The sequence below is a fragment of the Sphingomonas fucosidasi genome (assembly GCF_036663855.1).
Classification (GTDB): domain Bacteria; phylum Pseudomonadota; class Alphaproteobacteria; order Sphingomonadales; family Sphingomonadaceae; genus Sphingomonas; species Sphingomonas faeni_B.
This window is the reverse complement of record NZ_JAXOJR010000010.1, coordinates 56,913-162,525: the sequence shown is the minus strand read 5'-3', so window position 1 is coordinate 162,525 and position 105,613 is coordinate 56,913. Positions and strand designations below refer to the sequence as shown.

General features: G+C 64.9%; 103 protein-coding genes and 1 tRNA gene (1 of these 104 running past the window's edge). 59 read left to right on the top strand and 45 right to left on the bottom strand.

The genetic code is table 11. The annotated features are described in order from the left end of the window. Window positions 1–142: 142 nt before the first annotated feature. The 3 genes from U1737_RS17285 to U1737_RS17275 form a co-directional block, all read right to left on the bottom strand. Window positions 143–1,144 carry a glycoside hydrolase family 3 N-terminal domain-containing protein gene (locus U1737_RS17285; protein WP_248522905.1) on the bottom strand — a complete coding sequence of 334 codons (1,002 nt, stop codon included), beginning with the start codon at window positions 1,142–1,144 and terminating at the stop codon, window positions 143–145. 35 nt (window positions 1,145–1,179) lie between these two features. Beyond that, window positions 1,180–5,271: a translocation/assembly module TamB domain-containing protein gene (locus tag U1737_RS17280; protein ID WP_332797637.1), complete on the bottom strand. Its 4,092-nt coding sequence runs from the start codon at window positions 5,269–5,271 to the stop codon at window positions 1,180–1,182. A gap of 62 nt (window positions 5,272–5,333) precedes the next feature. Further along, on the bottom strand, window positions 5,334–7,337 hold the full coding sequence (locus U1737_RS17275; protein ID WP_332797634.1) for an autotransporter assembly complex protein TamA: 2,004 nt from the start codon (window positions 7,335–7,337) through the stop codon (window positions 5,334–5,336). 142 nt (window positions 7,338–7,479) lie between these two features. On the opposite strand from U1737_RS17275, the gene U1737_RS17270 reads away from it, so the two are divergent. Beyond that, window positions 7,480–7,692, top strand: a complete 213-nt coding sequence (locus U1737_RS17270; RefSeq protein ID WP_332797633.1) for a hypothetical protein — start codon at window positions 7,480–7,482, stop codon at window positions 7,690–7,692. Window positions 7,693–8,060: 368 nt separating this feature from the next. Here U1737_RS17270 and U1737_RS17265 read toward each other — a convergent pair whose 3' ends face one another. Next, the gene (locus U1737_RS17265) at window positions 8,061–8,693 is read right to left on the bottom strand and encodes a S24 family peptidase (protein ID WP_332797632.1); all 633 of its coding nucleotides are present in this window, start codon (window positions 8,691–8,693) and stop codon (window positions 8,061–8,063) included. Between the two features lie 102 nt (window positions 8,694–8,795). Here U1737_RS17265 and U1737_RS17260 point away from each other — a divergent pair, with 102 nt between their 5' ends. The 4 genes from U1737_RS17260 (at window position 8,796) to U1737_RS17245 (ending at window position 11,828) form a co-directional block, all read left to right on the top strand. Then, window positions 8,796–8,972, top strand: coding sequence for a hypothetical protein (locus U1737_RS17260; RefSeq protein WP_332797631.1), 177 nt, complete (start codon window positions 8,796–8,798; stop codon window positions 8,970–8,972). After that, window positions 8,969–9,295 carry a hypothetical protein gene (locus tag U1737_RS17255; protein ID WP_332797630.1) on the top strand — a complete coding sequence of 109 codons (327 nt, stop codon included), beginning with the start codon at window positions 8,969–8,971 and terminating at the stop codon, window positions 9,293–9,295. The genes U1737_RS17260 and U1737_RS17255 overlap by 4 nt, the downstream gene beginning before the upstream one ends. Window positions 9,296–9,373: 78 nt before the next feature. Continuing rightward, complete coding sequence (locus tag U1737_RS17250; RefSeq protein WP_248522899.1) at window positions 9,374–10,558, top strand: acyl-CoA dehydrogenase; 1,185 nt, start codon at window positions 9,374–9,376, stop codon at window positions 10,556–10,558. 133 nt (window positions 10,559–10,691) lie between these two features. Continuing rightward, window positions 10,692–11,828, top strand: coding sequence for a CaiB/BaiF CoA transferase family protein (locus tag U1737_RS17245; RefSeq protein ID WP_443027149.1), 1,137 nt, complete (start codon window positions 10,692–10,694; stop codon window positions 11,826–11,828). A 212-nt stretch (window positions 11,829–12,040) separates the two neighbouring features. Here the strand turns inward: U1737_RS17245 and U1737_RS17240 are convergent, their stop codons facing one another. Further along, a complete protein-coding gene (locus U1737_RS17240) occupies window positions 12,041–13,348 on the bottom strand; it encodes a sugar MFS transporter (protein ID WP_248522897.1) in 1,308 nt (435 codons plus the stop codon). A gap of 118 nt (window positions 13,349–13,466) precedes the next feature. Between U1737_RS17240 and U1737_RS17235 the strand changes: the two genes are divergently transcribed. After that, window positions 13,467–14,012 (top strand): (2Fe-2S)-binding protein, encoded by a 546-nt coding sequence (locus U1737_RS17235; RefSeq protein ID WP_248522896.1) that lies wholly within the window; start codon window positions 13,467–13,469, stop codon window positions 14,010–14,012. Between the two features lie 520 nt (window positions 14,013–14,532). On the opposite strand, the gene U1737_RS17230 is transcribed toward U1737_RS17235, so the two are convergent. After that, window positions 14,533–14,811 carry a hypothetical protein gene (locus tag U1737_RS17230; RefSeq protein WP_332797628.1) on the bottom strand — a complete coding sequence of 93 codons (279 nt, stop codon included), beginning with the start codon at window positions 14,809–14,811 and terminating at the stop codon, window positions 14,533–14,535. On the opposite strand from U1737_RS17230, the gene U1737_RS17225 reads away from it, so the two are divergent. The 7 genes from U1737_RS17225 (at window position 14,812) to U1737_RS17195 (ending at window position 21,003) form a co-directional block, all read left to right on the top strand. Further along, window positions 14,812–15,519, top strand: coding sequence for an RcnB family protein (locus tag U1737_RS17225; protein ID WP_332797627.1), 708 nt, complete (start codon window positions 14,812–14,814; stop codon window positions 15,517–15,519). Between the two features lie 117 nt (window positions 15,520–15,636). Then, window positions 15,637–16,320, top strand: a complete 684-nt coding sequence (locus tag U1737_RS17220) for a prolyl hydroxylase family protein (protein ID WP_431358286.1) — start codon at window positions 15,637–15,639, stop codon at window positions 16,318–16,320. A 565-nt stretch (window positions 16,321–16,885) separates the two neighbouring features. Next, on the top strand, window positions 16,886–18,637 hold the full coding sequence (gene recJ, locus U1737_RS17215) for a single-stranded-DNA-specific exonuclease RecJ (RefSeq protein WP_332797626.1): 1,752 nt from the start codon (window positions 16,886–16,888) through the stop codon (window positions 18,635–18,637). A gap of 61 nt (window positions 18,638–18,698) precedes the next feature. Then, a tRNA-Glu gene (locus tag U1737_RS17210) sits at window positions 18,699–18,773 on the top strand. A gap of 187 nt (window positions 18,774–18,960) precedes the next feature. Further along, the gene (locus U1737_RS17205) at window positions 18,961–19,704 is read left to right on the top strand and encodes a hypothetical protein (RefSeq protein WP_332797625.1); all 744 of its coding nucleotides are present in this window, start codon (window positions 18,961–18,963) and stop codon (window positions 19,702–19,704) included. Beyond that, a complete protein-coding gene (locus U1737_RS17200) occupies window positions 19,701–20,300 on the top strand; it encodes a hypothetical protein (protein WP_332797624.1) in 600 nt (199 codons plus the stop codon). Before U1737_RS17205 ends, U1737_RS17200 begins: the two co-directional genes overlap by 4 nt. Window position 20,301: 1 nt before the next feature. Beyond that, window positions 20,302–21,003, top strand: a complete 702-nt coding sequence (locus U1737_RS17195) for a hypothetical protein (RefSeq protein WP_332797623.1) — start codon at window positions 20,302–20,304, stop codon at window positions 21,001–21,003. A gap of 19 nt (window positions 21,004–21,022) precedes the next feature. Here the strand turns inward: U1737_RS17195 and U1737_RS17190 are convergent, their stop codons facing one another. From U1737_RS17190 to U1737_RS17165, 6 genes are all read right to left on the bottom strand, one after another. Continuing rightward, window positions 21,023–22,081, bottom strand: coding sequence for a tyrosine-type recombinase/integrase (locus tag U1737_RS17190; RefSeq protein WP_332797622.1), 1,059 nt, complete (start codon window positions 22,079–22,081; stop codon window positions 21,023–21,025). Further along, window positions 22,078–22,326 (bottom strand): hypothetical protein, encoded by a 249-nt coding sequence (locus U1737_RS17185; RefSeq protein ID WP_332797621.1) that lies wholly within the window; start codon window positions 22,324–22,326, stop codon window positions 22,078–22,080. The genes U1737_RS17190 and U1737_RS17185 overlap by 4 nt, the downstream gene beginning before the upstream one ends. Window positions 22,327–22,423: 97 nt before the next feature. Then, entirely contained in the window at window positions 22,424–22,699 is a 276-nt protein-coding gene (locus U1737_RS17180; protein WP_332797620.1) for a hypothetical protein, read from the bottom strand. Between the two features lie 72 nt (window positions 22,700–22,771). Further along, entirely contained in the window at window positions 22,772–23,089 is a 318-nt protein-coding gene (locus U1737_RS17175; protein ID WP_332797619.1) for a hypothetical protein, read from the bottom strand. 141 nt (window positions 23,090–23,230) lie between these two features. Beyond that, entirely contained in the window at window positions 23,231–23,494 is a 264-nt protein-coding gene (locus U1737_RS17170; RefSeq protein WP_332797618.1) for a helix-turn-helix transcriptional regulator, read from the bottom strand. Further along, entirely contained in the window at window positions 23,491–23,754 is a 264-nt protein-coding gene (locus tag U1737_RS17165; RefSeq protein WP_332797617.1) for a hypothetical protein, read from the bottom strand. The genes U1737_RS17170 and U1737_RS17165 overlap by 4 nt, the downstream gene beginning before the upstream one ends. A gap of 382 nt (window positions 23,755–24,136) precedes the next feature. Between U1737_RS17165 and U1737_RS17160 the strand changes: the two genes are divergently transcribed. The 9 genes from U1737_RS17160 (at window position 24,137) to U1737_RS17120 (ending at window position 33,173) form a co-directional block, all read left to right on the top strand. Next, window positions 24,137–24,469 (top strand): hypothetical protein, encoded by a 333-nt coding sequence (locus U1737_RS17160; RefSeq protein WP_332797616.1) that lies wholly within the window; start codon window positions 24,137–24,139, stop codon window positions 24,467–24,469. Continuing rightward, complete coding sequence (locus tag U1737_RS17155) at window positions 24,466–26,475, top strand: phage tail length tape measure family protein (protein WP_332797615.1); 2,010 nt, start codon at window positions 24,466–24,468, stop codon at window positions 26,473–26,475. The genes U1737_RS17160 and U1737_RS17155 overlap by 4 nt, the downstream gene beginning before the upstream one ends. Before the next feature lie 297 nt (window positions 26,476–26,772). Then, entirely contained in the window at window positions 26,773–27,012 is a 240-nt protein-coding gene (locus U1737_RS17150) for a helix-turn-helix transcriptional regulator (RefSeq protein ID WP_332797614.1), read from the top strand. Further along, window positions 27,009–27,602, top strand: a complete 594-nt coding sequence (locus U1737_RS17145; RefSeq protein ID WP_332797613.1) for a hypothetical protein — start codon at window positions 27,009–27,011, stop codon at window positions 27,600–27,602. The genes U1737_RS17150 and U1737_RS17145 overlap by 4 nt, the downstream gene beginning before the upstream one ends. Beyond that, window positions 27,599–27,835, top strand: coding sequence for a hypothetical protein (locus U1737_RS17140; protein WP_332797612.1), 237 nt, complete (start codon window positions 27,599–27,601; stop codon window positions 27,833–27,835). Before U1737_RS17145 ends, U1737_RS17140 begins: the two co-directional genes overlap by 4 nt. Window positions 27,836–27,903: 68 nt before the next feature. Further along, complete coding sequence (locus U1737_RS17135; RefSeq protein WP_332797611.1) at window positions 27,904–28,128, top strand: hypothetical protein; 225 nt, start codon at window positions 27,904–27,906, stop codon at window positions 28,126–28,128. 131 nt (window positions 28,129–28,259) lie between these two features. After that, the gene (locus U1737_RS17130; RefSeq protein ID WP_332797610.1) at window positions 28,260–28,829 is read left to right on the top strand and encodes a bifunctional DNA primase/polymerase; all 570 of its coding nucleotides are present in this window, start codon (window positions 28,260–28,262) and stop codon (window positions 28,827–28,829) included. A gap of 120 nt (window positions 28,830–28,949) precedes the next feature. Continuing rightward, complete coding sequence (locus U1737_RS17125) at window positions 28,950–30,686, top strand: DUF5906 domain-containing protein (protein ID WP_332797609.1); 1,737 nt, start codon at window positions 28,950–28,952, stop codon at window positions 30,684–30,686. An 822-nt stretch (window positions 30,687–31,508) separates the two neighbouring features. Beyond that, the gene (locus U1737_RS17120; protein WP_332797608.1) at window positions 31,509–33,173 is read left to right on the top strand and encodes an IS630 family transposase; all 1,665 of its coding nucleotides are present in this window, start codon (window positions 31,509–31,511) and stop codon (window positions 33,171–33,173) included. A 653-nt stretch (window positions 33,174–33,826) separates the two neighbouring features. On the opposite strand, the gene U1737_RS17115 is transcribed toward U1737_RS17120, so the two are convergent. Both U1737_RS17115 and U1737_RS17110 read right to left on the bottom strand, forming a co-directional pair. Then, a complete protein-coding gene (locus U1737_RS17115) occupies window positions 33,827–33,952 on the bottom strand; it encodes a hypothetical protein (RefSeq protein WP_332797607.1) in 126 nt (41 codons plus the stop codon). A 214-nt stretch (window positions 33,953–34,166) separates the two neighbouring features. Beyond that, entirely contained in the window at window positions 34,167–34,391 is a 225-nt protein-coding gene (locus U1737_RS17110) for a YozE family protein (protein ID WP_332797606.1), read from the bottom strand. Between the two features lie 135 nt (window positions 34,392–34,526). On the opposite strand from U1737_RS17110, the gene U1737_RS17105 reads away from it, so the two are divergent. From U1737_RS17105 to U1737_RS17085, 5 genes are all read left to right on the top strand, one after another. Continuing rightward, the gene (locus tag U1737_RS17105) at window positions 34,527–34,730 is read left to right on the top strand and encodes a hypothetical protein (protein ID WP_332797605.1); all 204 of its coding nucleotides are present in this window, start codon (window positions 34,527–34,529) and stop codon (window positions 34,728–34,730) included. 3 nt (window positions 34,731–34,733) lie between these two features. Beyond that, window positions 34,734–35,210 (top strand): LexA family protein, encoded by a 477-nt coding sequence (locus U1737_RS17100; protein WP_332797604.1) that lies wholly within the window; start codon window positions 34,734–34,736, stop codon window positions 35,208–35,210. After that, the gene (locus U1737_RS17095) at window positions 35,207–36,475 is read left to right on the top strand and encodes a Y-family DNA polymerase (protein WP_332797603.1); all 1,269 of its coding nucleotides are present in this window, start codon (window positions 35,207–35,209) and stop codon (window positions 36,473–36,475) included. The genes U1737_RS17100 and U1737_RS17095 overlap by 4 nt, the downstream gene beginning before the upstream one ends. Before the next feature lie 106 nt (window positions 36,476–36,581). Next, a complete protein-coding gene (locus U1737_RS17090) occupies window positions 36,582–37,133 on the top strand; it encodes an ion channel (RefSeq protein WP_332797602.1) in 552 nt (183 codons plus the stop codon). A 64-nt stretch (window positions 37,134–37,197) separates the two neighbouring features. Beyond that, window positions 37,198–37,542, top strand: a complete 345-nt coding sequence (locus U1737_RS17085; RefSeq protein WP_332797601.1) for a hypothetical protein — start codon at window positions 37,198–37,200, stop codon at window positions 37,540–37,542. A 21-nt stretch (window positions 37,543–37,563) separates the two neighbouring features. On the opposite strand, the gene U1737_RS17080 is transcribed toward U1737_RS17085, so the two are convergent. From U1737_RS17080 to U1737_RS20775, 3 genes are all read right to left on the bottom strand, one after another. Further along, window positions 37,564–38,199, bottom strand: a complete 636-nt coding sequence (locus tag U1737_RS17080) for an SOS response-associated peptidase family protein (protein WP_332797600.1) — start codon at window positions 38,197–38,199, stop codon at window positions 37,564–37,566. Window positions 38,200–38,434: 235 nt separating this feature from the next. Beyond that, complete coding sequence (locus U1737_RS17075) at window positions 38,435–38,824, bottom strand: DUF6894 family protein (protein ID WP_332797599.1); 390 nt, start codon at window positions 38,822–38,824, stop codon at window positions 38,435–38,437. Window positions 38,825–38,870: 46 nt separating this feature from the next. Further along, a complete protein-coding gene (locus U1737_RS20775; RefSeq protein WP_443027151.1) occupies window positions 38,871–39,260 on the bottom strand; it encodes a GAF domain-containing protein in 390 nt (129 codons plus the stop codon). Here U1737_RS20775 and U1737_RS17070 point away from each other — a divergent pair. After that, window positions 39,207–39,812, top strand: a complete 606-nt coding sequence (locus U1737_RS17070) for a hypothetical protein (protein WP_332797598.1) — start codon at window positions 39,207–39,209, stop codon at window positions 39,810–39,812. The two genes, U1737_RS20775 and U1737_RS17070, sit on opposite strands and share 54 nt — an antisense overlap. Before the next feature lie 282 nt (window positions 39,813–40,094). Beyond that, window positions 40,095–40,283, top strand: a complete 189-nt coding sequence (locus U1737_RS17065; protein ID WP_332797597.1) for a hypothetical protein — start codon at window positions 40,095–40,097, stop codon at window positions 40,281–40,283. Window positions 40,284–40,323: 40 nt separating this feature from the next. On the opposite strand, the gene U1737_RS17060 is transcribed toward U1737_RS17065, so the two are convergent. Beyond that, window positions 40,324–40,758, bottom strand: coding sequence for a hypothetical protein (locus tag U1737_RS17060; RefSeq protein WP_443027148.1), 435 nt, complete (start codon window positions 40,756–40,758; stop codon window positions 40,324–40,326). 317 nt (window positions 40,759–41,075) lie between these two features. On the opposite strand from U1737_RS17060, the gene U1737_RS20770 reads away from it, so the two are divergent. Further along, entirely contained in the window at window positions 41,076–41,591 is a 516-nt protein-coding gene (locus U1737_RS20770; protein ID WP_443027147.1) for an SH3 domain-containing protein, read from the top strand. Between the two features lie 130 nt (window positions 41,592–41,721). On the opposite strand, the gene U1737_RS17055 is transcribed toward U1737_RS20770, so the two are convergent. Beyond that, window positions 41,722–41,907, bottom strand: a complete 186-nt coding sequence (locus tag U1737_RS17055; RefSeq protein ID WP_332797596.1) for a hypothetical protein — start codon at window positions 41,905–41,907, stop codon at window positions 41,722–41,724. A gap of 151 nt (window positions 41,908–42,058) precedes the next feature. Further along, complete coding sequence (locus U1737_RS17050) at window positions 42,059–42,202, bottom strand: hypothetical protein (RefSeq protein ID WP_332797595.1); 144 nt, start codon at window positions 42,200–42,202, stop codon at window positions 42,059–42,061. Window positions 42,203–42,876: 674 nt separating this feature from the next. Between U1737_RS17050 and U1737_RS17045 the strand changes: the two genes are divergently transcribed. Then, window positions 42,877–43,953, top strand: coding sequence for an oxidoreductase (locus U1737_RS17045; protein WP_443027146.1), 1,077 nt, complete (start codon window positions 42,877–42,879; stop codon window positions 43,951–43,953). Between the two features lie 64 nt (window positions 43,954–44,017). Here the strand turns inward: U1737_RS17045 and U1737_RS17040 are convergent, their stop codons facing one another. The 6 genes from U1737_RS17040 to U1737_RS17015 are packed head-to-tail and all read right to left on the bottom strand — an operon-like array spanning window position 44,018 to window position 50,219. Continuing rightward, entirely contained in the window at window positions 44,018–44,869 is an 852-nt protein-coding gene (locus U1737_RS17040; RefSeq protein WP_332797593.1) for an HpcH/HpaI aldolase/citrate lyase family protein, read from the bottom strand. Beyond that, window positions 44,866–45,318 (bottom strand): MaoC family dehydratase, encoded by a 453-nt coding sequence (locus U1737_RS17035; RefSeq protein WP_332797592.1) that lies wholly within the window; start codon window positions 45,316–45,318, stop codon window positions 44,866–44,868. The genes U1737_RS17040 and U1737_RS17035 overlap by 4 nt, the downstream gene beginning before the upstream one ends. Continuing rightward, complete coding sequence (locus U1737_RS17030; RefSeq protein ID WP_332797591.1) at window positions 45,318–47,171, bottom strand: acetyl/propionyl/methylcrotonyl-CoA carboxylase subunit alpha; 1,854 nt, start codon at window positions 47,169–47,171, stop codon at window positions 45,318–45,320. The genes U1737_RS17035 and U1737_RS17030 overlap by 1 nt, the downstream gene beginning before the upstream one ends. A 2-nt stretch (window positions 47,172–47,173) precedes the next feature. Beyond that, window positions 47,174–47,449 (bottom strand): barstar family protein, encoded by a 276-nt coding sequence (locus tag U1737_RS17025; protein WP_332797590.1) that lies wholly within the window; start codon window positions 47,447–47,449, stop codon window positions 47,174–47,176. Window positions 47,450–47,454: 5 nt separating this feature from the next. Next, window positions 47,455–49,050 carry a carboxyl transferase domain-containing protein gene (locus U1737_RS17020; protein WP_332797589.1) on the bottom strand — a complete coding sequence of 532 codons (1,596 nt, stop codon included), beginning with the start codon at window positions 49,048–49,050 and terminating at the stop codon, window positions 47,455–47,457. Further along, window positions 49,050–50,219, bottom strand: coding sequence for an isovaleryl-CoA dehydrogenase (locus U1737_RS17015; RefSeq protein ID WP_332797588.1), 1,170 nt, complete (start codon window positions 50,217–50,219; stop codon window positions 49,050–49,052). Before U1737_RS17015 ends, U1737_RS17020 begins: the two co-directional genes overlap by 1 nt. Before the next feature lie 93 nt (window positions 50,220–50,312). Between U1737_RS17015 and U1737_RS17010 the strand changes: the two genes are divergently transcribed. Next, a complete protein-coding gene (locus tag U1737_RS17010) occupies window positions 50,313–51,191 on the top strand; it encodes a LysR family transcriptional regulator (RefSeq protein ID WP_248522886.1) in 879 nt (292 codons plus the stop codon). Window positions 51,192–51,336: 145 nt separating this feature from the next. Here the strand turns inward: U1737_RS17010 and U1737_RS17005 are convergent, their stop codons facing one another. Further along, on the bottom strand, window positions 51,337–52,632 hold the full coding sequence (locus tag U1737_RS17005) for an MFS transporter (RefSeq protein ID WP_332797587.1): 1,296 nt from the start codon (window positions 52,630–52,632) through the stop codon (window positions 51,337–51,339). A gap of 477 nt (window positions 52,633–53,109) precedes the next feature. Between U1737_RS17005 and U1737_RS17000 the strand changes: the two genes are divergently transcribed. Beyond that, the gene (locus U1737_RS17000; RefSeq protein WP_332797586.1) at window positions 53,110–54,375 is read left to right on the top strand and encodes an arsenic transporter; all 1,266 of its coding nucleotides are present in this window, start codon (window positions 53,110–53,112) and stop codon (window positions 54,373–54,375) included. Between the two features lie 51 nt (window positions 54,376–54,426). Here the strand turns inward: U1737_RS17000 and wrbA are convergent, their stop codons facing one another. Both wrbA and U1737_RS16990 read right to left on the bottom strand, forming a co-directional pair. Beyond that, window positions 54,427–55,029, bottom strand: coding sequence for an NAD(P)H:quinone oxidoreductase (wrbA, locus tag U1737_RS16995; protein WP_332797585.1), 603 nt, complete (start codon window positions 55,027–55,029; stop codon window positions 54,427–54,429). A gap of 125 nt (window positions 55,030–55,154) precedes the next feature. Beyond that, entirely contained in the window at window positions 55,155–55,874 is a 720-nt protein-coding gene (locus U1737_RS16990) for a pirin family protein (RefSeq protein ID WP_248522882.1), read from the bottom strand. 146 nt (window positions 55,875–56,020) lie between these two features. Here U1737_RS16990 and U1737_RS16985 point away from each other — a divergent pair, with 146 nt between their 5' ends. The 3 genes from U1737_RS16985 (at window position 56,021) to ctrA (ending at window position 58,161) form a co-directional block, all read left to right on the top strand. Further along, on the top strand, window positions 56,021–56,914 hold the full coding sequence (locus tag U1737_RS16985; RefSeq protein ID WP_332797584.1) for a LysR family transcriptional regulator: 894 nt from the start codon (window positions 56,021–56,023) through the stop codon (window positions 56,912–56,914). A gap of 194 nt (window positions 56,915–57,108) precedes the next feature. After that, window positions 57,109–57,282, top strand: a complete 174-nt coding sequence (locus U1737_RS16980) for a hypothetical protein (protein WP_332797583.1) — start codon at window positions 57,109–57,111, stop codon at window positions 57,280–57,282. Between the two features lie 177 nt (window positions 57,283–57,459). Then, window positions 57,460–58,161, top strand: coding sequence for a response regulator transcription factor CtrA (gene ctrA, locus U1737_RS16975; protein ID WP_128455376.1), 702 nt, complete (start codon window positions 57,460–57,462; stop codon window positions 58,159–58,161). Window positions 58,162–58,371: 210 nt separating this feature from the next. Here ctrA and U1737_RS16970 read toward each other — a convergent pair whose 3' ends face one another. Next, the gene (locus U1737_RS16970; RefSeq protein WP_332797582.1) at window positions 58,372–59,802 is read right to left on the bottom strand and encodes a phospholipase D-like domain-containing protein; all 1,431 of its coding nucleotides are present in this window, start codon (window positions 59,800–59,802) and stop codon (window positions 58,372–58,374) included. A 99-nt stretch (window positions 59,803–59,901) separates the two neighbouring features. Between U1737_RS16970 and dinB the strand changes: the two genes are divergently transcribed. Then, complete coding sequence (gene dinB / locus U1737_RS16965; RefSeq protein WP_332797581.1) at window positions 59,902–60,984, top strand: DNA polymerase IV; 1,083 nt, start codon at window positions 59,902–59,904, stop codon at window positions 60,982–60,984. 11 nt (window positions 60,985–60,995) lie between these two features. On the opposite strand, the gene U1737_RS16960 is transcribed toward dinB, so the two are convergent. The 3 genes from U1737_RS16960 to U1737_RS16950 form a co-directional block, all read right to left on the bottom strand. After that, window positions 60,996–62,786, bottom strand: coding sequence for a CHASE4 domain-containing protein (locus U1737_RS16960; protein WP_332797580.1), 1,791 nt, complete (start codon window positions 62,784–62,786; stop codon window positions 60,996–60,998). Window positions 62,787–62,878: 92 nt separating this feature from the next. After that, window positions 62,879–64,780 carry a putative bifunctional diguanylate cyclase/phosphodiesterase gene (locus U1737_RS16955; RefSeq protein WP_332797579.1) on the bottom strand — a complete coding sequence of 634 codons (1,902 nt, stop codon included), beginning with the start codon at window positions 64,778–64,780 and terminating at the stop codon, window positions 62,879–62,881. Between the two features lie 91 nt (window positions 64,781–64,871). Further along, entirely contained in the window at window positions 64,872–65,786 is a 915-nt protein-coding gene (locus U1737_RS16950; protein ID WP_332797578.1) for an ROK family protein, read from the bottom strand. Between the two features lie 164 nt (window positions 65,787–65,950). On the opposite strand from U1737_RS16950, the gene U1737_RS16945 reads away from it, so the two are divergent. Next, window positions 65,951–66,559 (top strand): Dps family protein, encoded by a 609-nt coding sequence (locus U1737_RS16945; protein ID WP_332797577.1) that lies wholly within the window; start codon window positions 65,951–65,953, stop codon window positions 66,557–66,559. Between the two features lie 291 nt (window positions 66,560–66,850). Here the strand turns inward: U1737_RS16945 and U1737_RS16940 are convergent, their stop codons facing one another. Further along, complete coding sequence (locus U1737_RS16940; RefSeq protein ID WP_332797636.1) at window positions 66,851–68,179, bottom strand: TniQ family protein; 1,329 nt, start codon at window positions 68,177–68,179, stop codon at window positions 66,851–66,853. A 185-nt stretch (window positions 68,180–68,364) separates the two neighbouring features. After that, window positions 68,365–69,951 carry a hypothetical protein gene (locus U1737_RS16935; protein WP_332797576.1) on the bottom strand — a complete coding sequence of 529 codons (1,587 nt, stop codon included), beginning with the start codon at window positions 69,949–69,951 and terminating at the stop codon, window positions 68,365–68,367. A 217-nt stretch (window positions 69,952–70,168) separates the two neighbouring features. Between U1737_RS16935 and U1737_RS16930 the strand changes: the two genes are divergently transcribed. The 4 genes from U1737_RS16930 to U1737_RS16915 are packed head-to-tail and all read left to right on the top strand — an operon-like array spanning window position 70,169 to window position 76,602. Then, window positions 70,169–71,053 carry a TnsA endonuclease N-terminal domain-containing protein gene (locus tag U1737_RS16930; RefSeq protein ID WP_332797575.1) on the top strand — a complete coding sequence of 295 codons (885 nt, stop codon included), beginning with the start codon at window positions 70,169–70,171 and terminating at the stop codon, window positions 71,051–71,053. After that, window positions 71,050–73,200 (top strand): TnsB C-terminal domain-containing protein, encoded by a 2,151-nt coding sequence (locus U1737_RS16925; RefSeq protein WP_332797574.1) that lies wholly within the window; start codon window positions 71,050–71,052, stop codon window positions 73,198–73,200. The genes U1737_RS16930 and U1737_RS16925 overlap by 4 nt, the downstream gene beginning before the upstream one ends. Next, window positions 73,193–74,857, top strand: a complete 1,665-nt coding sequence (locus U1737_RS16920; RefSeq protein ID WP_332797573.1) for an ATP-binding protein — start codon at window positions 73,193–73,195, stop codon at window positions 74,855–74,857. The genes U1737_RS16925 and U1737_RS16920 overlap by 8 nt, the downstream gene beginning before the upstream one ends. After that, on the top strand, window positions 74,857–76,602 hold the full coding sequence (locus U1737_RS16915; protein WP_332797572.1) for a TnsD family Tn7-like transposition protein: 1,746 nt from the start codon (window positions 74,857–74,859) through the stop codon (window positions 76,600–76,602). The genes U1737_RS16920 and U1737_RS16915 overlap by 1 nt, the downstream gene beginning before the upstream one ends. A 112-nt stretch (window positions 76,603–76,714) precedes the next feature. Here U1737_RS16915 and glmS read toward each other — a convergent pair whose 3' ends face one another. The 3 genes from glmS to glmU are packed head-to-tail and all read right to left on the bottom strand — an operon-like array spanning window position 76,715 to window position 80,368. Further along, the gene (gene glmS, locus U1737_RS16910) at window positions 76,715–78,538 is read right to left on the bottom strand and encodes a glutamine--fructose-6-phosphate transaminase (isomerizing) (protein ID WP_332797571.1); all 1,824 of its coding nucleotides are present in this window, start codon (window positions 78,536–78,538) and stop codon (window positions 76,715–76,717) included. A gap of 19 nt (window positions 78,539–78,557) precedes the next feature. Next, window positions 78,558–78,992, bottom strand: a complete 435-nt coding sequence (locus U1737_RS16905) for a hypothetical protein (RefSeq protein ID WP_332797570.1) — start codon at window positions 78,990–78,992, stop codon at window positions 78,558–78,560. Next, complete coding sequence (gene glmU, locus U1737_RS16900; RefSeq protein WP_332797569.1) at window positions 78,989–80,368, bottom strand: bifunctional UDP-N-acetylglucosamine diphosphorylase/glucosamine-1-phosphate N-acetyltransferase GlmU; 1,380 nt, start codon at window positions 80,366–80,368, stop codon at window positions 78,989–78,991. Before glmU ends, U1737_RS16905 begins: the two co-directional genes overlap by 4 nt. 62 nt (window positions 80,369–80,430) lie before the next feature. On the opposite strand from glmU, the gene U1737_RS16895 reads away from it, so the two are divergent. Then, entirely contained in the window at window positions 80,431–81,099 is a 669-nt protein-coding gene (locus U1737_RS16895) for an HAD family hydrolase (RefSeq protein WP_248522870.1), read from the top strand. Then, window positions 81,096–81,455, top strand: a complete 360-nt coding sequence (locus tag U1737_RS16890; RefSeq protein WP_248522869.1) for a VanZ family protein — start codon at window positions 81,096–81,098, stop codon at window positions 81,453–81,455. Before U1737_RS16895 ends, U1737_RS16890 begins: the two co-directional genes overlap by 4 nt. Here the strand turns inward: U1737_RS16890 and U1737_RS16885 are convergent. Genes U1737_RS16885 through U1737_RS16870 form a run of 4 tightly spaced genes read right to left on the bottom strand, consistent with a single transcriptional unit; the run spans window position 81,452 to window position 84,003 of the window. Continuing rightward, complete coding sequence (locus U1737_RS16885; protein ID WP_332797568.1) at window positions 81,452–82,441, bottom strand: nucleotidyltransferase domain-containing protein; 990 nt, start codon at window positions 82,439–82,441, stop codon at window positions 81,452–81,454. The genes U1737_RS16890 and U1737_RS16885 overlap by 4 nt on opposite strands. Beyond that, window positions 82,426–83,286, bottom strand: coding sequence for an HprK-related kinase A (locus U1737_RS16880; RefSeq protein WP_332797567.1), 861 nt, complete (start codon window positions 83,284–83,286; stop codon window positions 82,426–82,428). Before U1737_RS16880 ends, U1737_RS16885 begins: the two co-directional genes overlap by 16 nt. Beyond that, window positions 83,283–83,558, bottom strand: coding sequence for an HPr-rel-A system PqqD family peptide chaperone (locus U1737_RS16875; protein ID WP_332797566.1), 276 nt, complete (start codon window positions 83,556–83,558; stop codon window positions 83,283–83,285). The genes U1737_RS16880 and U1737_RS16875 overlap by 4 nt, the downstream gene beginning before the upstream one ends. 4 nt (window positions 83,559–83,562) lie before the next feature. Beyond that, window positions 83,563–84,003 carry a hypothetical protein gene (locus U1737_RS16870; RefSeq protein ID WP_332797565.1) on the bottom strand — a complete coding sequence of 147 codons (441 nt, stop codon included), beginning with the start codon at window positions 84,001–84,003 and terminating at the stop codon, window positions 83,563–83,565. A 231-nt stretch (window positions 84,004–84,234) separates the two neighbouring features. Between U1737_RS16870 and U1737_RS16865 the strand changes: the two genes are divergently transcribed. From U1737_RS16865 to U1737_RS16825, 9 genes are all read left to right on the top strand, one after another. Beyond that, the gene (locus tag U1737_RS16865; protein ID WP_332797564.1) at window positions 84,235–85,461 is read left to right on the top strand and encodes an ATP-binding protein; all 1,227 of its coding nucleotides are present in this window, start codon (window positions 84,235–84,237) and stop codon (window positions 85,459–85,461) included. A gap of 87 nt (window positions 85,462–85,548) precedes the next feature. Further along, entirely contained in the window at window positions 85,549–86,577 is a 1,029-nt protein-coding gene (locus U1737_RS16860) for a substrate-binding domain-containing protein (RefSeq protein ID WP_443027150.1), read from the top strand. 274 nt (window positions 86,578–86,851) lie between these two features. After that, a complete protein-coding gene (gene pstC, locus U1737_RS16855; protein WP_248522863.1) occupies window positions 86,852–88,228 on the top strand; it encodes a phosphate ABC transporter permease subunit PstC in 1,377 nt (458 codons plus the stop codon). A gap of 76 nt (window positions 88,229–88,304) precedes the next feature. Continuing rightward, a complete protein-coding gene (gene pstA / locus U1737_RS16850) occupies window positions 88,305–89,519 on the top strand; it encodes a phosphate ABC transporter permease PstA (protein WP_432715074.1) in 1,215 nt (404 codons plus the stop codon). Then, window positions 89,519–90,283: a phosphate ABC transporter ATP-binding protein PstB gene (gene pstB / locus U1737_RS16845; RefSeq protein WP_248522861.1), complete on the top strand. Its 765-nt coding sequence runs from the start codon at window positions 89,519–89,521 to the stop codon at window positions 90,281–90,283. Before pstA ends, pstB begins: the two co-directional genes overlap by 1 nt. A gap of 14 nt (window positions 90,284–90,297) precedes the next feature. Further along, window positions 90,298–90,987, top strand: coding sequence for a phosphate signaling complex protein PhoU (phoU, locus tag U1737_RS16840; protein WP_248522860.1), 690 nt, complete (start codon window positions 90,298–90,300; stop codon window positions 90,985–90,987). Beyond that, window positions 90,987–91,679, top strand: a complete 693-nt coding sequence (gene phoB / locus U1737_RS16835; protein WP_055873047.1) for a phosphate regulon transcriptional regulator PhoB — start codon at window positions 90,987–90,989, stop codon at window positions 91,677–91,679. Before phoU ends, phoB begins: the two co-directional genes overlap by 1 nt. 128 nt (window positions 91,680–91,807) lie before the next feature. Then, window positions 91,808–92,146, top strand: a complete 339-nt coding sequence (locus tag U1737_RS16830) for a hypothetical protein (RefSeq protein WP_332797562.1) — start codon at window positions 91,808–91,810, stop codon at window positions 92,144–92,146. A gap of 96 nt (window positions 92,147–92,242) precedes the next feature. Further along, entirely contained in the window at window positions 92,243–93,142 is a 900-nt protein-coding gene (locus U1737_RS16825; protein ID WP_332797561.1) for an SDR family NAD(P)-dependent oxidoreductase, read from the top strand. 276 nt (window positions 93,143–93,418) lie between these two features. On the opposite strand, the gene U1737_RS16820 is transcribed toward U1737_RS16825, so the two are convergent. Next, window positions 93,419–93,865, bottom strand: coding sequence for a phasin family protein (locus U1737_RS16820; RefSeq protein ID WP_332797560.1), 447 nt, complete (start codon window positions 93,863–93,865; stop codon window positions 93,419–93,421). 216 nt (window positions 93,866–94,081) lie between these two features. Here U1737_RS16820 and U1737_RS16815 point away from each other — a divergent pair, with 216 nt between their 5' ends. Then, window positions 94,082–95,383, top strand: coding sequence for a UDP-glucose dehydrogenase family protein (locus tag U1737_RS16815; RefSeq protein ID WP_332797559.1), 1,302 nt, complete (start codon window positions 94,082–94,084; stop codon window positions 95,381–95,383). A gap of 193 nt (window positions 95,384–95,576) precedes the next feature. Here U1737_RS16815 and U1737_RS16810 read toward each other — a convergent pair whose 3' ends face one another. Then, on the bottom strand, window positions 95,577–97,475 hold the full coding sequence (locus tag U1737_RS16810; protein ID WP_332797558.1) for a gamma-glutamyltransferase family protein: 1,899 nt from the start codon (window positions 97,473–97,475) through the stop codon (window positions 95,577–95,579). A gap of 152 nt (window positions 97,476–97,627) precedes the next feature. Between U1737_RS16810 and U1737_RS16805 the strand changes: the two genes are divergently transcribed. The 5 genes from U1737_RS16805 to U1737_RS16785 all read left to right on the top strand — a co-directional run bounded on the left by U1737_RS16805 (window position 97,628) and on the right by U1737_RS16785 (window position 105,008). Next, entirely contained in the window at window positions 97,628–98,242 is a 615-nt protein-coding gene (locus U1737_RS16805) for a TetR/AcrR family transcriptional regulator (protein WP_248522854.1), read from the top strand. 352 nt (window positions 98,243–98,594) lie between these two features. Continuing rightward, window positions 98,595–98,993 carry a hypothetical protein gene (locus U1737_RS16800; RefSeq protein ID WP_332797557.1) on the top strand — a complete coding sequence of 133 codons (399 nt, stop codon included), beginning with the start codon at window positions 98,595–98,597 and terminating at the stop codon, window positions 98,991–98,993. Continuing rightward, window positions 98,990–100,267, top strand: a complete 1,278-nt coding sequence (locus tag U1737_RS16795) for an efflux RND transporter periplasmic adaptor subunit (protein WP_443027145.1) — start codon at window positions 98,990–98,992, stop codon at window positions 100,265–100,267. Before U1737_RS16800 ends, U1737_RS16795 begins: the two co-directional genes overlap by 4 nt. Before the next feature lie 138 nt (window positions 100,268–100,405). Further along, the gene (locus U1737_RS16790; RefSeq protein WP_332797556.1) at window positions 100,406–103,597 is read left to right on the top strand and encodes an efflux RND transporter permease subunit; all 3,192 of its coding nucleotides are present in this window, start codon (window positions 100,406–100,408) and stop codon (window positions 103,595–103,597) included. 10 nt (window positions 103,598–103,607) lie between these two features. Next, window positions 103,608–105,008, top strand: coding sequence for an efflux transporter outer membrane subunit (locus U1737_RS16785; RefSeq protein WP_332797555.1), 1,401 nt, complete (start codon window positions 103,608–103,610; stop codon window positions 105,006–105,008). Window positions 105,009–105,155: 147 nt separating this feature from the next. On the opposite strand, the gene U1737_RS16780 is transcribed toward U1737_RS16785, so the two are convergent. Next, window positions 105,156–105,613: the 3' end of an autotransporter outer membrane beta-barrel domain-containing protein gene (locus U1737_RS16780; protein ID WP_332797554.1), read on the bottom strand. 2,749 nt of this gene lie beyond the right edge of the window; 458 of the gene's 3,207 nt are visible here — the last part of the coding sequence; its start codon lies beyond the right edge, outside the window; its stop codon occupies window positions 105,156–105,158.

Here is a 105,613-nt window from a genome sequence, read left to right as displayed (position 1 = left end):
AGGAGCTGCGAGCGGTCCGTTCCAGACAGATGCGCCATGGCAAAAACATACCATACGCCCCGATCCACGGGAATCCTCAGACCGGGTTTCCACACGCTCTGTTTTATTTTTGCATCAAGCATCAATGCCCGCATGTTTTCTATCAGGCTCGCTCCAACAGCGCGTCCCGCGTGGCTATCAAGTTAGCGAAGTCGCCCTTGGTTTGTCTGACCGATGCCATCGCCCGATCGAGCCGCCCCCGCGACGCGCCGGAAATTTCACCCAGGCGACCGGCGATTTCGATCATCTCGTCCATGCGGGCCCAGCAGTCGAGGACGAGGTCGCAACCGGCTTCGATCGCGCCCGCCGCCTTGTCGCCGGCGGTGCCAGACAGCGCCTTCATGTCGATGTCGTCGGTCATCAGCAGGCCTTCGAAGCCGATCCGCTCGCGGATGATCCGTTCGATCACGATCGGCGACAGCGTCGCGGGGCGGTCGGCGTCCCACGCCTCGAACACGATATGCGACGTCATGCCCATCGGCGCCTGGTTGAGCGTGCGGAAGGGTTCGATGTCGATTTCCAGCTCGGCGTCGGTCGCGGTGACGGTCGGGAGGTGGTGGTGCGTGTCGAGCTTGGCGCGGCCGTGGCCCGGCATGTGCTTGACGATGCCAACGACGCCGCCCTCGGCCAGCCCCTCCAGCGTCGCCCGGCCGAGCGCCGCCACCCGCATCGGGTCGGAGCCGAACGTGCGACAGGACACCGCATCGGTCGTATCGGGTTGCGCCACGTCGAGCAGCGGCGCGCAATCGACGGTTATCCCGACCTCGCTGAGCATCACGCCCAGCGCCTGGCCATTCGCACGCGCCGCCTGGATAGCGGTCATTGGGGCGCGTTCATAGGCTGCATCGAACACCGGGCCCGCTGGGAATGCCGGCCATTCGGGGGGGCCCATCCGCGCGACGCGGCCGCCTTCCTGATCGATCAGGATCGCCAGGTCGTCGCGGCCGGCCAGTTCGCGGAGCGAGTCCGTCAGCGCCCTTACCTGCGTACGATCGACGATGTTGCGCTTGAATAGGATGTAGCCGGCAGGCTCGCACTCGGCGAAGAACGCGCGTTCCTGGGGCGTGAGGACGGGGCCGGACAGGCCGAAGATGACGGGCTTCATGCACTCTTCCTAGCGAGACCGGCGCGCGCGATCATTCAATAATCCTTCGACACGCGCACGTTCGCGCTCTGGCGGCCGAGCGTCGAGATGCTCGACAACAGCGATAGCCAGCGGGTGACCTGGAACTCGACCTGCGTGGCGGAATAGCCCTGCCCGTCGGTGACGATTTCCGCATACAGCCGCCGCGTGACGTATTTGCCGGCCGCGATCGACGTCCCCTGCCCGGTCTGCGGGTCCGCCGGCAGGATGCGCAGGCGATCGAGACCGGCCGCGCGGCGCACCGCGTTGATCGGGTTCAGACCGCTGCCGCCGCCCTGCAACGCCGCGACCGCCGCCGCCAGCTGCAACGCTTCGGGCGCGGACAGGTTGGTGATCGAGGTGCCGAACAACAGCCGCGAGAGCAGTTCGTCCTCGGGCAGCGCGGGCGTGCTCGTGAAACCGATTTCGGGTTTCAGCGCATAGCCGGTGACGCGGATCGACGCGCTGAGCCCGGTCGAATCCGCGTTTGCCTCGATATCGAGCGCCGGGTTGGCGGGCACGCCGCCGTCGAACCGGATCACGCCGCGCGCGAGTTCGAACTGGCGGCCGGCGAACTCGTAATCGCCGCGGACCAGCGTCGCGCGACCGGTGATCGCCGGGTTATCGGGCGCGCCCGCGATCTGGAGGTTGGCAGACCATTCGCTGGTCAGCCCGAGCCCGCTGACCATCACCTGGCTGGGGGCGCGCGCCTTGATCGCCAGCGTCCAGGGCGTGGTGCGTTTCGCGGTCTCTTCCCCGCCCTCGGGCAGGTTGATCTCGCGGATGTTGAGCTGCGGCACCGCGCTGGCGGCGGTCGCCTGGCCGAGACGGTAGCGGCTCTTGTCGAGCAGGACGTCGCCCGCGATCGTGCCGCCTGAGCCGTTAGACTTGAACGTCAGCGGCCCGGAGACGGTGGCGCCGATGTCGTCGCGGTTGATCATCACCGCCTTGTCGGCCTGCAGCGTGAGATCGAGGCCGATCCCGGCGGCGGCGGCGAATTCGAACTGGCCGGTGCCGGTGACGCGCCCGCCCTTGCCCGCGTCCGCGCCGAACCGGTCGATCACGAGCCGCGAGCCGCCGAAGCGGCCGGTCGCCTGGACGTTGGTGAGGACGGTGCCGGTGGTCGCGCTCTCGATCCGCGCGCCGTTCGCCTGGACGACGCCGCGCAAGGTCGGGTTGGCGAGCGTGCCGACGACGTCCGCGCCGATCGCGACCGGGCCCGAAAGGTCGAACAGCTCGACCCCGGTGAGCCGCCACAGCGTGTCAGCGGGCCCGCTGTACCGAAGCTGCCCGAACAGCCGGGCGTTGCTGATGCGCGACGCGAGGTCGCCCCCTCCAGCATTGGGCCCGAGCGGTGCAAGCTGGGCCTGCGCGCGCCCGATCGTCTTGCCGCCCGAGGCGATCACCGCGCGCAGGCCGAGCTTGTCGGGCGACAACACCGCCGCGACGCCGACGTCGATCGGTCGCGACGACAGGACGAGGCCGGCGCGGGCGAGGCCGCGGATCGTGAGGTCGGCCTTGCCGGTCGGCGCGGCGCCGTTCGTCGTGGCGAAGTTGAAACGCCCCGATGCCGAACCGCTCAGGCCGAGCCCCGGATAGCCGATGTCGAGCAAGGCAAGCGGCATCCGCGTCAGGCTGGCATCGATCGCGGTGCTGGTCGCGGTGAAGAGCCCGCCGACCTGCGCCTCACCGCCGCCGAAGCTGAGCTTGGTCGGGGCGAGGTGCCAGCCGTCTTCGGCCTGGGTGACGACGGCGGGGGTGAGCAGTTTCAGGGGGCGACCGTCGAGCGTCCCTTGCGCGGAGATCGCGTAGCTGTTCGCGGTGACCTGCGTAACGCTCTGGATATCGAACGCGCGCCCGCGGGAGCCGGCGATCGACGCCTTGATCGTGCCGATGCCACCGCGCAGGGAGGCGGAGCCGTTGAACCGCGCGAGGCTGAGCGCACCGCGACGCAGGCCGAGCCCGGTCGCGGTCGCCTCGATCGAGGTGCCGGCGGGATCGAGCAACGTGACGAAATCGAGCTTGCCCTGGCGAAGTGCAACGGTGTCGAGCGTCGCGGCTTTTACAGCGAGATGGCCTTCGATGCGCTGGATCTGTCCAACCGGACGGAACAGGAGTTCACCCGAGATACCGCCGCCCGCGACCGCGAGCGCACCGTTGAAGCCGCCATCGACGACCGCGATATTGCCGCTCGCTTTGGTGCCAGCGACGTTCAACGCGGCGATCGCGATCGTCGCGCCCTTGCCCGGCGGCAACAGGATCGCGCCGTTGGTCGTGAACGGCCCGAGCCGCGAGCCGCCCGCCGCGGTGAACGCGAACCCCTGCGCCGTCGGATCGAGATGCGCGCGGACGTTCGACAGGCCGAGCGTCGCATTCGGGCTCGCGAAGACGAGATCGAGCGTCGGCTTCTCGATCTGCCCGTCGAGTTTCAGCGTCACCGGGCCATAGGTCTGCTGGCGTCCGCCGCCCTCGAAATGGAAGGTCCCATCCCGACGCCGGTAACCGTTGCCGGTCAGCCGAATCTGCGGCGCGGTCAGCACCAGATTGGTGAAGTGCAGCACGCCATCGGTGGTACGTTCGAGGTTGGTCGTGATCCTCGGCAATCCGCCCGCGAGGCTGCGGAAGAACGCGTTGTCGAGCCGCACCATTTGCGCGCTGCCCTGCCCGATCACGCGCATCCCCTTGCGGTTCGGGCCGGGGACGACGCGCAAGGTCGACTTCACGTCGACGATGCCGAGCCCGGGGATCAGATAGCGCCCGAGCCCGCCATTGATGCCGACCTCGAACTGCCCGTTGCGCAGGTCGACCGCCAGATTGATGCTGCCGGTGAGCTTGTCGGACCGCAGCCTCAGCGCGTCGCCGGACAGCAGCGTCGGGGTCACGCGGAGGAGCCCGTCGACCGACAGGTTGCGCAGGATCCCGCCCGCGACCGTGCCGACGCCGGTGACGCGGGCGGCGGTGAAGCGGATCGGCACGGTCACCGGCGCGGCGGAAAGCCGCCCCTTGCCGGCGGCGTGTGCATTCTCGAACCCGGTCTGGTCGAACGCGAACCGGCTGGCGTCGATCCGGTAGTCGAACGCCGCGGTCGCGAACGGCCCGTCGAGGATCGCGCGCAGTTCGACCATGTTGCCCGTCATATTGGCGAACAGCGCGGGCGGACGCAGCAGCCGCGCCTTGATCCGCACGTCGCGGTACGCGTTGGCGCCGAGATCGATGATGCCGGTCGTGTCCACCGCCAGCGCCGGCGTGCGCAACGAGAGTTGCCCGTCCAGCCGGCGGTCGGCGAACCCTGCACTGCCGTTGACGAGCACGCGCGGCGCGGTCAGCTTTTGCAGGCGGCCCTTGAGCAGCGACGACGGCGCGAGCGTGCCCGACAGCGTATAACGCCCGGCAACCTGCGCCAGCGCGAGATCGACCACCCGCGTCGTCCCGATCATGCCGTTGGCGCGGCCGTTCCACTTCGCCCAGCTGCCGTCGCCGGTCACCGCCAGCGCGACCGGCCCCTTCGCCTTGACCATCCGCGCGAGCACGCCGCCCGCGGCCCCCTTCGCGGCGACGTCGATGTCGAAGCGGTCGCGCGCCGGCTCCGCGTCGATCCGGAGCGTCAGGTCGTCGCTGCCGGCAACGCGCGCCTTCAGGTCGACCAGCGCGCGCCCCGAACGAATATCGGCACGTCCGTCGAGTCGCGCAATCCGCTGCGTCCCCAGCACGCGCTTCGCGAGCGTCAGCCGCCCGACCGACAATTGGCCGATCCGGATATCGAAGTCGGGCAGGATAGGTCCGCGGGTCTTCGACGGCCGGGTTCGCGGCGTGTGCGTCAGGATCGCGCGATCGACGATCAGCCGCCGGATCTCCAGCCGGTTCGAGAACCAGTCGAACGGCGACCAGTCCAGCCGGACGTTCGGCGCCTGGAAGACAAGCCCCTCCAGATCGTACACGCGCAGATCGATCAGCCGCGTTTCGCCGTACAGCGACCCGTCGATCCGCCCGACCGTGAAGCGCAGCCCGTTCGCGGTCCGGATCGCGGCGATCCGGTCCGCGACGAAACGATGCCCGATCCCCGTGTCGACGATCAGCAACGCCGTGCCGAGGATCACCAGCAGCGCCATGACTGCACTGACAATCCAGCGCCACCACGCGATCCGGCGCTTTGGAAGGGTCGCTTCCTCGCTCAAAACGCCTGCCCCAGCGACACGTACACCGCGATCCGGCTATCGCCCGGCTGTGGGTTGATCGGCGTGCCGACGTCGAGGCGGATCGGCCCGAAGTTCGAATAATAGCGCACGCCGATCCCGGTGCCGTATTGCAGCCCGGTGAATTTCGGCAGCGGCGAGGTATAGATGTTGCCCGCGTCGAGGAACGGGACGATGCCGAAATTGCCGAACGCCTTCACACGAGCTTCTATCGAAAATTCGGTCAGGCTGCGGCCGCCGATCGGGTCGTTGTTGGGATCGCGCGGGCCGATCGACTGATAGCCGTAGCCGCGCACCGACGCGCCGCCACCGGCATAGAACCGCCGCGACGGCGCCACCTGATCGCGCGGCGCACCGACGATAGTGCCGAGCCGGGTCCGCGCCGCAAGCACCACGCTGCCGCCGATCGGCTGGTACACGCTGCCGTCGAACTGCGTCCGCGTGTAGCCGAACACCGACCCCTGCAACGACACTTCGGGGCTGAGCCGCCCGCCGAGCCGAAAGCCCTTGGTCGGGTTCAGCAGGTCGTCGGAGCCGTCGTAGTTGAGACTGGTGGGCAGCGCGCCGATGAAGAACGTCCGCCGCCGCGGATCGCCCGTCGACACGATCACGTCGCGCTCGTCCGACGCGATCAGTTCGGCGCCCAGCGACCACGTCCAGGTCTTCTGGAAGAAGATGTTGGTCTGCCGCTCCAGCGTGCCCGCGAGCGTGAAGGTCTTCGCATCATAGGCATCGCGGTTGGTGTGCACCGCGGAGGCCTGCAGCGTCAGGACGCGGTCGCGCGCCCGGAAATTGTTGCGCCGGAACACAATCGAGCCGAGCTGCTCCTGCGTCCCCAGCACGCTGCGCAACGTCAGCGCCCCCTCGGGCGGGAACAGGTTGCGGTGCGTCCAGCTGATCTCCGCGCGCGCGCCCTCGCCGGTGCCATAGCCGAGTTCGCCCGCGACGGTATGCGGCGGCGCCCGATCGAGCTTCACCGCGACATCGACGGTATCGGGCGTCGCGCCCTGCACCGGCTTGATGTTGACCGCGGAGACCAGGCTGGTCTGGATCAGCGCGCGGCGGAGATCGTCGATCTTGGCCGCGTCATACGGGTCGCCCGGCGAGAAGCGCGCGATCTCCGCGACGTGATCGGCGCCGAACACCCGATTGCCAGGGAGTGCGACGATCTGCCCGAACTTGCGCGCGCCGCCGGGCTGCACCGACAGGTCGAGCGTCGCGGTGCGCGTGGCGTGGTCGACGACGATCGCCGGATCGCCGACCTTGGCGAACGGAAAGCCCTCGCGGCCGATCTGCGTCGTCAGCTTGGCCTGACCCGCGACGATCGCATCGGAATTGACCGGATCCTCGGGCTTCACGCCGAACGCGGTAGCCAAACCCGGCGCCTTGTCGCCCGCCGCGGCGATGCCGTCGATCGTCACGCCCTTGAACCGGTAGAGCGTGCCGGGCGCCACCGACAGCACGACCATCGGCTTCGCGCCGGGCTCTATGCGCGTCACGATATTGGAGTCGTAATAGCCCTCCGCGCGCAGCAGGCTGTTCAAAAGGTCGGCGTCCTCGCGGGCGCGGCGATCGAGTTGCGCGGCGTTGGCGGACTGCCCGTCGTTCGCGTCCAGCGTCGAAAGCTGTGCGAATCGCTGGCGGAGAAGGCCGGCGTCGATCGCATCGATTCCGTCGATCCGCCAAGCATAGCGGGTTTCGGCGTTGGCATCGGTCGCGGCGATCGCGGTCGCGGGATCGTCCGGCCGGACGGCGAGATCAGGCCACGCGACGCCGATATCGGGAAGCGGGGCAAGCGGCGAGTTGGGGTCGAGCGACATCGGCGTGTCGGGCGTCTGGCCCGCGGGCACCTGCCCAAGCGCCGCCTGTACTGGCACCTGAACTGGCGTCGGTACGGGCGCCGGAGTCTGTGCCACGGCACCGGAGATCGTCAGAACGAAAAAGGCGGCGGCCGGCCCGGCTCGCCCGACGCGGGACACCATCACCGGCTCCTAGCCGGGCTTGTCGTTGCGGAACAGTATGTAGCGCCGTATTTCCGCCACGTTTCGTCCGGGGCCCGCGGGCAGCTACGGCGGCGGCGGCGGCAAGGCTGGCATCGCGGCGCGTCGCGTGGCAGGACGAGGCATGGCCGACCCTAATTCCCGCGACCCCGTTTCCCGCGATACCTCTCCTCCGCACAAGGATCCGAGCGCCGCGGGCGGGTTTCTCGTCGCGCTGGGGATGCTGGGCGGCGCAGGCGTCGGCTTTGCGATCGGGCAGGTGACGCCCGGGTTTCTGATCGGGACCGGGGTCGGGGTCGTGGCGGCGGTGTTGGTGTGGCTGCGCGATCGACGTTGAGGCTGGCAGTCCATTTGGGATCGCGACCTCCTCCCTAGCATTTCCCACCCCGGTTCGTCCTGCGCAGCCGCCGGGTAGCTGCGCAAGCAGCGTATCGAGATGGCATATCGAAGGACAGGTTGGCGCGCGAAACCCATGCTCCGGTACGCGCCCTCGATACGCCCAAGCGGGCCTACTCGGTCTCTAGTCAGCACGAACGGAACGGGGCCGCTCGACCGGCCTAGACGGATCAAATGTTTGATCCTCCCCCGCCAGGGGAAGGTGTCGCCGATGGGGGCGGATACGAAACGGAGGTGCTCCGCCCTCCCCCTCCGTCTGGCAAGAGCCAGCCACCTCCCCCTGGCGGGGGAGGATCGTGCTTCACCACCTCAACGCGGCTCGCGCATCTGCCACACGACGCGACCGATCACGGCGATCCGTCGTTGCGGGATCGGTCCCGCCGCCGGGTTGTCACTGGTCGCCACCAGCCTCCCACCGGTCAGCGCAACCCGTTTCACCATCACCGTGTCGTCGATCCGGATCACGTAAACCCCGCCGCGGGCGCGCGGCGCACGGTCCGCGGTGTCCACCACGATATGATCGCCGTCGAACAGCCCTGGCTCCATCGAGCTGCCGCGTACGCGGATGATCGCCGCCTGCCCGTCCTTCAATCCAAGCCGGCGCGCGAGACCCGGATCGAGCGTGTCGGTGCCAAGCGCGATCTCACCATCGACCAGCGCGCCGGGGCCTGCCGATGCGACGACGTTGAGCTTCGGGACGCGGAACTCCGCCGCACGCTCCGGCGGTGCGCCGAGGATGGCCTCGCTGACCCCGAGATAATCCGACAGCAACCGCCGATCCCCTTCGCCGAGCAGCTTGGGCGATCCGCGGCGGACATATTGTTGAAGATACGCCGGGTTGCGCCCGAGCATCGCCGATAGCGCCGCCAGACTGTCGCCGCGCGCCGCCGCGAGCGTCGCCAACGCGCGTCGCGGATCGGGATCGGGTGCGATTTTGGCCACCGACCGACCGTAACGTAGGAAATTTCCTAGACAAGTAGGATTTGTCGGAACAGATCAAGAACATTGGCCAAGGACTCGGGCCAGGACTCGGGAGGAGCGACGATGACCGTTCTCGTGAAGATCGATCGATATCTGCGGCAGACCGGCATGCCGATGACGAAGTTCGGGCGGCTGGCGGTCGGCGATCCGCGGCTGGTCCACGACCTGCGTCGCGGTCGCCAGCCGCGCGAACCGATGGTGGCGCGAATCGAGTTGTTCATCGCGGCGGACCGGTCGTGAGGATGGACGCGCTGCGCGGCCCGGATGCCGGCACGCTGCTGATCCGCGCGCTGCGGAGCCAGGCGATGACAGCGAGCGTGACCATGCACGTCGAGTCGATCGCCTGCACGCCGTGGGCCAGCGCGACGTTCGTCGGCACGCAGCACCGACTGACGATCGCCGCCGATCCCGTACCCGGTCTTCGAGAGTGGATCGATCAACTGCCCGAGGCGGGGTTTGCGATCCGTGGCCATATCGTCGCGGATCTGTCCGTCGATCGGGTCGAAGCGATCGACGGACGGACACATGCAACGGTCGCCATACTGACGCTGCTCGACGCCTAAACCGTTCGCGGCCTGCCCGTGGGGGGTGGACTTTCGCGCCGCGAGACACGAAGTCGGCGGTCAACGAAGGAGATGACGATGGCCGGCATGGGCAAGTTCGACTGGGCGGATCCGTTTTTGCTGGACGACCAATTGAGCGAAGACGAACGCATGATCCGTGACAGCGCGAAGGCCTATGCCGACGACAAGCTGGCGCCGCGGATCATCGACGCGTTCCAGCACGAGCATACCGATCCCGCGATTTTCCGCGAGATGGGCGAACTCGGATTGCTCGGGCCGACCATTCCCGAGGAATATGGCGGCGTCGGTGCGTCCTATGTCGCCTATGGGTTGGTCGCGCGCGAGGTGGAGCGGATCGACTCAGGGTATCGCTCGATGATGTCGGTGCAGTCGAGCCTGGTGATGTACCCGATCAACGCGTTCGGCTCCGAGGCGCAGAAGCGCAAGTTCCTGCCCAAGCTTGCGAGCGGCGAATGGATCGGCTGCTTCGGCCTGACCGAACCCGATGCCGGTTCCGATCCGGGCAGCATGACGACGCGGGCGAAGAAGACCGCGAACGGCTATGTGATCTCGGGCGCGAAGACGTGGATTTCCAATTCGCCGATCGCCGATGTGTTCGTGATCTGGGCGAAGTCCGACGAGCATGGCGACGCCATCCGCGGTTTTATCCTGGAGCGCGGCATGAAGGGGCTGGAGACGCCTAAGATCGAGGGCAAGCTGAGCTTGCGCGCGTCGATCACCGGCATGATCATGATGGACGAGGTCGAGGTCGGCGACGACGCGTTGCTGCCCGACGTGCAGGGCTTGAAGGGGCCGTTCGGCTGCCTCAACCGCGCGCGCTACGGGATTTCGTGGGGCGCACTCGGCGCGGCGGAGTTCTGTTTCCACGCGGCGCGGCAATACGGCCTTGATCGCAACCAGTTCGGGACGCCACTCGCCGGACGTCAGCTGTACCAGAAGAAACTCGCCGACATGGAGACCGAGATCGCACTCGGGTTGCAGGCGTCGCTGCGGGTCGGGCGACTGATGGACGAGGGCCGGTTCGCGCCGGAGATGGTCTCGATCGTCAAGCGCAACAACGTCGGCAAGGCACTCGATATCGCGCGGATGTCTCGCGACATGCACGGCGGCAACGGGATTTCGGGGGAGTATCAGGTGATGCGTCACATGATGAACCTCGAGACGGTCAACACGTATGAGGGCGCGCATGACGTGCATGCGCTGATTCTCGGGCGCGCGATCACGGGTATCGCGGCGTTTTGACATCCCCCGTCACCCCAGCGAAAGCTGGGGTCTCCCTCCGCAAGGGCACGCTCCATTACCGAGAGATCCCAGCTTTCGCTGGGATGACGAACTTGGGTGACGCGTCGATAAAGATGGGTGATTGGATGAGACCGTGGTGAAAGACACCCCCCTCACCAGCCTCAAAGTCGTCGAACTCGCGCGCATTCTCGCCGGGCCCTGGGCGGGGCAAGTCCTCGCCGATCTCGGCGCCGACGTCATCAAGGTCGAGAGCCCTGCCGGCGACGACACCCGCACTTGGGGCCCGCCGTTCATCGACAACCCCGACGGCAGCCGCGACGCCGCGTATTTCCACGCCGCCAACCGGGGCAAGCGGTCGGTCGTGGCCGACTTCACCACCCCCGAAGGCCAAGCCGTCGTCCGTGACCTGATCGCCGACGCCGACGTCGTGATCGAGAATTTCAAGGTCGGCGGGCTGGCCAAATACGGGCTCGACTACGCAACGCTCGCCGCGATCAACCCGCGGCTCGTCTATTGCTCGATCACCGGGTTCGGGCAGCACGGGCCTTATGCCCCCCGCGCGGGCTACGACTTCATCGTCCAGGGCATGAGCGGGATCATGGACCTGACCGGCGAGCCTGATGGCGCACCGCAGAAGATCGGCGTCGCGTTCGCCGACATCATGACCGGACTGTATGCGGTGATCGCGATCCAGGCGGCGCTGGCGATGCGCGAGCGGACCGGCCGGGGTCAGCAGATCGACATGGCGCTGCTCGACACGATGACCGGGGTGCTCGCGAACCAGGCGATGAACTGGTTCGCCAGCGGCGTGTCGCCGACGCGGGTCGGGAATGCGCATATGAACGTGTGTCCGTATGCGGTGTTTCCGTGCCTGGACGGGTGGTTCATCCTCGCGGTCGGCAATGACGGGCAGTTCCGGCGGTTCTGCGACGCGATGGGCTCGCCCGAGATGCGCGACGATCCGCGGTTCGCGACGAATGCCGGGCGGCTGGCGTTCAAGGACGTCCTGTTCGCGGGGATCGAGGCGGCAACGTCTCGGGTGGCGAAGCTCGAGTTGCTTGCGCGGCTCGAGGCGGTCGGGGTGCCGGCAGGGCCGATCAATACGGTCGCGCAGGCGTTCGATGATCCACAGGTTGTCGCGCGGGGGATGGCGATCGATGTGGCTCGGCCCGATGGGTCGTTGGTGCCGGGGCTACGTACGCCGATCCGGTTTTCGGAGGCTGAGCTCGCGACCGGTCGGGCGGCGCCGATGCTAGGGTCGTCCGAGTAGGCCGACGCTCCTCCCTACAACCACCCCCACACCATCGTCGCCCCAGCGAACGCTGGGGTCTCATGCGGCAAAGCGCGCGGCTCGAACCGGGAGACCCCAGCTTTCGCTGGGGTGACGGACGTTGCGGGGGTGACGGACGTTTCTCGGGTTGCGGCTAGGGTTGGCGGCAAATGGTGCCAAGGTGACGGATGGGGCGGTTCAGGCCGAAGAGTTCAGGCCGCGACCTCTGTCACCGGCTTCCGGGCGTACAACCCGTACGCCAGGATCAGCGCATAGCAGATCGCCGGGAGCAGCAGCGCGAAGTGCAGGCTGCCCGACGTGTCCGCCAGCATCCCCGTCAGATACGGGATGATCGCGCCGCCGACGATCGCCGTGGCGATCACGCCCGAGCCTTCCGCCGCGCGCTTGCCGAGACCTTCCGACGCGAGGCTGAAGATCGTCGGGAACATCACCGCGTTCATCAGGCCGATCGCCAGCAGCGCCCAGCCCGACAAAGCGCCCTCGGTGTTCGCCGAGATCAGAATCAGTGCCAGCGTCCCCGTCGCGACGCCCGCGAGAACCTTGCCCGGCGACACCTTGTTGAGCACGTACGCACCGATGAACCGGCCGACCAGCGCGCCGCCCCAGTAGAACGGCACGTGCTTGCCCGCCGCGACGTCGCTCAGGCCCATCACGCTCGGCTGCATCAGGTAATTGACGATCAGCGAGCCGACCGCGACTTCGGCGCCGACGTACAGGAAGATGCACGCCGTTCCCATCGCGAAGCGCGGGCGCTTGAGCAGCGTGAACGCGTGCAAGATGCTGCCGGTCTGCTCCTGCTCCTCGTTGAGCCGGTTACGGCGGGTCCACACGACCGCAGCAACGATCAGCAGCGCGATCGCGAGACCGATATAGGTGTGCACGACCGTTCGCGACGACTCCGTCCGGTACGCGTCGAGCGCGGCGCCGGTGAGCGTCGAGGAGTCGACCGTCGCCAGCCCGCCGAGGATCAGCGCGGAGCCGACATACGGGAAGATGGTGGTGCCGAGCGAGTTGAACGCCTGTGCAAACGTGAGGCGGCTCGAGGCGGACTTGGGATGGCCCAGCGCGGAGATCAGTGGGTTGGCGACGACCTGCACGACGGTGATGCCCGCGCCGAGCACGAACAGCGCGAACAGGAACATGCCGAAGCTCGCCTGGCCCGCGGCCGGGATGAACAACAGGCAGCCCGCGGTCATCGTCACGAGGCCGATCGACGCAGTCCGCATGTACCCGGCCTTGCGCACGATCGCCGCGGCGGGGATCGAGAACAGCGCATAGGCGAGGAAGAACGCCGACTGGACCAGCATCGCGGTCGCATGGTCGAGCGTGAAGAGCTCCTTCATCTTCGGGATGATGATGTCGTTCAGCGAAGTGATACCGCCGAAAATGAAGAACAGCGCGAACACGAACACGCGCAGGTCGGGTGCGTCGTAGCCGTGGCTGGCATCGCCGCCGGCTGCCCCATCCTGACGGGGTGTGGATTTGGTATCGACGTGCATCGTGTTGCGCCCTCTCGCGGTATTATGCGCGCGACATAAGCCGGGGCGCCGCTGCGTGGCAATGGCGCGCGGGAATGCTGCTTGGTGCGATCCGCGCGGACCGGCTAGGACGGCGACCATGAGCCGCTTCACCGTCAACAACGAGCCGATCGAATACAAGCTAGACAACGAGACGCCGCTGCTGTGGGCGTTGCGCGACGCGTCGAACCTGACAGGCACGAAATATGGCTGCGGTACGGGGCATTGCGGCGCGTGCACGGTGGACATCGACGGGCGCGCAGTGCGCAGTTGCCGCGTACCGATCGGGTCGATCGAGGGCGCCTACGTCACCACCATCGAAGGTCTGTCGCGCGAGCGCAATCATCCGGTGCAACTGGCCTTCATCGCGGAGGCGGTGCCGCAATGTGGGTTCTGCATTCCGGGGATGGTGATGGCCGCCGCCGCGCTGCTGAAACGCAACGCGGACCCGAGCGAGGCGCTGATCCGCGAGCAGATCACCAATCTGTGCCGGTGCGGGGTCTATCCGCGCGTGGTCGAGGCGGTGCAGCGGGCCGGGCGGGCGATGCGCGGGGAAGAGGTGATTCCGGCGGGGCCGCGGCCGGGGATCGATCCTGCGGATTCAGCGCGATTGGTGCCTGCTCTGGTCCCCCCGCCGGCGCGGTAGAGCGCGCGCGCAAAACCAAGCATGGTCTCCCGCGAAGGCGGGAGTCCAGACTGAGCTGCCGCCTTCGCGGGAGAAACTGGGCTGCCGCCTTCGCGGGAGAAACTGGGCTGCCGCCTTCGCGGGAGAAACTGGGCTGCCGCCTTCGCGGGAGAACTGGGAGGGCGATCTTGTGCGCGTGACTCGATCGCTTGCACGGTTAGCCGCCGCGATCGCTGCATCACCCCGGCGGAGGCCGGGGCCCAGTTGGAACGTCCAGCGTGATAGATCGCAGTACGTCGTTACACGCCATCCCCAACTGGGCCCCGGCCTTCGCCGGGGTGGTCGTTATTTACGGTAAGCTCCGCGGCGCATTGGCGGCGAACTATTGTTGGTATAAAACTACAAAATTCACCCCCAAACCTGTCTAATCACTGACGAACCCATTCAGCGTCCCCACACGCCGCACCGTCTAGACCGCGCCCATCATAGGAGCCGGCTTGTGCGCCGGCAGTCGAGGACCACCGCGATGACGGGCAAGTTTCTAAAACTCTTGATGGCGGCGTCGGCGTTGGTGCCGGCGACGTTCATGGCAAGCACCGCCAGCGCACAACAGGTCGAGCAGGACCGTGGCGATCGCGGCCCCCGCGATGACCAGCGTCAGGAGCGCGCGCCACGCACCGATCGCGGGGATCGCGGGGATCGCGGGGATCGCGGGGATCGTGGTCCGCGCCAGAACGGCCAGGCGTTCCAGCAACAGCGTCCCGCCGCCGCCGATCAGCCCCAGCGTCCGCAACGCGCCGACCTGGACACGCGCGCTCAAATGCGCGGAGACCGTCCTGACTGGAACGGCCAAAACCGGCCCGGCCAGCAGACCGGCCAGAACCGCGGCAACTGGAATCGTGGCGACTTGAATCGCGGCGACTGGAGTCGCGGCCAGGGTCGCCCCGGTTTCGTCCCCGGCAGCGATCGTGGCAACCAGCAGGCGGATCGCGGTCAGTTCGATCGTAACGATCGCCAGCGCGATTGGCGGAATGATGGCCGCACCGGCGACCGAGGCGACTGGCGTGGTGACCGCGACGGTTACCAGAACCGCCAGCCCAACCGTGCGTACGGCGCGGCGCCTGGCTATGCCCGCGGCGGCGACGAAAGGGGCCGCTACGATCAGGGCGGGTACAGCCAGGGCCGCTTCAACCAGGGCCGCTTCAACCAAGGCGGCGCGTGGAACCGTGGCTGGCGCAACGACAACCGCTACGCCTGGAGCAACTACCGCGCGTCGAACCGCGGCGCTTACCGCCTCCCGCGCTATTATGCGCCGAGCGGCTGGGGATCGGGCTATCGTCGCTTCGGAGTCGGCTTCTCGCTGAACAGCATTCTCTACAACCAGAATTACTGGATCCAGGACCCGTACACCTATCGCCTGCCCGAGGCGTACGGCCCGTATCGCTGGGTGCGCTATTACAACGACGCGTTGCTGGTCGATCTCGACAACGGCCGCGTGGTCGACACGGTGTACGACATCTTCTGGTAAGCGCCCGCCTACCCGTCACGCAGTAACAGGGGAGAGCCCCGTGGTGACAGACGTCGCCGCGGGGCTCTTGCGTTTCCCCCTCTTGCCTTTCGGGGCCAGTTCGCCAAATCCTGCGGCGTGGGTATCTTTTCAAAAGCCAAGAAGGTCGATCCGGCCATGGCACTCCGCCAGGCCGCCGGATCGCAGGTCGCCGCCCGGCTCAACGCCAATCCCGCGGTGCAGCGCATCGCGATGGACACGGTGCAGTTCTATTACCAGTCCGACTTCCTCGATCCCAAGACCTGCAAGCAGCTGATCGCGATGATCGATTCGAAACGGCGGCCGTCGACCTTGCTGTCCGATCGCCCGAACAGCAGCTTCCGCACCTCGGAGAGCTGCGACATGGATCGCTGGTCCCCCGAGGTGCAGCCGACCGACGAGGCGATCGCCACGCTGCTCGGCATCGACCTCCTCCACGGCGAGACGATGCAGGGCCAGCGCTACGCCCCCGGCCAGCAATTCCGCGCGCACCATGATTATTTCCACGAGTCCGAAAGCTATTGGGCCAAGATGCAGGAGCAGGGCGGCCAGCGCACCTGGACCGCGATGGTGTTCCTCAACGACGTCCCCGAGGGCGGCGCGACGTGGTTCCCGCAGGCCGGCATCAAGATCGCCCCGAAACGCGGCATGCTGCTGGCGTGGAACAACATGAATCCGGACGGGACGCCGAACGGGCTGACGCTGCACGAGGGCATGCCGGTGATGGAGGGCGTGAAGTATATCGTGACCAAGTGGTTCCGCGAGCGGCCCTGGATCAAGTGAGGGGGTGGCAAGCTGCCGCCTCGCGGGGAAAAGCACTTCCCGCCTGCCCTCGCGTCATTCCCGCGGAGGCGGGAACCCATAAAGGTTAGCCTCGGCGATCTGACCGCAACCGCGGCGTATATGGATCCCCGCCTGCGCGGGGATGACGAAGTTGGGGGCGGTTTCCCCTGCTTCCCTACTGCGTCGTTCCCAGCCCACCACCGTTCGTCCTGAGTAGCCGTCGAGTAGCTCCAACGGAGCGTATCGAGACGGCGTATCGAAGAACAGGTTGGCGCGCGGAACCCATGCTTCGATACGCACCCTCGATACGCTTCTTGCGAAGCTACTCGGTCGCTACTCAGCACGAACGGGTGCGGGGGGCGGGAGCGTCTTCTCCTTCCACCGCCCCCCACCAACAAGCCCCCTCTCCACCCCCGTCACGTCATCCTGACGAAAGTCAGGATCCAGAGCCATGAACGCCCACCCCCGTAATCCTGGATCCTGACTTTCGTCAGGATGACGGTGCGAGCGCTCGCCCAATGCACGGTCCGCTCGACAATCCCCCCGCAGCCACTACGTCCGAGACATGACAGTTCTCGGCGTAACCTCCTCCATCCTCGGCCAACCCTGGCGCTGGCGCGCGTTCGCCGCAGACGGCCGGGACGGTTTCACTGGCGACGACCTCGTTACCCAGCTCCTGCTCGCTAGAGGCTGCCCGCGCGACGGCCTCGACGCGCACCGCACCCCCTCGATCCGCGCGTTCATGCCCGACCCGTCCATCTTCCGCGACATGGACCGCGCCGCCGAACGCCTCGCCGACGCCGTGCAAACTGGCGAACAGGTCGCGATCTTCGGCGATTACGACGTCGACGGCGCCACCTCCGCCGCGCTCATGGTCCTGGTCCTGCGCGACCTGGGGATCGAAGCGCGCCCCTACATCCCCGACCGCCTACTCGAAGGTTACGGCCCCTCGGGCGAAGCGCTGGTCCGCCTCGCCGGCGAAGGCGCCACGCTGATCGTCACGGTAGACTGCGGCGCGCAGGCGTTCGACGCGCTCGACGCAGCTCGCGACGCGAAGGTCGACGTGATCGTCATCGACCACCACAAATGCTCGACCGCGCTCCCGCACGCGTTGGCGCTGGTAAACCCCAACCGCCTCGACGAGACCGAAGGCGCCGCGCACGGCCACCTCGCCGCGGTCGGCATGTGCTTCCTCGCCGCCGCCGCGCTCGTCCGAAGCTTACGCATCCGCGGCTTCTTCAAGGACCGTGCCGAGCCCAAGCTGATCGACCTGCTCGACATCGTCGCACTCGGCACCGTCGCCGACGTCGCTCAGCTCCGCGGCCTCAACCGCGCGTTCGTGTCGCAGGGCCTGAAAGTCATGGGCGCGCGCAAGAACATCGGCGTCGCCGCGCTGATCGAGGCCTCGCGCCTGACCCGCAACCCGACCTGCACCGACCTCGGCTTCGCGCTAGGGCCCCGCATCAACGCCGGCGGCCGCGTCGGTCGCGCCGATCTCGGTGTCCGTCTGCTCACTACGCAGGACCCCGACGAAGCGCGCGCGATCGCCACCGAACTCGACCGTCTCAACGAAGAACGCCGCGCGATCGAAACCGCGGTGCAGGAGGCCGCCGACCTGCTCTCCAGCCGCGACCGCGCCGTCGCGGTGGTCGCAGGCCACGGCTGGCATCCCGGCGTGATCGGCATCGTCGCCGGCCGCCTGAAAGAGAAACTCGGCCGCCCCGCGATCGTCATAGCGATCGACGAGAACGGCATCGGCAAGGGCTCCGGCCGCTCGATCCCCGGCGTCGACCTCGGCGCGGCAGTGATGGCCGCACGCGAACACGGCCTGCTGGTCGCAGGTGGAGGCCACGCGATGGCCGCCGGCCTGACGATCAGCGAGGCCGCGATCCCCGCCTTCACCGACTTCCTCGAAGAGCGCCTCGCCGCCGCCGTGGAACGCTCCAACGGCGACCGCGCCCTCCTGCTCGACGCAGTGCTCGCGGCCGGCGGCGTCAATCCCGGCCTCGTCGAATCAATGGAAGCCGGCGGCCCCTACGGCATGGGCTGGCCATCTCCCCGCGTCGCGATGGGCCCGGTCCGCATCATCAAGGCGGACATCGTCGGCAACGGCCACGTCCGCACGATCGTGGCGGGCGATGACGGCCGCAGCATCAAGGCGATGGCCTTCCGCTCGGCCGAGAGCGCGCTGGGCCAAGCGCTGCTGGGCGCCGCCCCCCACCGCAAGCTCTGGCTGGCGGGCCGCGCGAAGATCGACGACTGGTCCTCGCGCCCGTCGGCCGAGCTTCATGTCGAGGATGCGGCATGGGCGGACTAAATTGTTGCACCGAAACGCTTGACGCCCCGCCCCCTTCCCCTTAGTCGGCCTCCACCACGCAGGCCCCTTCGTCTAGCGGTTAGGACGCGGCCCTTTCACGGCTGAAGCACGGGTTCGATTCCCGTAGGGGTCACCAATGGCTGAAATCAGCGGTTTTTGGTGGAAGTGTTTGGAGCGGTTGCCCCCGATTTAATCCTGTTTTTGCCCCCTATATTGGTTGGGTTATGTCGCAGGGAACATAGGGCGCCGCACGTTGACCGAGCGAGGCGTTGTTCCTAGGAAGCCTAGAACCTCGTCGTTGCGGCAATAGGATGGAGAACGGCATGGACTGGAAAGCTGATAGCGTACAGGCCGTGATGTTTATTCCGCCCACGGATACGCAGCGAGATGCGCTAGCGCTTTGGGCACTTGTGTTCCCAAACAACAGCCCCGACGCTTTCCAAAAAGCCGCTGCCTCTCCAAACCTGCATTCTTCGGCCTCTGGCGAACGAAACGGTTTTAACATCACGATCGGGTCTCAAGTCGGGCGCATCGATGTTTCATTTGGTCCCGTCATGCCGCCGATGTTTGGCCTTCAGCCTGTCTTGGCCCCTCCCCGCATAAGCGATATTCAAGGCGCAGTTTACGGCGCCAATGCTATCCTCAAGACGCTCGGGGGAATTTTCTCCCCGTCACGTATCGCAATTGTATTGGACATGGCGGTCACCGTTGCGGCGGGCAATGAGGTAAGCGTGTTACGGTCAGCCCTACCATCCATACCTATTCCGGATAATTCCAGCGACACCGTCGTCCAATTCAACGTGCCCCGTTCATTTGAAAAATATCCGATGCTTCCTATGAACAGACTTTGTACATGGAGCGTCGGCGAAATTGGATTTATCATCGGGAACAACTTAGGCACTGCGGTAAATAACGGGTTTCAGCTAACGCGCTTTGTTGGGTTCAAAATAGATTTGAATACTGCTCCAAATCACGCACTATTGGGTTACGATGTTTCTATACTAGCTGATGAACTAGCCGCAGAAGCGGGTTTACTTTTACGCGATGGCCTTGGGCGCTTGCTATGACCGAGCATTCCGGCGCTGGAACGACCATTGGATGGGGGTCATTGCGGATCGTCGAACAAGAAAGATCGCCGATTGCAAACGTACGTAAAAATTCTTCTAGTGCACTTCAGTCCGCAGCCGATATATTCACAGCCGATTATCGAGTTCACAAATCGATTTTGACTGGAAGTGCAATCACCTCTGAGGCTTTTGAACCAAGATGTTATCTGCGTTTTACGCCAATCGATCGACGATTAACAACTAGTAGTTCAGACTCAATGATGGCGACGGCAGAAACCTTTTACCGGCGCGCTGAAGAACAATTAGGCGCGTTACGTCTACAGACTGACGAAGATGGAGATGCTCTAGTTGAGTCGGGAGCATTAGATACGGCTACCGAAATTCTCGGCCAGTTAAAAACCCTTGACTACGCCCCGCCCGAATTGAGTTGGCATGGAGGTGATGCCGTCGTGATGCTTTGGGCAGCAGAAGATGCAACTTTTGCAATAACTGTAACGGACGATGAGTGGGGTTACGTTCTACGTCGAGGCGGCAAGCAATTGCGGATTGCGGATTCCATAAAGCTTACACGCTTAGCGTTGCAAGATTTACGCTAAGATGGAAACAAGCTTACGACCAGATGATCAAATTGCACGTTGCCTCATCTATCCTCAGTTTTTTGAGGGTAGTATACATGTCAATGGTAAATTGTGGGAGTTTGGAAAGCGTGCCGATGATGGTGCGTCGCATCAATCAGCGGTATTATGTCGGCTAGCGCCGCCGCCGAACGAGGTTCATAGAGTCGGCTGCAAAATTGCCAAGGCGGGTAACGATCGCCTTGGCGACAACTTAACCGCCGAAAAGAAGCGGTATTATTGTGGCTACCGCATAGCCGTCTTGGACTCGATGGTCCTGGTTGGCGACAAGTATCGGATCGAGTTACGCCTTCAAGAAGAGCTGGGGGAGAAGGCGCATGTTGACGTTGCGCTTTTTATTTCGACGGACGCGCCCAGGAATCGGCATGCACAACTACGGACCGCCGCTGGAATTGCGTTAGCCGAGGCATTCACTTCAATTCCGGTAAGCCACAGATGCGAAGTCGACGACGGTGACGACAACCATCCGTTTTCGCGGCTTGGCGAAGACTGCTTAGAAGCCGGATTGCTTGGTCCATGGCAGGGGAAGTCACTGCATCTAACCGATGCCGCTATCATTAACAATATAGTCGAGCTTGGAGGGTGGCCGGGGCTTCTGGAAGCACCATTATTGGACAAGGGGTTGGAAAATCCTTTGCAGGGCAGCCCTGAACCATCAGGTTAGGGCTGCTATTGATGCAGTCCTATCTAGATAAAGCTAGGATACTGCCGCCAGTCATGCGGTTCGCGGCGCCACGAGCCACCATTAGAGCCCTCGCCCGCTTGCTGTAGTGGCGCACCATCTCCGGCGACATGCCGAGGATTTCCCCGATCTCGCTGTCGTTGATGCCGCACTCGACCAGGTAGCAGCATGCGTTCTTGCGCAGGCCATGGAACGTGAAGCTGGCGTCGTCGACGATCATCTCGCGCGCGATCAGATCCGCGATCACCTCCTGCACGGCCGGCTCCGACATCAGCTTGCGCAGGCGCTCCTGGATGGCGGCGGTCGTCTTGAACGGCGCGCCGGACCGCTCGTAGAGCAACGTCACCGAACGGCGCGGCAGCTTGGCAAGCTCCTCCAGCCAGAAGGGATGCATCGGCACGGCGACGTCCTTCGTCACCCCGCCCTTCCGCTTCTTCACCTGCGTGAATTCCATGATGCCGGACGTGATCCAGCCGTACTGCATCCTGACGCAGTCGCTCACCCGCTGCCCGGAGCATAGCCCGGTGACGATCGCGAGGCGCGTCATGGGCGTAGCTTCGGCGAGGCACACCGCCAACAAGTCGGCCGGCCACGGCTCGTGCTCGCCGATCGCAAGGATCGGGATCTTGTCGCACGGGTTGTCGTCGCGCAGTCCCAGCTTGATCGCGTGACGCATCAGCGAGCCAAATGCGCTAAGCCATACATTCGCCTTGCCGGGAGTGTCAGCATAGGCGTCGCGCATTTTGAACAAGCTGACCGGCCGGACGCCTGCCACCGTTCGGTGACCGTGCACGGTGGCGATCAGCTGGAGATAGCGACCTTGGTTCTCGCGCGTCTTGAGGCCCTTCGCCTTCCACTCCGGGCTAGCGCGATAATCCGCGACCAGCCAACCTAACGTACCGCGAGCCGGGCCAACGACGACTGCCTCGGGCTTCGACAGCCGCGCATACTCCGCGGCGAAGTCAGGACTGTCGACGGCCGGTAGGCGGATGTACGTGTCCTTCCCGGCGATCTTGCGCCGGAAGTACAGCAGCCCTTTTCGTTCGGTGACGTTCTTCACCGCAAGTCGTCCCACGAGCTATCTCCATCGCCGTTGGCGACAGGCTGGGGGATGGCGAACTGCTTGGCAATGATCCTGTCCAGCTGCACGCGCGCCCAGAGGACGTTCGCGCCCTCTTTCACGCCGATCGCGCCGAAGCGCGTGGCGAAGGTCGACTTCGATATGCCCATGTAGATCGCAGCGACGTCTGCCGTCATGCGAGCCGGCCAGTCGGGCAGCTTTTCGAGACGTGCGAGTGCGCTCACGCTGCCGCGGTAGCCCGTTCCAGGTACCCCACGCGTCGATATCCTATCCTCAACATGTCAGTCATGCATCAGCCCTTTGACGAAGCGACGGTCCCAATCATCCGAACGCGGCGATCTCGGCAGCACTCGGTTCCACTGCGATGGGATACTCGCCCATCAGCAGTTCGCGGCGCTCGGCAGCCGTCACCGGCATAAACACCGTTTTCGGCGCGACCGACCGCACACCGTCCTTCAGAACGCTACCTCGAATTACTTCCTTCGGATTGAAGAGAATCTGCCCGGTCGCCTTCAGCGGCTTCAGACCGGCTTGCTGCGCTCGCGCAGGCGCCGTGAATTCGGGCCCTTGGCGGAAGAACTGCTCATGATCGGACATCTCAGATGCCTCCTACACTCCGGTAGGTTGAAGGTCGCCTGCGGTGGAGTGACGCCGCAGGCGACCAACTGGTCAGGCGAACTCGGTCTGCTGGTCAGCGAACAGCGAGAGTTCGGCCGTTGAAGGCTCTTCCGCAGGGGGATACTGGCCTTGCAGAAGCTCTAAGCGAGTTGCTGCGGTCGGCGGTACGAACAGCGATCCAGGTAGCGCAGTCTTCTGCGCGCCGTATGTGATCGAATTGATCGCCTTTAGCGGAACGATGCCTGCTTCCTGAACCACGGGATCTGGCAGCGCGCCGCTGGGCGAAAGGTTGGGCTTGCCATCGGGAAGCCGCTTGCGATCGATATCGAGGGTGTCTGCGCCGGTGGGGCGGGGTTTGGCGTTGGCCATGATATGCATCTCCGTAGGTTGTACCGCATCCCGCGAATATGCGGACCAGTGCGGAGACACCGATCCGCACGTTCGCGGGACGACTCGTAATACCCTACGATTGATGGATGCTGAAATTTCGGAGGGCTAGACTCCGCTTCATCATTTCAGAAGCGCATCAAAGTCGTCGTCAATTTCAACTTCCAGTTCAGTACGTCGAGTCGACATTTGATCCTGCTGCCAACGCTTGACGTCGTTCAACAACCAAAATCGCCTCTTGTCGGTAAACTGGTAGCTGTGCGACCGCGGGAACTTGCCGGATTTCATAAATTCATACAGAGTCGTCTTTGACAGCCCAGTAATTTCCTGAACCCGTGTTAACGGCCAGAACTCAGCGTGCGCGACGGTTCTCGCTTCGACAATCATGCTACCGCTGCAACCGACCGCTCGGCCAAGCGCTGAAAAAAACCGGTGTGGACGGCCTCCCACCTGCCAGCCTTCATCATTTCGCGGACGACTGCCCCAAGGGCCGGCGTGTAGTCAGTATCAGCCATTCGCTTGATGAGTGCATCAGCCATTTGGCGGCCAGTCGCGCAATCGGCGCCGTAGTCGCCAGTTTCAGCCATCTGTGCATAGCCGAGGATCTCGTCACTCGAGATGGCATTTCCGTTGATTTCGTTGGTCATGGACTTGGCTCCTGCTGAGATGCGCCCGGGCCAAACTGCCGATTGGTGGCCGGACAACGACGGGCGGCAATATCGTGCAGCAGACACGACGAGTCATAGACTCCCCATCGTCGCCCGACCGTAGTGCACCGCTCAAAGCGGATACTGGAAAGGCGGTGCCTGCAGCTACGGATTACCGTCCGTATCGACTCCGTTTTCGAGCCGACTGCAAACAAATACTCGACTTAATTAACAGTCGTAAAGTTAGTTCTTCCTTACCGACGCAGTTACAACCAGTGCAGTTGATAATCAACTGTAAGTTGAAAGTCCAATAGCTCTCCGAAATTCTACGAGTCGGCAGATTCATGTTAATTTGCAGACTCCTTACGGAGTGACCGGCGACATGGATAACATACTATCCCTCAAGCAGCTTTCTGAAGTCATCGAACGCAACCCAACGGCGCTGACGGTCGTGGCGAACATGCCGCGCATCGAAATCGACGACGTGGCGTATGCGGTCTCGAGAATGGCAATCGATGCTGACGTCGCGCGTGACTTGGTTGCAACCAGTAGCGGTCGCCCCATAGGTGATATTCAGGGAGGTTTTCTGACCTCTCTTCAGGCCGCCATAGTCGCTGCGCGAACGATTGCTGCACATACCCCCCAGAGTATTGCCGGCGTTCTAATCGCCGCGGTCGTTCCAGGGTTCGGTAGCGAGACAGGAAGCGTTCAATGAGCGCCCGCCGCCAAGTCGACTCCGTACTCGTAATCCGCGCCAGAGACGAGGCGACCAAGGCTGTCACGGCGATCGGCAGCGCACTCGAGCAGTTGATCGGCACCCAGAAGCGTGTCGCCGCCGGCAGCGAAACTGCGGCGACCGGGATGCAGCAGATCCTCGGCGTGCTGGCATCGCTGGACAAGGCGTATTCGAAGACCGCGCAGGCAGGCGACGCGGGCGCGGAAGCCCTTGAGCGGCAAAACCGCGCCATCGCCGCCAGCAAGCAGCAGTATGCATCCCTGGAAGCCCAGCAGCGCGGCGCCGCGCGTGCGGCCGACCAGTTGCGTGTGGCACTGGTCGATGCGCTGCTGACGAACGGTAACGCCGACGTCCTCCGTGCGCAGATCGCTGAAGTCACCGGCGAAATGAAGCGCCTGGAATCGGAAGCGGGCAAACTGCAGCGCACCATCGCCCAGCAGGAAGTCGGATACACCCGTGCAGCATCTGGCATGGCCGAACTCGAACGGCAGACCCGCCTGGCAGGTGCCGTCAGCACGTTCGCCAGCGGCGAGGCCAACGATTACGCTCGGTCGCTCGACAACCAGACGGCAGCCGCGCAGCGGAATGCCAGCGTCATGCGGAGCATCGCCCGCGTCACCGGCGCCGACCGCGGCGCTGCGGCCGACAACGGCGCCACGTTCGCCGCACTAGAGAAGCAGGCAGCGGCCACGGAAGCAGCAGCGAACGCAGAACGCGATCGCGCGCAGGCGGCTGAACTGACGAACAACGCTTTGCGTGCCCGCGGCCGGATCGAAGGCAACGGTGGCAGCGCGCCGAAGGCAGCCGACACCGCGTTCGCCCAGCAGTTGCGCGACGAGGAAACCGCCGCCACGGAAGCCGCACGTGCAGAGAAGGAACTGACGGCGGCGACGGCGAAGTTAAAAGCTGAACTGAATCCGCTCGGCGTTATTCAGGCGAACCTCAACACAGAACTGGCCGAAGCGAACCGGCTGTACAAAGCCGGGAAGATCAGCGCGACCGAACTGGCCGGTGCGACTGCGTTGCTGAACAACAGCGCTGACAAGGCACGCGCGACGCTCGCGAACAAGGGGAAGGACGGCAAGGCCCAATTGTTCGGGTTGAAACCATATGAAGTCCAGAACCTCGGGTACCAGGTGAACGACGTCGTTACGCAGCTGGCGTCCGGCACCTCACTGACGCAGACCTTGGCGCAGCAGGGCGGCCAGATCCTGCAGTTGTTCCCGCGCGTTGGTAGTTCGATTGTCGCAGCGCTGACCAACCCAGCGCTGATCGCATTCGTCGCCACCGTTGGCGCCGTCGTCCTCGCCCTGAAGAACGCCGGCGACGAAGCCGAACGCACGCGGAAGTTCATGGGGCTGCTGGCTGCATCGGCCGACGGCGCCACGTACGGCGCGAAGCAACTCAGCGAGGCGTCCGAAGCGCTCGACCACTACGGCCTGTCGGCCGCCGACGCGGTCACCGTGGTGCGCGGGTTCGTGAAGGACGGCGTCAATCCGACCCGCATCGTTGAGTTCGGCAAGGCCGCGCAGGATCTCGCCGACGTGCTGGGCATCAAGGTGGTCGATGCCGCGCAGCAGGTCAGCGACGCGTTCACCGGCGGATTCGACAGCGTCAAGAAGCTGGATGACGCGACGAACTTCCTAACGTCCGCCCAGCGCGACAACATCAAGTCCCTGTTCGAGCAGGGCAAGGCCGCCGAAGCGCGGAACGAGGCCCTGCGTATCTTCAGCGAGCAGCAGGAAGACGCTGCCAACAAGATGCGCGGCAGCTGGTCGGAGGCCGCACGGTCGCTGGGCGGCGCGTGGCAGGACTTCCTCAACGTGCTGTCGGACACCGCGCCGATAAAGGAAATCGCGAAGGAACTCGACGGTCTCGGTCGCATCGCGTCGCAGGCCATTCGCGCGATCGCCGGCGCGAAGTCCGCGGGCGACATCAGCGCGCAGATTGCACGCGCGAACACGGACATCGTCACGTCGCGGTAGGGCCGGGAGCAGCGTCGCGCTGGTCGCCTGCATACACGACCAAGGTGGCAGGCGATGACCGACGTGGGTCCATGACGCTGCTGCCGGGTCAGCAGACGGCACCGCTGACGATCCAATGAGAGGAATTCGTTTGCGAGTAGAAATGCGTTCCAACTTTCAGTTGCATTGATTGTGCACGTCACATATAGCTGGACGATCGCGAGAGTTACGACTGGCTACCGATATTGGACTCTAAGTTGGTGATGATCCATATGCTCTGACGTGGAAGCGAATCGCGCGTCCCGTTGGAGAATCGACATGACCCATCCTGCCGCCACCCCTTGGAGTTCCGTGCCGCCGACGGGCCCCATGCTTCGCCCACCCGAAGCCGCCGCCTATCTCGGGTTCAAATCGCGTCAGCAGCTACACCAGATGGTAAGAAGCGGAGAGGCACCGGCACCGATCCGGCTGCGCAAAGAAGGCAACGCCTGCGGCATTCCGCGTTCATGGCTTGACGCCATCATTGCGGCACGCGTTGCCGAGAGCGTTGCAGCATGACCCCGCAGGAGCAGGTTAAGAACCTGCAGACCAAGCGCGCCACGGCAAAGGGCACGCATGATGCCAATGCCCTAGCAATCTCTGCCGATGATGCAGCGCGACTGGTCAATGCGGAAGCCGACGTGCTGGGCCTACCCCGTCCCCACAAGCAGATGTCAGACGCTAAACGCGCTGAACTGATCGAAGCGCAGGCAGCCTGCGTCCGGATCATGGAGTTCGTCGACAAGCAGCTACCAAGTGCTCTGCAGGACGTCGAACATGCCCAAGCCGAGCGGCGGCGGGCGCAAGGCCAGCACGTCCGGTCGGAAGTGGTGCCGCCGTTGCTCACTGCCGCCCAGGAAGCCGGCGCGCTGTTTGGCCGAGCACTCGCGAGTCTCGCCGCTGCCGAGGACTACGCGCTTCGCCTGCACAGCCGCCAGGCCACGGCATACGTAGAAGGCAACGCGTCCAAGCTTTGCGCCGCCATGAGTACGACCGCGGGGCAAAATATCTTCTGTGACGCCGGCCCCGGACGGGGCGCGTGGGATTGGGCAGGCTACTCAGAAACTACTGCCCGGATCGAAGAAGTAATTCAGGAGATCGAGGCATGACCCAACCAATCAAAAGCGATGCGGTTACGCTGCTGGCGCTGGGCAGCCAGATGGGCCTGCAGGGCTTCGAAGGCACGCCCGCGAAGGCGGCAAGTGAACCGGATACGCAACCGACAGCGACCCCGAAACCTACGGCTGCGGCGAATAGCGATCATGCCGACGCCTCGACCGTCATGGCGCTTGCGAAGTCCGCACGCCTGCAGTGCGTTTCCGACGACGCAGGTGCGCAGTGAGGCCGCGCCGCATGGTCCCTTGGCCGCTGTGGCAGCAGCGTCGGATTGGAGAACTTCAAGCGGAAGGCATGCCGCCGGAAGTCGCCCAGTGCATCGGCAAGGCCGAAACGGTCAATCGGCAGCGCATTAGCCGCTGTATCGGCTGGCGAAGGGCTCGGGCGGCTGAGTTGGACTGCGTAGTCACCGGCGAGACGGTCAAGTTCGTGATCATCGGTGGCCTCGCGGGGCTAACTGCTGCGCAGCGAAAGCGCCTCTTTGCCCTGCCGAACCTGTCGGCGATGATAACGCCGTAAGGCTTCGTCGACCCTTAAAAACAGAAAGCCGGAGCGAGGATCAATCCGCTCCGGCTTCCCTGGATTCTGCGAATCCGTCCGACCACGGATACATAGCACAATTCAGGGCCAACACAAGGCTTTGTTGAATTATGGCTACCGTATTACAGAAGTTTTCTGAACAATCCGACGCATCTATTCTTGAAAGCGCGGCGGCATTTGCTGCAGCCGGATTCGGCCTACATTGGCTTCATAAAAAGCAAAAGCGTCCTATCGGTGATGACTGGTCGAAGCGACCCGTTGCAACGGTTGAACAACTGAGAACGACATACCGGACTGGTAACAACCTGGGCGTACGACTGGGTGAGTTCTCTCGAGTAGACGGCGGCTACCTCCATCTTATTGATTTGGATATCCGTAAACCTGCAGAGGGACACGCGGCGTGGGCAACTTTGAAGTCGCTGCTGCCCAATGTTCAATTCGAGATACTGCCGAGCGTCATTTCGGGCAGTGGAGGTGAGTCCCGGCATATCTACTTCGTCACTGATCAACCGTTTGCATCCAGGAAGCTAGCGAAAAGCCCCGGTTGGGAGATGGTGTTCGACCGAAGCGTCAAGCGCGACGTCAAAAAGCATCACTGGGAAATTGAGCTATTCGGCGGGCCGAAACAGGCAGTGATGCCGCCGTCTATTCACCCGGATACCGGACTACCTTATCGCTGAGAACGCGAGTTTGACTTCGACGGGTTTGAGGGTGCGCCACGCATCTCGGTTGCAGCGATTGAGCGCGCCGGTGCGATTGTTGCCGATCTCGACGACGATTACGCCGGGAACACCGATCGCTTGGGGCTAACGGTCGAAGAAGTTGAAGCAATCCTTGCGGCGCTCCCGCTTGATCCATGGTGCGAAGCTCGCGGAGGCGATCCAAGGGAGATTGGCTGGGTCAAGGTCGGGATGGCCTGCAAGCATGAACTTGGGGACGAGGGTTACGGCCCGTGGTGCGAGTTTTCTAAGCAGTCGTCTAAATACAAGGAACAAGATCAGCGCTCAAACTGGAAGTCTTTCAAAGGTAATACCCCAAGACCGTTTCGAATGGCCTCACTTCAGAAAGTCGTCCGTGACCTAAAAATGGTAGATGACCTTCCGGACCTCGATGACGACGCGTCCTTAGAAGCGAGCAATGACAACGACTTCGATGCGCTTCTCTATCAGAGCAACGCTGAAGACGACGCGGTGTTCACGACGGGCGAAGATGACGACGAGACGCCTGCAGCTGCAGTGGCGCGGCTGAACCAGAAGCACGCCGTCATATCTCATGGAGGTAAGACGCTGATTACCACTGAGAAGCGAAACGGCGAGGTCGTGTTCGCCACTTTCCACGATTTCAAGCTTCTGTACGAGAATGACCGGCGTCTTAAGTTGGGGGCGAAGGGCGGAGACAGTCCGGATCGTTATGAATCCGTGGCAGCATTATGGATGCGTCATCCATCCCGTCAGATGTATGAGAACGGGATCGTCTTCGCGCCAGGCGGAACGCCGGACGGTGCGTTGAACCTTTGGAAGGGCTGGGCGGTGGAGCCGGACTCGGCAGCGTCGTGCGAGCTCTTCCTCGACCACGTTCGTGAGGTCGTTTGCCGCGGAAATTCCGATCACGCGGCATATGTTTTCGGTTGGATGGCCCATCTGGTACAGAAGCCGGAAGAGAAGCCTGGCGTAGCGCTCATCCTTCGGGGCCTAAAGGGAACCGGCAAGGACACGATCGGTGAGTATCTGGCGGCCATGATAGGCAGGCGTCACGTGCCGACGGTAAGCGATCCGAGGCATATCACGGGCAACTTCAACCGGCATCTGGAGTCAGCGTTGCTCCTGCACGTGCAGGAGGGCATCTGGGCGGGCAGTCACCAAGCGGAAAGTCAGCTGAAATACCTCGTCACGAGCGAAATGGTGCAGATCGAACGCAAGGGCATCGACTCACTTTCTCTCGACAGCTTTATGCGAATCCTCATCACCTCCAACGCCGACTGGACCGTTCCAGCAAGCTTTGACGAGCGTCGATGGGCGGTTTTCGACGTAAGCGACAAGCACGCCGACGATCACGTCTATTTTGCGCCTCTACGAGCTGAACGGGAGAACGGTGGCCCGGCAGCACTGCTTGCATGGTTGCAGTCATATGACTTGACGAACTTCAACGTCCGCGCCGCCCCGCAGACTACCGGCCTTGTTGGCCAGAAGCTGGCGTCGCTTCGCGGCATGGAAAAATGGTGGCACGAGCTGCTTGGGGTCGGCGAGTTGGACTGCCGTAACGGCTACGGTGACGACTGGACGGCGGGCGGCATCACGGTTCTTCGCACCGCGCTTCGGGGAGAATATGCGAGTTGGATTAAAGAGCGGAAATTCGAAGGAGAACCGGTCGGCGAAAGGCGTTTCGGCGAATTACTGCGTAAGATGGTGCCCGGTTTGACCGATAAGCGTGGCACGCAAAACAGCCTTCGAGTGTACGAGTATCAGTTGCCGGATCTGCATGTATGCCGACAGCAGTTCGAGGGGTACATCCGCGGTCCGATCGATTGGACGGAGTAACCGCTGATTAGACGTAAACGCTCTTCTATTGGACGGGGAATATGGCCGATTTCCGCCGTTTTTATCTCTCCGTCCAATAGGTCTAATAGGTCCAATAGATATATCCCGCGTGTAGTTACGACCTCGATACAAGCCCATATTACCTCGATGCCGGATCGCAGAACATGAAGCGCCAGAACGACGTACTAGCGACTTACCCAATCGGACGTAGTGGACCTATTGGACGCGCCGCAGAAAACCGCCCTTTTTTGGCCGATTCCGATTGGACGCACGGCTTAGACGCATTGGACGGTTCGACTTTCCGCATATTGCCCAGAAGCTGGTTTGAAATAGGTCGGAAACAGGGACTCCGCGTCCCGCGCGGACGCCTACGGACGCTGGATAGTACCTTGAGCGGATTGCATGTGTCCGTCCACGTCCCTGGCCGTTCGGAAGCGTGGCACAGTAGGAAGGTCCAGCTGATGCCGGATCGGTGTCTACTGCCCCTGACACGTGGTCAGATGAGACGCGACGATCAACGGGTCGGGTGCAGTAGCCACCGGCTTGCGACTTCATTGCTTACGCCAAGGCACCAGCGGCTACTGCACCCCTGCTTCCCGTTCCAGCGCTGCAGAGTGCTGGGCGCCAGCATGGCCGGCAGTGGATCGGGCTGTACGGAACGCGTCGTGCAGCGAGAAGGCTACACGTCGGTCAGCGTGCCGGTCCCGCGCGGCGTCCTGATGCAAGCTATCGTGGAAGCGAGTTCGTGTCGTAGCGGTCTGGGCTTGGCGCTTTAAGGCACGTCTCGGGGCCACTGGTTTCTGGTTCACAAGGAGAGCATATTTGTCGCTCAACGCTGAGTCGGCGGGGTTCGCCATGTATCGCAACCAGAAACAATGGTCGAAGATCCGGGAGCGTATATCGAACGGCGCCTCCTTACGCGGCCTTTCGCGCGAACTGGGTATCGGCCGCAGCGTGCTGCGCAAGATGGTTGATGTACCGCGCCCTCCGCCATTCGGGCGTACCAGCGTGCAGTTGTCGAAGCTGGAGCCTTACAAATCAACCGTCCGGCAGATGCTTGTGGAGGCTGTTACGGGCGGAATCGATCGTCTGCCGTCAGCAAGAGGGATACATCGCTACCTTGTGGAGGCAGAAGGCTTCGCGGGCGGCTACACGATCGTAAAAGAATATGTCCGGCAGATCGCGATCGAACGACCAGACATTGGAGCAGCGGCCGTCCGCGGGCGTATGCGGGGCCAGGCAGCCCTAGAGCACCCGAAAGAGCAAATACCGCACCGCCCGCGGCTGGGTGATGTTCGCCGAGGCAACGATCGGGAATGGCTTCGGGCGGCAGTCCAGAAAGACGACTCGGAACAGACGCGTTGTCGCGACGTAGGAGGCGACGACGATACGAGCCTAATTAGAAGCCGCCTCTATGACGGCAGGCTTTCTGATCGAAACCGTGCTGTAGTGATTTTATCACGGAGAGCCGGAATTTGCGCGCGGACCGCCATGGCCTTCCTCGGAATTTCCAAGGGCACCTACTATAGCTATGTCAGGCTGTACCGGGAGGGTGGCGTTTCCGCGCTGTTTGCGCGAAAAATCATGCCGCACCGCAAGTTCGACGACGAGCACATCAAGCAGGCTGTCTTTCGTACGCTGCATGAACCTCCGACTAAGTACGGGATCAATCGCACCTCTTGGATTATGCCGGATTTGTCGCGTGTGCTGGGTGACTCCGGCTTTGCGGCGGGCCGAGATGTTATTCGGCGAATCACGCGAGCCGCCGGATACAAATGGCGAAAAGCTCGCATCCAGCTAACCTCTCAAGACCCAGCCTACCGTGAAAAACTCGCTGCGGTGCAGGCGATCTTATCCAACCTCTCGGCGGACGAAGCCTTCTTCTCCATCGATGAGTTCGGGCCCTTCGCCGTAACAATGAGACAGGGGCTCAAGCTCGACGCTCCGGGCCCCCGGCGCGTCGTCCCGCAGTGGCAGAAGTCGAAAGGATGCATGATCATGACGGCGGCGCTCGAACTCAGCGGCAATCAGATCACGCACTTCTATAGCGACAGGAAGAACACGACAGAGATGATCCGGATGATGGACGTGTTGGTAGAGCAGTACGCTGATCGCCGAACCATTTACCTGTCATGGGACGCGGCGTCATGGCACGTGGCGAAGAAGCTCATGAAGCGGATCGAGGAGCACAATGCCACCGCCGAGGCGTCCGGCAGGCCTCGCGTCGCGACCGCCCCTTTACCAGCCGGTGCGCAGTTCCTGAACGTCATCGAGTCAGTCTTTAGCGGCATGGCACGGGCGGTGATCCACAACAGCGACTATGCCTCTGCCGATGCCGCACGGGCTGCGATCGACTGTTATTTCAAAGACCGCAACCAGCAGTTCCGCGAAAACCCGAAACGGGCTGGTAACCGCATCTGGGGCGAGGAGCGCGTCGTACCGACGTTCTCCGACAGCAACAATTGCAAGGATCCGCGCTGGCGTTGAAACTGGCGGACGGTCAGGGCTACCCCGTCATTCGCTAGGCGGAGGGCTGATGCAAGCGATAGTCGGGGCTATGTTCGTCAGCTAGCGTCGCCTCGACCCCAAACTTCAGCGCGTTAATCGGTCCAACTCGTTGCCGTTCAACTGCGATCGACGATCATCCGTTCACAATACGCGCAGCGCGAATTGAGAATTTCGCATTTTCGCGATCGTCAACTGGCGAAAATTGATGTTTACGTTGCGTTCCATGCAGAACGGCGGATTTCCGGGGAGAAATTATTTTCGTTCCCGTCTCGTTCCCTTGCACATCCCTAATCCCGCTGAAGTCCACGCGTCGCGGCGGTAGTGTTCGACCAACCTGTACGCGAACGCGACGAACCGAGGGGATACCCGCTTGGTAACCCTCTTGCGTCTCTTTCAAGCATCGGTACACATGATGGGGTTGTGTCCGGAGACGGACCCAATCACTGGTAGCTCCAAACTGCTGGTGCAGCATTGATTGCCCTCTAGGGTTCTCCAACGATCTGGGGTCCACACCCGACCGTTCCTCCAGGGGCAATCAATGCTGATCGCTAGCCTATAAGCGATCTCTGACGGTCGCAACGACTGTTTTGCCATATTGGCAGGGTGCCGCATCGGTTCGACCCATTTTTGAATCAGCCGGCCACGTACTTCCCCCACTCGTCCGCCAGCGTGCGTCGCTTGAGGAGGACATCGCCGCGCCCGTAAGGCCCCTCAACCCCGCCGCCATTATGATCGCGCGTGACCGTCCAGGAGTGCACGCGCGATCATGATCATAGAGCCGTCGGTCGCATCAGTGCTTTGTCCGGCTCGCGTCTGCTACCGCGTTAAGACAGTCGGCTAAAATCTCCCATTTGCGGTACTGTTCTCGTTCCCCCGGCGGCGTCTTCTGCATACCGAACGCTACAATCTCACAAGCTCCCGCCTGCCCATGGCCGACCATCAACGCGAATGCCTGTTCCCACGCATCCTGCATCATGCGGACAACCAATCGGACTCGGCGTCGTCAACCGCGGCAAACATGTCGCCTTCTGCCTGCATGGCGCTGAGATGCTTCCGCACGGCTTCCGGATCTCCGGTGCGGGGGAAGCGGCGATCAGCGACAGCGCCGGCAGCCAGTTGGCCGACAAGATCGCTTCGGTCCTTCTGGGTCAAAATCCACTGGCCGAACGCCGGTTTCGGCTCATCGTGATCGGTCATTCTTGCGTCCTTCGAATCGGAGGCCTGCCAATCGCACCAGATTGATGTTCTTGCAATGTTCTTGCGAATCAATCGGGATCAGGCCTAGCTAGGGACACGCCACGACCGGCGACTCGATACTGACGGAGCAACGAAATGCAGCACGATCTGCGGCTGAGAGCGGCTGCCCGCGTGATATACGACAACGTCTATCCATCTATTGATGCGGTGCAATTCAGCTTCGACGATGCCGCGCGGTTCGGGACCGTAGAGTACCGCCAAGCCGTGGGTGCGGCCCAGGATGCCCGGTCGGTGCTGGCCGCCCAGCATGATCAGCTCCTCTTCACGGCAATCCTTTAGACCGTGTCTGCGACAAATCGAGATCGCCCGGTCGTCGTCCCGCTGAACCGCCCTAACGATGCGCTACGGCTTCACGATGTCCCGTTCGAACTGGTGCCGTGCGAGGTGCCTTTCTTCATCGTCCATACGCAGGCCGGGTTTCCCTCGCCGGCGCAGGACGACATGCAGGAACCGATCGATCTGGGGGCCTGGCTCGTCGAGCATCCAGCCGCGAGCTACATCATGCGCGTCGATGGCCGATCAATGTCTGGCGCCGGGATCAACGATGGCGATCTGATCGTCGTCAACCGTGCCAAGAAGCCGAAGACCGGCGCAATAGTCGTGGCTCTAGTGCATGGCGATCGGACGTTGAAGCGGCTGCGCTATATCGATGGCCGACACTGGCTCGTCCCCGAGGCCGAAGGGTTTTCGGACATCCTCGTGGACGAACATGTCGAGATCTGGGGCACGGTCGTCGGCGTCGCGCGCAAGATGGCATGAGCACGCCGATCGCCCTGATCGACTGCAACAACTACTATGTCTCCTGCGAGCGCGCCTTCGACGCCAGCTTGGTCGGCGTGCCGGTCATCGTCCTGTCGAACAACGACGGATGCGCGATCGCCCGATCGGCGGAGGCGAAGGCGCTCGGAATCAAGATGGGCGATCCGATCCATCACCTGCGCGACAAGGTGAGGCAGCACGGCATCCAGGTCCGGTCGTCGAACTATGCGCTGTACGGCGACATGCAGCGCCGCGTGATTGCTGCCTGTGAGGCTTTCGCCCGCGACTTCGAGATCTACTCGATCGACGAGACATTTCTCGATCTGGCGGGGTTTGAGGGCCGCGATCTCGTCGCCCACGCCAACGCAATGCGAGCGCAGGTCCAGCTATGGACGACGATACCCACGTGCGTCGGTATCGCGGAGACCAAGACGCTGGCGAAGCTGGCGAACGCGGCAGCCAAGAAGAACCCGGAGTTCGGCGGGGTGGCCGATCTTCGTGACGACGATGTGCGGCGCGATGTGATGCACGCCTTCGCGGTAGGTGACGTTTGGGGCGTTGGCAGCGCCACCGCACGCAAGCTGACTGATCTTGGTATTCATACAGCCGGCGCGTTGCGTGAGATGCCGATGAAGCAGGCCCGCGCCGTCGGGACCGTCGTGCTTGAGAGGCTAGTTGCAGAGCTACGTGGTGTCCCGTCTAACGCCGTTGAATCGGTCGAGCCGCGGCGCAAGGGCATGGCGGTCACCCGGTCGTTCGGGACGCCGATCTGTGACTTTGAGCGGATGATGGGCGCGCTGTCGCAATACGCGCTGCGGGCTGGCGAGAAGCTGCGATCACACGGGTTGGTCGCGGCCCGACTGACTGCGTTCTTCCACACGAACAAGCATAAACCCGACCGGCCCCAGTACGGCGCATCGCGCATGGTGACGCTGCATCCGATGACGAACGACAGCCTCGAGCTGATCGCGGCGGCCAGGCGCGGCGCTGAGAAGGCATGGCGCGACGGCTACGCCTACACGAAGGCCGGCATCATGCTCGACGACCTGCTTCCGCAGGACGAGCGACCGCGCACGCTGTTCGAAGCCGACACGGCCAGGCGCGACCGGCTTATGGGCGCGCTCGACGCGATCAACGGGAAGTTCGGCACGTGGACGGCCGTGACGGCGTCGCAGGGGTTCAAGCGCGAATGGAAGATGCGGTCGGAGATGCGCTCGCCGGCGTGGACGACTGACATTCGACAGGTGCCGACGGTTCGGGCCTAGTCGCACTCCCTTCAAGCGCACGTGCACGACATTGGTGGATCAATGGCGCGAACAGCGATACGCTTCACCGCAGTGGTCCGGGGGCGGGCGCCAACGAGGGTGGGCTATGAAGAAACTCGCATCGCTAATGGGCCGATCGTTTCTCCTCGTCGCGGTAATCTACTTCGTCACCGTGACTACATCAGCGATCATTTTCGAGATTGCCGAGGGTAAGTATGACGCGGTCGACTCATTCTGGTGGGCGTTCACCACCGCAACAACCACGGGCTATGGCGACATCTACCCCGTCACGAAGACCGGTCGGGCCGTAGCGCTCTTTCTCATGCACTTCGGTCCAGGTTTCGCCTTCCCCATGATGACGGCGATCATGTCGGCCAAGCTGATCGTAGACAGTGACGCATTCACTCACGGTGAGCAGGAGCAGCTGAAGGAAGACATTGCGGCGATACGGGGAATGATAACTTCCACCAAAGACGGTAGCTTTGCCGCTGCAGCCCGACTTGAGGCCGACATGAGGCGCTACTTGCACGATGAGGAGCCGACCCGCCGAGCCCAATGCCTGGATGAGTTCCGGCAGCGGCTGGCCCTGACACCCTGGGCGGAAGATGAGCGACATTCAGACGGCGATAGAGGAGACGAATTTTCCGAAGGCAGATGACGAGATAACGGGACCTGGACGACGAAACACGGCGTTAAAGTACAAAACTGAGAAATGAGATCGCATGCCCCACGCCAGCAATATCGTTTACTGCGACGGACCCGACAGCCCCCACGCGTTCGATGTCGTGCCGCTTCAGCCACGCAATGGCAGCCTTGATGCGATGTGTCCGGTCTGCAAAGGCCGCGGGCAGTGGAATACCGAGATCGATCTCGTCAGCTTCCGATGCAAGCGAACGGCATGCGATCGGTGCCACGGTGCTGGCTGGGTGGAAACCGGAACCGATCCGATCGGCCTGCCTGACATCGAAGTTTCGCCGGGAGGGTATCCCCGTTGGACGATCCGCTTCGAAGCCAGCGACACGGAGGTGAAGGTCGACCCGGCCAAACCTGGTCTGGCTAAAACTTAGGCCGGACCAAGCTGACCATGCTCAGATCAACCGAGGCGTCGGCGTGCGTGTCGGAAACACCGGCCCGCGTACTGTCATCTGGTCGGCCGGATATGGTCGCTGCAACGACAGAACGTCGTCATAGCTGCCGGTCAGCCACCGCTCGTGATCGTCCGGATGCAGGACCGTGATCATTGCCTTGGGGTGGATTGGCGCGACCAGCTCATTCGGATCGCACGTCAGCATCGCAAACCATCGCTTCGCGCCCAACTGCTGCCAGACACCGGCTACAGCGAATACGCTCTGATCAGACACGCCGAACCACATTTCGCCCTTGATCGGGCGCCCTTCTCCCACCTTAAAGCTCTCAGGCGTCCACTCGCAAAACTCCGTCAGCGGGATTAGGCATCGACCTTCGGGCTTCTCAAGCCGCGGCCGCCAACGTTTCAGGTCGCGGACATTCGTGATTGGATAGGCTGCGCCATTGCCAAGCAGGTCCCAGCTCATGACATCGAGACTGTTAGCCTTGCCGTCCCGCCGGATCACATAAGCTCGGCTGCGCGGGACCAGCTCGACGGGATTGAAACGGTTGTCCATCGGCTTCTGAACAAGCCATTCCGCACCAAACCTTTCGGTGATGGTCTCCGGCTCGCCGTCGAACCTTGCTCGGTTACACATAATCTAAGCTCGCTTCATTCCGTGTCTGCCTCAGCATCGCCAGCGCCAGGCGAAATGCCTCGCGCCGCTAAAGCCTCGCGCAACTGACGCTGTATGGTCGAACCATTGAGATGGCCATGAACGCCATCATACCCCTCGGCATGCAACCGCCGCCGAATCTCAACGACTGAGTGACATGCTCCCGTCCGCGCCAACTGAAACGCCCGCTCGACTGTGCTAGCGCTCGCCTCGTTGCTCACGGCGTAATGATTCCGGAATGGCCGCTGGCATTACGCTCCGGCTCAAGTGATCGCCCGGCCGCAGACGTCTGACCATCGACGTAGATCTCCCACATGATTAAACCGTCTGCGTCCGTCACCGATACGTTCCAAGGCCGGGAGCCCCAGAATACTTCGGGCGCGTCCTGCATCATCTGGCCGCAGGTCCGGATTGCCTCTCGACGCGCCTCCTTGAACCCCGGAAACTCCATCCCCTCATCATCGGTCGTTCGTACGTCGGTTTCGGTATGAAAATAGAAACGGGGCACGGCAATTCTCCTGTTCATCGCCAACGCAGCCGTGGTGATCTTAGTACCGTCAAGTTGTGAGACATTGTACTGCCGCAGATCAGCACGTGTCAGAACCATCTCTACCTTCGCTCCGGTTATGATTGCCGCGAAAGGCCAAATGAGTTCACTCCGACGGTAGCTGGCGTCGGGAAAGTATATCTGCGACGCGGACGGAGAATGCATGAAGCGCCGGGACGACTCCGGGAGCGGCTAACAGACGCGGTTGCGAATCCAGCGCACATAGCGTGCCGTAGAACGAGCCGTCTGGCAGAATTATTGGGACTGACGCATAACTTCGGAAACCATAAAGCGACGGTGCAGGATGGGTGTTCCACTGAGATTCGCTCGACGCATCGCCGATTACGACGGCGTTCCCCGACTCCCGTATATCGTTACAGATGGTCGTTGAGACACGCAGCTCATCGCCTGGCGACATCCCGAAGTCGATCTGGTCCAATATATGGCATGCGATCCAGCGCGTATCCGCAATCTGGGCAACCGCGACAAAGCCCATGCCAGTCAGAGATGCCACTTCAACAAGAACACGCCGGATAGCCTCATCGTCGCCATCACGAGCGACGTCCGACCCACGTTCATCAACCATAAGCTGTCCCCTGCCGTCTCTCTAGCGCAGCAAGGCAGCTCTGACGAATCCCCCCCCCCCCCCCCTCGGACAGTGGGACCGTTTTTTGCCCTAGCGAAAACGGCGTATGTGCTGCTTTACCGATTGGGGGGCGTTCGGGTCGGGCGTGATGGCTTCGATTTTGTCGAGCTGCGCGATGAGATCAGCGAATCCGTTGTCGTCATCATCGTCGGCGTCGACGGAGAACAGTCGATGGAAACCCGTACCGAGGACATCGAGATCGCGCTGGGTCAGCAGGCCCACTGCGACAATACGGTCTTTCGTCAACACTCGTCTCCCGGCGTGGATAAGGGCAACGGGTGGACGGCAAATAAGTGCCTCGACGAACGCCTTACCAAATGCTTCGCGCGCGGCTGCGCCACCGCGCAGGACGTAGCCTTAGCGTCGGTTGGTCGGCATGCCGGGGCAGACGGCCCCGAATAGCGAAGCGGAGTGGAACGGCCCGCCCGCCGAACGGTTCGAGACCGATGTTTTTGGTACAGCGTGAGTTTTCTTTTTCCGAACCTGATCACCTAACCCGCATTCATCTCTTGCTCGCCCTCCAGGATATTGGGTTTGATGTTACCGAGACGGGACTAACTCTGAGCTTGGTAACCCCGAGCAGGGATGCGAACTCCAGAACTTGTTGGTGCGGTAGGTGACTTGACCGGAAGGTTAGCACGACGCAATTTTGCCCGGCCCGGTCCTCGGGCAGGAGAATGCCAGATGCGTAAACTGCTGTTCGCTGCCGCTTCGCTGTCGTTGCTCGTCGGGGCGCCCTCGATGGCTGCGCCGTGCAAGGACGCCAAGGGCCGCTTCACGAAGTGTCCGAAGGCGCCGACGAAGACGGTCCGGTGCAAGAGCGCGAATGGCAAGTTCGCGAAATGTGGCACGGCTGGTGCCAAGCCAGTCTGAGGTGAGACGAGCGCGGGCGATAATACCCGCGCTCGCTACTTCAGTTTTTCGCCGGCGCGGTGACGACCATCGGCATAGTAGCCGGTACCACAGCCACCGATACGTCTTCGTCGATAAACGCCGTCACCGGAGCCCCGAGCGGTACTTCTGCGCTGGTGCCGGTCATGAAGAAACCTGCAACAGGAAGCAGCGCCACAGCGCCGACAACGCCGGCAGTCCCCGTCTTTCCCTTATCGTCGATCGAGCCGCTCATGCGGATCTGACGGCCATTCGCACGCACGTACAGGACGCGCCCGTTGATGCGGCCGGACTTGCCCCACATGCCCTTGTTACGAACTTCGGTGATCTCGCCAGTCGCAGGGCTACCAGCCGGGATGACGACGTTGCCGTCGACGGTGACGGCTTCTGCAGTCTCCATTTGGAAACGCTGGCCGACCTTAAGCTTCTTGCCCTTCGTCGTAAGGCCCTCAGCCATTTTCAGCGGAACCGAAGTGCCGGCACGGAGCGTTCCCGACGTAGTAGCCGCGGTCGCGATTGGACCGGTCTGCGCCTGAACCGTAGGCACAACGACAGTAAGCGCGCACGCGAGCGCGCCAATTGTAAATTTCATAAGATAACCCCTCCTGATTCGGCCTCCCCAGGCCGACGTTCGAAGCTTGTCGATCAAGTCCTTCGGGGTCAACGACAAATACGTACTCAAAATGGATGCAATAAGCATCGCCGATTGACATTAGATGAGTGCGCGCGGCTTACGCGATCCAAGCGGATGCTTGATAAACACAGGAGGGATGAATGCGCGGTATTATGAGATGCTTGGTGATCGTCCTCGGCCTAATTTCCGGAACCGCAAGCGCCACGACTGTGACGAGCAACGTAAACTGCCGGAACCAGCCTCGGGCCACTGCACGGATCGTCGCCCGAATATCAGCCGGCACCGAAGTGCCCGTAGAACGGCGCCAAGATGATTGGTCGCTGATCCGCCATGCGCCGCGAAGCTGCTGGGTAGCATCCCGTTATCTCGGCGCGCACAGCACTGCGGAGGCTAACCGCGCAAGCCTGCGGCAGACCCGTGCTGTGAGCCGTAGCGCCAACACGAACAGCGAACGCATCACCCGCCCTAGTCACCGATCTTCGTTCTGGTCCAGCACGCCTCATCGTTCGACCCGGCGAAAGAACCGCGCTCGAAGTGCGCCTGGCTACAACTATGGTGGCGGATCTTGCCCCTGCTCTGGGCGCAACATCTGCGTTGGGCCGCGTGGTGGGCGGTATTGCATCACTAGCGGCGGCAACAAGCGATACGGTGTCTGACCACGCGCCGACAGCATTACGCATCGTTGGTAGAGATCGGCTTGCTCGCCGCCATCTGCATTGGCTTACCGATCACCGGGCGGCCTGTTGGCCATGACTGGCGTCTTGGTCGACCTACACCAGCGTTGCATCAGTGACCTGACTTGGCAGCCGCGTTGACGACCGCACGCGCCGCCGTTTCTTCGGTTGCCTTGGCCATCGCGTCCCAAGTTTCGGCAGAGCGCTCATGCATAGCGCGGCGGTTAGCTAGCGATGTTGCCGCCGCAGCCTCGCGCTGGGCAGTCGCGTTCGCGCGGTAGGTTTCGGCAGGGGTCATTTTATATATCCGGATCAGCGCGCGATAAGCAGCGCCGGCAAATTTGCAGATCCGGCTGTGGCGATCAGGTCCTAGCCTGACAAGCCAGTCACCGAGAAATCAAAACCTAGCCGCTAAGTTGTCGCTCCGCGAAGCCGCCGAATTGCAAACCCTAATGTTTAACAATTGGGATCACGTCGATTGCTGAAGCGAGCAACGCACCGACGACCGTTAAGCCAAGCTGGTCCGCGAGTTGAAGCAAAATCTCCAAATCGTCCTTCAGATCTTGGGCCGTTAATGGGGCTTCGTGGCTCATAAGGTCAGCATACCTGCCAGAACCTGATGGTGTCGATGGTATGAATGCGCGACGACGGCTGCGATTTATACTATTTGCCGAGAGCGTCGCTGAACTGCTTTTGGTCCTGTTTTTTCAGCAGACTTTTGCGCTGTCGTTCGGTCGTCGGATCGCAGACATCCGGACCGCGAAAGAGGTCGCTCGGCGGCCGAGCCGATGCCCTCGCCCACCTAACCCATTGATATCTATTGCGCTGAAAATGCGGCGCGATCGGGCAACTGGCGTTGATAACAAACGAGATTACGCCTCCACGGCTGAAGCACGGGTTCGATTCCCGTAGGGGTCACCATAATCTGCCGAAGTGTCAGATTTGATGGTCGGGCCCTATCCACCCAGCCCATTTCCCGACTTCTGAGCGCGGGCACGGCTTGCCAATCCCCTGGTCTAGTCACGTCGGCATAGGCGCGCCGAGGCGATGGGTCAGGACACGGGATGGCTGGAGCCGAATCGCGATGACGCGGTCTTGGCTAACGCAGCCCTTGGCGTAAGACACGTCACAGCGACGCAGACGAGCGGGCCGGTAAAGCCCGGCCTCGGTTATCATCTCTTCGGGCCGATACGGCTGTCACACAAAACGATATGGTGAGGTCATTATGATGTCAGACCAGCATCATGCTATTTTCCCGGCAATACGCGTGGGCCTCATCGGATACGGGTTTTCCGGCAAGACCTTCCATGCGCCCTTGATCATGGCCGAACCCAACCTCGTCCTGACGGCGATCGCGTCGAGCGACGCGGCAAAGGTCCGTGCAGATTTTGCAGAGATCGTCATTCATGCCGATCCGCAGTCGCTGATCGCCGCTGCCGACATCGACCTGGTCGTCATCGCGACACCCAACGACACGCATGCGCCGCTTGCCCGTGCGGCGATAGCGGCAGGCAAGCATGTCGTCGTCGACAAGCCCTTTACGCTGAATCTCGACGAGGCACGCGACCTGGTCGCGTTGGCGGCGCAGCGCGACGTACTGCTTTCGGTGTTTCACAACCGGCGCTGGGACAGCGATTTCCTGACGATCCGCGCGGCGATCGAAGAGGGCGTCGTCGGCGATGTCACGCATTTCGAATCGCATTTCGATCGCTACCGCCCTTTGGTCCGCGATCGCTGGCGGGAAAATGCCGGCGTCGGCAGCGGCGTCTGGTTCGATCTCGGGCCCCATCTGGTCGATCAAGCGCTTCAGCTTTTCGGGCTGCCGGACCGGATACGAGGATCGCTCTCGGCACAGCGCGTCGGCGCCGTGACCGACGACTGGGCGCACGCGGTCCTCGATTATGGCGACCGTCGGGTCGTGCTGCAGGCGATCATGCTGGCGGCCGGCGGTACCCAGCGCTTCACCGTCCATGGTACCGCCGGCAGCATCACGAAACGGCTTGCAGACCGTCAGGAGGAACAACTGATTGCGGGGATGCGACCCGGAGCACCGCACTGGGGCGAAGATCCCGATCCCCTGATGATCTACCACCCGGAGGAAGTTCGCGCGTGTCCAGCGTTGGCGGGCGACCAACGCGCCTATTACGACGGTATCGCCGCTGCAGTGTCAGGCCGCGGCCCAAACCCGGTCGAACCGATCGAGGCGCTCGCCTGTATGGCGGTCGTCGTGGCCGTCCGAATATCCGCGTCGTCGGGGACGACCGTCGCAGTCCCGCTGACCGACGCGGAGCGAGAGGCCGCTAAACTGGTTTTGGGAGCCTTCAAAACGCGCTCACCCACCTGACCAAGCCAGATCCGGCGCGAACAAACGCGCGGCGATCACGGTGCAGTCATCCGCCAAGCCCTCGCTATGGCGTCTCCCCAGCCCGCTCCAGGATCCGACGCGCCTGTTTCAGATGCGGCGCGTCGACCATCCGGCCATCGACCTGCAACGCACCCGCATCCGGCTGCGCGGCGAACGCGGCGACGATGGCGCGGGCGTGTGCGATCTGCGCGGCGTCGGGCGTGAAGGCGGCGTTGATCGTCGCCACTTGCGTCGGGTGGATCGCCATCATGCCGGTAAAGCCGTCGCGCGCGGCGCGCTTCGCATAGGCTTCCAGTCCCGCCACGTCGCGAAACGCGGGATACACCGTCTCGATCGCCGGTACGCCCGCCGCATGCGCGCCGAACAGCGCGAGCGAGCGCACCATCTCGTACGGCGCCGTGTATCGGCCATTATCCTCGCGCGAGGTTGCCGCACCGATCGCGGCGGGAAGGTCCTCCGCCCCCCAGGTCAGCCCGGCCAGCGGCACCCCGCACCCGGCATAGCTGCCGAGCTGGAAGATCGCAGCGGGAGTCTCGGTCGCGATCGGCAGGATCGGCGCATCGATCCCTGACTTAGCCAGCCGCTCCGCGAGCAGGCGAACGCTCGCCGCCCCTTCCGCCTTGGGCAGAACGATCGCATCCGGCGCAAGGCCGTGCAGCGCCGACAGGTCCTCAATGCTCAGGTCGGTATCGAGCGGATTGATCCGCACGAACACCGCGACCCCGCCACGCTCCGCCCGCAATCGCGCCGCGACCGCCGCCCGCGCCGCATCCTTGGCCGATGCCGCCACAGAATCCTCGAGGTCGAGGATCAGCGCGTCGGCACCGCTGGCCGCGGCCTTGTCGAACCGTTCGGGCCGATCGCCCGGCACGAACAGCAACGATCGCAGCCTCATGCCGGCGACCGCTTGATCAGCGCGCTGCGCAGGCACTGGCACACGACCTCGTCGCGCTGGTTGAGCAGGCGGTGCGCGAACGTGACGATCCCCGCATCGGGTCGCGACCGGCTTTCCTTCAGCGAATGCACCTCGGTCTCGGCGCGCAACGTGTCGCCGATGAACACCGGCTTCGGCATCACGAGCTTGTCGTAGCCGAGGTTCGCGACCAGCGTGCCGAGCGTCGTGTCCCCCACCGACAGCCCCACCATCAGCGCGAACGTGAAGGTGCCGTTGACCAGGATCTGCCCGAACTCGCTCGCGCGCGCCGCCTCGGCGTCGAGATGCAGTGGCTGCGGGTTGTGCGTCATCACCGTGAACAGCAGATTGTCGGTCTCGGTCACGGTGCGGCGGATCTCGTGGACGATCGTGTCGCCGACCGTCCAATTGTCGTAGAAACGCCCGGCCATCATTCGCTCCCCTTATCGATGCGCGCGAGCATCGTGCCTTCGGATACCTGCGCGCCTTCGGTTACCTTCAGTTCCGCGACGACGCCATCGAACGGCGCCAGCAACGCCTGCTCCATCTTCATCGCCTCCAGCACTAGCATCCGCTGACCCTTGGTCACCGCCTGCCCGGCCTCGACCAGCACCGCGATGACGCGGCCCGGCATAGGCGCCAGGATCGCGCCGTCGCCTTCACCCGCGCCAGCGATATGGTCGGCACGACGCGGACCGAACGGCCAGGCCTCGCCGTCAAGGAACAGCACGTCGTCCGCGACGACCGCCGCCGACGCCTGGTCGCCGGTGACGAGATACGGCTTGCCCCCGACCTCGACCGCGATCTGCGAAGAAGACGCGGCATTGGTGCGAAACCCACGCAGGCTGGTCCAGGGATCGCCGGTCACGGCAGGCAGGATAGCCGCCGCTGCCGCCACCAGTACGGCCGGCGAAGGCTCGGCCGCCGGGATCAGCGCATCGACATGACGCTCGATGAACCCGGTATCGACCCGCCCCGCGACGAAATCCGGATGCGCCGCCGCACGCGCGAGAAACGCGGCGTTGGTCCGCACCGGCCAGACCTGCGTACCGCGCGCCGCCGCCGCAAGCTTGCCTGCAGCTTCGCGCCGCGTTGTGCCGTGGACGATCAGCTTGGCGATCATCGGATCATAATAGGGCGTAACCTCGCCGCCTTCCTCGACGCCGCTATCGATGCGGACACCGGTGGGAAAGCGCAGCCGGTCGAGCGGGCCGGTCGATGGCAGGAACCCGGTGCTCGGGTTCTCGGCATAGAGCCGCGCTTCCATCGCCCAGCCGGTGATCGACAGTTCGTCCTGTCGCTTCGGCAGAGGTTCGCCGCTCGCGACGCGCAACTGCCACTCGACCAGATCCTGCCCGGTGATCGCCTCGGTCACCGGGTGCTCGACCTGGAGCCGGGTGTTCATCTCCATGAACCAGATCCGGTCGGCACGCAGGCCGTCCGATCCGTCGGCGATGAACTCGATCGTTCCGGCGCCGACATAGTCGACTGCGCGCGCCGCCTTCACGGCCGCCTCGCAGACCGCGGCCCGCGTCGCGTCGTCCATGCCGGGTGCGGGCGCTTCCTCGATCACCTTCTGATGGCGGCGTTGCAGCGAACAGTCGCGCTCGAACAAATGGACCGCGCCGCCGTGCGTATCGCCGAACACCTGCACCTCGATATGCCGCGGCGAGAGGATGTATTTCTCGATCAGCACCTGCGTGTTGCCGAACGACGACGCGGCCTCCCGCTTGCAGCTCTCCAGCATCTCGGCGAAGTCGGCCGCGGCATCGACCTTGCGCATGCCCTTGCCACCGCCGCCCGCCACCGCCTTGATGAGGACCGGATAGCCGATCGCTTCGGCTTCGGACTGCAATCGCTCGGGCGTCTGGTCCGCGCCGAGATAACCCGGCGTGACGGGCACGCCCGCAGCGATCATCCGTTCCTTGGCGGCGTCCTTCAGCCCCATCGCGCGGATCGCGGCGGGCGGCGCGCCGACCCAGACGAGACCCGCGGCGAGCACGCTCTCGGCGAACTCGGCATTCTCCGACAGGAAGCCGTAGCCGGGGTGGATCGCCTCTGCGCCGGTCGTGCGCGCCGCCTCCAGCAGGCGGTCCTGCCGCAGATAGCTGTCGGTAGCCGCCGCGGTACCGATGCATACCGCTTCGTCGGCCTCGCGGACGAACGGCATGCCGACATCGACGTCGGAATGCACCGCGATGGTGCGGATGCCGAGCCGCCGTGCGGTGCGGATGATGCGGCGGGCGATCTCGCCGCGATTGGCGATAAGGAGACTCTGGATCATGCTTAGCTTTCCAGTCGCAAGGCGATAGCGTCGGTGCCACGTTCGGCGACCGCGTCCAGGATGACGGTGACGATGCGATCGAACCGCGCGCCGATCGTCGCGCGCGCCGCTGCGGCGTTGACGATGTGCAGGCGGATCGGCGGCGCGACGACTGCTACGAGCAGGTCGAACAGTGCGTCGAGACTGCCGCCATACCACTCAACGCCCGATGCCTCGCGGATCAGCGTATGGAAGGCGGCTTCGTCGGCGATCGAGGCACCGTCGATGGTCAGGTCCATGCCCATCACATCCGGAACAGGCCGAACTGTGCGCGCTCGGGGATCGGCGCGTTCAGCGTGGCGGAAAGGGCTAGGCCAAGGACGTCGCGAGTCTGCGCGGGATCGATGATCCCGTCGTCCCACAGCCGCGCGGTGGCGTAATAGGGATTGCCCTCGTCCTCGTATTTCTGGCGGACCGGCGCCTTGAAGGCCTCTGCCTGCTCCGGCGTCCAGGTGTCCGCATCGCGGTGGACGGTCGCCAGCACGCTGGCCGCCTGCTCGCCGCCCATCACCGAGATCCGCGCATTGGGCCAGGTGAACAGGAAACGCGGGGCAAACGCACGCCCGCACATCCCGTAATTGCCCGCGCCGAAGCTGCCGCCGATCAGCACGGTGATCTTGGGCACCGACGCGGTCGCCACCGCGGTCACCAGCTTGGCGCCGTTCTTGGCGATCCCCTCCGCCTCGTATTTGCCGCCGACCATGAATCCCGAGATGTTCTGGAGGAACAGCAGCGGCACGCGGCGCTGGCAGGCGAGTTCGATGAAATGCGCGCCCTTCAGAGCGGATTCGGAAAACAGCACGCCGTTATTGGCGAGGATCGCAACCGGCATGCCCCAGATCTTGGCGAACCCGCAGACCAACGTGGTGCCGTACAACGCCTTGAACTCGTGGAACTCCGAGCCGTCGACGATCCGCGCGATCACCTCGCGCACGTCATACGGTGCGCGAACGTCCTGTGGCACGATGCCGTACAGCTCCGCCGGATCGTATTTGGGTGCGCGCGGGGTGGCGATCTCGATGTCGACGGACTTCGGACGGTTGAGCGTCGCGACGATATCGCGGACGATCAGCAGCGCGTGCTCGTCATTCTCCGCGACATGATCGACCACGCCCGACTTGCGGCCATGCGTTTCCGCGCCGCCCAGTTCCTCGGCGGAGATCACCTCGCCCGTCGCCGCCTTCACCAGCGGCGGGCCGGCGAGGAAGATCGTCCCCTGGTTGCGGACGATCACGCTCTCGTCCGACATCGCCGGCACATAGGCGCCGCCCGCGGTGCAGCTGCCCATCACGCATGCGATCTGCGCGATGCCCTCGGCGGACATCTGCGCCTGGTTGAAGAAGATCCGGCCGAAGTGATCGCGGTCGGGAAACACCTCCGCCTGATGCGGCAGATTGGCGCCGCCGCTGTCGACCAGATAGATGCACGGCAGCCGGTTTTCGCGCGCGATCTCCTGCGCGCGCAGATGCTTCTTCACCGTCATCGGATAATAGGCGCCGCCCTTCACGGTGGCGTCGTTCGCGACGATCATGCACTCGCGCCCCGACACGCGACCGATCCCGGCGATCATCCCCGCACCGGGCGCGCCGTCGTCGTACATGCCGTTCGATGCCAGCGCACCGACCTCCAGGAACGGCGAACCCGGATCGAGCAACCGCTCGACGCGGTCGCGTGGCAGCAGCTTTCCCCGCGACACGTGCCGCGCACGATGCTGTTCCGACCCACCCAAGGCGGTCTTCGCGATGGTCGCGCGCAGCGTCTCCGCTAGTGCCCGGTTATGCGCCGCGTCCGCCTGGAACGCTTCGGACGTCGCATCGACCTGTGTCGTGAGCGTCGGCATTACTGGGCCTTAGGCGCGTCGTGACCGATCAGCTCGCGCCCGACCAGCATCCGGCGGACCTCGTTCGTCCCCGCACCGATATCGAGCAGCTTGGCGTCGCGCCAATAGCGCTCGACCGGCCAGTCCTTGGTATAGCCCGCCCCGCCCAGCGCCTGGATCGCCTCGTTCGCGACCTTCACCGCGTTCTCGGACGCCAGCAAGATGCAGCCCGCGGCATCGAACCGAGTCGTCTGACCCGCGTCGCACGCCTTGGCGACCGCATAGACGTACGCACGCGACGAATTGAGCGCGACGTACATGTCCGCGATCTTCGCCTGCATCAGTTGGAACTCGCCGATCGGCCGCCCGAACTGCTTGCGCTCGCGCACATAGGGCAGCACCACGTCGAGACAGGCCTGCATGATCCCGAGCTGGATGCCCGACAGCACCACGCGCTCGTAATCGAGCCCCGACATCAGCACGCCGACGCCGCCGTTGAGCGGCCCCATCACCTGCTCGTCCGCCACGAAGCAATCGTCGAACACGAGTTCGGCGGTCGGCGACCCACGCATCCCGACCTTGTCGATCTTCTGCCCGATCGAGAAGCCGGCGAAATCCTTCTCGATCAGAAACGCGGTGATGCCTTTCGATCCGGCGTCGGGTATCGTCTTGGCGTACACGACCAGCGTGTCGGCATAGGTCGCGTTGGTGATCCAGAACTTGGTGCCGTTCAGCCGCCAGCCGCCATCGACCTTGTCCGCGCGCAGCTTCATCGACACGACGTCCGAGCCCGCACCCGCTTCCGACATGGCAAGGCTGCCGATATGCTCGCCGGAGATGAGCTTGGGCAGGTATTTCGCCTTCTGCTCAGGCGTCCCCCAGCGGCGGATCTGATTGACGCACAGGTTCGAATGCGCGCCATAGCTGAGCCCGACCGATGCGGACGACCGGCTGATCTCCTCGCACGCGATCAGATGCTCGAGATAGCCGAGCCCCAGGCCGCCATCAGCCTCCTCGACGGTGATGCCATGGAGCCCGAGCGCGCCCATTTCCGGCCATAGCTCGCGGGGAAAAGTGTCCTCGGCATCGATGCGCGCCGCGATTGGCTCGATCCGGTCGAGTGCGAACCGCCGCGTGGTGTCGCGGATCATGTCGGCCATCTCGCCGAGCCCGAAATTCAGGTCTGCCATCATCATCTCCTGTCGATCTTTTGCCGACTATCTACGGGATCGCTCGATCGCTGGAAAATTGAAAGATCGCGATCAACGCTATAGATAATGTCTATGATCGATCGTTATCATCTGCGGTATTTCCTATCCGTCATCGATACCGGCAATTTCTCGCGTGCCGCCGCGGCCTGCAACGTGTCGCAGCCTACCCTGTCGGTCGGGATCGCCAAGCTCGAAACCGCGCTGGGCCACCCGCTGTTCAACCGCACCAATCGACGCGTCGCGCTGACCGACGCAGGCGCGCGGCTGGTGTCCCATGCCCGCACGATCGAGGCGACTTTCGCCGCTGCCGAACGCGAGGTGATTGGCACGCCGACCCAGCAGACGCTGCGGCTCGGCGTGCTCGCGACGACGCCACGCCGCTGGATCGAGGATTTCCTGCGCGAGCATCGGTCGCGCGGCGCGGGCAGCCAGATCGAGATCGTCGAGGGCAAGGAGCGCGACCTGCGCGAGCGGCTTGCGCGCGGCCGGATCGACGTCGCCTTGATGCTGCTCCGCGATGGCGACGATTACGCCAGCCAGCGGCTCTTCACCGAAGGCTACAGCCTTGCGCTAGGCGTGTCGCACCCGCTCGCGGGTCGCGACGTGATCCGCGCGGAGGAACTCGGCAACGATCCGATGATCGTCCGTCGCCACTGCGAACTGCTGCCCGAGACCAGCCGCTTCTTTACGACGCGGGGCGTGCGCCCGGTGTTCGCATCGCGCACGACCAGCGACGACAAGGCGCTGAGCTATGTCCGCGCCGGCCTGGGTGTCACCGTGATGCCGGACTGTTTCAGCGAGCCCGGAATCGTCCACGCACACCTCGAAGGATTCGACTTCACCCGCGATATCGGTCTCGTCTTCGCACCGCATGCCGACCCGCACGAGCTTGCCCAATCGCCGACGCTCGCCGCGCTGGTCGCGGCGATACATCCCGACGAGGTCTCCTGATGCCACCGCGTGCAGTTCGAGGCCGACGACCCGCTGCTCGCGATGCTCGCCTCCCACGACGTTCGTCCGTCCAGAGCCCCTCCCCTCCGAATACTGCGCAAACGTCACCGTTGGAGCGCATTTCCAAAGGTGAAGCCCTTGGGGATCAGGCCGTGCCTTTGTCCTTTGTTTCGGGCATGGCCAGCGCATACAGGCCCAACCCCAGTGCCGCGATGGTCGCCAGCGTCAGGAAACTGGCGGTGTAGCCGGCCCAGACGATGATAGCGCCGGCAAGCGTCGCCGACAGCGCCGCCCCCAGCCCCTGCGCGCTCGCCACCGCACCCTGGCTGACGTTGAAGCGGCCGGTGCCCTTGGTCAGGTCGGCGATCACGACCGGGAACAGCGCGCCGAAAATGCCTGCGCCAATGCCGTCCATCGCCTGCACGCCGACCAGCCACCACGGATCGTCCGACACGGTGTAGAGGGCGCCACGCGCGGCGAGGAACGCGAAGGCGACCAGGAACAACGGCTTGGTCCCCCAGCGCTCGGTGTTGCGACCGACGACGATCGCGACCGGCACCATCACCAGCTGCGCTGCGACGATGCATGCGGCGGTGAGCGAGGTCGCCAGATCCTTGCCGACGGTGCGCGCCAGAAGCTGGCTGACCGAGGTCAGCATCGCCGCGTTGGCGAGGTGGAACAGGAACGCAGCGAGCGCGAAGATCATCAACGGCTTGTTTTCCAGCAGCGTCTTCCAGCCGCTCGGCTGCTCGCAATCGGAGGCGTCGTCGTCCGCGGCGGCCTCGTCCGGTTCGCAATCGAGCCCGCGCGCGACCGCGTTGTCGATGTCGTCGTTCTTGATCCGCGATGCGCTCGCGATGCTTGCGACGGTCAGCCCGCCCATCAACCAGAACACCACGACCGGGCCGAACTTCCAGGCCAGCACGCCTGCCAGCGCCGCCGAGACCGCGTTGCCCGCGTGATTGAACGCTTCGTTGCGGCCGACTCGCTTGGCGAACAGCTTGGGTCCGACCAGTCCAAGCGTGATCGCCGAGATCGCGGGCGCGAACACCGCGCCGGCGATCGCCGCGATCGACTGCGTGACGGCAACCGCGGTAAAGCCGCTGACGATCGGCAACGAGATGCTGCTGAGCGTGACGAGCAACGCGGCGATCATCACGATCCGCGGCTTGTTCCTGGCGCGGTCGATCAGGCTGCCCGCGGGGGTCTGCGAGATCAGCCCGACGATCCCGGCGATCGTCAGGATCGCACCGACGGTCGCCTCGTTCCAGCCATGCGCCGGCCCTCGCACCGCGATCAGATAGATCGCCAGATACGGTCCAAGACCGTCGCGGACGTCGGCCAGGAAAAAGTTGAGCGCGTCGAGCGTGCGCGTCGGGACGTTTCTCGACTGTCGGCCTCCACCGGCGATTTTGGGCGCGCTGTCCGCGATTGTGGCCATCAGGAGTCCCTATACGTCGCTATTCGTCGAGCGCTAAAGAGCTGGCCAGCGGCAAAGTTTCCAGCACCGGGGAATATATACGATCGGAGTTTTCTTAATGATCTCCAAGGTTAAACCGAAACTGAACGAGCGGGTTCAGGATGAAATCATGAAAGAAATGTCACGGAACCAAGCGCCTATCCTTGCGCTTGGCTGCGACCGATCGAAACGACTTGGAATAAACTATAATGGCAGGATGCCTGACGTGGATTCACTCTAGCGACCTGCATATCGACGAAGCCGATGGGTACGATAGGCTGTCACGATTTGGTGCGCTCGCAGCCGTTGTGCAAAAGCACAGGGACCAGCCGTCAGAGCGCGGCATCGACGGTGCGCAGCGGGGCCCCGACAAGAATGGCCTCGGCCGGTGATCCGTGTCACCAATTCGCGGGTTCCAGTGACGGCGCAGCGTAAATTTTCGGACGGGACAGCCGTGACGTGACTCACCCCGACATAGCGGCCCGATACGCGATCTGGGCGGTCTGTTTCATCGCGACGTTCGGCGTGATTGCTCGGCCGTTCAAGCTGCCTGAAGCGGTGTGGGCGGTGACCGGGGCGCTCGTGCTCGTCGTGTTCGGCCTGTTGCCGATCGGCGAAGCGTGGGCCGCGGTATTGAAGGGCAGCGACGTCTATCTCTTCCTGATCGGCATGATGCTGCTGTCGGAAGTCGCGCGGGCGGAAGGGGTGTTCGACTGGGTCGCGGTGCAGGCCGTCCGGATGGCGAGAGGATCGACCAACCGATTGTTCGCGCTCGTGTTCGGTGTCGGCATCGTCGTGACAATTTTCCTGTCGAACGACGCGACCGCCGTCGTGCTGACCCCGGCGGTGTATGCCGCCGCGAAGAAGGCGAAGGCGGATCCGTTGCCGATGCTGTTCGCCTGCGCGCTGATCGCCAATGCCGCCAGCTTCGTGCTGCCGATCTCGAACCCTGCCAACCTCGTGCTTTACGGTGGCCAGATGCCGACGCTCGGCGCGTGGATGGCGTCGTTCGCGCTGCCGTCGGTGATGGCGATCGGCGTGACGTTCCTGATGTTGCGCTGGGTCGAGCGGGAGCGGCTGGACGGCACGTGCGAAACCGAGGTGACGGCGATGACGCTGCCGCGTGGCGGGATCGTCGCGCTTGGCGGGATCGTCGCGACCGCGGTGCTCCTCATCGTCGCATCGGCGCGCGGCTATGATCTGGGCCTGCCGACGTGCCTGGCGGGTATCGCGACGACTGCGGCGATCTGCATCGGTGGTCGCAAGTCGCCGGTCTCGACGGTGCAGTCGGTATCATGGGCGGTCCTGCCGCTGGTCGCCGGACTGTTCGTGCTGGTCGAGGCGCTGGCGAGCACCGGCGTCATCGCGATGCTCGCCCGGTGGTTGGCCGCCGGTGCCGCCAATTCGCCCGTGGCAACAGCCGGGATTGCGGGGACGATCCTCGCCTTCGGGTCGAACCTGATGAACAACCTGCCCGCCGGGCTGATCGCAAGCACGACGCTAGATCAGGCGCATGTTCCGCAGATCGTCACCGACGGGCTGTTGATCGGCGTCGACCTGGGGCCGAACCTGTCGATCACCGGCTCGCTGGCGACGATCCTGTGGCTCACCGCAATCCGTCGCGAGGGCGAGGATGTCGGGTTCTGGCGCTTCCTGAAGGTCGGGGCGGTGGTCATGCCGCCGGCCCTGTTCGCCGCGCTCGGGATGCGGTTGCTGATCGGCTGATCCTTCGCACGCGAAACGACGCGGGCGTTGCCACCCGCGTCGTGTGTCGGATCAGGCGCTAAGCTTGGCCGCCGTCTCGGCGATGCGCTTGCCCTGATAGCGCGCGCCGTCGAGCTCGTCCTTGCTCGGCTGGCGGCTGCCGTCGCCATCCGACAGCGTGGTCGCGCCATAGGGCGAGCCGCCCTTGACCGCGTCGACGCCCATTTGCCCCTGGAAGCCATAGTCGAGCCCGACGATCGTCAGCCCGTGATGCATCAGGTTGGTGATGATCGAGAACAACGTCGTTTCCTGGCCGCCATGCTGGCTCGCGGTCGAGGTGAAGGCGCCGCCGACCTTGCCGATCAACGCGCCGGAGAACCACTGGCCGCCGGTCGTGTCCCAGAACTGCGCCATCTGCGCGGGCATCCGGCCGAAGCGGGTCGGTGCGCCGACGATGATCGCGTCATACTGCTCCAACGCGGCGGGGCCTTCGATCTCTGCATGCGCGCTGTCGGTCTTGAAATGCGCGGCTTCGATCACCGACTGCGGTGCGGTTTCGGCGACGCGGCGGATGTCCACCTCGGCACCACCGGCGCGCGCGCCTTCGGCAACGGCGTCCGCCATCTGCTCGATATGGCCGTAGGACGAGTAATACAGCACGAGAACCTTGGTCATCTGTCAGTCTCCTGGAAAGTCCGTCACCCCAGCGGACGCTGGGGTCTTTATGGGGCGGGTGCGGCGGCTCGAACCGAGATACCCCAGCTTTCGCTGGGGTGACGGTAAAGGTCGCCGCGGGACGCTTACTCCGAGTCTACCAGAACGATCTCGGCGTCATCCTGTGCCGTGATCGTCACCGTCTGGCCGCCCAGCAGCGCCGCTCCGTCGCGCGCGCCAAAGGCTTCGTCGCCGATCGTGATCGCGCCCGTCGCGGGCACCAGATACACGTGGCGGCCGTCGTCTATCGCATAGTCGACGCTATCCCCGGCCTTCAGCGTAGCGGCCAACACCCGGGCATTCGCGCGGATCGGCAATGCATCGACGTCACCCTCGAACCCACTCGCAAGCGTTACGAACTGCCCGGAGCGCTCGCCCTTCGGGAACGGCTTGGCACCCCAGCTCGGCGAACCGCCCTTGCGCGACGGCTCGATCCAGATCTGGAAGATCGTCGTCGTCTCGGGCTCGAGGTTATACTCGGCATGGCGGACGCCGGTGCCTGCGCTCATCACCTGGACGTCGCCGGCCTCGGTACGCCCTTTGTTGCCGAGCGAGTCCTGGTGGGTGATCGCGCCGCTGCGGACATAGGTGATAATCTCCATGTCCTGATGCGGGTGCGGCGGGAAGCCCGAATTCGCGGCGATCTGGTCGTCGTTCCACACCCGGATCGCGCCCCAGCCCATCCGCGCGGGGTCATAGTAGCTGGCGAACGAGAAATGGTGCCGCGCGTTCAGCCAGCCGTGATCGGCATGGCCCAGGCTTTCGAAGGAGCGGCGTTCAACTTTACTCAAGGTCGTCGTCGTCATGACATGTCTCCACTGGTTGACGCCAAGATAAGCGCGTGGATCAAGACGTAAATAGAAACGCTGGAAACCGATCGTTTCGCTGCTAGCGTACCGGCTGTATGTAATCCTCCCCGCAAGGGGGAGAATACAATGAAGGAGCTCCCCTTATGCGCCTGCCCGATCTCGAAGCCTGGGCGATCTTCGCGAGCGTCGTCGAGCATCGCTCGTTCAGCGCCGCTGCCGACGCGATCGGATTGAGCAAGGCGACCGTGTCGAAGGCGATTACGCGGCTCGAAGCGCATCTCGGCCAGTCGCTGTTCCACCGCACCTCGCGCCGTCTCGCCCTCACCGAGGCCGGTAAACCTCTTGCCGAGCATGCCGGCCGTATCCTCGCCGAGGCCCGGCTTGCCGAAGAGTCCGCCAACGACGCCGCGAGTGCGCCCACCGGTCGTGTCCGCCTTGCTGCGCCGATGAGCTTCGGGATCAAGAACGTCGCACCGCTGCTCGCCGAATTCCTCGCCGCACATCCGGGAATAGAGGTCGATCTGCATCTGTCCGATGCGCGTGTCGATATCGTCGCCGAAGGGTTCGACATCGCACTCCGTATCGCCGAGTTGCCCGACAGCTCGCTCCGCGCGCGCCGGCTCTGTACGATCCAGGCGCATCTCGTTGCGGCGCCGCGATATCTCGAGGCCAACGGTACACCGACGCATCCCGCGCAACTCGGCGAGCACAAGCTGTTCGGCTATTCCAACGTCGTCGGGCCCTGGCGCTTTCAAGGTCCCGGCGGCGCGGAGGTTTCGGTTCGCGCGCAAGGGCCGCTGACCGCCAATAGCGGAGAGGCGATCGTACCGGCGTTGGTCGCCGGGCTCGGGATCGCGCGGCTGCCCGATTTCATTATCGATGCGTACCTGGCGACCGGGGCTCTCACGACGATCCTGCCCGAATGGGCCCCCGCCCCGATCGGGCTGCATCTTCTGACCCCGCCCAGTCCGTTGCGTCCTGCCCGTGTCGAGGCGCTGATCGAATTCCTGACGAGGCGGCTCCGGGACCCGCTCTGAAGGCGGCATAATAGCCCTTGGGTTTGGGGTAGCAGGATTCGTCTCGGTCCTGGCTCGCCCTGACGCGCGGAACACCCAGACGCGACCCGATTCGGCATCCTTCTGCAGAGACGTTCCGTTCCTGTTGCCGCTTTCAATCCGCGTCGACGCCCTGCGTCGGCATTGCGCGCAACCGCCAGCGATCGAGATTTTTCTTGCCCAACATCGTTACCGCAGCCGACTATGAACGGCTGGCCGACGCGGAGCTTTATGCTGCCGCCACTGCCGATACTTTGGCACAGCGCCGAACGCATCTCGACCAGGCTTCAGTATATGCGACGCTCAGCGAGACGATTCGCAATGATCTCGCCCGGCGAGACGACCGCTGACGGCAAATTGATTGCGCACGCCGCACTATAATGCGGTGCAAACCGAGGGGCTCGATCACGCGGCCATGAGCCTTAGCTCGAAATTAACCTTTTGCCTTCAGATGTTGTGTGGTTAATAAATCTAAGTCGAGCTGCAGACATGGGGTGTCGGGCGGTCTCGCGACAAGGGGACGACGCATGCGGGTTCTGCTGATCGAGGACGAGCCGACCACGGCGAAGGCTATCGAGCTGATGCTGACGACCGAAGGGTTCAACGTCTACATCACCGATCTCGGGGAAGAAGGCCTCGATCTGGGCAAGCTGTATGACTACGACATAATCCTGCTCGATCTGAACCTGCCCGACATGCACGGCTACGACGTGCTCAAGCGGCTCCGGGTCGCGCGGGTATCGACGCCGGTGCTGATCCTGTCGGGCGTGAACGAGATGGACTCGAAGGTGCGGAGCTTCGGTTTCGGCGCCGACGACTATGTCACCAAGCCATTCCACCGCGAGGAACTGGTCGCGCGGATCCACGCCGTCGTCCGTCGCTCCAAGGGTCACAGCCAGTCGGTCATCCGGACCGGCAAGCTGGCCGTGAACCTCGACGCGAAGACGGTCGAGGTCGGTGGCAGCCGCGTTCACCTGACCGGCAAGGAATATGCGATGCTGGAGCTGTTGTCGCTCCGCAAGGGCACCACGCTCACCAAGGAAATGTTCCTCAACCATCTTTATGGCGGGATGGACGAGCCCGAACTGAAGATCATCGACGTGTTCATCTGCAAGCTGCGGAAGAAGCTCAGCCTGGCATGCGATGGCGAGAATTACATCGAGACCGTCTGGGGTCGCGGCTACGTGCTGCGCGAGCCCGACGAAGCGCTCGAAGCCCAGGTGGCGTAACTCCCCCGTATTCGGGAGCGCTAGAGGCCGCGGTACCGGGGGGTATCGCGGCCTTTCGTGTTTGTGGATCTGATCCTCCCCCGCCAGGGGGAGGTGGCTGGCACTTGCCAGACGGAGGGGGGGGTCAGCGACAACCTTTGTTCCGTGTCCTCCCCCTCCGTCACCTTCGGTGCCACCTCCCCCTTGCGGGGGAGGATTTCGAGTCGGCGTCTACTTCTTCTTCCGCCGCAACCGGCGGAACAGGCCGCGCTTGCTGAACGTCTCGAACATCTCCTGCGGGCCTTCCGGGTCGAGCACCTCGTTGTCGGCGAGCCATTCCTCGACCGAGGTCAGGTCCGGCACCTCGTAAGGCTGCAACGTCTTGCCTTCGCCGCGCAGCCGCTCGATCGTCTTGATCAGCGAGCCGGTCTCCGAGATCAGGTCGCTCACCACCTGCGGCTCGACGCCGAGATGCTCCGCGATCAGCCCGTCGCGGATCGCGACGATGCCTCTCGACGTCGCCGCGTCGGTTGCGCGGATCGCGAGGTCGCATTCGGTATCGAGCCGCAGCGAGCGGTTGTTCACGTTAGACGAGCCGAGCCGGAACACCTCCTCGTCGGCGATCAGGATCTTGGCATGGCAATAGATCGCCTCGCCGCCCGCGGTGAACGGATGGTACATCCGCAACCGGTTATACGTGTCGCGCCGGTGCAACGCCTCCATCAGCCGCGCACGTGCGGTATCCATTGCGATCGGCTCCAACCAGCCCTGCGCGGTGGTCGGGTTGATGATCACGATCTCGGGACCGTTCGCCTCGTCTAGTCGCTTCGCTACCGCCTCGGCGATCTTGCGCGACGCGAAATACTGGCTCTCGATATACAGGTGTTTCTTCACCCGCGCGATCTGACCGAGGAACAGCGCCTCGCTCTCGTACACCGGCTCTTGGTCGGACATTTCGGGCTCGCTGCGCGCGATCGCCACGTCGACGTCGCGGAAATCGACCTCGAGCCCCTCGGGCCAGAATGTGCTGCCGGGTTCGCCCGACTCCATCTTCATCCCGCCTGCGAGATGCCAGCGGCGGCGGAACAACTCGCCCAGCGCATGCGCGACGGGGCCTTGCACGGCACTGATGGCGTCGTGCCACGGCTTGTAGGGCTTGCCCGAGGGCTGGATGCGGTGCGGTTCGTCGTCGCGGTGGTCGCGCGTGTCCCAGCGGTCGCCGGTCATGTCGATGCCGCCGCAGAATGCCAGCGCATCGTCGATGATCACGATCTTCTGGTGATGCGACGCGGCGGTCGGGTGATGCCCGTCGAGCTTGGTGTGGATGCGCTTGTGCTTCATCCATTTCATCATCGTGAAGACCGTCGAACCGCGGAACAGCGACTTGATCGCGCCGGTATCCCAGCGCAGCACGAACACCTCTAGGTTAGGCTCGCGCTCGACCAGCCACAGCATGAATTCGCCGAGTTTCTTCGGCTCGCCGGGGCGATCGACGCCGGGTTCGAGTTCGATCCTGGCGTCGAAATCCCAGCCGATCAACAGGATGCGGCGTTTGGCCCCCATCATGGCGACGCGTGCGGTGCGGAAATACTTCTCCGCATCGACGATCACCGCCATCTGTTCGGCGCGTTCGACCCGCCAGCATTCCGTCCCGACCTGCATTCGCGTCCCTTCGTTGCCCGTCGGCAGTACCCGCGGCCGCGCGATTGGTTGCGGATGCACCCTGTATCGCCGCCCCTTGCGCGCCTATCTAACGCGCTCATGCTTCCTCCTACCCAGCCTCCCGCCCAGCGCAAGGTGATCCATGTCGACATGGATGCCTTCTACGCTTCGGTCGAGCAGCGCGACGATCCGACGCTCAGGGGCAGGCCGGTGGCGGTCGGCGGATCGCGCGCACGCGGCGTGGTGGCGGCGGCGAGCTACGAGGCGCGGGCGTTCGGGGTGCGCAGCGCGATGCCGTCGGTCACCGCGATCCGGCGCTGCCCCGACCTGGTGTTCGTGCCGCCGCGCTTCGACGTGTACCGCGAAGTGTCCGACCGGATCCGCGCGATCTTCGCCGACTATACCGACCTGATCGAGCCGCTGTCGCTCGACGAAGCCTATCTCGACGTCACCGAGGATATTCGCGGCCTCGGCACGGCGGCGGCGATCGCGGAGGAAATCCGCGCCAGGATCAAGGCGGATACCGGCCTCACAGCGTCCGCCGGAGTAAGCTACAACAAGTTCATCGCCAAGCTCGCCTCGGACCAGAACAAGCCCGACGGGATCTGCATCATTACGCCGAAGCGTGGCGCAGCGTTCGTCCAGTCTTTGCCGGTCAAGCGCTTCCACGGCGTCGGGCCGGTGACCGCGCAGAAGATGGAACGGCTCGGCATCCTCACCGGAGCGGACCTGTTCGCGCAGAGCCTTGCCTTCCTCCAGGCGCATTTCGGCAGTTACGCCGAGTATCTCTACAGGGCGGCGCGTGGGATCGACGATCGCCCGGTACGGGTCAATCGTGCGGCGAAATCGGTCGGGGCGGAGCGCACGTTCGAGACCAACCTGACCACTGCCGAGGACCTGCGTGCCGCCCTGCAGCGGGTAGCGGATGCGGCATGGGTCCGGATCGAACGACACGGCACGCGCGGGCGGACGATCACGTTGAAACTCCGCCATGCCGATTTTCGCACGATCACGCGCGCCCGGTCGTCGCTGTCGGCGGTGACCAATAAGGCGGCGTTTCTGGACGCCGGGCTGGACCTGCTGATGGCACAACTGCCGGTGCCCGATGGTGTGCGACTGCTTGGGCTGACATTGTCGGGAATCATGGGCGACGAGGACGAGGTTCAGCCGAGCCTGCTGTGACGCGTGATTTTTTAGGCCGCTTTCGACTGCGCCCTATCGCCTGCGTCGAGCGTCAGAATCGCGACGGCGCCGAGCCCCGGCCCGTCGCTCTCGAGCCGCAAAGTGCCTTTCATGGCGGCCATGGAATTGGCGCACCAGTGTAGCCCCAGTCCGCCCGACTTGTGCGCACGCGTCGAAAAGCCCCGTTGGAACAGCATTGCAGCAGCTTGAGGTGAGAAACCCTCGCCATCGTCGCGGACGGCGATCGTAACCCGGCCATTCGCCTCGGTGATCGTCGCGACGATCGATCCACTTCCGGTCCCGCGCGCGGCGATCGATTCGACCGCGTTACCGAAAATATTGGCGATCACCTGGCTGAGGATGACCCGGCTCGCCATGACCGGGCTCGGGCCGGCCGGAAAGCTGAACGCAATCGAGGCGCCCAGCGAATATCGCACGATCGTCGCGTTGCGGGCGATGATGTCGCTCACATCGCACAGCTCCAGCGCGGGGCGTTCGTGCGCCGCTTTCTGTTGCTGACCGATGATCTCCAGGACGTCCGCCATTGCCTCGCGTCCGACTATCAACTCACGGCGCCTGGCTTCGCGGTCGGCGCTTTCGGCCTCGATCGCGGCCGCGACGAGCGCGGCGAGCTTGCCGCGACGCGCAGCGGGTATGTCGCCCCGAGCGAGTTCGGCGATCGCGCGGTCTAGCGTCGCCCGATCGATCGCGGCGGACTGCACGATGCCCTGGCTCAGGATCGTGCTGATCGGGTTCAGCGCGTTGCGGACGTTGTGCATGACCGCGACCGCGCTTTCACTCCGCCCCAGATCGAACGACTGCACTTCGATCTGTTCGCGCAGATCCTTCAGCTGTCGCAGCATCGCATTGAAACTCCGTCCGAGCGAGCCGACTTCGTCGCGCCGCCCGTCCTCGTCGAGCAAGGCCAGCGATCCCGACAGGCGAACCCGCTGCATATGGCTCTCGACACGGTGGAGCGGTCGCAGAACGAGCCTCTCGATCAATCGTCTGAGCACCAACAGCACCAGCAACAGCACCATGGTCGAGCCGGCGACTGCGAAGATCAGCATGTGCCGGCCCAGCAGCGAAACATCGCGGGGCACGCTGAAGCGGGCGTCGGCAACCGCATGACCGTCGGCACCGATCAACGGCACTGCAATCGTCACCTTCGACGATTCGCGAGTCACGGCCGCGACATCGCCGCGGGGCATGATATCGATCCGCGCACCGGCTTGGAGCAGCGTCGACAGATGCGGCGCGGTGATGACTCGCGCCATCAACACGTAGCCACGCGGACGTCCTCTGCCGTCCGGACGACGAACGCGTGCGACACCGATCGCAGCAACCGAGTTGCCGATCCGTGCATAAAACCGCCCCGAGCTGCGCGGACCCAGCGCGGTAGCAAGATCGGTACGCGCAATCATCGCCCTCAGCCTCTGGCGCTGGACCTTGGCACGCGGTTCGCCGGCCGCATCCTGCCAGCCCGCGATCACGGTACGACCCAGCGGACTGATATACGCCATGCCGTCGACCCCGATATTGCGCATCGCGACGGGCAAGAAGCGCGAGTGATCGAAACCCTCGTTCGCATCGGCCATGTCGACATAACTGTCGGTCCAGTCGCCATAGTCGCGCACCGCACTTTCGACCTTGGCGGCATAATCGGACAAGGCGACGCGGGCGCGCGCGACATGCCCCGCGATCGCCTTGTCCTCGAGCTTGGTGAAGCTCGGCGTGATGACGCTCGCGAGCAACAGCGTGATTGCGATCGTCGCGATCAACCCGACCGCGGTCATGATCATCACCAGCTTCCCGCCGAGCGACGACCGGGTCCGCGTCCGTCCGAACTGTCGACCTAGAAGAGGCGGCAGCCGACCCATCGCGGCAGAAGGCATCAGCTACGGATTCCAAACGTCTGGCGGATCTTGTGGTCGTCGTTCGACACGTCGTCCTTGCCCGTCAGCGTACCCGACAGCGCCATCGCCAGCGCGAGATCGGCGGTGACCGGGCGGGAGAAGAAATACCCTTGCAGATAGCTCACCCCGGCTAGGCGCAGCGCCTGGACCTGCGCCTCGGTCTCCACGCCTTCCGCGACCACGCCCAGGCCGAGCGCGCGGCCGAGATGAATGATCGAATGGACGATCGCCGCGCTTTCGCGCTCGCGGCCCATGCCGTCGATGAACGACTTGTCGATCTTGAGGCAATCGAGCGCGAACTTGCGGATATTGTAGAGGCTGGAATAGCCCGTGCCAAAATCGTCGAGCGCGATCCGGAAGCCCATCTGCCGCAGTTTGTAGAGCGTTTCGGCCGCGCGCTCGGCATCGTCGAAGATCGCGGTCTCGGTGATTTCGATCTGCAGACGCGCGGGGGCGATGCCTGCGCGCTGGACGCTCTCCATGATGTGCCCGACGAAATTGTGGCGGCGAAACTGGCGCGGCGAAAAGTTGACCGAGACATATTGCCCCGGCCATTGCTTCAGCACCTCGAGCGCCTCGCGCAGGACCCAGTCGCCGAGCTCGTGGATCAGGTTCGATTCCTCCGCGATCGGGATGAACGTCGCCGGGCTCATCAGCCCATATTCCTGCGTGTTCCACCGCACCAGCGCCTCGAATCCGACCACGTCGATCGCGTCGCGGGAAACGATCGGCTGATAGACGAGGCTGAGTTCGCCCCTTGCGATCGCCTGGCTCAAGCCGCCCTCGACGCGGCGACGGAAACGGATACCCTCGTCCATGCCCTCGTCGAACAACCGGACGATGCCTCGTCCGCCGCGCTTCGCATCGTTCAGGGCAAGGTCGGAGCGGCGCATGACATCGACCGGATCGCGGCCCTGACCGCCGGCCGTCACGACCAGCCCGGCGGACGCGCCGCCCTGCACCGAATTGCCGAACACCTGGAGACTGACCGAGCATGCCGCGACGATCAGGTCGCAGGCCATCACCGCAGCCTCCTCGCCCGACGTTTCGAACAGGATTCCGAACTCGTCTCCACCAAGCCGCGCGACGATCGCACCATCGGGTGTCGCGCGGTTGAGGATTGCGCAGATTTCACGGATCAGCGCGTCGCCTGCAAGATGCCCAAGCGTGTCGTTGACCAGCTTGAACCGATCGAGATCGATCATCACGGTCGCGAACAGGCCGTCGGCACGCGTCCGTGCGGAAAGCGCTCGCAGGAAAGCGAGCCGGTTGGGTGCGTCGGTCAGCGAATCATGCGTTGCCAGATGCAGCGCCCGGCTTTCGTTCGCGGCCAGCTCGGCAGCCTGTTCTTCGAGTTGCACCACCTGTGCCGCCAGCAGGTCGCGCGCGGCAGCCAGATCGCGATCGTTCCGCCAGCGCTGTGCGAGCGCCGTCGCGGTCTGCAGGATCTCGGCGACTTCGAAAGGCTTGGCGATGTAGAAGATCTTGTCGGCCGGCCCCGCAACCTTGCTGATTTCGACCGGCGAGAAGTCCGAGAAGCCGGTGACGATGACGAGGTTGATATCGGGATCGAGCGCACGAATCCGTTTTGCGGTTTCGCGGCCGTCGATTCCCGGCGGCATCCGGATGTCGATGAACGCGACCGCGAACGGATCGCCCTCAGCCAGCGCCTGCTCGACCGCGACCACGGCGTCGAGCCCCTGGTCGCAATGCGCCAGCGCGAACGCCGGCGCATTTTCGACGGTATGGAGCGCTTCGTTGCCGAATAGCTCGCCCACCATTGCGTCCAGCGCCATGCCGCGGCTCGATCGCGGACCGGCGAAACTCCGCCGGTAGCTGTCGTGCATCGGCGACTCGTCGTCCACGATCAGAATGCGCATCGATAACCGCTCCTCGCGAGGCAGGACCGGAGCCGTCCGGCGATAACCTACGTGCCTCCCGTCCTTGTTATGATGCGGTAACAAAAGACGGTTAAGACGCCGTGAACGACGTTTCCAATTGATGCCCCAATGCCTGCCCGCCGAGAACGATTGCTCCCAAAGGCCCGGCATTGTTGCCGAGTGCAGGCGGTACGATGAACGTTTCGGTCAGTGCGACCTCGGGGAGCGTGATGTACCCGCCCAGACTGCGCGTCATTGCCGCCCGAACGCGCGGAAACAGGTGGGACGCGCCCATCACGCCGCCGCCCATCACGATCCGTCGCGGAATACCGGTCAGCACGAGCGTGTGGCAAAGCTGGCCGAGCGCGTCGGCGACGCCGTCCCAGACCGGATGCTCGGCCGGGGCTTCGTCCGCCGGGAAGCCGATCCGCGCGGCGATCGCCGGCCCCGCGACGAGGCCCTCGATGCAGGCGCCGTGGAACGGGCAATTGCCGATCCAGTCGTCACCGTGAGATCGCGCGGGACGAATATGGCCAAGCTCGGAATGCGTCAGCCCGTCGACCGGGCGGTTGTTCGCGATCATGCCGGCGCCGACGCCCGTGCCGACCGTGACATAGGCGATATCCGGCAGCCCCTTTGCCGCCCCCCAGAACGCCTCCGCGAGCGCCGCACCGACGACGTCGCTGTGGAAACCGGTGGGCACGCCGTAGCGTCGCTGCAACCGCCCGGCGATGTCGGTTCCCGCCCAGCCCGGCTTGGGCGTGGTCGTGATATGGCCGTAGTCGTGCGAGTGGCGATCGATCGACACCGGCCCGAAACTGGCGATGCCGATCGCGACGAACCCGCTCCAGCGATCCAGCACCGCCTCGATTGCCGCCAGCGTCTCGTCGGGCCGCGTGGTCGGGATACGCACGGTTTCCTCGATCTGGTCGGGCCCGCGCGCAAGAATGCAAATGCATTTTGTCCCGCCGAGTTCGATCCCTGCGACCAGAGGTGCTTCCGTCATCCTGAACTCCCAACGCGTTGCTGGCGCCCGCTTCCTTCGCTGGAGCCCTCCCGTCAAGAGCGGGCCGGCCGTGCGATCACGGTGAACGAGGATTTCATCCGCTGTCGATCCGCCCGGTCATGCGTTATGCCTGTCGAGTTCAACCGAACAGACAGGAATCTCCCATGGCGAAGAAGCCCGCAAAACTGGCGAAGGCGAACACCAACGTATCGGTCGAAGCGCAGCCGCAGTACAAGGTCGAGTATCGCGAAATCCAGGCCTTCGGCACGCTCAAGCGTTTGCCGATCGCGCTCGAGGACAACGCACGCGCGCAGAGCGTGGCGACGCTGAACCAGGTTCTCGCGGACACGATGACGATCCGCGACATGTACAAGAAGCATCACTGGCAGATGTCGGGTGCGACTTTCTATCAACTGCACCTCCTGCTCGACAAGCATTACGAGGAGCAGGCCGCGCTCGTCGATCTCGTCGCGGAGCGTATCATGGCACTCGGCGGCATCTCGATCGCGATGGCGCACGACGTCGCCGAGATGACGACGATCCCCCGCCCGCCCAAGGGTCGCGAGGACGTTCCGACTCAGCTCGCCCGCCTGCTCGAGGCGCACGAGATCATCCTGCGCCAGGCTCACGAGGGTGCGCAGGCAGCGGATGAGTCGGGCGACGACGGCACCAACGACCTGCTGGTGAGCAACATCGTCCGCACCCACGAGCCGCAGGTCTGGTTCCTGGCCGAGCATCTCGCCGCGACCGAACTGGTCCGCGAGGACAAGTAAGGTGATGTTGCAATCCTCTCCCGTCAGGGGGAGGTGGCAGGCACTTGCCTGACGAAGGGGGAGGAAAGGAGTCACGGCCGTTGCGTGGTCCTCCCCCTCCGTCGCCTCCGGCGCCACCTCCCCTGGCGGGGGAGGATTGTGTTGCGGCGTAATCATTAAGTGACACTTGATTGGCGCGCCGCTCTCGTGAGGCCCGTTCGTGATCTACCACGTCGTGGCGCTGATTGGGTGACAGAATGCCGCAATAGCGCGCTTCCGACGTCGGCGTTCAACCAAATCATTGAGTGACACTCATGTTGGTTTCCCCAGCGGGAGCGTCGGTCCGGCATCGTAGTAGCGGTGCCATTCCTCACGCACCAGATCGGTGTCCTTCGTCATCCGCAAGCCCAGCAGATACGTGAGGCCAACGCGATCTCCCCGACCAGTCGCATCCTCGAACATCCAGCGCAGACGACGGCGGACGAAGTCGAAGTGGTCCTCCACCTCTTCGTCGAGCGCGCGGTTGGTCAGCGGCAGCGGATGGTCGCGTAGAAGCGAGCCGAGGCCGTGGACCGATCGAATCATGACCGCCTTCGTCAGTCTAATCCTCGGTGGCTTTGCGCGATGCATATTCGCCGCCGCGTGCATCTTGCCCGCATAGACTGGGTCCAGGTTGGCGATCTGCAACGCCGTCCTGCCTGTGGCACTGGCGGACTTCGCCACGGGCGCTTCATACTTCTTCACGATCGGCCGCAGCTCCGACGTGTCAGGCATGCTGTCGAGGAATCCATGCGCCAGCGCCATGCACGTTGGGTCGGTAGTGTAGGCGCTCCCGGGGATGAGCTGGCGAAGCCAGTGACGCCGGCGGTCTGCCCCCGTCTGGAGCCGTGGCCAGAGTTCCAACACGGCGCCATAGTGCCGATCGAACGCCTCGATCAGGTCGTCCATCGCGGTTCGGCGACCATCGGTGAATCCCTTGCGCCACGCGAGTTCCCGCAGATCCGGCAGCTGCCCGTGCCCAAGCCTGTCCCGTCCGTAGAGCATTTGGTAGCCGAAGGCTGTGATCGATCGATAATGGCGCATTGCCATCGCGCCCCAGGGAAACGCTACGGCAGCGGCATCCGCGCGGGACACGGAGGCCGCGGTGTAGGATCGTTCACGGCTGAGCGTCACGTCCACCTCGCTGTCGAGAAGTATCTTGCCGTGCTCCAGGCAGATCAGGCTCGTCACGAGCTGGTGTCGCCTCTGCCATATTGGATAGCCGAACCGGTTGAGGTTGGCGTCATCGCATTCCGGGCAGAAGCGGAGGCGAGACGGCCAGGGCACCGCCGTCTGAGAGCCCTTCACCTCGCGGAAAATCCTGTGCCCGCCAAGCATAAGACCGCGCAAGCGATCGTAGGCCGCCGGTTCACGCAGTGCCGTGTAGTAAGGTAGCAGTGTGTGCCGCTCGACGATTTGATTGGCGGTTAAACCGATGTCCCCACAATTATGCAGCAGTTTGCGGATCTGAAGTGGAATGTCGTGCGACAGACGCGCCTTTCGCTCGCCGAACAAGTCGAGGTTGATCCGTCCCGGCTTGTCCCGGCTGTAGCGTGCGTAACGCGCCACCACCGAGTAGAGCAGTTCGTCCGGGTGGAAGATCGGAAGGAATGATACGGACAGGATGGCCTCGGGCGCGATTCGCTTGAGGCTATATCATCCAGCAATCCTGAATTTTTCGCTGCGTTCACAAAGTCGGCGCGACCGGCACATACACGTTGGACACAGCAGGGTCGGGGCATCGCTGAGCGCTTGCCGGGCTGATCTATCTAGCCGCGCCAGCCTCCCTACGCGTCGGGCGAGGTCAACACAGTCACCTGCACCAGCGTGCCTTCAAGATCGTAGAACTCCGTTGCCAACCGCGCGAGCTCGACCCAGACGAGCGGCCTTTCGGCATCATCATCAACCTCGACCGCGACGTCCCAGCTGTCGTGGGAGCCGTCGGGCCGGCCAATCGTGACGCTGACGAAGCTGTCGCCGGCGACGTCGCGGGCAAGGCGCTCGAGCTGCCGTTCGAACAGGCGCGGACTGCGTGTGCCACGTGAACTGCCGAAGCCGTAGGACATGGCGCCCAGCCCTGGCAGGACGCGAGCGTCGCGTGGAAGTGCTGGAACCATGCGGTCGCTCGTGGCGGGCCACCGGCTCCGCCTCATCTCGAAGTTGCTGGCCGTGCCGAGCCTGCGCATCAGCACATTGGACCGGCCGCCCGGTTCGGGTGTGGACGGCTGCGCCATCTGTTCGGCTGCATCTTCGGGAACGCGGGCGCCGAAGGCCTTCGCGACGGCGTCGAGCACTACCGTCCGCGCCTCGTCCAGCGTGAGCGCCGCCTTGGTGTCGTCCTCGACATCCGCGCTGCGGCGGCGGACGGCCTTCGTGGATTGCAGGGCCACGTCCCCCAGCTTCGAGCCGAACGCGCGCCGTATCGGATCACCGTTCGCGAGCGTGGCGCTGGTATGCTCCACCGTCGGGTGGCCCATGCGGCCTAGCTCGTCGCCGAGGCCGCGCCATTCGAGATCAAACGTGGTGGCGAACATGATGGTCGGCGGTGCGAACTCCGGTCCACCGGCGATTCCGCGAAGCCGCCGCATCGCGTCTTCGACGGCCTCGATCACCCCGTCGCCGTTGGGATAGTTGTCGTAGACCGAGCCGCCTAGCGGGGTGCCCGTGTGCAGGTCGATCGCGAGTGTTATCGTCGGTGCCAGCAACTCGTCCTCGTCCACCAGGATGCTCGCCGGCGCGGTGTGGTCGATGACCAGCGCCTGGCCGAAGCGGGTGACGGGCTCGTCAAGCTGCTGCGCCCTGTCGAACGGATCCGTGACGGTGACCGGGGCTGGGTCGTTCCTTTCCCCGAGCGCACGGTCGATGAAGGCCCGGACCGTGACGTCGGTCGGTAGGCCCGCCTCCTTGCCCCACGCCTGCTTGACGGCCGTGACCAGATCTCTGACCGCGGCATCCGGGGCTTCAGCGATGGCGGATTGGACCAACTCGCGCAGTCGCACCGCGACTGGTTCCGCAAGCCGAGATCTTCGCCCGCCTCCATCACCGGATGCATAGCTGACCAGCTTCAGTGGTGAGCGCCCGTTCTCGCGCCAGTGCTTGAGTATGGCGTAGAACGACCTGAGCTTGACGCCCATCCTCGCCGCGGCCGCCTCGGCTTCGGCCTTGGTCCGCGTCCGCTGTCGATTGTAATCGGTCAGGACGTGGTGTCGCGCGAGGGCGACCACGCGCTTGTTCGCCGGGACCCTGAGCCACTCTGGGTTGTCGGCTAGCGGATCGGGGCGGCCGAATGTGTCGGAGCCCCAGACCGATGCGCGGTCCCGAAGCTCCTCCAGCAGGTCCGCCGCCCTCCGTGCGTCATGTTCTGAAACAGTCATATGCACCTCGACTCTTCCAATGCACTTAAAAGATAATATATGCAACGGTGCATTGAATAACTTTCTGGTATGGAGATTTTATGGATTGGGAGCCGTTCACCGAGTCGTTAACGGCTTCCTGTCTACGTTTTCAGGATGGCATTAGGCACAGCACCCTCTTGGGATCAGTTCGGCTTTTCCCCTCCGACGCCGCGTCTGTCGTCTGGTTGTCCAGCGCGTGGCATTGCGGTTCGGTCGCTCAACGGGCGGTGATGGCGTGAAGCGATCATCCAGCCCGTACCTGTTCAACGAGCAGCGCTTCGCCAAGTGGACGGCGGAAGGCCGGGGCGAAGGCGCGTCGATCGACTACAAGCCGTGGCTGCGGATCACGAACGTCCCCTCGCGTGGTCGGCGCCACCGGCTCAAGAGCACGATCCACGGGCGGGTCATGCACCTGCTGTCGGACCTTGAGCGCAACGCCGTGTTCGAGCTCGAGTGGCGCGGTGCGCTCGACATCCGGGAGCAGTTCCCGCTTGACCGCGAACGCACGCGCGCCATCGCTCAGGAACTCGGCGTGCGTCACCCCCGTGATCCCAGCTCCGGCGTGGACATCGTCATGACGACTGATCTCGTCATCGACGTCCCGATCACCGGCGGCGCGCGGCTGGTTCCCCATTTCGTCAAGCCGCAGAGCGAGCTCGGCAAGGGGCGGATCAAGGAGAAGTTCGCGATCGAGCGAATCTACTGGGAGTCGCTTGGCTGCCGGCTTCAGGTCCTAACCGATCGCCAGCTGCGCGGCCCGCGCTTCGAGACCATCCGCTGGCTCCGGGACTGGCACTGGACCGAAGGCGTCGATGGCCGGGATGCCCAGTCTTGGGAACGCATCGCCGACGTGGCCATGCACGTGGTGTCCGCCATGCAGGGACGGACGATCGGCGAGGTCTGCTCCACGATCGCGCGCGCAGAGGGGATCACCCCCGGCGTCGCCTTCTCCGTCCTTCGTCATCTTGGCTCACGCCGCCGCCTGCTGGTCGACGTGGATGTCCGCCGCCCCATGCTAAGCGATTCCATCGAGCGCTTCGCGCTTCCGTCTTCGGTCTCGCTTCTGGGTGCCGTTGCATGATCATCCGCGAGCGTCACGTGCTGTCCGGCTCGGGCGGTGGCCAGACCCGCCTGATGGTCCTTTGGGTCGGCCAGAGCCATATCGCCGTGCTGGATCTGCTGGACCGGAAGTCGAAGCCGGCGCTGATGTCCACCAGCGCCGTCGAGGCGGCCTTGGTCGCAGGAAGCTACGACGTCGAGACCAGCCCCATCGAGGTCACGCAGACGGTCGGTCGGACGCTCAACGATCGTGAGCTCAAGGCGCGCGACGAGTTCTGGGCGTTGATCGAGCCGCTAGTCCAGAACGTGCCGGCGATCTACGATCGACGGCAGCGGGGACCCCTGGTGGCCGCCCGGAGCCGCGAGGCCGCGGTGTCGGTCAACACCGTCAAGCGGCAGCTCGACCTCTACTGGCGCGGCGGCATGCGGAAGGCCGCACTCGTCCCAAACTTTGCGGGGCGCGGTCCGCAAGGCCCCCTGCCGGCACAGCCTGGGGCCGCCAAGCGCGGACGCAAAGCCGGGCCGACCGGCGATCCGCACACCGACGTCACGGTCGAGATCCAGCAGGCGTTCCAGCGCGCGGTCGACGCGCAGCGTAAGATCGCGAAGAACCGGTTCACGGTGGCTAACGCGTATAAGCGCTTCACCGATTTCGAGTGCACAGTCGCAGTCGAGGACCCCGAGACGGGCGCGATCATCTACGCCCGGCGCCCCGAGTATCAGGACCTGCCTGAACCGAGCTACAAGCAGTTCAAGCGCTGGTATGACGGCACCAACCAGAAGGAACGGACCGGACGGATCCTGAAGGGCGACGCGCTCTACGAAAAGGACAACCGGCTCACCGTGGGCACGGCGGCGGAAGAGACGTGGGGGCCGGGTTCCCGCTACCAGATCGACGCGACGATCCTTGAGGTGGCGCTGCTGTCCCGCCACCGCCACGGCGATATCATTGGCAAGCCGGTCCTCTACATCGTGATCGACGTGTGGTCGCGATACATCGTCGGCTTCTATCTGGGGCTGACGAATGCTTCCTGGGCTGGAGCGGCGATGGCGATCGCGAACTGCGTTGAGCCGAAGGAGGACCTGCTGCGTCGGTGCGGCTACGATCCCGAGACCCACCCGTGGGAAGCGCGTCACCTCAGCGCGGCGCTGCTGGCTGACGGTGGCGAGATCAAGTCGCATCGCGGCGATGTGCTGGTCAGCGATTTCAACTGCACCGTCGAGACGGCCCCGCACCGGGCCGACTGGAAGGGCATCGTCGAGCAGCGGTTCAACATCACGAACGTGCGCATCGGCCCGTATGTGCCCGGGCACGTCGACATCTCGTATCGCGGGCGCGGCGCCGAGGATTACCGCTTTTCCGCCAGGCTCACCCTGAACGACCTCACCGAGATTATCGTCGGGCTGATCCTCGAATACAACAACCACCACGAGTTGAAGGGGCTGGACCTCGACCCCGACGTCGACGCCGCCGGCATCCCGAAGATCCCGCTGCATCTGTGGCGCTTCGGGTCGGTCACGCGCGGCGATGCGCGGAGTTACGACCCGAATGCCCTGCGCTTCGCCATGATGAAGAGCGATTGGGTATCGCTGACGACGAGCGGAATCGAATATCGCGGCCGCTTCTACAGCTGTCCCGAACTGCTCGCCTCAGAACTGATGTCGAAGGTCAGGGACGGCCGGACCAAGGTCATGATCTCCTGGGACGACCGCATCGTCGGCCAGGTCTACTGGCACAACAAGGCGTCGCCCACCGGTTATTACGTCTGTCGCCTGACTACGAAGAGCCGGAGCGCGTCCGAAAAGGACCGCAGCTTCTGGGAACTCGATGACGCCGACGATCGGCGGAAGGCCGAGGCCCGCGACCGCAAGCATGGCTCGCTCGGCGACCGTGCCGCTCTCTCCCACCGTATCGACTCGATCGTCGAACGCGCCGAGGCCGCCTTCAAGGATGGCCCGCAGCGCGACGACCGCGATCGGGTGAAGGGCATTCACGATCATCGTCGCGCCGAGCGCGAGAGTGACGCCCCGTCCGAGGCGCCGCCGCTGCGCGACCCCGCGCCTCGGGCCACACCCCACCTGACGCTGGTGGCCGACCAGCCTGATGATGATGACGACGACGATTTCGAGATCGGCGTGACCGAATTGAGGGGCAAGGACGATGACTGAGACACAGGTCGCCCCGGCCGGGATGGCGGAATACGTCGACAACCCCTTCATCAATCGTCTGCCGACCGAGCCCGAGCTTGTCGACATCCACGCGGATCTCGACAAGCCCCCGCTGTATTCGGCGACCGACCGGCAGCTTCGACCCGGTCAACGCTTTCACTGCGTCATGCGTCTCGCCGAGTATTCGCAGCCGACGACGCCTGCCCTTCAGTTCGGCATCCTGCTCGATCTGGTGATCAAGCGTGGCTACGTCGGACGCGACCCGACCACGACGGATTATGTCCGGCGCATGGAACACGCCGTCGACCTGGAGGATCAGGTTGCGGACGGAGCGAAATGGGATGAGCTCGGTCTCGCGGCCGCGAGCGACACGTCGCTCGGGTTCGCCGCGATCGGCACGCCCGGTGGTGGCAAGACGCACACGGTGAAGCGAACCTGCGCGCGCTACCCGCAGGTGATCAAGCACACCGAGCCCTTCAAGCTCGCGCAGATCGTTTGGCTGCGAGTGGAATGCCCGCCTGCGGGCTCGCCCAAGTCGCTCTGCGATTTCTTCTTCCAGCAAGTCGACACGGCGCTGCGCTCCCATGGCGTGAAGTCGCGCTACGAGAAGCACTACCGCGGCAAGACCCTCGACGCGATGATGGCGGGCATGGCGCGAGTGGCGACGCTCCATGCGATCGGCGTGCTCATCGTTGACGAGATCCAGAACGTGAAGCGCGTGAAGCAGGACGTGAACGCGTCCGTTTTGAACTTCCTGGTGACGTTGAGGAACTCGATCGGCATCCCGGTTGTGACGGTCGGCACGATGGCGGCCCAGCGTCTCCTCCAACGAACCTTCCACGACGCCCGGCGTGGTGATGGGCTCGGGTCGATCCACTTCGAGCGGATGCCCTCGGCCCCGAAGGACCGGCGCAGGTTCGGGAAGGACTTCAAGGTCTTCGTCGAGCAGATGTGGCGCTGGCAGTGGACCGCTGAGCACACCGCTCTGACCGATGACCTCGTCCAGGCGATGTATCACGAGACCCAGGGCGTCATCGATCTTGTCGTGAAGCTCTTCATCCTCGTCCAGCTTCGCCTGCTCCAGACCGGCGGGATCCGCAACGTGAAGGAGGTGATCACACCCGAGGTCATCCGGAAGGTCGCCAAGCAGCGATTGCGCGTGGTGCAACCCTACATCGAGGCGCTTCGCACCGACGACTGGGAGAAACTGCGCGAATTCGACGACCTGTTGGATTTCGATCGCGAGTATAAGGCTGTCGTCGTCGCGCACCACGCGTCAATCGGCAGGCTGGAGAAGAAGACGACGGTGGCGGGCGACGACGGTGGCGCCAGCGCATACCCTGCCATCGGCGAAGCCAGCACATACGACATCCTCCTTGCCGCGCAGGGCATCCCCGCCGAGCGCCGCGACTGGATTATGTCCAAGGCCAAGGAGCTGGCGACTGGCGACGACATCGGCAGCACGATGCTCGCGATGAGCCAGGCCATCGCGGCCGACCGCGAACTGCAGGACGCGGCGACCGAGGCACCGCCGCCGGCGGCCGCGAAACCTGTACCGACGAAGGGCAAGTCGAAGGATTTCGTCGGGGAGAGCGCCGACGCGGCCTATGGCAAGCTGATGGCGTCCGGCCACATCGGGTTCGACGGTGACGGCTGATGGGGGGCGAGCCTGCCTTCTTCCCGGCGCCTCGTGACGGCGAACTCCTATACTCGGTCCTGGCCAGGCACAGCCGGTGGAGCGTCGACGGGCCCAAGGCGACGATGGACGCGCTGTTCGGCAACGCGGCCGTCATCGCCTCGATCGACCTGCCGAACCGGCTAGCCGCCCTCGCCCGGCACTTGCCGCCTGCGCTGTCGGTCGACAATCTGATCGAGCGTCATACCCTTGCGCCCTATTACCTAGCCTTCGCGCCTTCGAAGATCCGGCAGGCCGTCCGGGTCGGGATGAAGGGGGACGGCGCGAGTCTCCATCTGAGCGCCGGACTGGCAGCGTTCCGGGCGGGCCGTGTGACGCGCCTCCGGTTCTGCCCCGAGTGCATCGGCGACATGCGCGATCGGTGGGGAAGTCCGCATTGGCGGCGCGATCACCAGCTACCGGGCGTCCTGGTATGTCCTAAGCACGGCACGTTGCTTCGGCAGAGCACCGTCGATCTCCATACGGCTAACCGCCACGCATTCACCGCCGCGACCGACGCGACCTGTCCCGCATCCGCCGAGACTGTGACGCGGCCTGTAGGCTCGGCGGACGGCCAGACTCTGCTGCGCCTCGCTCGTGCAAGCGCCGCGTTGCTGGATCGGCAGGATGACGGGCCTGCGGACTTCGCGGAGCTGACCGAATTCTACCGTGACGAGCTGCGGTCACGCGGACTGATGCGCTCGCGGCTCAAGGTCGACCAAGTGGCGCTGCACGCCGCCTTCATGGCGCGGTTCGGGTCTGTCGCCGATCGCCTGCCCGGCCTCCTGTCGACCGAGCGGTTGCGTGGCGACTGGCTCGCTAGCCTAGCCAGGAAGCACCGCAAGGCGAGCCATCCGATCGAGCATCTGCTGCTGCGCGACCTTCTCGGCTCGCGTGATGAACGAAAGCAGCCGTTCGGCAGCGGACCCTGGGAGTGCCGCAACCCCCTCGCCGATCACTTCGAACGCGATGTCGTCACGGACCTGCGGATCTACCGCAACCGGGCCGCGAAGGTGGCGGTGTTCTCGTGCGGGTGCGGATACCGCTACACGCGATCGCCGCGAAACGATGGCGCCGTCGGACCCTGCCGTTTCAAGGAATACGGGCCCCTTCTTGGACCCGCCCTGGTGACGTTGATCAAGACGGGGACGTCGCTCAGGGGCGTGGCGGCGAGCCTTCGCGTCGATCCTAAGACGGTGGCCACGCTGGCGGTCGAGCTAGGCCTCGACGCGCCTTGGAGCATCCGTCCGTCCGCCCGGAACGCGACACCCACGAATGCCGACGAACGGCCCACGCTCAACCTTGTTACGACGCGGACCAGGTCAGGGAGCGCCAAGCCTCGCCGCGACTGGCGCAGGTCCGACTTGGAGATGTCCGCCCGCGTCGCGGGTGCGGCGATGCGCATCAAGGCCAGCGCCCCGCCGGCCCGTGTCACTTGCGCGGCGCTTGAGCGGGAACTGCTGGGTCGCCGAGGTTGGATCGCCAAGCGAGCCGACAAGCTGCCCCGCACTACCAACTCGTTGGCCGAAGTCGCCGAGTCGCTGAGGGATTTTCAGTTTCGCCGCATCGACTATTGGATCGCCACGGCGGCAGCAGACGGGCGATCGGTCCGCCCTTGGACGATCATGCGCATGGCGGGACTTCGATCGAACATGTTGGGCGTCATCCACGACCGGCTAGAAGCCCACCGCCAGCGCATTGAAACGGTCCATCATTCGCTCGGCTGACTGGTAAAATCTCCGCTTCAGGCGTCACGCAATACTCAAACTGTCAGCTTATCATTGGGAATGTCAGCTAATCATTGTCTCTTAACAGATTGAACCTGCTCGCGGTGTCCCGTTATTCGACGGTCACGCTCTTCGCCAGGTTCCGCGGCTGGTCGACGTCCGTGCCCTTCAGTACCGCGACGTGATACGCCAGCAACTGCACCGGCACCGCATAGACCAACGGCGCGATCAGTGGGTGGACCTTCGGCATGGTAATCGTCGCCATGCAGCCTTCGCCGGCCGCCTGGATACCGTCGTAGTCCGAGATCAGCACGACCTTGCCGCCGCGCGCCATGACTTCCTGCATGTTGCTGACGGTCTTGTCGAACAGCGGACCGGAGGGCGCGATGACGATGACGGGGACATGCTCGTCGATCAGCGCGATCGGGCCGTGTTTCATCTCACCGGCGGCATAGCCCTCGGCGTGAATATAGCTGATTTCCTTCAGCTTCAGCGCACCTTCGAGCGCCAGCGGGTAATCCGTTCCGCGCCCGAGATACAGCACGTCGCGGGCGCCGGCGATGTTATGCGCCATCGCTTCGATCGCTTCGTCATACGCAAGTGCGCCGTTGAGCGCCGCCGGCGCCTCGGCGAGGTGGCGGACGATCTCGCGCTCCTGATCCTTCGCCAGCAATCCCTTCGCGCGTGCCAGATTGGCGGCCAGCGCGGCGAGTACGGCAAGCTGACAGGTGAACGCCTTGGTCGAGGCCACGCCGATTTCCGGTCCGGCATGCGTCGGCAGCAGCAGGTCCGCCTCACGCGCCATGGAGCTGGTCGGGACATTGACCACGACCGCGATCTTCTGTCCCTCGGCCTTGGCATGGCGTAGCGCGGCCAGCGTGTCCGCAGTCTCGCCCGACTGCGAGATGAAGAGTGCGAGGCCGCCCTCTTCCATCACTGGCGCACGGTAGCGGAACTCGGACGCGACATCGAGGTCGACGGGGACGCGCGCGAACTGCTCGAACCAGTATTTCGCGACCATGCCCGCGTAGAAGCTGGTGCCGCAGGCGACGATCGTCACGCGCTTGATGCTCGACAGGTCGAACTCCGGGATCGGCAGCGAGACCTCGCCCTCCATCCGCTTCAGATACGACCGAAGGGTCTGCGCAACCACGATTGGCTGCTCGTAGATCTCCTTGAGCATGTAATGCTTGTGGTTGCCCTTCGAGATCAGGTCGCCAGTCACGCCCGAGATCGTGATCGCACGCTCGACGGGCGCGTTGTCGCGATCGTAGACCTGTGCGCCGTCGCGGGTCAGCACGACCCAGTCGCCCTCGTCGAGATAGGCGATCCGCTGTGTCAGCGGCGCCAGCGCGAGTGCGTCCGAGCCGAGGTACATTTCGCCCTCGCCGTGCCCGACGACCAGCGGCGAACCGAGCCGCGCGCCGATCAGCAGATCCGGATGCTGGCGGAACAGGATCGCCAGCGCGAACGCACCGTGCAGCCGCGGCAGGATCTCTCGTACGGCGGACACCGGGTCCATCCCTGCCTCGATCCTCTCGCTGACCAGATGCGCGACGACTTCGGTGTCGGTCTCGCTGGTGAACGTGCGCCCGCGCGCGATCAGCTCGTCGCGCAGGGGCTTGAAGTTCTCGATGATACCGTTGTGGACCACCGCGACCTCGCCGGTGGCGTGTGGGTGCGCGTTGTTGGTGGTCGGGCCGCCGTGCGTCGCCCAGCGGGTATGGGCGATCCCGGTCTTGCCCGGCAGCGGATGCGCGGCGAGTTCGTTCGCGAGGTTGACGAGCTTTCCCGACGCACGCCGCCGCTCGATCGCGCCATCATGATCGGTGGCGATGCCAGCCGAGTCATACCCGCGATATTCGAGCCGCTTCAGGCCGTCGAGCAACCGGCCCGCGACGTCTTCGCCGCTCAGAATTCCAACGATACCACACATAACGCCTGTCCGTTCTCGTTCAGTCGACCGAGAGGAGCTGTTCGCCCCGCTCGATGACAACATGGGTCTGATAATAATATTTGCCGGTCGGGCGGCCGTCGTAGGTGAAGTTGATCCGTACCCGGCGGGCTTCGCCATCGACATGGATCGTCCGCCCCTGCAACGCGGTGTCGACGGGGGTACCGAGCCGGCTTTCGAGCTGCGCCTGAGCGATCGGCCGAACCTCGAGCGAGAGGTTGCGCGGGTCGCGATAGTCGCTTTCCGAATTGAGATAAAGGCTCGATCCCTGTCGTCCCGACGCACGCACCGTCATGACGAAGACGCCCGGATACGCACCGGGGGCCAGCGCCGCCGCCCGCTCGATCGCGACCATCGGCACTACCGCATCGCGCGAGATCTGGGGCGTGGCGCAACCAGCCAACGCTGCGAGTACCGCCAGTGCAACGATCCTCATGCCCGCTTCCTGGCAAGCATTCTCTCACGGAAACGCGCCGCCCAGCCGGGTTTGGCGATCTGTTCGGGACGGACCAGCGCGAGCGCGTCGGCCTCGACATCGGCGGTCACCACCGAGCCGGCCGCGACGATCGCACCGGCGCCGATATTCACGGGCGCGACCAGTGCCGAGTTCGAGCCTATGAATGCGCCTTCGCCGACGACAGTGCGGTATTTGAAATAGCCGTCGTAATTGCAGGTGATCGTGCCCGCGCCGATGTTGGCGCCGGCCCCGATGTCCGCATCCCCGATATAGGTGAGGTGGCTGACCTTCGCGCCTTCGCCGATCACGGCCTTCTTCACCTCGACGAAATTGCCGACCTTGGCATTGGCGTGCAGGTCCGCGCCGGGGCGCAGCCGTGCGAACGGCCCGACGGTTGCGCCCTTGCCGATCGTCGCGCCCTCGACATGGCTGAAGGCATGGATCGTCGCGCCGTCCGCGACGTGCACGCCGGCGCCGAACACGACGTTCGGCTCGACCACCACGTCGCGTCCCAGCACCGTGTCGTGGGCGAACCAGACCGTGTCGGGCGCGATCAGCGTGACGCCGTCGGCCATCGCCTGCGCGCGGCGCATCGCCTGCCACGCCGCTTCGACGCCCGCGAGCTCGCCACGACTATTGACGCCGGCCACCTCGTCCGCGCCGGTCTCGATCACCGCCGACGATCGGCCTGCAGCACCCGCGAGCCCGACGATGTCGGTAAGGTAATATTCGCCTGCCGCATTGTCGTTGCCGAGCCGGTCGAGCAGTGCGAACAGGTCAGCGGACCGCACCGCCATCAGCCCGGAGTTGCACAGCGTCACCGCGCGCTCCGCCTCCGACGCGTCCTTATACTCGACGATCCGGTCCATCCGGCCCGCAGCGTCGGCGATGACGCGGCCATAGGCACCTGGATTTGCGGGACGAAAGCCGAGCACGACGACGGCGGGCGAATCGTCGCCGCGCAGGCGGGCGATCATCCGCTGCATCGTCGCGGCGGTGACCAGCGGCACGTCGCCGTAGAGGATCAGCACGTCGCCCTCGAACCCGGCCAACGCCGCACGCGCTTGCGCGACCGCATGCCCGGTGCCGAGTTGCTCGGCCTGGAGCGCGGTGGCGATGCCGAGCGGCGCGACCGCCGCCTCGACCTGTTCGCGCCCTGCACCGGTCACCACGACCGTCTTCGCCGGGCGCAACGCAGCGGTGCTGGCGACGAGGTGCAACAGCATCGGCCGCCCCGCGATCGGGTGGAGCACCTTGTGCAGATCCGATTTCATTCGCGTGCCCTTGCCCGCGGCAAGGATCACGACCGCAACGGAATGGCCGGAAATCGGTTGGTCGGAAGAATGCGTCGTCATAGGATTTCCGCTGCCACGAAAGCCTTGCCAATTCTATACCGTGGCTGGCAGGCCCTGCCGCAATGACGCATTTTTTATTTGAAACCGTGGGTTTCGACCTCGACGGGACGTTGCTCGACACCAGTGGCGACCTCGCGGCGGCGGTCAACCATGCGCTGACGTCGGCCGGTCGGTCGCCGCTGACCGTCGAGCAGGTCAAGCCGATGATCGGCGGTGGTGCGCGGCATATGCTGAAGCAAGGCCTGACCGCGACCGGCGGGTATGAAGAGGCCATGCTGGACGAACTCCACGCCACGCTGCTCGCCTATTACGAAGCGAATATCTGCGTGCTGACCACGCCGTATCCGGGGGTGATCGACGCGCTGGACGCGCTGGCAGCGCGCGGTGTGACGCTTGGCATCGTCACCAACAAGATCGAGCGGTTCGCGCGGACCGTGCTGGCCGCGTTGAACCTGACCGACCGGTTCGCATGCATTCTGGGTGGCGATACGATGGCGGAATCGAAGCCGTCGCCGATGCCGATCCACGAGATGATACGGCAGTGCGGCGGGGGACGTGCTGCGTTCGTCGGCGATTCGATCTTCGACATCCAGGCGGGGCAGGCGGCGGGCGTTCCGACGATCGCATGCAGCTTCGGCTTCCTGATGCAGCCCGTCGGGGAATTGGGCGCGGATGCGGTGATCGACAATTTCGGCGAATTGATCCCGACGCTCGAAAGGGTCGGCGCATGAACCGGACCGTCCTTACGCGGGTCGCGCTGGTGCTGGCCGTGGTATTCGCCGTGACGATGGCGCTGCTGCCGAAGCCGCCGCATGTGCCGATCGATCAGTTCGGCGACAAGTTCGAGCATATGCTCGCGTTCGCGACGTTGGCGCTGCTGGCCGCGCTGTCCTATCCGACCGCGCGGCTGTTCCGGATCGGCGAGCGACTCTCGTTCCTCGGCGCGCTGATCGAGGTGCTGCAGTCGATCCCGTCGCTCCACCGCGATTGCGACATCCGCGACTGGATCGCCGATACGGTGGCGATAACGATCGTTTTGCTGATCGTCTGGATCGTCCGGCGCGGTCGGGGCGCGCGACTGCCCTAGGACTTGCGCCACTTCGTCCAGAGGTGCCGTGCGAGCATCGCCGGCGGCATCCGCAGCCAGTGCGAGCGGACGTAGAATGCCAGCCGCGTGACCGGCCGGATCGGCCTGCCCCAGCCATCGCGCGCGGTGATACGGCGGATGTAGAGACGATCGGTGCCGCTTGCCTTGCGGTCGCCGAACAGCGTGTCGACCAGGCGTAGCGACCGGGCCATTTCGCGCGACAGACCGTGTCGCTGCGCCTCGGCATCGAGCCCGTCGGTACCGAACTCGTCGATCAGGCAGCGGATATCCCACAGGTTGCGGAGGCCGCCGGCAAGGTCGCCGTCGGCGAACAGGTGGGCCGCCGCATGGACCAGCATGCCGTTGGGGGAGAGCGTTCGCAGGCCGCTCTCGAGCGCCACGCTGTCGTCGATCAACGCCCCCGCATCGGGCGTGACCCGGGTGGTCAGCGGCAGGATCGTATGATGGACATCGATCATCCGGTCGCGCTCGCGGTGGATCAACGGCGGGAGTTCGTGCATCCAGCGCCGGTAATAGGCGTCGTCATACGGGTCCGGCTTCACCCACTCCCAGCCCGCCGCGAGCAATGCCGCCTCGACCGCGTCGATCGCTGCGCGCGGCACCAATATGTCCAGATCGCCGATCGACCGCCCCTGCCCCGCCGACAGTCCCGCCGCGACGAACGCGGTGCCCTTGAGCAGCACGGGCTGACATCCGATCGCGGCCAATGCCCGCCGCGCCATCTCCGCCTCCCACAACGCCGCGCGGCGGCCGTGCTCCGCGGCGGCGCGCGCATCCGCGAGGATCGCTTTCGCCGCATCCGGCATCGGCAAGCCGTCGATGCGCAGGGCAAGCGTACCGATCAACTGCTCCGCCCGCGCCATGGCCAGCAACGCCGTCCAACCGGCGGCATCGAGCCCGACCACGCTGCCCGGATCGGCGAGCGCGCGCGCGAGTAGCCGAGCATCGTTCACAGCGCCGACCATAACGCCTCGACCTGGTCGATCGCACTTGCCCCATCCGGATAGTCGACCGCGACCGAGGGGACGTCCGCGATCAGCCCCGTCAGCGCGTGAAACCCGGCCTCGCCTAGCGCCACGTAATTGGTCGAAGCCTGCGTCATCCGCACGAACGCTTCGGCGGGCGGCACCGGTCGCGTCTCCGCTTCGAACCCATAGCGCGGAAACAGCAGCAGCGCGGGCGTGGCTGGCATATCCATCAGCGCGATCGCCCGCGCATCGGGCACCATGTGGCGAATGTCGCCCTTCGGCGTTGCCGGAAGCAGCGGCCCCATCCGCGCATCCGGCCATGCCGCCTCGGCCGCGGCAATGGCGTCGTTCTTCAGGCTGATCAACCGTGGAAAGGCGTGGATCAGCCCGGTCGCGGGATCGAGCAACGCGAACTCGTCGCCCATGAACCGCCAGCCCTTCGCCGCGAGCAAGGTCGCCAGCGTCGACTTGCCCGCCCCGGAAATCCCGGTCATCAACAGCGCCCGTCCATCGCGCTCGACCGCGGACGCATGCAGCAACAGATAGCGCCGCGCGCCGAGCGCCATTTGCAGGTTCATCGCCATCTCGGCGGCGAGCAGCCCTTGCCGCAACGGCAAAGGCGCCGCCTCGGGCAGCATATAGTCGCCGCCGATCTCCACGGAGGGACGGATAAACCGCCGCCATGGCCGTCGTGCGAACAGCCGCACGGTGAAGTCGGGTATGCCGTCATGCGGCTGGGGGTAATCGCGGTAGAGGGTCTCGAGCGCGGCAATCGGCGCGCGCCAGTCGGAGCCGATGCGAAAGCCGACCGGGCCGATGCGAACGGAGAAAGCGTACTTCATGCGCGCTCGACGAGCCCCGCATCGACCAGTTCGTCGAGCCGAGCCGCCAGCGCTTCGCCGGTGCCCTCATCGAGATCATAGTCCCGGCCGAGCCGCGCCAGCAACGCATCCAACGACGATGCTCCCTCTCCCAGCACCGCCAGAATCTGCGGTGCGGGTTCGGCCAGCAGGTGGGTTATCCCCGATGCGCGGTGATAGGCTGCGGTGAACGCGTCGAGCGGAGCGATCAGCAGGCTGCCGTCGGGCGCCGCTCGAAAGATCGGCTCGGGCACGGCCTCAGCCGCGCGGCATTTGCAACGATGCGAAGCAGGTGAAGCCGCCCTGGCCGCGCTGCAACCGGCGGATGTATTTGACATAGGCACGACTGCGCTCGGATTCGGTGCCGGGCAACGTGCTGCCGTTCGCCATGGCGCGCTTGACGTCCTCGCCCTTGAACGGACGTGATGACGGCGGAAATGCACCCCGGGTCCGCGCCGGCACGACCTTGCCATCCGCATCGATATAGCTGCCCGCCCGACCTGGATCGGGGACCGGAATCTCGCAGTTCAATACCGAGCCGGCGGTCTGGGCTAGCGCAGGACGGATCGAGACGACCGCCCCCGCCGTCACCGCACCCAGAGCCAGCACGCGTCGACGCGTCGGTACACCCGCATCGGCGCCTACGCTTGCATCGGGGTCCTTGTCAGGCAGCCCCTGGGTTAGTCGCGTGTCGTCCATGATGCCCCTACTAGACGACAGCCCTTTCACAATCCTGAAGCGCTGACAATATCGCCGCATCAAAGCTTGCGGGAGCGTACCGGAGTAGGACGATCCGGCAGGCTGGCCCGGTATCCGATTACGTATCGCGCCGGTAGCGCCGAGCATCCTCATTCACGACGGCATACCGGTTTGCGGCGCGCCGCTGTATGGCGCAGGGGGTGGGCGCCGATTCCGTCCCAGGAGACCGCAATGCTTTCCGGATTTGGCCTGCGTACGTTTTGGGCGATCGTCGTCGTCGTCGTCGCGGCGGTGGCGGTGTTCGTTATCACGCGCGACGTGCAGGGCGCGATCGTCGCGCTGGTCGGCGGGATTGCGGCGGCGCTGGTCGCGGCGGGAACCGGCGACGAGACCCCTGCCCCGACCGATACGACCACCGCGACATCCTCCATGCTCGACGATGTGCTCGATGCGATCGTCGCTCCCGTCATGCTGGTCCAGGACGGGCGGGTCACGCTCGCCAACCGCGCCGCACGGACGTTGCTCGGCACGCATATCCTCGGCGAGGACGCCCGCGTCGCGATCCGCCATCCCGCGGCCGCCGAGCGACTCGGCACGCCGGGACCGATCGATGGCGAGCGGCCGATCGAGCTGGTCGGGCTCGGCACGCGCGACCAGCGCTGGGAGATGCGGCTCGGCGAGGCGTCGGACGGCCAGCGGATCGTCCACCTCGTCGACCAGACCGGCAATTACGCCGCCGAGCGGATGCGGATCGATTTCGTCGCCAACGCCAGCCACGAACTGCGCACGCCGCTCGCCTCGATCCTCGGCTTCATCGAGACGCTGCGCGAGGAGGCGGGCGAGGATGCCGAGGTCCGCGCGCGCTTCCTGAAGGTGATGGACGACGAGGCGCGGCGGATGCAGCGGCTGGTCGAGGATCTGATCTCGCTGAGCCGGATCGAGGCGGAGAAGTTCCGCCTGCCCGACAGTGCGGTCGATCTGGCCCAATTGGTGGCGGACGTCTGTGCGGAGGTGGCCGATGCGGCGGGCGACCGCGGCCTCGATCTGGTCGCGACGCTCGACCCGCGGCTTGCGCCCGTATCCGGCGACCGCGCGCAATTATCGCAGATGCTGCACAACCTGATCGGCAACGCGATGAAATACGGTCGCGCGGGCACGCCGGTGTCGATCGACCTGAAGCGCGACGATCTGAACATGATCCGCCTGTCGATCCGCGACGAGGGAGACGGGATCGCCGCGGTGCACATCCCGCGGTTGACCGAGCGATTCTATCGCGCCGATGCGGGCCGCAGCCGCTCGCTCGGCGGCACCGGGCTCGGGCTCGCGATCGTCAAGCATATCGTCGAGCGCCATCGCGGACGGCTCGACATCGCCAGCCAGGTCGGCGTCGGCACGACGGTTTCGGTCCTTCTGCCGCCGAGCGGATTCGCGTCACAAGGCGGTGTCATAAAAGGGTAACTCAACTGTCACACAGGATCGTCTTAGCGCCGCTATGGGCGGTGGATGACGGGAATTCGGGTGCAGCGGCTTGCTCTTACAGGACTGATGGTGGTGGCGTCGGGCGCGCTGGCGGCGTGCGTCGATCAGGCGAACGGCGGCGGTGCCGGCTCACGCGACCAGATCACCGCGGTCGGATCGTCGACAGTCTACCCGTTCACGACGATGATCGCCGAACAGCTCGTCGCCAACGATCCCGATGCGAAGGCACCGGTGATCGAATCGACCGGCACCGGCGCCGGGATGAAGCTGTTCTGCGCCGGGATCGGCGCGGCGCATCCCGATATCGAGGATGCCTCGCGACGGATGAAGGCGAGCGAATACAAGAGCTGCGTCGAGAACGGCGTCCGCGACATCCTCGAAATCCAGGTCGGGATCGACGGTATCGCCTTTGCCGAGGCGAAGAACGGCCCCAAGATGCAATTGACGCCGACCGATCTCTATAAGGCGCTGGCGGCAAATCCGGGCGGTAAGACCAACACCGCGCGTGTCTGGCGCGACGTGAACCCGGCACTGCCCGCGGTGCCGATCCAGGTCTACGGCCCGCCGGCGACCAGCGGGACGCGCGATGCGCTCGCCGAGCTGATCCTGACCAAGGGTTGCGAGGAGAGCGATCCTTCGGCCAAGCCGCTCGCGAAGTCGGATCCGGATGCGCACAAGGCGCTCTGCACGCGGGTTCGCGAGGACGGCGTGTATGTCGATGCGGGCGAGAACGACAATCTGATCGTCCAGAAGCTCCAGTCGAATCCGAACGCGATCGGCGTGTTCGGCTACAGCTATCTCGAAGAGAATAAAGACGACGTGAACGGCGTGTCGATCTCGGGCGTCGCGCCGACCTATGCGTCGATCGCGGACAATGCGTATCCAGGGTCCCGGCCGTTGTATATCTATGTGAAGAAGGCGCATCTGACCGCGATCCCGGGCCTGCGGAACCTGCTGAAACTGTACGCTGCAAACTGGGGCGTGACGGGGCCGCTGGTAAAGCGCGGACTGATCGCGGCACCGGCAGCCGTGCAGGCGCGCTCGGCGGCGATCATCGCGAACGAGACGGTGCTGGATCCGGCGGTGTTGTCGTGATGCGCTTTTCGTCCAACCGCACGCCCGTCCTGGTTCCCCCGCGAACGCGGGGACCCAGGAGCCAAGCTCGATATCGGAACTTAGCCGGCCCCCCGCGTCCGCGGGGAAACCGGCGTTTGGCGATGCGGGCTGAGCATTTCACCACCACCCCGGCGAAGGCCGGGGCCCAATTGGGCAACGCCCCGTTGGCTGATGCCACGCGCCATTACCTCGACCTTGCCAATTGGGCCCCGGCCTCCGCCGGGGTGGTACTTATGGACGGGCGAGAACTATAATGTCCGCCATCGCGCTCCTCTTCCTCGTCGCCGGCCTCGGCCTCATCGGCTGGCTCACCGCACGCGTCCGCGCCACCCGCTTCCGCGCGGGCAGCACCGCACGGTTCAGTTCGCTCCCCGCGCATCACGGCTGGTACGTCGCGCTGTGGACTGCGATCCCGCCGCTCGTCTTCCTCGTAATCTGGTCGGTGACGTCGCCCGCGCTCGTCACCGATGCGGTCCTCGCAACGCCGGCGGCGATCCAGCTTCCCCCACCCGGCTTCGACCGCGCCTCGATCCTGTCCGAAGCGCGCAGCCTGGCCGAAGGGCAGAGCTTCGGAGCCTTCCACGGCCTCGCGCAAACGCTCGCGCCCTCCTACGCCGCGGCGCAATCACGCTACGACTGGATCGCCACCGCACTCGCGCTGCTGCTCGCCTTCGCCGGCGGCGCGTTCGCGTTCACTCGCGTCAAACCCGGGTTCGGCGCGCGGACGCAGATCGAGCGGGTCGTCATGCTCGCGCTGCTCGGCGCGTCGCTGATCGCGATCCTGACCACGGTCGGCATCGTCGCGTCGCTGCTGTACGAATCGGTGCGGTTCTTTTCGGTCGTGCCGATCACCGACTTCCTGTTCGGCACGCATTGGAGCCCGCAGGTGATCGACGCGCGCGATCCGGGCGCGTCGCTCGGCGCGGTGCCGCTGTTCTGGGGGACGTTCTTCATCGGCGCGGTAATCGCGATGATCGTCGCGATTCCGTTCGGGCTGATGAGCGCGATCTACCTCACCCAATATGCAAAGCCGACCACGCGCAAGTGGATGAAGCCGATCCTCGAGATGCTCGCGGGCGTGCCGACCGTCGTCTACGGCTATTTCGCCGCGCTGACCGTCGCGCCGGCAGTGCGCGATCTCGCCGTGTCGATCGGGATCAGTTGGGCGTCGTCCGAGAGCGCGCTCGCCGCGGGGCTCGTGATGGGCATCATGATCATCCCGTTCGTCTCGTCGATGGCGGACGATTCGATCGCCGCGGTCCCCTCGTCGATGCGCGACGGCAGCCTCGCGATGGGCGCGACCTCGTCCGAGACGATCCGCCGCGTGCTGCTGCCGGCCGCCCTGCCCGGTGTCGTCGGCGGCGTGCTGCTGGCCGTGTCGCGCGCGATCGGCGAGACGATGATCGTCGTCATGGCCGCAAGCGGAGTCGCGACGCTGACGCTCAACCCGTTCGCCAGCACCACCACCGTCACCAAGCAGATCGTCGACCTGCTGACCGGCGAGGCGGAGTTCGACAGCCCCAAGACGCTCGCCGCGTTCGCTCTGGGCTTGACGCTGTTCGTCGTCACGCTGCTCCTCAACATCGTCGCGCTCCGCGTCGTCAAACGGTACCGCGAAGCCTATGACTGACACGCTCGTTCCCTCATTGCCGACCAGCGGCGCGGAGCCGGTGCGTCGCGTGCCGACCGACTGGACGACGCAGGCGATGCAGTCGCGCATCCGCCGCCGTTACGCGTCCGAGCGTCGCTTCCGCTTCGCCGGGCTCGCCGCGGTGTGGATGTCCGCCGCCTTCCTCGCCTTCCTGCTGGTCTCGATGCTGAGCCAGGGCGCGAGCGGGTTTGTCGAGACGCGCGTTGCGCTGCCGGTCGATCTCGCCGCCGCAAAGCTCCCGATCTCGCCGTCGCGCTTGGTCGGACGCGGGGCCGATCTCGCGCTTGCCGGCGCCGGCCTCGAAGGCACGGTCCTCGCCGCCGCCAGTACCGCCTACGGCAAGGACGGTGCGAACCTGTTGTCCGACGGCGCCTGGGCGGTGGTGCGCGACGCGATCAAGGCGGACCCGTCGCTGCTCCAGCGCCGGGCCGTGTTCGAGGTTCCCGTGTCGAGCCCGATCGACGTCGCCGCCAAGGGCGTCGGCACGAACGAAGCCGAAGCGATCTATGCGCGCCTTACCGCACGCGGCGTGCTGTCGCGCGGGTTCAACACCGGCTTTCTGACCTCGGCCGATTCGACCGACGCCACCCGCGTCGGTATCTGGGGCGCGTTCAAGGGATCCTTGCTGACGATGGCGGTCACGCTGCTGCTCGCCTTCCCGATCGGCGTGCTGTCGGCGCTGTATCTCGAGGAATATGCGCCGAAGAACCGCTGGACCGACCTGATCGAGGTGTCGATCAACAACCTCGCCGCGGTCCCCTCGATCATCTTCGGGCTGCTCGGGCTCGCGGTCTTCCTCGGCACGTTCGGGATGCCACGATCCGCGCCGATCGTCGGCGGGCTCACGCTCGCGCTGATGACGATGCCGGTGATCGTGATTGCGGGGCGCAACGCGATCAAGGCCGTCCCGCCGTCGATCCGCGATGCCGCGCTCGGCGTCGGCGCATCGCCGGTGCAGGTCGTGTTCCACCACGTATTGCCGCTTGCGCTGCCCGGCATCCTCACCGGCACGATCATCGGCATGGCACGTGCGCTCGGCGAGACCGCGCCGCTGCTGATGATCGGCATGCGCGCCTTTATCGCCGCGCCGCCGTCGGGCCTGAACGATCCCGCGACCGTGCTGCCCGTCCAGATCTTCCTCTGGTCCGATCAGGTCAGCCGCGGCTTCGTCGAGAAGACGTCGGCGGCGATCATCGTCCTGCTCGTCTTCCTGCTCGCGATGAACGGCGTCGCGATCTACCTCCGTAACCGATTCGAGACACGCTGGTGATGACCAAGAACCTCAAGATGACCGCGCGCAACGTGTCCGTCGCGTACGGCAGCAAGCTGGCGATCGACAACGTCTCGATCGACGTCGACCAGGACGAGGTGGTGGCGTTCATCGGCCCGTCGGGCTGCGGCAAGTCGACCTTCTTGCGCACGCTCAACCGCATGAACGACACCGTCGCCAGCGCCCGCGTCACCGGCGAGATCAAGCTCGATGGTCAGGATATCTATTCGCCCGACATGGACGTGGTGCAGCTCCGTGCCCGCGTCGGTATGGTGTTCCAGAAGCCGAACCCGTTCCCGAAATCGATCTACGAGAACGTCGCCTATGGCCCACGCATTCACGGTCTGGCCGGCGCGAAGGCGGACCTCGACCGGATCGTCGAGAAGTCGCTGCGCCGCGCCGGCTTGTGGGACGAGGTCAAGGATCGCCTCTCGGACAGCGGCACGGCCTTGTCGGGCGGCCAGCAACAGCGGCTCTGCATCGCCCGCGCGATCGCGGTCGATCCCGAGGTCATCCTGATGGACGAGCCGTGCTCGGCACTCGATCCGATCGCGACCGCGAAGATCGAGGAACTGATTCACGAACTGCGCGGCCGCTACGCGATGGTGATCGTCACGCACAACATGCAGCAGGCGGCGCGCGTCAGCCAGAAGACCGCGTTCTTCCACCTCGGCACGCTGGTCGAATACGGCAACACCTCGGACATCTTCACCAATCCCCGCGAAGAGCGGACCAAGGATTACATCACCGGCCGTTACGGCTGAGTCGGGAAACGACCATGAACACGCATACGGTCAAGGCCTTCGACAACGACATCGGCGAGCTCCGCGGGTTGATCTCGCAGATGGGCGGGCTCGCCGAGGACGCGATCGACAAGGCGATGCTGGCGCTGCAACGCAACGACATCGCGCTCGCCGAACAGGTCCGCGCCGCCGACAAGCAGATCGACGTGATCGAGGCGGAGGTCGAGCGCCTCGCGGTCCGGATCATCGCCTTGCGCGCACCGATGGCGGTCGACCTGCGCGAAGTCGTCGCTGCGCTGAAGATCGCCGGCGTCGTCGAGCGGATCGGCGATTACGCCAAGAACATCGCCAAGCGCGTGCCGATGATCGAGAGCGAACACCGGATCGAGCCGATCTCGATTCTGCCCGCGATGGGCCGGATGGCGAGCGAGATGGTCCACGACGTGCTCGACGCATTTGCCGCGCGCGACGCGGAAGAGGCAGTGCGGGTGGTCGAAAGCGACGCCGCGCTCGACGATTTCTACGACAGCATCTTTCGCACGCTCGTCACCTACATGGTCGAGAATCCGAAGACGATCAGCCAGGTCGCGCATCTGCTGTTCGTCGCGAAGAACCTCGAGCGGATCGGCGACCACGCCACCAACGTCGCCGAGATGGTCTATTTCGCCGCGACCGGTACGCAGATGGTCGACCGTGAACGCGGCATCAAGCAGGAGCAGGCATAATGGCACGCGCGAAAATGCTGCTGGTCGAGGACGATGCCGCCCTCGCCGAATTGCTGGTCTGGCATTTCAAGCGCGAGGATTTCGAGATCGCGCATACCCCCGATGGCGAGGAAGCCTTGCTGCTCGCCAAGGAGAAGGTGCCCGACATCGTCCTGCTCGACTGGATGGTCGAGGGGTTGTCGGGGATCGAGGTCTGCCGTCGCCTGCGCCGCGCGCCCGAGACGCAGAACGTGCCGATCATCATGCTCACCGCGCGCGGTGAGGAAGAGGATCGTGTGCGGGGGCTGGAGACCGGCGCCGACGATTACGTGACCAAGCCGTTCTCACCGCGCGAGCTGGTCGCCCGCGTCGGTGCGGTGTTGCGCCGAGTCCGCCCTGCCCTCGCGGGCGAAGCACTCAGCTATGCCGACATCGAGATGGATACCGTCGGCCACAAGGTCCGTCGCTCGGGCGAAGTCGTATCGCTCGGACCGACCGAGTTCCGCCTGTTGAAGCATTTTCTCGAGCATCCCGGCTGGGTGTTCTCGCGCGAACGGCTGCTCGATGCCGTGTGGGGTCACGACAGTGATATCGAAAGCCGCACGGTCGACGTCCACATCCGGCGGCTGCGGAAAGCCATCAACGTCGGCGAACGTCCGGACATCATTCGTACCGTCCGGTCGGCCGGCTATTCGCTCGATACGGGCGGCTAAGGACACTGTCCCGCTCTGGGTCTAGCGGTGGGGCGAATGGAATCGGATGCGAAACGAAGGACCTATGCGCGACTTAGTGCGTTCAGACGTCGCGCTACCAAAATGGTGCACCCATTTAGGAGATTCGTATGAAGACCATTCTTCTCGCCGCCGCCGCTCTTCTCGCGTCGCCCGTGATCGCCCAGACGACCCCGCCGGCCGATCCCGCCGCGCAGACCGCACCGGCCGATCCCGCCATGCAGTCGGCACCTGCAGACCCGGCCGATCCGGCGATGGCAGCCCCTGCCGATCCTGCGATGGCCGATCCCGCGATGGCCGCTCCAGCCGCACCGATGGCAGCACCCGGACCCGCTGGTGGCGTGACGTTCGGTCAGCCGACCGTGACCCCGCCGACGCCGGCACCGGCCGAGTATCCGGTGTGCTCGAAGACGGTCAAGGACGGCTGCCGCAACCGCGGCGGCAAGTAAGCCCTTCGCGCAGGCGGTAGTGATCCTGCCGCTTGCGTAGACGGCTTTACGTTCTAGGAAAGGCGCTCCAATCATAAGAGAGGGGCGCCTTTTTCCATGTCTATCAGCTTTGAAAATCGAGTCGCGATCGTCACCGGCGCAGGCGGCGGTCTCGGTCGCGAATACGCACTCGAACTCGCCCGCCGCGGCGCCAAGGTGGTCGTCAACGATCTCGGCGCGTCGCGCGACGGCACCGGCCATTCGGATGCCGCACTGAAGGTCGTCGAGGAAATCGAGGCGGCCGGCGGCGAGGCGATGTCGAACGGCGGCAGCGTCACCGACTACGACCAGATGGTCGAGATGGTTGCCAGAGCGTCCGAGAAATGGGGCGGCGTCCACATCCTGATCAACAACGCCGGCGTGCTGCGCGACAAGAGCTTCGCCAAGATGGAGCCCGCCGACTTCAAGTTCGTCGTCGACGTCCACCTCAATGGCTCGGCGAACGCCACCAAGGCGGTGTGGGACACGATGCGGGCGCAGAATTACGGCCGGATCCTGATGACCGCGTCGTCGACGGGCCTGTACGGCAATTTCGGCCAGGCGAACTACGGTGCAGCCAAGCTCGGGCTGGCCGGGCTGACCAAGACGCTCGCGATCGAGGGCGCGAAGACCAACATCAAGGTGAACACGATCGCCCCCACCGCGGGCACGCGGATGACGCAGGACATCTTCCCCGAAGAGGCGTTCAAGGCCTTCTCCCCCGACAAGGTGGCGCCAGCGGCCGTGTTCCTCGTGTCCGAAGACGCGCCGACCAACATGATCGTCGGCGCAGGCGCCGGCGTGTTCCAGGCGGCGTTCGTGACGCTGACCCAGGGCAAGCTGCTGACCGGCGACGACCTGTCGGTGGAGGGTGTCGCGGCGAACTGGGACGCGATCATCGATCGTACCGGCGAAATCGTACCGCAGTCGGGTTCCGAACAGTCGATGACCATCCTGGGCAAGCTGCAGGGACGATGACCTCCGCAAGGCGGGGAACGCGCAGTCCTAGCGAGTCCCGACTTCGGTTCGGGGACGTGAATGATCCCGTGCGGTTCACGACTCGCCAAGGGATCGGCCGAACCAGGTCGTCTCGATAGCGGCTATAACACACGGCATTATTCAGCCCGGCATCAAGGTCGGGGCCATTTGGCTCCGTCGTGATAGTGGAGCGACGGCGTTCTTGCTCGTCCGTACGTCGCTCCACCCGTCACGTTTATCTCTACTCAGCCAGTCGTGATGCGGTACGCCCGGCGATCACTGCGGACCGGACCCGCGCAACGGCGCTACGGCATCCTTGCCGAATTTCATGATCATCTCGCCGATCTCCCGGGCCTGGCTCATGCTGCGCTGGCTCTGCTCGCGGAGATATTCGCTCTGGATCTTCATGACCTGCGTCAGATCCTTCGCACTGGCCGCCTCGCGCATCGCGGCAAACGCCTCGCGTGCATTCTGCTCGGCCTGGTCGATCATGGTCTTGCCGATCGTCGCGCCGCCCTCGGCGATCTTGCCGCCCGACTCTTTCATGGCGTCCCCGGCTCGCTTGGCCGGATCGATGATCTTCTCGGAAAAAGTATCGCGCGCTTGCTCTGCACCGGCGCGCATCGTGTCGGCCGCGTCCTTGGCGACACCCGCGGCGCGATCGGTCGCCGCCTTGTTCTTTGCAGCGCCTTCGTCGATCGCGCTTTTGAAGTTCTCGGCCATGCTATCGCTCCTGTGTAAGTGAAGGATAATGATGCGCCTTCAACCGGCGCCGCACAGTTTGGTTGCGCGTTTCCGGTCAACCCCGCCAGCTGGCTGCCGCGTCCGGGCGCCACCGCACTAAACCGGATTGACCGGTATTTTTACAAGTCACGCCCGTTCGCTTGCATGCCCCCCTGTTTATCCCAATAGGGATGCGGGATTTCGAAGGACGTCAATATGCGCATTACAATGATCGGTTCAGGCTATGTCGGTCTTGTCTCGGGCGCCTGTTTTTCGGATTTCGGGCATGACGTGATCTGCGTCGACAAGGACCAGTCGAAAATCGACGCGCTGCATGCCGGTCACATGCCGATCTTCGAGCCAGGCCTGGATCAGCTCGTCGCGTCCAACGTCGCGGCAGGACGGCTGACCTTCACCACCGATCTCGCCAGCGCTGTCGCCGGCGCCGATGCGATCTTCATTGGCGTCGGCACGCCCTCGCGCCGCGGCGATGGCCACGCCGATCTCAGCTATGTGTTCGCCGCGACCGAGGAGATCGCCGCCGCCGTCACCGGCCCGACCGTGGTCGTGACCAAGTCGACCGTGCCCGTCGGCACCGGCGACCGGGTCGAGGCGATCCTGCGGGAGAAGCGTCCCGACATCGACGTCGCGGTCGTGTCCAACCCCGAATTCCTCCGCGAAGGCGCCGCGATCGGCGACTTCAAGCGTCCCGACCGGATCGTCATCGGCACCGAGGACGAGCGCGCCAAGCAGGTGATGCGCGATGTCTACCGTCCGCTGTATCTGAACGAGTCGCCGATCCTGTTCGTAAGCCGCCGTACGTCCGAGTTGATCAAATACGCGGCGAACGCGTTCCTCGCGACCAAGATCACTTTCATCAACGAGATCGCGGACCTGTGCGAGGCAGTCGGCGCCGACGTGCAGGACGTGTCGCGCGGGATTGGTCTCGACAACCGCATCGGCAAGAAGTTCCTGCATGCAGGACCGGGTTATGGCGGCTCGTGCTTCCCCAAGGACACGCTGGCGCTGCTCAAGACCGCCGAGGATTACCAGACACCGGTCCATATCGTCGAAGCGGTCGTGAAGGTGAACGACAGCCGCAAGCGCGCGATGGGGCGCAAAGTGCTGGCGGCGCTCGGTGAAAACCCGCGGGGGAAGACGGTTGCGCTTCTCGGCCTGACGTTCAAGCCCAACACCGACGACATGCGCGACGCGCCCAGCCTTGCGATCGCCACCGCGCTGGCGGATGCGGGCGTGAAGGTGCGCGCGCACGATCCCGAGGGCATGGAACCGGCCAAGGCGCTGCTACCCGATCTGGCGTATTGCACCGACGCCTACGACGCGGCCGAAGGCGCCGATGCCGTGGTGATCGTAACCGAATGGGACGCATACCGTGCGCTCGACCTCGCACGGTTGAAGGGGCTGCTCGCGGCACCGGTGATGGTCGACCTCCGCAACGTCTACCAGCGCGCCGACGTCGAACAGGCCGGATTCGCGTACACTGCAGTAGGCCGCTGAGCAGAGCGCAACGGCGACACTGGGCCGCACCATTTGCACCACCCCGGCGAAGGCCGGGGCCCAGTTGGAAAGATGGTCGCAACGGGGCGCCGCCCTCGATTGGCAAAACGCCCCAGATGGACCCCGGCCTTCGCCGGGGAGGCGCTTGGTTCGAACGATAAATGCGGGGCCATCGCCCGCAATTGACGGTGCCTCAATATGCCAGCGCGCACCCGTCGGCACGCATCTCGCTCGCGGCTGCGTAAACCCGCGTGGACCCGTCCATCCGGTGCTCGACGCTTTCGTAGCGGCCGAACCCGCCATCGGGATCGCCGATCGTCCAGCCGATCTCCGCCAGCCTTTGCCGCGTCGCGAGCGGCACGCCGGTCTCGAGCCGCAACAGCCCGGTTGGGCCCATTCCAGGCGAGTCCTCGCCCATCGATTGCGACGACCCCTCGTGATGCCAGCGTGGCGAATCGCCCGCCGACTGTATCTCCAGCCCATAGTCGACGCGGTTGACGATGATCTGCGTCTGCCCCTGAGGCTGCATGTCGCCGCCCATGACGCCGAAACTCATCCACGGATCGCTTCCGCGCGTCGCGAAGCCGGGTATGATCGTCTGGAACGGCCGCTTGCCCGGCGCATAGATGTTGGGGTGGCCGTCCTTCAGGCTGAACAGCTGGCCGCGATCCTGGAACATGAATCCAAGACCGTCCGCGACCAGTCCCGATCCCATGCCGCGGAAATTGGACTGGATCATCGACACCATCATGCCGTCCTTGTCGGCACAGCTGAAATAGGTGGTATCGCCGCGGCTGGGCGCCTGGCCCGGATAGACCGGCGTCAGGATACGGTCCGGCCGGATCAGTTTCGCGCGCTCGGCCGCGTATTGCTTCGAGATCAGCCATTCGACCGGCTGCTTGGCAAAGTTCGGATCCGCGTAATATCGCGCACGATCCTCATAGGCCAAGCGCTTAGCCTCCGCCTGGAGATGGATCGACAGCGCCGATTGGAACCCAGCACCCTTCAGGTCGAAGCGTTCGAGGATGTTGAGCATCTGCAAGGTCGCCAGCCCCTGCGTGTTCGCGCCGAGCGCGTGCACCGTCGTCCCGCGATAGTCGGTCTGGCTGGGCTCGATCCATTCGGAACGATGCGCGGCGAGATCCTCGTACCGAAGCCAACCGCCGATCCGCTTGAAGTACCGGTCGACGGTCCGCGCCACGTCACCCTGGTAGAAGGCATCGCGCCCACCCGCCGCGATCGCACGATAGGTCCGCGCGAGATCCGGGTTGCGGAATACCTGTCCCAGCGCAGGCCCCCTGCCGTCCGCGAGGCCGTAGGTGCGCAGTGCGTTGGCGACTTCCTCCAGGCCGTTGCCCGGACGCTTGAACGCGGCGAGGCTGCGGCGGATGTAATAGGCGATGATGTCAGGCACCGGCGCGCCGGCCTCGGCATGCGCGATCGCCGGCTGGAACAGGTCCGCCCAAGGCAGCTTGCCGTAGCGCTGGTGCATCGTCCACCAGGCGTCGACCGTGCCCGGCACCGACACGCTGATCGCACCCAACGCCGGCAGTGCGCCGTTCTTCGCGCGCGCCCGCACCGTATCGAGGCTGAGGCCCCGCGGGCTCTTGCCCGAACCGGCGAGCCCGACGACCTTCTTCAGCTTGGGGTCCCAGATCATCGCATAGGCATCGCCGCCGATTCCGCTCGACGTGGGTTCCAGAAACCCGAGGCACGCGTTGATCGCGATCGCCGCATCGACCGCCGAACCACCGCGCTTGAGGATGTCGATCCCTGCTTGCGTCGCCAGCGGATGCGCGGTCCCTGCCGCGCCGTTCAGGCCGTATGCCGCCGTGCGCGAGGCGAAGCTCGCGCCGACCGGTCGATCGCCCGCATGCACGTCGGGCCTGATGAAACGGTCCAGCCCGGTCTCCCACGTCGGCGGCAACGGTGCTGCGGCAGCGGTGGTGGCGGGCTGTGGCGCACCGCCCTGCCCTGGTCCCTGAGCGCCCTGTGCGCCGGGTGTGCCGCGCGTCGCGCCGGTCTGGGCCTGCGCCATGTTGGGCAAGAACGCAGCGGCGGGCAGGGCCGCGATGAAGGTACGACGACGCATGATGGGCTCCCCTTGTACGGCGGCATGATTGCGCGACAGGCGATAAACGGCAAGCCCGCTGCTCCCCGATCGGTTTCTGACCGCCCGCTACGCGCAGAACTCGGGGGCAACTCACTGGACCTTTTGCGCTTTTACCCTATATACCGAACGGTATGAATAGGCTTTGCACGCTCACCGCCCCCAAGGGCCGCCCCCGCGAGTTCGATCTCGACGAAGCGCTGGCGGGTGCGTTGCGCGTGTTCTGGCGCAACGGCTACGAAGGCGCGTCGATGGCCGAACTGACCGCCGAGATGGGGATCACCAAGCCCAGTCTCTACGCGGCGTTCGGCAACAAGGAGGCGCTGTTCCACAAGGCGCTCGACCTCTACGAGCGCGAAAAACTCGCCTATATGACCTCCGCGCTCGAGGCGCCGACTGCGCGCGCCGTAGCGGAAAGGCTTCTCCGTGGGGCGTTGCAGATGCAGATGAGCACCTGCGATCCCAAGGGATGCCTGAGCGTCATCAGCAGCGTCGCGTGCAGTGCCGAGGCCGAGCCGATCAAGGCCGAGGTCGCCAAGCGCCGCGCGTCGTCCGAGGCCGCGTTGATGAAGCGCTTCGACGAGGCCAAGGCGGCGGGTGAGTTCCCCGACGGTCTCGAATCGCATGCCTTAATGCGGTACCTGTTCGCGATCATGCAGGGGCTGTCGATCCAGGCCGGTTCTGGCGCGACCTGCACCGAGCTCAACCAGCTCGTCGAGACCAGCCTGTCGGTGTGGCCGACCAAGTAAGCCGGTCGGTCCGCCGACATAAAAGTCACGCTTCGTTACGGTCGTGATAAAAAATACCGGCCGGTACAAAAGTCTGTTGACTAGATGAACCCCAGGTTTATATACCGACTGGTATCGAAGCTCTCTCCTACTTCGGATGGGGCAACCGGGGACAACAACCCATGACCACGGTCACCACCTAACCCAGAACGGATGGCTTCGGCCGCCCGGACTCTCGAAAATTCAAGCGGGCAAGCGCGGCACGAGGATGTGCCGGCAACGACCGCGCACGCCTTGCGACCAGCTGACGTCGGTGGACCGTCCACCGACGAAGGCCAGCGCTTGCCCGAAAAATCAAAAGGGGGACAATCCCATGGCTTATCTCGACCTCGACAACATGTTCGCTTCGCCCGTCACCAGCCGCGCCCAGACTGTGACAGCCCCTGCCCCGACCGGCTTTTCCGCGCTGGAATGGAGCGTCATCGCGCTCGCAAAGCGCGACACGTTGCGCAGCCTGTCCGGCCCCAGCCGCATGTCGCGGGCGATGGGCAGCCTGTTCGGCCTTAGCACCGCGTCGCGGCTCGCCGATCCCCGGCTCGAGGCGTTGCGGCGGATGGCGGTGTACGCCTGGCGCCGCGGCTTCGCGTTGCCGATGGCCGAGATCCAGAACTTCCTCGCCGCCGGCTTTGCCGAGGCTCAGATCGAAACGCTCGTCGAGAGCGTGACCGGCATGCGCGTCGGCGCCCAGCAGAAGCGGAGCATCGCAGCGTGAACCAACTTACCACAATCACGGCCGCGAACGACGCCGACCTCGCGTCTTCGCCGCCCACGGACCGTCATCGACGGCCGGCATGGCAGCGCGGCGCGATGGTGCTCGTGCCGATCGCGCTGCTTGGTGCGGTCGGCGTGAAGATGTTCGATCATCCCGACGCGGCGATGGCGGCGCCACCGCCCGCCTCGGTCACGGTCGCGTCGCCGCTGGTGCGGCAGGTCAGCGAGTGGGACGATTATGTCGGCCGCTTCGCACCGAGCCGTACGGTAGAGATCCGTCCGCGCGTCGCGGGCGAAGTCACGGGCATCCACTTCCGCGACGGCGAGATCGTCAGCAAGGGCCAGTTGCTCTTCACGATCGATTCCCGCCCGTTCGCCGCGGCTCTGGCTGAGGCACACGCCAACGTTGCGAGCGCGAAAAGCGCTCTGTCCCTCGCCCGCACCGATCTAGGTCGCGCGCAGCGGCTGGTCGCCGACGAAGCGGTCTCGGCCGGCGAAGTCGACGCATTGCGGGGTAGGCTCGAAGCAGCCCAAGCCGCACTCGCCGCAGCACAGGCCCGCGAACGTGCCCGCGCTCTGGACGTCGGTTTCACCCAGGTTCGCGCACCGATCGGCGGTCGCATCTCCGATCGCCGCGTCGATGCGGGCAACCAAGTCGCGGGCGGCGAAGGCACCGGCGGCACGGTGCTGACGACGATCAACGCGCTGGATCCGATCTACTTCACCTTCGATGGCTCCGAGGCTTTGTACCTCAAGACGCAGCGTGCACGTCAGCCCGGCGCGGCCCCCGCCGCAGTCGAGATCCAGTTGCAGGACGAGACCGAGCATCGCTGGAAGGGCAAGCTCGACTTCACCGACAACGGGCTCGACCAGCGCTCGGGCACGATCCGCGGTCGTGCGGTGCTCGCCAACCCGGGCTATTTCCTGACGCCGGGAATGTTCGGCAACATGCGCCTCGCGAGTGCTGGGACGCGGCAGGCTCTGCTGGTGCCCGACGATGCGGTGCAGACCGACCAGGCGCGCAAGGTTCTGCTGACGATCGATGCGAAGAACGTCGTGAGCCAGAAGCCGGTTGAACTCGGGCCGGTGGTCGATGGCCTGCGGATCGTGCGCTCGGGGATCGGGCCGAACGACCGGATCATCATCCAGGGCACGCAGATGGCGACGCCGGGTGCCACGGTCGCGCCGAAGGTCGGCCGGATCGTGGTGGCCTCGGGGACGACAGCGCCGGCGTCCGTCCAGCCGATCTCGGGTGAGGCCACGCTCGCGAAATAGCCGTCCACCCCGGCGAAGGCCGGGGCCCAATTGGGATAGCGTTTCGACTTAATCACTACGGTTCGCCCAATTGGGCCCCGGCCTCCGCCGGGGTGGTGTTGGGGCGTGTCCGTCGCTCTTCTTTCGAGGACACAAACCATGCGCTTCTCGCGCTTCTTCATCACCCGGCCGATCTTCGCGGGCGTGATCGCGGTGATCATCACGATCGTCGGCGCGATCGCCTACATGACGCTGCCGGTGTCGCAATATCCCGACATCGTCCCCCCCACCGTCACCGTCAGCGCGACCTATCCCGGCGCGTCGGCCGAGACGGTCGCCGAGACCGTCGCCGCGCCGATCGAGCAGGAGATCAACGGCGTCGACAACATGCTGTACCAGTCGTCGCAATCGACCGGCGACGGCAAGGTCACGATCACCGTCACCTTCAAGATCGGCACCGACCTCGACGCAGCACAGGTGCTCGTCCAGAACCGCGTCGCGGTTGCCGTTCCTCGTTTGCCCGAAGACGTCCAGCGGCTCGGCGTGGTGACGCGGAAGACGTCGCCCGACTTCCTGATGGTGGTGAACCTCGTCTCGCCCGACAACTCGCTGGATCGCGGCTATATCTCCAACTACGCGCTGACCCAGGTCCGTGATCGCCTCAGCCGCATCGACGGCGTCGGCGACGTGCAGCTGTTCGGCGCGCGCGATTATTCGATGCGCGTCTGGATCGACCCCGGTCGCGCCGCCGCACTCGACCTCACCGCGGGCGAGATCGTCGCCGCCCTGCGCGCGCAGAACGTCCAGGTCGCCGCGGGCACGCTCGGGCAGCCGCCCTATGACAAGGGCAACAGCGCCTTCCAGCTCAACGTCGAGACGCAAGGGCGCCTCACCGATCCCAAGCAGTTCGCCGACGTCGTCATCCGCACCGACGCACAAGGCCGCCAAGTCCGCGTCTCGGACGTCGCGCGCGTCGAACTCGGCGCGCAGGATTACGGCGCCAACACCTATCTCAGCGGCAAGCCCACGGTCATCGCCGCAGTCTTCCAGCGCCCCGGCTCGAACGCGCTCGGCGCGGCCCAAGCCGTCACCGCCGAGATGGAAAGCATGTCGAAGCGCTTTCCCAAGGGCCTCGAATACAAGGTCATCTACAACCCGACCGAGTTCATCGCGCAGTCGATCGACGCGGTGAAGCATACGCTCGTCGAGGCGATGATCCTCGTCGTGCTCGTCATCCTCGTCTTCCTGCAAAAGTGGCGCGCGGCGATCATCCCGATCGTGGCGATCCCGGTCTCGCTGATCGGCACCTTCGCGGTGCTGGCGGCGGCGGGCTATTCACTCAACAACCTCTCACTGTTCGGGCTCGTCCTCGCAATCGGCATCGTCGTCGATGACGCGATCGTCGTGGTCGAGAATGTCGAACGCAACCTCGAACACGGACTCTCCCCGCTGGAGGCGGCGCGCACGTCGATGGACGAAGTGTCGGGCGCGCTGGTCGCGATCGTGCTCGTGCTGTGCGCGGTGTTCATCCCGACCGTGTTCCTCACCGGGCTGTCCGGCGCGTTCTACCGCCAGTTCGCGGTGACGATCTCGACCGCGACGATCATCTCGCTGCTGATCTCGCTGACGCTGTCGCCAGCGCTCGCCGCGATGCTGCTCAAGCCGACCGCGCCTGCGGACTCGGGCAACCGCGTGACCCGCACGCTGCGGCGCGCAGGCGATGCCTTCAACCGCGGGTTCGAGCGGATGAGCGAGAGCTATGCCCGCCTTACCGCCCGCCTCGTCACGGCGCCGAAGCGGATGATGGCCGCCTATGCCGCACTGATCGCGGTCACGGTCGGCGTGTTCATGGTCACCCCGTCGGGCTTCGTCCCCGCGCAGGACCAGGGCTATTTCCTGACCGTCATCCAGCTTCCGCCCGGCTCCTCGGTCGAGCGCACCGACGCGGTCATGCAGAAGGTCGCCAAGCGCATCCTGCCGCTCGCCGGCGTCAAGGGCGCGGTCATGCTCGCGGGCTTCGACGGCCCGTCGCAGACGCTCGCTCCTAACAGCGCCGCCGCGTACATTCCGCTGAAGAGCTTCGAGGAACGCAAGAAGCTCGGCGTCACGCTCGCCAGCATCATGGCGGAGTCGCAGAAGGCGACCGGCGACATCACCGAAGCGCGCCTGCTGATCGTCCCGCCACCGCTCATCCAGGGCATCGGCTCGGCGGGCGGCTATCGCCTGATGGTGCAGGACCAGGGCGGCCACGGTTACGCCGACCTCGGCAAGACAAGCTACGCGCTGATCGGGCAGGCGAACCAGACCAAGGGTCTCGCGCAGGTCTACACCTTCTTCGACACCGCCACGCCGCGCATCTTCGCCGACGTCGACCGCGCCAAGGCCAATCTCCTCGGCGTTCCCCCCGAGCGCGTTTTCGAGGCGTTGCAGGTCTATCTCGGCTCGGCCTTCGTCAACGACTTCAACCTGCTCGGCCGCACCTACCGCGTCACCGCGCAGGCCGACGCGCCGTTCCGCAACACCACCGCGGATATCGCCAACCTCAAGACGCGCTCCAACTCGGGCCAGATGGTCCCGGTCGGCTCGGTCTCGACGTTCAAGGACAAAACCGGTCCGTACCGCGTGGTCCGCTACAACCTCTTCCCCGCGGTCGAGGTCGATGGCGACACTGCCAAGGGGTATTCGTCCGGCCAGTCGCTGGTCGCGATGGAGAAGCTCGCCTACGCGTCGCTGCCCGCTGGCTACGCGCATGAATGGACCGGCATCGCCTATCAGCAAAAGGCCGCCGGCAGCACCGCGGCGCTCGTCTTCGGCATGGCGGTGGTGTTCGTCTTCCTCGTGCTCGCCGCGCAATATGAGAGCCTGACGTTGCCGCTCGCGATCATCCTGATCGTGCCGATGTGCCTGTTGGCGGCGATGACCGGCGTGAACCTGCGGGGTATGGACAACAACGTCCTCACGCAGATCGGCCTGGTCGTGCTGATTGCCTTGGCGGCGAAGAACGCGATCCTGGTGGTCGAGTTCGCCAAGCAGGCCGAGGAACAGGACGGTCTCACCCCGGTCGAGGCCGCGGTGCGCGCGGCGAAGGACCGGTTGCGACCGATCCTGATGACGAGCTTCGCGTTCATCCTCGGCGCCGTGCCGCTGGTGATCGCGACCGGTGCGGGTGCCGAACTCCGCCAGGCGCTCGGGACCGCGGTGTTCTTCGGGATGATCGGCGTGACCGGGTTCGGGCTGCTCTTCACTCCCACCTTCTATGTCGTCGCGCGAGCGCTGGCGCTGCGGTTCGAACGCCGCAAGCCAGCCCCAGAGACCAACGGTCCCGCCACGACCCTTCAGCCAGCCGAATAGGACCAGCATCATGAAGTCCGCCCTCCTCGCGAGCCTCTCGGCGCTGACGCTCGCCGCCTGCGCCGCCGGCCCCGACTATGTCGCGCCGATCACCCCACCCAAGGCGGCGGCATCGTTCGTCACCGCGAATGCTGCCACCGTCACGACCGCGCCGGATAACGATTGGTGGCGGATGTACCGCGACCCGGTCCTCGACGGCCTCGTCGCGGACGCATTGGCCACGAACACCGACCTCCGCGTCGCCGTCGCTCGCCTCGACAGCGCCCGCGCCTCGCTGCGCGCCACGAAGACCGACCGCGAGCCGCAAGTAAACGCCGGCGCGAGTGGCAATTACGCGCGCACCTCGCAACTCCAGAACCTCCCCGGTTTCGACCGCCAGCGCGCTACCTATGATGTCGGGCTCGACGTCAGCTACGAGGTCGATCTCGCCGGCCGAGTCCGCCGCAACGTCGAGGCCGCGCGCGGCGACGTCGGTGCGGCGCAGGCCGATGCCGACGCGGTCCGGGTCTCGATCGTCGCGGCCACCACCCGCGCTTATGTCGACGCAGCCTCGTCCGCCGAACGCCTCGCAGTCGCCAAGCGGATCGTCGAGCTGCTCGACAAGTCGAACACGCTGACCGGCAAGCGCGTCGACGCGGGTCGTGCCGACCGCCTCGATCAGGTCCGGATCGCCGCCCTGCGTGACCAACGCGCCGCCAACATCCCGCAGATCGAAGCCGAGCGCCAAGCCGCGCTCTTCCGCCTCGCCACGCTTACCGGTCGCACCCCGCAGGACCTGCCCGCGACAGCCGGTGCCCGCACCACCACGCCGCGCCTCGACCAGCCGATCCCGATCGGCGACGGCGCGACGTTGCTAGCCCGCCGACCCGACGTCCACGCCGCCGAACGCCGCCTCGCCGCGGCCACCGCCCGTATCGGCGTCCAGACCTCGCAACTCTATCCGCAAATCTCGCTTGGCGGTTCGATCGGCTCGACCGCGCTCAGCGTCGGCGACATCTTCACCGGCGGCCCGATCCGCTGGCTGCTCGGCCCGCTGCTGAACTGGTCGCTCAACCAGTCCGCCGCCCGTGCCCGCATAGCGGGCGCCGAAGCCGACACCCGCGGTGCACTCGCCAATTTCGACGGCAGCGTCCTCACCGCACTCGAGGAAACCGAGACCGCGCTCTCGAACTACGCCCGCGAACTGGACAGGCGCACGCAGCTCCAGTCCGCGCACGACAACGCCGCCACCGCCGCCCGCATCACCCGCGCCCGCCAGCGCGAAGGCCAGATCGACTTCCTCGACGTCCTCGACGCCGAACGCACGCTGGCGGATACCGACACGGACCTCGCCGCGGCGGACGCGCGTATCGCCGGCGCCCAAGTCGACCTCTTCCGCGCGCTAGGCGGCGGCTGGCAGACGCGGACGTAACCTTCACGATCCTCCCCCGCCAGGGGGAGGTGGCAGGCGCTTGCCTGACGGAGGGGGCGGTAAGCGACCCATTCGTTCCGTGTCCTCCCCCTCCGTCGCCTGTGGCGCCACCTCCCCCTGGCGGGGGAGGATCGTGACGTCCTTTTCCTACAACCCGATCTGCAAGCTCGCGCGCAGCGACAGCGCCACGCGGCCCTGCTGCTGCTCGGCGCCAAACTCGCCGCCGAGCCGGAACACCGAACTCCCGCCGACCGCGCGCAGCTTGCCGACCCAACCGCTAGTCCGCTCTTCCGGCGTCAGTGTGAACGACTGCTCGCCCTCGAATGCCGCCGTCGTCGCGCCGAGCCCGCCGCCGACGAGTTCGCGCCGGCCGCCTTCCGCCTCGACCCTGAACCAGCCCTGGTCCGGGCTCGTGCCCCCGAAGTTCAGCCCCAGCGCCGTGCTCGCCGTCACCGCCAGCTCGTCGCTGCTGCGCGACTGGACCACGAGGTCGATAGCCTTGCCACCGCCGGTCTCGCTGTAACCGTCCTCCTTCAGCTTGTAATAATCGATGGCCAAGACCGGCCGGAACACGAAGATGCCCTTGCCGCCGTCCCACGAGACGC

Coding starts and splice junctions, on each gene's coding strand:
- U1737_RS17285 (WP_248522905.1), bottom strand. CDS start 1,144: ATGAAGCCCGTCATCTTCGGCCTGTCCGGCCCCGTCCTCACGCCCCAG.
- U1737_RS17280 (WP_332797637.1), bottom strand. CDS start 5,271: ATGGCGCTGCTGGTGATCCTCGGCACGGCGTTGCTGATCGTCGACACG.
- U1737_RS17275 (WP_332797634.1), bottom strand. CDS start 7,337: ATGGTGTCCCGCGTCGGGCGAGCCGGGCCGGCCGCCGCCTTTTTCGTT.
- U1737_RS17270 (WP_332797633.1), top strand. CDS start 7,480: ATGGCCGACCCTAATTCCCGCGACCCCGTTTCCCGCGATACCTCTCCT.
- U1737_RS17260 (WP_332797631.1), top strand. CDS start 8,796: ATGACCGTTCTCGTGAAGATCGATCGATATCTGCGGCAGACCGGCATG.
- U1737_RS17250 (WP_248522899.1), top strand. CDS start 9,374: ATGGCCGGCATGGGCAAGTTCGACTGGGCGGATCCGTTTTTGCTGGAC.
- U1737_RS17240 (WP_248522897.1), bottom strand. CDS start 13,348: ATGCACGTCGATACCAAATCCACACCCCGTCAGGATGGGGCAGCCGGC.
- U1737_RS17235 (WP_248522896.1), top strand. CDS start 13,467: ATGAGCCGCTTCACCGTCAACAACGAGCCGATCGAATACAAGCTAGAC.
- U1737_RS17225 (WP_332797627.1), top strand. CDS start 14,812: ATGCGCGGAGACCGTCCTGACTGGAACGGCCAAAACCGGCCCGGCCAG.
- recJ (WP_332797626.1), top strand. CDS start 16,886: ATGACAGTTCTCGGCGTAACCTCCTCCATCCTCGGCCAACCCTGGCGC.
- U1737_RS17205 (WP_332797625.1), top strand. CDS start 18,961: ATGGACTGGAAAGCTGATAGCGTACAGGCCGTGATGTTTATTCCGCCC.
- U1737_RS17200 (WP_332797624.1), top strand. CDS start 19,701: ATGACCGAGCATTCCGGCGCTGGAACGACCATTGGATGGGGGTCATTG.
- U1737_RS17195 (WP_332797623.1), top strand. CDS start 20,302: ATGGAAACAAGCTTACGACCAGATGATCAAATTGCACGTTGCCTCATC.
- U1737_RS17180 (WP_332797620.1), bottom strand. CDS start 22,699: ATGTCCGATCATGAGCAGTTCTTCCGCCAAGGGCCCGAATTCACGGCG.
- U1737_RS17175 (WP_332797619.1), bottom strand. CDS start 23,089: ATGGCCAACGCCAAACCCCGCCCCACCGGCGCAGACACCCTCGATATC.
- U1737_RS17170 (WP_332797618.1), bottom strand. CDS start 23,494: ATGATTGTCGAAGCGAGAACCGTCGCGCACGCTGAGTTCTGGCCGTTA.
- U1737_RS17165 (WP_332797617.1), bottom strand. CDS start 23,754: ATGACCAACGAAATCAACGGAAATGCCATCTCGAGTGACGAGATCCTC.
- U1737_RS17160 (WP_332797616.1), top strand. CDS start 24,137: ATGGATAACATACTATCCCTCAAGCAGCTTTCTGAAGTCATCGAACGC.
- U1737_RS17155 (WP_332797615.1), top strand. CDS start 24,466: ATGAGCGCCCGCCGCCAAGTCGACTCCGTACTCGTAATCCGCGCCAGA.
- U1737_RS17150 (WP_332797614.1), top strand. CDS start 26,773: ATGACCCATCCTGCCGCCACCCCTTGGAGTTCCGTGCCGCCGACGGGC.
- U1737_RS17145 (WP_332797613.1), top strand. CDS start 27,009: ATGACCCCGCAGGAGCAGGTTAAGAACCTGCAGACCAAGCGCGCCACG.
- U1737_RS17140 (WP_332797612.1), top strand. CDS start 27,599: ATGACCCAACCAATCAAAAGCGATGCGGTTACGCTGCTGGCGCTGGGC.
- U1737_RS17135 (WP_332797611.1), top strand. CDS start 27,904: ATGCCGCCGGAAGTCGCCCAGTGCATCGGCAAGGCCGAAACGGTCAAT.
- U1737_RS17130 (WP_332797610.1), top strand. CDS start 28,260: ATGGCTACCGTATTACAGAAGTTTTCTGAACAATCCGACGCATCTATT.
- U1737_RS17110 (WP_332797606.1), bottom strand. CDS start 34,391: ATGACCGATCACGATGAGCCGAAACCGGCGTTCGGCCAGTGGATTTTG.
- U1737_RS17105 (WP_332797605.1), top strand. CDS start 34,527: ATGCAGCACGATCTGCGGCTGAGAGCGGCTGCCCGCGTGATATACGAC.
- U1737_RS17095 (WP_332797603.1), top strand. CDS start 35,207: ATGAGCACGCCGATCGCCCTGATCGACTGCAACAACTACTATGTCTCC.
- U1737_RS17090 (WP_332797602.1), top strand. CDS start 36,582: ATGAAGAAACTCGCATCGCTAATGGGCCGATCGTTTCTCCTCGTCGCG.
- U1737_RS17085 (WP_332797601.1), top strand. CDS start 37,198: ATGCCCCACGCCAGCAATATCGTTTACTGCGACGGACCCGACAGCCCC.
- U1737_RS17080 (WP_332797600.1), bottom strand. CDS start 38,199: ATGTGTAACCGAGCAAGGTTCGACGGCGAGCCGGAGACCATCACCGAA.
- U1737_RS17075 (WP_332797599.1), bottom strand. CDS start 38,824: ATGGTTCTGACACGTGCTGATCTGCGGCAGTACAATGTCTCACAACTT.
- U1737_RS17070 (WP_332797598.1), top strand. CDS start 39,207: ATGGCATGCGATCCAGCGCGTATCCGCAATCTGGGCAACCGCGACAAA.
- U1737_RS20775 (WP_443027151.1), bottom strand. CDS start 39,260: ATGGGCTTTGTCGCGGTTGCCCAGATTGCGGATACGCGCTGGATCGCA.
- U1737_RS17065 (WP_332797597.1), top strand. CDS start 40,095: ATGCGTAAACTGCTGTTCGCTGCCGCTTCGCTGTCGTTGCTCGTCGGG.
- U1737_RS17060 (WP_443027148.1), bottom strand. CDS start 40,758: ATGGCTGAGGGCCTTACGACGAAGGGCAAGAAGCTTAAGGTCGGCCAG.
- U1737_RS20770 (WP_443027147.1), top strand. CDS start 41,076: ATGCGCGGTATTATGAGATGCTTGGTGATCGTCCTCGGCCTAATTTCC.
- U1737_RS17055 (WP_332797596.1), bottom strand. CDS start 41,907: ATGACCCCTGCCGAAACCTACCGCGCGAACGCGACTGCCCAGCGCGAG.
- U1737_RS17050 (WP_332797595.1), bottom strand. CDS start 42,202: ATGAGCCACGAAGCCCCATTAACGGCCCAAGATCTGAAGGACGATTTG.
- U1737_RS17040 (WP_332797593.1), bottom strand. CDS start 44,869: ATGAGGCTGCGATCGTTGCTGTTCGTGCCGGGCGATCGGCCCGAACGG.
- U1737_RS17035 (WP_332797592.1), bottom strand. CDS start 45,318: ATGGCCGGGCGTTTCTACGACAATTGGACGGTCGGCGACACGATCGTC.
- U1737_RS17030 (WP_332797591.1), bottom strand. CDS start 47,171: ATGATCCAGAGTCTCCTTATCGCCAATCGCGGCGAGATCGCCCGCCGC.
- U1737_RS17025 (WP_332797590.1), bottom strand. CDS start 47,449: ATGGACCTGACCATCGACGGTGCCTCGATCGCCGACGAAGCCGCCTTC.
- U1737_RS17020 (WP_332797589.1), bottom strand. CDS start 49,050: ATGCCGACGCTCACGACACAGGTCGATGCGACGTCCGAAGCGTTCCAG.
- U1737_RS17015 (WP_332797588.1), bottom strand. CDS start 50,219: ATGGCAGACCTGAATTTCGGGCTCGGCGAGATGGCCGACATGATCCGC.
- U1737_RS17010 (WP_248522886.1), top strand. CDS start 50,313: ATGATCGATCGTTATCATCTGCGGTATTTCCTATCCGTCATCGATACC.
- U1737_RS17005 (WP_332797587.1), bottom strand. CDS start 52,632: ATGGCCACAATCGCGGACAGCGCGCCCAAAATCGCCGGTGGAGGCCGA.
- wrbA (WP_332797585.1), bottom strand. CDS start 55,029: ATGACCAAGGTTCTCGTGCTGTATTACTCGTCCTACGGCCATATCGAG.
- U1737_RS16990 (WP_248522882.1), bottom strand. CDS start 55,874: ATGACGACGACGACCTTGAGTAAAGTTGAACGCCGCTCCTTCGAAAGC.
- U1737_RS16985 (WP_332797584.1), top strand. CDS start 56,021: ATGCGCCTGCCCGATCTCGAAGCCTGGGCGATCTTCGCGAGCGTCGTC.
- ctrA (WP_128455376.1), top strand. CDS start 57,460: ATGCGGGTTCTGCTGATCGAGGACGAGCCGACCACGGCGAAGGCTATC.
- U1737_RS16970 (WP_332797582.1), bottom strand. CDS start 59,802: ATGCAGGTCGGGACGGAATGCTGGCGGGTCGAACGCGCCGAACAGATG.
- dinB (WP_332797581.1), top strand. CDS start 59,902: ATGCTTCCTCCTACCCAGCCTCCCGCCCAGCGCAAGGTGATCCATGTC.
- U1737_RS16960 (WP_332797580.1), bottom strand. CDS start 62,786: ATGATCATGACCGCGGTCGGGTTGATCGCGACGATCGCAATCACGCTG.
- U1737_RS16955 (WP_332797579.1), bottom strand. CDS start 64,780: ATGCGCATTCTGATCGTGGACGACGAGTCGCCGATGCACGACAGCTAC.
- U1737_RS16950 (WP_332797578.1), bottom strand. CDS start 65,786: ATGACGGAAGCACCTCTGGTCGCAGGGATCGAACTCGGCGGGACAAAA.
- U1737_RS16945 (WP_332797577.1), top strand. CDS start 65,951: ATGGCGAAGAAGCCCGCAAAACTGGCGAAGGCGAACACCAACGTATCG.
- U1737_RS16935 (WP_332797576.1), bottom strand. CDS start 69,951: ATGACTGTTTCAGAACATGACGCACGGAGGGCGGCGGACCTGCTGGAG.
- U1737_RS16925 (WP_332797574.1), top strand. CDS start 71,050: ATGATCATCCGCGAGCGTCACGTGCTGTCCGGCTCGGGCGGTGGCCAG.
- U1737_RS16920 (WP_332797573.1), top strand. CDS start 73,193: ATGACTGAGACACAGGTCGCCCCGGCCGGGATGGCGGAATACGTCGAC.
- U1737_RS16915 (WP_332797572.1), top strand. CDS start 74,857: ATGGGGGGCGAGCCTGCCTTCTTCCCGGCGCCTCGTGACGGCGAACTC.
- glmS (WP_332797571.1), bottom strand. CDS start 78,538: ATGTGTGGTATCGTTGGAATTCTGAGCGGCGAAGACGTCGCGGGCCGG.
- U1737_RS16905 (WP_332797570.1), bottom strand. CDS start 78,992: ATGAGGATCGTTGCACTGGCGGTACTCGCAGCGTTGGCTGGTTGCGCC.
- glmU (WP_332797569.1), bottom strand. CDS start 80,368: ATGACGACGCATTCTTCCGACCAACCGATTTCCGGCCATTCCGTTGCG.
- U1737_RS16895 (WP_248522870.1), top strand. CDS start 80,431: ATGACGCATTTTTTATTTGAAACCGTGGGTTTCGACCTCGACGGGACG.
- U1737_RS16890 (WP_248522869.1), top strand. CDS start 81,096: ATGAACCGGACCGTCCTTACGCGGGTCGCGCTGGTGCTGGCCGTGGTA.
- U1737_RS16885 (WP_332797568.1), bottom strand. CDS start 82,441: ATGGTCGGCGCTGTGAACGATGCTCGGCTACTCGCGCGCGCGCTCGCC.
- U1737_RS16880 (WP_332797567.1), bottom strand. CDS start 83,286: ATGAAGTACGCTTTCTCCGTTCGCATCGGCCCGGTCGGCTTTCGCATC.
- U1737_RS16870 (WP_332797565.1), bottom strand. CDS start 84,003: ATGGACGACACGCGACTAACCCAGGGGCTGCCTGACAAGGACCCCGAT.
- U1737_RS16865 (WP_332797564.1), top strand. CDS start 84,235: ATGCTTTCCGGATTTGGCCTGCGTACGTTTTGGGCGATCGTCGTCGTC.
- U1737_RS16860 (WP_443027150.1), top strand. CDS start 85,549: ATGGTGGTGGCGTCGGGCGCGCTGGCGGCGTGCGTCGATCAGGCGAAC.
- pstC (WP_248522863.1), top strand. CDS start 86,852: ATGTCCGCCATCGCGCTCCTCTTCCTCGTCGCCGGCCTCGGCCTCATC.
- pstA (WP_432715074.1), top strand. CDS start 88,305: ATGCAGTCGCGCATCCGCCGCCGTTACGCGTCCGAGCGTCGCTTCCGC.
- pstB (WP_248522861.1), top strand. CDS start 89,519: ATGACCAAGAACCTCAAGATGACCGCGCGCAACGTGTCCGTCGCGTAC.
- phoU (WP_248522860.1), top strand. CDS start 90,298: ATGAACACGCATACGGTCAAGGCCTTCGACAACGACATCGGCGAGCTC.
- phoB (WP_055873047.1), top strand. CDS start 90,987: ATGGCACGCGCGAAAATGCTGCTGGTCGAGGACGATGCCGCCCTCGCC.
- U1737_RS16830 (WP_332797562.1), top strand. CDS start 91,808: ATGAAGACCATTCTTCTCGCCGCCGCCGCTCTTCTCGCGTCGCCCGTG.
- U1737_RS16825 (WP_332797561.1), top strand. CDS start 92,243: ATGTCTATCAGCTTTGAAAATCGAGTCGCGATCGTCACCGGCGCAGGC.
- U1737_RS16820 (WP_332797560.1), bottom strand. CDS start 93,865: ATGGCCGAGAACTTCAAAAGCGCGATCGACGAAGGCGCTGCAAAGAAC.
- U1737_RS16815 (WP_332797559.1), top strand. CDS start 94,082: ATGCGCATTACAATGATCGGTTCAGGCTATGTCGGTCTTGTCTCGGGC.
- U1737_RS16810 (WP_332797558.1), bottom strand. CDS start 97,475: ATGCGTCGTCGTACCTTCATCGCGGCCCTGCCCGCCGCTGCGTTCTTG.
- U1737_RS16805 (WP_248522854.1), top strand. CDS start 97,628: ATGAATAGGCTTTGCACGCTCACCGCCCCCAAGGGCCGCCCCCGCGAG.
- U1737_RS16800 (WP_332797557.1), top strand. CDS start 98,595: ATGGCTTATCTCGACCTCGACAACATGTTCGCTTCGCCCGTCACCAGC.
- U1737_RS16790 (WP_332797556.1), top strand. CDS start 100,406: ATGCGCTTCTCGCGCTTCTTCATCACCCGGCCGATCTTCGCGGGCGTG.
- U1737_RS16785 (WP_332797555.1), top strand. CDS start 103,608: ATGAAGTCCGCCCTCCTCGCGAGCCTCTCGGCGCTGACGCTCGCCGCC.